Below are 115,343 nucleotides of genomic sequence, written 5' to 3'. Positions count from 1 at the left end.
ATGCCTCGTTCAAACCATTTGTAGGGAAACCCTATAATGGCATGATGAACACATCCACGATCCGCACAAAAAAGGGCAAGACGATTATGTTGCAGTTTGACGTTTCTTCGCCACGCCCTTATTCCCGCATTCAGCTCGTAAGTGGTACCAAAGGAGCAGCATTGAAATACCCGGAACCAGCGCGTTATTCACAGGGACACGAGTGGCTTTCTCCGGAAGAGTACAAGGCCATTGAGGCAAAATATACGCCACCAATCGTCAAAAAAATAGGTGAAATGGCCAAGCAGGTAGGCGGCCATGGCGGGATGGATTTCCTGATGGACTGGCGCACGATCGATTGCCTTCGTAACGGCCTGCCGCTGGATCAGGATGTGTATGATGCTGCAACATGGAGTTCAGTGGGACCGCTGAGCGAATGGTCCGTAGCGCATCGCTCCAATTCAGTAGACGTTCCCGATTTTACACGAGGAGCGTGGAAAACGAATGTTCCAATTGATATTTCAATGGAAAAAGGAGGCAATACCGGCGTGAAATTGTAACTACTGAGCCTGCTTTTCCAACTCAATAAAATCCTGCCGGGCTGGGGTAAAACAATCGATCACCTTACATTGCGTATGTGCTACCGCGGAATGTGGCGCATTGGAAGGAATGTAGGCCGTCATCCCGGGTGTGAGGAGCATTTTTTCGCCGTCAATATCAAATTCCAATTCACCTTCCAGTACGTGTGACCATTGCTCGTGCGGGTGGCTGTGTACGGGCAAGACAGTGTTGGCATCAATGGTAAAATGCCCAAAAGTCTGTTTTTCAGAATGTGCTAGTGTCCCATAAATTCCATCCCAGATTTTGACAACTTTCTTCGTATTGAAATTGATGAATGGCATGAGGTGAATGATTATGATAAGGAATTGAGTTCTTCAAAAGAATGAAAAAATGAGGAAGAGAGTTCACGGTGGGTTCGTGCATTTTGTTTGACGGGGGTATATGTACAAAGAAGCCACCAAAATGGCAGCCTCTTTATTACGAATGCTTCTTTCTTATTTTATAATTATGGTTTTCTTATTTTCAATACCCTCTCCTTTATTTAAACTGACTATGAAAGTACCTGAAAGGTTGACAGGTAGGACGACCTTTTCACTATGTTTGCCGTTGCCCATAATCGTGTGCTCATAAACGGACTTACCTTGTATATCAAAAGCTGAAAGGGTGGCCTTTTTGCCTTTTCCCAAATAGAAGGAAACGTCAAATTCACCTGAGTTTGGATTGGGGGATACGGTAAGCGTCATATCCTCAGACTCATTTATGCTGGCCATGTCTTCATAGCCAATGCGGCCACCAGGAGTTGTAATACAAACTTTTTTTGTTTTAAAATAACCCTCTGGGCCACCATAAATCTTGAAAGTATTGTTTCCTTGAACGAGAGAAGCTGTAAAACTTACATCCTGGTAGTTCTCCGACCCACCGGTATATGCAAATCCGAGTGATTGGTCGCTTCCTCCATTGACTTTGATACTGCCATTGACTGTAGAAGCCGCTTCCCACCGGGCATAATTTATTTTGACGGTGTAGGTGCCTGCTGGGTTTGCATTGACTGTATAAGTATAGTTTTCGGAAGAATTACCATAACCAGCGATATTCTCTGAACTACACGCACCGGAGACAGGACCATTAACATTAACCGTTACACTGGCGCTGTTACTTGTACAGCCATTGGCTGTACAAGTTGCTGTGTAAGTAGTGGGTGTTGTAGGGGATACGGTTTTCGCGCCGCCGGTCCCCAAGCCGTGAGACCAGGTTACCGTTCCTCCACAGTTGGAAGCCGTAAGCGTGCTGCTTCCTCCTGAATTAATGGTAGACGGATTGGCGCTAAGCGTTGGGGCTGGAGTGGGGCAACTTACGGTACCTTCTATGCAAACCTTTTTTGTCTTAAAATAACCTTCTGCTCCACCATAAATCTTGAAAGTATTGTTCCCTGCTAACAGTGAAGCACTAAAACTTGCATCCTGATAATTCTCCGAACCACCTGTATAAGCAAATCCGAGCGATTGGTTACTTCCTCCGTTGACTTTGACACTACCATTGACTGTAGAAGCTGCTTCCCACCGCGCGTAATTTATTTTGACGGTGTAGGTACCGGCTGAGCCTACATAGACCGTATAAGTATTGTTCTCGGAAGCGTTACCATAGCCAACAACGTTCTCCGGGCTGCATGAGCCGGAGAGAGGGTTGCATTGTGTAGTAGTAACTGTTACAGGTTGGACGTTTAAAAAGCAACCTAGTTTCGTAGTGCTTACATTGTAAGTATACGAACCTGGTGTAGTTGGAGAATTGATTGAAATGGTTTTGCCATTCTGGCCCACATTTGTCCCTGTCCATTGAAAGGTATTGATGTGATTACATCCTGATCCGACGCAGTTGGCGGTTAACGTAACCGGGGCACCACACGAGGTATTAGAAGGAGTTGCTACTGGTGCAATGGTAAAATTACAGTCGGGGCAGGAAGTAGTACTTTGAATAATACCTCCTCCAACCAAAGTCCATGCGTATGAAACTTGCCTGGCAACATCTGAGCAACTTCCATAAATATCTATTGCCGCCTGTTTAGTTGCCTCTACTGCGTCGCCGTAACCCGAATTAGGTTGTAAATAATACTGTTGGGCCCTTTGTACAATTCTTGCAGGTTTATTATAATCCAAAGGTGTTCCTGTAGGCCCACCGGTACGCATATACCAATACCATTTGTTCATGACGCCGCTGTTCGTGTGAACACCTCCAAAATCATTATTGAGATCATTGGTGGGCATCCATCCAGGCCCAAGATAGCTATCCGGCTGTGGCTGGGAAGTGAAAAAGGGAGTATCCCAGTTATGAAATGCCTGAAAAGGGTTCGACATGCTCCTTAATTGGTCCGCATCTTCGGCAATTTCATAATTGGCGTTTGGCCCCAGCAAGTAGAATTCCAGGGTAGTTCCCATAATATCCGCAATGGATTCATCCAAGGCTCCGGATTCTCGCTCATATGTTAAGTTAGCAGTATAATCATTCACTGCGTGTGTATATTCGTGACCCACAACATCGACTGTTACGAGGCTGTTGTTATTTGGCGCTCTTCCAAATCTGATCATATCAACCCCGGTCCACACGGCGTTAACTTGGGCCCATTGTACCAATACCCGTGGATAGGCCCCGTTTCCATTATATCCATTTCTTAAAAACAGCGTCTGGTACATTTCATGGGTCTTCTGAGTAAGCCAATGAGCCGTGGTGGCATTCCGGTTAGCATTACTCCAATTGTTGGTCAGGTTAAAAACATCCGGGTTATTGCTCCACTGTCCGGTATTATTGACATCAATACGGGTATTCAGCTGGTTGTTGTAAGCGCTGAGCCTGAATTGTGCGCCTACCTGCTCCGTTTCAAAGGTCAGGTTGCCTTGTCCGTTCAGGTACCGGGTATAATTGGGGATCAGGTTGGAAGCCACCAGGGGGGAGCTTATGCCAGGTTTAGGTAATTTATATGATGTACCTGAACCCAATTTTACAGGCTCGCCTTGGACGGCCGAAGATCCAAAACAATTCTTAAACAGCGGGATTTTTTTTAAGACTTTACCCGTTTGCGCATGCACAAATACCTTATATGGCTCAGCTATTTTTTCACCTTTGAGCTCAAAGGAATAGGCCAGCACATAACTTTCCTTAAGGAAATTTTCATCGGTCCGTGTAAGGACCAGTTCCCCTTCCGGTGCTTCTTTTTTATCAAAATCATCGCTTGTTAGTTTTTGCTCCGACATGGCCGTTTCCAGGGCAGTTTTGACATCTATGGGCTTTGAAACATCCACTTCCAACCCCGCAACAATGCGTCCATGGGCCACTTTCAAAACGTCGTGCACCGAGTGAAGACTAAATTCACCTCCTTCCACGGCTACATTTTTATAATAAAGCCGAAAGAGCTGGTGCTTTGTTTTGATTTTGATGTCCTCTTGCGTATCTGTGTCTTCCTTAACGGCTTTGAGATGGTAGCCGTCTGAAAGGCCAAGATTTTTGGCGTACTGCCTTATAAAAGCATCCGGGGACATATGAGCAGGTTGGTCATCTTTGAAGAAAAGCCAGCCATTATCTGTCATTTCCCTGAACAGGGCGTTGAAGGAGTCGTCTCTCTGGAGTTTATATGGGGCGTTATACTTGGATTGGGCTAAAATAATTCCACTATTCCAAAATAATATATAGAACAAATAGATTATTAAATTTCTTTTCATATGTTTCGGAAGATTTATTATTTTATTTTTTCAATTTTGTCTATACTTATCGAAAGCAATGGAGTGGCCACTAGCCTGGGATTTTTGACATCAGAAAGTACTTTACCTGAAACCCGATAGCGATATATTACACCTTGGGCAGTATCAATTTCGGGAACAAAGCCTTGTATTTTATCCAAAGAGCTTTCACAAATATCCAAAAGATTTGATTTTGCATTATTACTGCCGGTTGGATATCCGGTAGTGACCCTTATGGCCCAATTAGAGAATTGTGGAGGCCCCATCAATAATGCGGGCTCATCCATAATATATTCCACATACTCATTATATTCTGGGTGACAGCAGGATGCATCCTTGCATTCAGGATCCGGCTTGTTCTTGTCACAGCTAAAAGCGGCAAGAAAGAAAAGGGCGATAACCCAGGGTATTGTTCGTCGTTTCATGGTTTGTTGATTTTTTATAATTAATTATCCGAAACATACAAAACCGTTTAGTCAAATAAACTATTTGTAATAGGTGACTTATTTAAAGGTAGTGGTTGGAAGCGATCAAACGTATTACGTTATACGCGATTGGATGTAACCAGGTTGCGATGAGATCTTAATGAAGATTTCATATGTTTCGGAAGGTCTATTATTTTATTGTTTCAATTTTGTCAATGTATAGTGTAAGTACTGGCAGGTGTACAATCTTTTCACCTGCCCAGTCCAATAACTTACCCGAAACCCGATATGGAAACGAATCAGGATCGTTTTGATCACCATAGGTTAGTGGGAGTCCTTCAATTCTGTAAATTGAGTTTTCGCATATTGCCGAGCGATTGGCTAAATATCTTCCGTCAGAATTACTTGGGAAATCTCTGGAAAAGCGGAGTGCGTATTTGGAGAAATATGGAGGGCCGGATAGTGCCACAGGCTCGTCAACTAGATATTCTACATATTCATTCAAATCAGGACTGCAACAGGATGCATCCTTGCATTCCGGATCAGGTTTGTTCTTCTCACAGCTAAAAGCGGCAAGAAAAAAAAAGGGCAATAGCCCATGGGATTATTCGTCGTTTCATAGTTTGTTGATTTTTTATAATTAATTATCGGAAACATACAAAACCGTTTAATCAAATAAAACTATTTGTAGTATGAGACTTATTAAACGGTAATGGTTTGAAGTGATGAAACGTATGCAGTTATACGCAGTTAGATGTGACTGGGTCATGAATGAGGTATTAAGCCTAACACTGAAATATTTAAACCACAATTCCCCATATTTATACAGCTTTTTATACATTTGCATAATTCAGGCTAAAATTTCAATATTTTCACATTGCGCAGGATTTTATCCATATTGCTTCTTGGGCTGCTGCTTTACAACATGGTGGGCTACTCCGTAGTTTATCTGTCGGAAGAGAAGCAGACGGTGAGTGCTGTGGGTAAGGATTTCATTCAGCAATCGAGCGGAACGGAAGATATTGTGATTAAAGTGCCTGTGGCTGTTCCTTATCAGAATAACTGGGAAGCACCGCAGCCCGCGCAAGGCTTGATCGAGCACGAAGGCCGCTTCTACCAAATGAAAAGTCAGCAACTCGTGAATGACACGCTGATCGTCCGTTGTGAATACGACCAGAGTGCGCGCGAAAGGTTCAGTGACCTGGCTTCTAAAATCAATGATCAGGTGACCGGAAATAATAACGCACCTGAAAAAGACACGCATTCTCTGATTTTGAAGAACTTTCTTAAAGAATACATGGCGCAGGACCGTAAGCATGTTTTTTACGTGCTGGAATGGACCGCCGCAAATGACATTCATTTTCCTTCCGTTAATTCAGTTTTGCCCGAAACGCATACTGCTATTCCATCTCCGCCGCCCAATTTGGCTTAGTCAATTCTCTTTTCTTTTCTCGTGACCATCATCATGTGTTTGCACATGAGGCTATTTGTGCTTCATTTTTATAACGTATGTATTGGGTCGGGAAAGAATCAAAAAAATTACTAACAGATATTCTTTCCAAAAAATGGCGCATATAGCATTACCCGATGAGTCACTTCCGGGAATTGTAGGATTGTTCAACTTCCGGCCTGAGACTGCGGCACCTTTACAATTGCTGGCAGAAACCTTGCTGAGAGGCGAATCTCCATTGACCAGCGGTGAACGCGAACTGATCGCAGCTTACGTTTCGCATTTAAACGATTGCCATTTCTGTCACACTTCCCACGCGTCTGCCGCGATGGCGCACCTCGAATGCGACCTTGCCCTGATCGATGACATCAAGAAGGGCTTTCGGGAAATAGCCGTTACTCCCAAACTGCGGGCCTTGCTTAACATCGCTGCCAAAGTGCAGAAAAGTGGCAAACAGGTAACAGACGAGGACGTGGCAGCTGCACGCGCAGAAGGTGCAGACGATCAGGAAATTCATGATACCGTGCTGATTGCAGCCGCTTTCTGTATGTTCGACCGCTATGTGGACGGACTCGGAACCTGGGCTCCGCAAGACCATGAGGCATATCGTGAAATGGGTCAGCGTATGGCATTTACCGGTTATGTGAGATATCCCGTGGAGACGACAGTTTAACAGGTGACTTTTTAAAAACGAACAATCAAATGCCACATATACCATTGCCTGGGCACTTGCCGGGCATTACCGGTTTGCTGGAATATAGCAAGCATACTGCGCAGCCCATCCGTGTGCTGACCCAGTTTTTGCTAAGGGGCGAATCGACGCTGACGCCTGGTGAGCGCGAGCTGATCGCTACCATCGTGTCGCATAATAATGAATGCCGGTTTTGTACGGCGGCGCATACCGCGACTGCGGATTTGCTGCTTGGAAATACCGAAACCTGCGAAATCATGAAGCAGGACATTGACGCTGCACCCGTGAGTGACAAAATGAAAGCGCTGCTCAAAATCGCTAAACAAGTTCAGGTTAGCGGCAGGGCGGTGACGCCCGAAGCCATTGCGGAAGCAAAAGTCAATGGCGCTACTGACCTGGAAATTCATGATACTGTACTTATTGCTGCCCTGTTTTGCTTATACAACCGCTATGTAGACGGTATGGCGACCGTTGCGCCTGCCAATCCTGAATTTTATCAAGGCCTTGGTCAGAGGTTAGTCGATAACGGCTACAACCGTCTGGCCAATGGTTACGATCATTTGAAACAAAATCAACCTTCCTAAGTATTTGAACTCGTTATATGAAAAAATATCTACCCTGTCTCTATTTAATGCTTTGTATGTGCTTCACGCAGATAGCTGTAGCGCAGACGACTAAAATTTCCGGCCATATCTATGACCAGGATTCACAAAAACCGGTTTCAGGGGTTTCCATTTCGGTAAAAGGAAAAAATACCGGTACGATCACGAATTCCGAAGGCTTTTTTGAATTAAAATCATCACTACCCGCAACATTGGTTATTTCGCTGATCGGTTACGCCCGTCAGGAAACAGAAGTGGCTTCTGCGGAAAACCTTCGTATTAATCTGGTACCCGCTATTGAGGAACTAAACCAGGTGGTAATATCGGCTTCGCGGGTGGAAGAAAATATTTTGCGCTCGCCGGTTAGCATTGAAAAAATGGACTCCCGTGCTGTTCAGCAGACTCCTTCCGCGAACTACTACGACGGATTGGTGAATATGAAGTCGCTGGATATGGTGACTAGCAGCCTTACTTATAAACAAATCAACACGAGAGGATTTAACACGACCGGTAACAGCCGCTTTTTGCAACTGGTAGACGGTGTGGATAACCAGCCGTCGGGTTTGGGTTTTGCGATGGGCAATCTTTTCGGTCCTCATGATATTGATGTGGAAAGTGCCGAGCTGATCCCGGGAGCTGCCTCAGCATTGTACGGCCCGATCGCTTTTAACGGAATGCTTAATACACGCACTAAAAATCCATTTGAATACCAGGGCCTGAGCGCTCAGACTAAATTTGGGATCAACCATATTGGTGACGGTACCGACCTTGGTGCGAAACCATTGTACGATGTTGCCGTTCGGTATGCCAAAGCATTCAATAATAGGCTGGCTTTCAAAGTGAATGCGTCGTATTTGAAAGGTACTGACTGGTATGCCAATGATTACACCGACATTGACCCTAATACTCCTGCTGGCAATCGCGGACCTAACAACCCCGGCAAAAATCAGCTGAACATTTACGGTGACGAAGTGGCTCAAACACTTCCTAACATTGGCCGCGTGTCACGCACAGGATATGAAGAAAAGGACCTTGCGACTTACGGTGTGTATAGCCTGAAACTAAGTGGCGCGCTGCATTATCGCATTACTGACAAACTGGAAGCGATTTATCAGGGAAATTATAATCAGGGAACGGCGCAGTACACAGGTAGCAATCGTTTTGTGATCAATGATTTCAAATTTGTACAGCATAAACTGGAATTGAAAGGCAGCAATTTTTACGTGCGTGCCTATACCAATCATGAGTATTCCACCAATTCTTACAATACCCGAGCTTTGGGCCAGCAGATTAACCGTACCTGGGTTCAGGATCTGACCGGTAAGACAGTAACACCGGACAAGGCGGATGCGACCTGGTTTGAAAGATATGCAGCCGCTTACAATGGCATAGTGGCTGGTGTGACGCAACAGGATCACACGGTAGCACGGTCATTTGCCGACGCGGGTAGGATTTTGCCGGGATCTGATGCTTACAATACTGCCAAAGACCGGTTGATACAAACCCGCGGCCTGGCAGGAGCGGGGATATTGAGCCAATGCAGCCTGCGCCACATTGAAGGTATGTACGATTTCAGCCCAATTTTGAAGGTGGTCAACTTTCAGGTGGGTGGCAATTATCGGAAATACTATCTCAATACCGGAGGGACGCTTTTTGACGATAAAGACAAAAACCTGACTAACGGAGAATACGGATTTTTTGCACAAGCTTCCAAATCATTGTGGAAAGATCACCTGAAACTGACCGTCTCTGGCAGGTACGATAAGAACGAAAACTTTGACGGGCGATTCACGCCGCGTGCTTCCGCTGTATTTTCTCCGACAGAAAATCATCATTTCCGCGCTTCCTACCAGACAGGATTTCGTAACCCTACTATTGGTGACCAATACATTAAGCTGAACGTGGGGCCGATCATCATTCTGGGAGGAGCTCCGGTGAATTCACAAGGCCTGAATGCTTATGAAAACTCAGTTACGATCGCGTCGTTCTCACAATTTGCCAGCGCATTCGGTGCTGACATGCAGAGGGGCACACCATTTCCACAGGCGGTTGCGAACAACAAAGACAAACTCGTAAAGTCGAATGTGCCCTATATCAAATCAGAAAAAGTTAAGAGTTATGAAATTGGTTACAAAGGCTTGATCAGCAAGAAGGTATTGGTGGACGTAAATTACTATTTCAGCCAGTACACCGATTTTATGATCAATACCGTAGTGGCCCGTGCGAAATCAAACATTCTATTAGCAGATGGATCGGTCAACCCTGCCGCTGCCGCCGAGCTTTTGGGAGCTGACAGACAGTTATTCCAGTTATATACGAATGCTGCCGACAAAGTTTCCATTCAAGGTGTCAGCGCAGGCGTTACCTACTCCCTGCCTAAAAATTACAAGCTGAATGTCAATACGACCTTCATTGATTTCAATATCAAAAACGCAGATCCTAACAACATTCCGGCTTTTAACACGCCGAAATGGAAAACGAATGTCATGTTCGGCAATGCAAAACTGACTGACAAGCTTGGCTTTAATGTAGCATGGCACTGGCAGAGCTCTTTCGACTGGTACGGAACATTTACGGAAATGCGCCCTGGAAAAGTACAGGCTTACAACCTGGTGGATGCGCAGGTTAGCTACCGCATACCAAGCCTGAAAACGATTGTCAAAATAGGCGGTTCGAACATTACCAATAAATACATTGTGCAGGCATACGGCTCCCCGGCAGTTGGAGGGCTGTATTATGTGAGTCTCAATTTTGATCAATTATTCAGATAATCAGCTTCGAAACCATGGAGACTTTGGAATTAACCAATGTAGAAGCAAAAAGCGTGAGCGGAAAATGGCTCGCGTTTGCACTGTGCGTGGTAAGCTATACGCTGAGCGGGACCGTATCGACACTGATGTCGGTGTACCTGCCTGTCGCGATTCCCGAGCTGAAAGGTGGGGCATTGTCCCAGGCACAGCTAGGCGACATAGGTGCTTACGTGAGCGCAGTTTACCTGTACGGCTGGATGTGCGGCGGATTGCTTTTCGGAGTGATCAGTGATCGCATTGGCCGGGTGAGATCACTGGCATTGGTGACTGCATTGTATGGTATTGGTACTTGCCTGGTCACCATCGTGCCGGATTGGTACACATTACTGGCCTTTCGTTTCATAACCGGAATGGGTGTTGGCGGCGTGCTCCTGATCGCAACGGTTTACATTTCCGAAATTTGGGAGGAGCGTAGCAGGGCCGTCATACTCGGTATCCTGGCCGTATGCTTTCCCGTGGGAATAGTGACAACAGGAAGCCTCAACCTGATCTTTTCAAACTGGCGCACAGCTTTCGGTATCGGCGTCATTCCGGTAATTGCGGCATTGCTTATTTTTCTGCTCGCACCGGAATCGGACAAATGGAAGCATACCAAAACCATGAAAGACAATGGCGAAGGGATTTTTTATAAAACAAACAGAGTAAACCTGATCACAGGATCTATCATTTTCGGATCGGTACTGATTGGACTTTGGGGAATATTCTCCTGGCTGCCCACGTGGGTGCAAACATTGCTCGCCACCGGACAGGACGGACAAAAAGAGCGCGGGCTGATCATGATCCTGTTGGGTGTGGGCGGTATTACCGGCGGCGTATTCTCGGGAATGCTGATCAACAAGTTTGGCAAGAAAACAACATTGATGGCCACATTTGCCACTTGCCTCATCATGTGTTGTGTGCTGTTTATTACCAACAGTAGTTTTTCCAATATTATTTACATCGAAACCGCAATGTTGTCTTTCTGTTTCGGGATCAGCCAGGGAGCATTGTCAAGCTATATCCCTGAATTGTTTCCGGTGAATATCAGAGGTACTGCCACTGGTTTTTGTTTCAATGTCGGCCGGTTTTTTACGGCGACGGCGGTCTTTTTTATTGGTTCCATGGTGAGTGTGTTGGGAGGGTTCGGTAATGCCTTGCTGGTATTTACAGTCCCGTTTTTGGTGGCATTCATTGTAACATCAGGGAGCAAATGATTTTTTGAAGTGCATTATCATAGGTTAATATATTAGGCAAACGGATTTGCCACATGGCGAATCCGTTTCTTTTTTATTGACTATAAAAACGTGATCTGTTTATGAGAAAAATATTCTACTTCGGTATCATTGGTATCATCCTGTATGAAATCGCGAAAGTGTATTTCATTATGCCTATGCCGGGCAGCCAGCAGATGAACAGCATTGACATTGCTCATTTTTTGCATACCTGGCGCTGGGCCTTCCGGATCGTCTTTTGGGCAATGATCCTGATCGGTACGGTATCGGTATTGAAAGGAAAAATGAAATGGATTCCTGCATTGCTTTTTTTACTCGCGGCGGGCATTACCTACGCCACCAACTACGAAATGGCGGCCGATACCATGTTTTATCAACCCAATGAAGTAATTACCAACGGCGCGCCCGCTAACAAGGTGAAAACCGACCGCCTCATTATCGGAGTGGAATCCAATGGAGAGGCCAAAGCATATCCGATCCAGTTTATCGGCTACCATCATCAGGTGCGCGACGTGCTCGGTGGTACGCCTATCATGGTAACATACTGCACCGTTTGTCGCACAGGTCGTGTTTTTGAACCCGCGGTGAGTGGTAAGCCTGAAACTTTCAGGCTGGTAGGTATGGATCATTTCAATGCCATGTTTGAAGACGAAACAACGGGCAGCTGGTGGAGACAAGCCAATGGTGAAGCCATCGCAGGCCCATTGAAAGGACAAATGCTGCCGGAAATGGCCAGTACGCAAACGTCCCTGTCGCAATGGCTGAAACTACATCCCGACAGCAAGATCATGCAGCCAGATCCGATTTATCAAGCCAAATATGATTCCATGAGCCGCTACGAAAGCGGGAAGGGGAAATCCACATTGACCAAGACAGACACTGTTTCCTGGAAAGATAAATCGTGGGTAGTAGGCATCCAGGCTGGCAAAGCAAGCAAAGCATTTGACTGGAACCGCTTGAAAAAGGACCGGGTCATTAATGATAAAGTCGGCAATTTGCCTGTCGTGCTGGTTATTTCCTCTGATAATCAAAGCTTTTTTGCCTTTGATAAATCAGCCAATATGCATGATGTGTCAGTAAGAAACGACACACTTTTCGCGGATGGTTCCTCATTCAACCTGCTCGGAAGGCGAATATCGGGTACCGGGGCCGACCTCAAAAGGATCAATGCTTACCAGGAGTTCTGGCATAGCTGGCGTACTTTTCACCCCGATACACAGATGTAAGGAAATCTACTAATAAACATATATAAATGAAAACCACCTTTACATTTCCACTCCTCGTTATTTTATTGTCAGTCACCTTTTTACCCAATGCGTTTGCCCAAACTGAAAAGAAGGAAAAGCAGAGTGACGAAAAAATCCTTGATCTGGACGAAGTAACGATTGAGGAACGCAAGAATGTCATCAGGACGGAGCGCCTGCCGGACGTTCACAATACCTACATTTTGGCAGGTAAAAAAAGTGAAACCATACAAATGGCCGGTGTAAACGGCAATATCACCGAGAAAACCGGCAGGCAGATCTTTGCAAAAATACCAGGCGTGTTCGTCTATGACATGGACGGCAGCGGCAACCAGGTCAATATTTCTACACGTGGCTTAGACCCGCACAGATCCTGGGAGTACAACATTCGCCAGAATGGTGTGATCACGAATTCCGATATGTACGGCTATCCGGCCAGTCATTACAGCCCGGCCATGGAATCCATCGAAAGGATCGAGCTGGTACGAGGCACTTCGTCTTTACAATATGGTGCGCAGTTTGGCGGAATGATCAACTATGTGACCAAAGGCCCGGACACAACCAGCGCATTCAGTTTTGAGAGCATCAATTCCGGCGGCTCATTCGGTTTGTTCAGTTCTTACAATGCAATAGGCGGCAAGGTAGGAAAGCTGACCTACTCGGCCTATTATCAGAAAAGACATTCAAACGGATATCGTAAAAATGCCAAATCTGACGCGGAATCGCAGTTTGTGAGCCTGACCTATGAGTTTAATCAATCACTAAAAATCAAAGCTGAACTAGGTAGGTCATCGTACGTGTACCAAATCCCAGGCCCGCTGACTGATGCAATGTTCGCGGCCGACCCACGGCAGTCGACGCGGTCACGTAATTATTTCAATCCTGATATTTATGTTCCATCCATTGTTCTGGACTGGAAGATCAGCCCGGCGACACATTTAAAATTTACGAATTCGGGTGTTTACGGGGCAAGAAATAGCGTGATGTTCGACGCATTCGCGAATGTTGCGGACACCATTAATCCGGCAACAAACTCGTACAAAGCACGGCAGGTGGACATTGATAATTTCAAAAGCTTCACGTCCGAGCTACGGGTAATGCATGAGTATCAGGTGGCTGGCGTGCGGAACATTGTGGCGGGAGGAGTACAGTATATGCACAACAAATTGCGCCGCAGGCAACTGGGCAAAGGCACCACTGGCAGCGATTTTGATCTGACGCTCACCGATCCGGCATTTGGCAGGGATATGTACCTGAAAACAGGGAATGTGGCCCTGTTTCTCGAAAATATGATTTTCATTACGCCAAAGCTGACCGTATCACCTGGAATACGCATTGAAAGTGGCTCGACGGATATGACGGGTACCATCAGTTACTACGACCCGAAGAACCTTCCTAACCGGATCAAGCATAAATTTCCTTTACTGGGAATCAGCAGCCAATACCACATTAATGAGAACAGTCGCGCCTACGCAGGGTTTTCGCAGGCCTACCGACCGGTGGTGTTCAAGGATATCATTCCGGGATCGGTGCTGGAAAGAGTGGATAAAAATCTCAAAGATGCATACGGTTATAACCTGGAAGCGGGCGTAAACGGAAGTATCGGGGACGCCCTCAGATACGATATCGGCGTGTTCCAGGTGATGATCAATCACCGGATGGGGACGGTATCGATGCGCGACGAAAACAATACCGCATATCTTTTAAGAACCGTAACCGGCGACAGCAGGACGCGGGGCGTGGAGGCATACCTGGAATACACAGCTTTCAAAGCTTACAATAACACCACACCTACCGAGCTGTCCTTTTTTACGTCCACCTCGTACTTTGATGCCGAGTATGTCAAAGGCAATGCAGTGGTGAACAATGAAAACAAAAGCGTAGCCGGAAACAAAGTGGAAGGCGTACCGACCTGGATCTCGCGGAACGGTGCCCAGTTTCTGTACAAAAAGCTGTTTGTAACGTGCCAGTACAGCTACGTCAGTTCCAATTTTGCGAATCCGCTCAATACCGTCGAACCTTCGGCGAATGGTACCATTGGCAAAGTACCGGGCTACGGCCTGCTGGACCTGAATGCTACGCTGCACATTTCCAAAAGCTACACATTGCGGGTGGGCGTCAACAACATTACCGACAAACAATACTTCACCAAACGCCCGACCATGTACCCCGGCGCAGGTGTATGGAGCTCGGACGGGCGCAGTTTTAATGTGTCATTTGGTATAAAAATATAATCCGGGCTTTGTGAAATAGCGGAACGAGGTATTGAAATACACCGTCCGTCCGGCAAACATTGTCGGACGGCACATAAAGGATAGTTTGATATAAACGGTTGTTTTGTAACCATAATTTATATCAGATTATCCTTTAATTATTTTGTAATCAGAAGATTACGTATAACAAAAAAATATTTTAAATTCGAAGTGACATTTCCCTCGTCTTAGCGACCTACCTATGATAACTGAGATCGGTTCTCCGGATTTTCCATTGATTCAGGCCATCAAAAATGGTAATGAAAAAGCCCTCGGACTTTTTTACAAGGAGAACTTTGGAAAGATCCTGCATCTGGTGCTCAAAAACAGTGGTAGTAATGACGACGCCCAGGATGTGTACCAGGAATCGATGATGGAAGTGGTGTTGCAGATCAGAAAAGACAAGCTGGACCAACTGACCAGCAAGCTTTCGACTTACCTCTATTCCATTTGCTATTACAAATGGATCGACCGTTTGCGGCAAAGGGGGAAGATGGTCGCGTCGGGGTTTGATGAGGAACTGGAAGCGGCTGTACTGGAAGATGACGACACTTCGCCTTATATGCCAGCATTGGAAAAAGTGTTGGGGCAGATCGGTGAAAAATGTATGATGCTTTTACAGGCTTTTTACTACGATAAACTGTCGATGTCGCAGATCGCGGCAAAGCTTGGGTTTGCGGACGACAATTCTGCCAAAAGCCAGAAAAACAAATGCATGGACAAAGCCCGCTTTTTGGGCAAAAATGTTTTGAAACAACTTTACAGTTGACCTGATCATGGAAAATGAAAGTAAGACCGAACTCATAGACCGCTACCTGGACCAGGAATTAAGCGACGGTGAAAAGCATTCATTTGAAAAAGACATGTCAGAAGACTCCGGACTGAGACTGGAAGTACAGGCACAGGAAGCAGTCCGTAACCTGATCAGAAGCAAGGCGGAGAAAGACTCTTTGAAAAAACTCTTCAATACTTTTCATGCTGAATGGAACGACGATGACTCAGAAGAGGAAAATGTCAGGGAATTGGTTGGGGGAGATCAGGAGAAAAAGAATGTAAAAAAAGTCAGCTGGGGAAACTGGTCTTATTTGGCCGTAGCGGCCTCGGTAGCCATTATGATCATTGGTACCTGGTCAGTCTTGAAAGAAAAAGACAGCATTGGCGACCGGGTGGAAGTACGGGTAAAAGGCGGCTCAGAGACATTCAGGATACCAATGCTGACTTGGAAAGTGGTGGATTTTAAACCGGTTTTGCAGAGCAACCAACCGATGGATGTTACCATTATCCGAAGCAAGCAGTACGACTTTCATTACCGGTTCACGAATGTTTTGGAATTATACTCCGGCACGCTCACCGAAAAAACGCAGAAGATCAGCATTGAATACGATCTCGACAAGCAATCCTATTTGCTGAGGATAGGCAGCAAAAGCTACCCGATACGGAAAACAGACGAGATCACGCCATTGATTCAGCCCTGATCAATTTTTACCTCCTTTTATCATGAAACCGCAAAAATTACGCATTGGCCGAAAGCCGGATAATGACATTGTGGTGGACGATCCCAGCGTCAGCGGCTATCACGCCCTGGCGACATTGGGAGACGGTAATTCGGCGATACTGGAAGACAACGACTCGTCGAATGGTACTTACGTCGACGGCGTGCGCATCAGAAAGACGCAGTTTACGACCGGAAGCAAGATTATTTTAGGTAAAATCCCTTTTGATCCCGGCAAAATCTTCCGGTTTGATAAGAAGCCCGACGACTTTATTCATGAGTTTTCAGAGCTGCATCCGGTGTGGCTGGTGCTTGAAAAAGAGCGCGTAGACCTCATTGAAATACAGAAAAAAATGGACGTGCTACTGGCCATTCCATACATTGGCAGGCTGATCATTTTGCTGATGAACAGGCACTATGATCTGGAAAACAGGCGCGTGAAATGGAAGGAGAACATGAGACGGCAGTGGAATTGTCCGGGATGCCAGCAGCCGCTGCGCGATTATGATTGGCTGACCTGGAATGATTGCGAACACCTTAAAAAGTGCCCCAAATGCAAGGTGAAATGGTTTTGAAATTTTTTTAGAAAAAAAAAGTGACCTTTTACACCCCTTCACGATAAAGTTTCAGAACGGTCAGGAAGACTGGTTCTTTCACAAACTTTAAAAATTCGAAATCATGTCAGAGCAAACAGAAATGATCGAAGAAGGCAGCGAGTTGGTACCCGTGCCTGCCGCCGCCAAAAAAGCAAAAAGCAAAGTGGGTACAGCCGTAGCAGCCGGATTGGCAGTGGGAGCAGGGGCGATAGCTTACGACTCTTATGCGGAGGAAATGCCCAAAAGAGACGATTCAAACACGCCCGGTCTGGTAGACACAGAAAAAGCAGACAGCACAGCCAGCAATGTTCCTGCTGACTCTGCACAGAATCATCCGGTACAGGATACAGCGGCAACTACGCAACCGGTGGTAGCGCTGATACCGGATCATATCAATGTGGTGAATGCACCGGACGAAATGAGTTTTGGAGAGGCCTTTGCATGGTCCCGCGAGAAAGCTGGTCCGGGTCAGCTTTTTGAATGGCACGGGGAATTGTACCATACCTGCCATGCCAATGAGTACGCGACGCTTCCCAATGAAGTGAAGGACTTGTTCGGGGATATTTGGGTTTTCAATGAAATGGGTGGTCTTGATGTGCCGCAGGAAGGTGCCATGACGGTTGTGGACATTATCGACGAAACCAGCTCGGAAGAGCAGCATGCTACGAACGAAACCGTGACTGATACCACGGAACATGTGGCGACAGATGAAACGGTTACACAACCCGACAGCGTGAGCATGGACACGGATAGCTATGACATTGTGTACACGGCGGAGGACTTCGATAACGACTTCGAGGGGACGGACGAGTGGGTGAACCCTGAGGATATCGCATAAGCCTTCACTTTTTAAATCCGGTAGCAGTATGATTGTCGTTTGTCCATCGTGCCAGGCACGCCTCAGGGTCAATGAAAAGGCATTATCTCCTCAGAACCCATTGATTTCCTGCGTCCGATGCCACGCCCCGATCAAAATAGACCTGCCTGTTGCAGCGCGCACAGCCTCGGAGGAGTCCACATTCGTTTTCGAACCGGCCGAGGTGGGCTGGATCGTAGTGCATGACGAATTCACAGAATCCCAGACATTACCGCTTAAACCAGGTGTCCAGGTGATCGGCAGGTTTTCGGTCAGCAAGCCCTGCGAGGTCATGATCCGCTCGGAAGACCGTTTCATGAGCCGCCATCACCTGGTGGTAGAGGCGGTCAAAAGCAAGGAAGGGAGTTACAAGTACTGGGTCTCGGATCACCCTGATTGTACCAACCCAACATTCATCGATACCTACCCGCTCAAACGCGGGACTACATTGGAGCTCGTGGATGGGGTAGTAATGCAATTGGGAAAAACAAAAGTGACCCTGAAAACAGCAGCCGCTGCGGGAACAGCCCGAAAGGCAACTGAAACGGTACTGAACACGGATTTTGCCAAAACCGTACTTTTCTGATGATCTTATGAAAATTCAAACAGGACCTCCGCTGGCCATTCACGGGCTGGGGAAACGGGCCAATAATGAAGATAACCTCTACCCGGCCCTGGGAAGCGCGACTTCCAAAGACACGCTTTTTATGGTATGCGACGGGGTAGGAGGCAGTGAAAAAGGCGAGATAGCCAGCGACATTGCGTGCAAAGCCATTGCTGATTATTACCAGAAAAACAGGATTGCAGTCAGCGATACATTAACCGTGGAAAATGCTGTGGCTTTTGCCAGGGCTGAAATGGAACGGTACTGTACCGATAATCCCGATTCGCGGGGAATGGCTACTACGCTCACTTTTTTGCACCTGCACGAGCATGGCGCGACCATCGCACACGTGGGCGACAGCCGTGTATATCATGTACGCGACGGCCAGATTGTGTGGTGTACCAAAGACCACAGTTACGTCAATGACCTCGTGAAGGCGGGGGTGATCACGGAGGCGGAAGCACGCACGCACCCGCGTCGTAATGTGATCATGCGGGCGTTGCAGGCGGAGGATAAGGATGTGAAGGCCGATGTGCACCACATTAAGGAACCGGAATCAGGGGACTATTTTTTCCTGTGTTCGGACGGGGTGCTGGAAAGTCTCGATGATGATGAGCTCGCGTCCATGTTCAGCGCGAACATTTCGGATGAGGCGAGGATGGAGCATATCCGAAAGCGTTGCGAGACATTCAGTCAGGATAATTTTACGGCGTACCTGGTACCGATCAGGACTGTGGAAATGCTGACGGTAGAGCTTCTTCCGGCAGAGGAAATTGCTGCGAATGTTAAAACAGTAAAAGCGGATCCCGCGGCGAAGGAAAAGACATCCAACATTAATCTGTGGCTGCTGGTAGCATTAATTATCATATCAACCGGCGTGTTTTTGCTTCGAAAAAGGACACCGGAATTAAAACCCGCAAAACCTACAACGGAACAAGTTAAGGCACAAAAGGACACGCTTATACCATTGCACGCAGCTGTTCCGACGAAGCAACGTTTGAAAGCGAAAAAAAATAAAAAAGCACAGTGACCTTTCTGCGCCCTCTTCGATAAAGGTTCAAAAGAACTATAAAATTCAAGATCATGACTTACGAGGAATTTTTAAAACGATATGAGTTTGATACTCAGGACCAGAAAGCGCTGCTGGGTGCAGGAGGTTTTGGCTCGGTTTATAAAGCTTTCGATACAGTTCAGAAGCGTTTTGTGGCGATCAAAGTAGCTGAGGTAAAGCATGAAAAATTTAACCTGCTTTACGAAAAACAGATCGTCGACGAGCTGGATTCGCATGAAAATGTAGCCAGGTACGGTAACTGTTACCGGTTTCAGTTTATGCCTGTACGTTATGACTTTGCTGTTCTTAATTTCTTTCAGGAGGGCAATCTGGCCGATGTTTTGAAAAAATACGCCCTAACTATTGCACAAAAACAGCAGATCCTGGAAGGTATCCTCAAAGGCGTGGGACATCTGCACAAGCACCACATCATTCACCGTGATATGAAGCCGCAAAATGTGCTGATGGACAAACAGGGCGACAATTGGATTCCCAAAGTGACCGATTTCGGGCTGAGTAAACTGGCGGATACCAACACCCGGTCGGTAGAAAATTCGTCCATTGGCCTGTCCATTGCCTATGCCGCACCGGAGCAGATCCAGAACCGGGAGATCCGGCATAATGTGGATCTGTGGGCGGTGGGGATCATTGCTTACCAAATGTTCGTCGGTGACCTGCCTTTTGACGCAGCCAGGTCGATGAGCCAGGAGAGCTGGAACCTGGAAGTGAGCAAGCTCATCGTAAAAGGCAAAGTTTCGGACAAAATCAGCCAGATCCCTGAACCTTTCAGAACGATTATTAAAAAATGCCTGCTGCCCGACAATACCAAACGCGTTCAGAAAGCGGAAGAGTTGCTGGCGATACTGGGCCCGTCAGTATCTCAAAATACTCAGAAAAGACCTGCCGATGAGGAAAATACAATCCGCATGGACGAACCTTTTTCCAATTTAAAAGAACTGACCGGGAGAGCTGACGGGTACTATAAATTGGCCGAAAGCAAGTCAGGGTTTGAAAAGGAACAAGCGCTCAGGGACGCTGTAAAAGTGTACCAGGAGATTCTACGGGTTGATCCTTCTAACAGACATGCAAATGAGAGGATTGAAAGCTGCAAGCAATTGTTAAGTCAAAAAGCGGCTATTCAGCTTCCGTCTAAAAAAATGGTACTACTCGCTGCTTCGGCCATTTTTGGAATTGGTCTTCTTTATTTTTTCTATTGGAAATACAATGCAAAAAAGGAATTGACCTGGGCAAAATCGGCCTTTTTCTCCAAAATCCTGCCAGCAGATTCTTTACAGACTTACCAGCAGATCTATCAGGTTTTAGACAAATACGCGGGTACATTGGCGATGGACGATACCACTAATAACCTGCTCGGAACATTTTATCAATGGGGCCGGGGTGGAGCGATTGGCTCGTATGAAAAAGCAATGGACTACTATGAAAGGGCTGATGACTATGAATGGGCCAAGTACAATATTGCCTGCCTGCATTTCAATGGTAAAGGAACGCGCAAGAATTTTGAGACGGCACTGGAATATTTTGAAGATGCCTATGACCAGAAACAGCTTGTCGGCGCCGCAGAATGCCTGGGATATATTTACGAGGAGGGCGGCTACGGCGTAACCCGTGACTATGCCCTTGCCAAAAACTGGTATGAAAAAGCAGTCGCCGCCAATTCCAGCTACGCACAGTTTGAACTAGGCAGAATGTACCAAATGGGCCTGGGTATGCCGGTAAATGAAAGCCGTGCGAAATACTATTATGGCCAGGCTGCAGCACAGGGAAACTGGAATGCGCAACAGTCGCTGAATAGTATGAACAGCCGGAGAAACAGTGCCTACACCGCTTCCGTAAGCCCTTTTCAATCTACTGCGAAACCCAAATCGACCAGACCAAAGAGCAATGCAGGAGCATTCTGGGAAAAAGTCGGCAGCGAGCTGTTCAAGCAGGCTGCACGCAAATAATTCTCTTCATAACGATCCAATTTCACCTTTTTGAAAAAACATTACAATGAAAAATATAGCTAATGTTCTGATTTTCCTGGTAGTAGCCGGCGGGATATATTTCGGGTACAAATGGATGAAAGGGTTTAAATCATCCGGAACCAAGGGCGAAACCTACGCCGTGGTAGTAGGTATTTCCGATTATCTCAATGGTGTCGATGCCCAGTCCGCAACGCAGGGCCAGCTGAACGACCTCCGGTTTTGTGACGACGACGCACACATTTTTTATGATTTTCTAAAAAGCCCCGCCGGGGGTTCGGTACCGGAAGAAAACATTGCCCTGCTGATCGATAATCAGGCTGGCAAGGCTGAAATTCTGAGACAGCTCGACGCAGTTTTTGCCAAGTCGGGACCAGATGACCGGGTGATATTTTACTTCGCGGGTCACGGCGCCAATGGGTTTTTTGCTACTTATGACATTGATCTCAATAACCTGAATACCAGCCTGCAACACAGGGAAGTCAAAGAAGCATTCAAAAAATGCAGGGCAAAAACCCGCCTTTGCTTCGCCGACGCCTGTATGTCCGGAAGTATGAAAAACCGGCAAAGAGAGGTTACCAGGCAAGACGAACGAATGCTTTCAGTGCGTTCATTTGAAGATCCTGAGTCAGGGCTGGTGGTTTTAATGGCGGCACGCTCGTACCAGTCGGCCGGTGAAAATCCGAAAATTTTACACGGATATTTTACCAAATTCCTCGTCGACGGCTTGCAGGGACAGGCTGACAAAAACAAAGACGAGCTGGTGACGATCAAGGAAGCCTACGATTATCTGTATCTCAATCTAGCCTCTTTACCCAAATATGGCCCGGAAGACAAAGGCCAAATTCCGGTTATTTTCGGAAAGTATGATGAAAATATGCCGGTGTCGTGGTTGAAATCGGCCTGAAATCACCGAACCATAATCCTTAAATAAACCTGCCCATTCAATGCTCGTACTGGATTTTCAGCGGAGCGTGAGATATTTGAAATAGGCAAAGTCACATTAAACCCAGCCTGAATGCGTCCCTGCCAAACAGCCGGACGAACAGCCAGCCCCGCTTTCAACGCAAAGAAACCGGGGTTGAGGTATGACCGCAAGTCACCGGATTTTTTGACGGTTTCCAATGGTCCCTGCAAAATGTTACCAAACCTGTTTTCAGTTTCTTTTCGGATCAAGGCACTGGAAAAAGTGCTGTACGAAAGTCCCGCATTCAACAAAAGTGGACCGATGACCTGGTACTGATACTGCAATGTGAAGTTCATACCACTGGCCTTGATCAGATTGGTATTCTTGTAAATTTTGGCCGAGTCATTGCCCGCGATAGTGTCCGAAAGCTGTTGAACCCTTTTGTTATTACCGAAATAAGGCTGGTATGGTGAAAAGATGAATGACAATGTATGGTTTGTCCACTTTTTGGAGATAACGATACCCGGAATAAGCAGGCGGGCTGGTCGACTAACGCTATCGATGCCGGTAAAAAGATAAGCGGTCCGCTGTAATGGTGAGTTCAGGTTCCATTCCAATCCGAAATGAACGGGTAAGTTCCTGGTCTTTTTATTTTCAGCAGCTCGTGCCGGGGCGGAAGTTTTGGGAGCGTTTATTTTTTTACTCAAATCTGCATTGAATGCTTTGTATTGAAATGGGAGGGATTGTAGGCTGTGAGTCAGATTTTTACGTACTGGTTGAATGTTGACAGGTGCATTCGGTGAGCCAGGTACATTGTATTCCTTGGCCAGACCGGAAGCGACATCATTATTGCCAGTACTGCCGCTACCGCGACCAGCATTGCTTTCAGCACCACCATTACCAATTCCGCTACTTGTAGCACCGCTTGCCTTACCCGATCTGAACGAATTTAACGCTCTATTTTGACCATTGTCACTTGAATGAATGACCGCCGCATTACCGGATTGCGGTTTTAAGTCTGGCTTCTTATTTACATTTGAAATCCTTTTTTCATGGCTAGGAGATGCATTGACGTGCTTATTGTTGATTGTAACAGCTTCTTCATTTGCTAGGTTAGTGCGATCATTTGTTGGAACCGCCTGGCTTTCTTCTGAGACCAAATGATCATTGTCGTCAGCTTTATTTGCTATCTCGTATTTTTCTTCTCCTTGGCTTGGCTGGGCATTACCTTTTTTTGATTCTGGTATGCGGTATTCGTCGATTGCATTCTCTGGTTTTACCTCACTGAATTTTAGAGTATCATTTGATCGGTTTTCTTTTTTCGCCCGGCTCGCAATGGTTTTCAAATCCGGGCTGAAAATAACAAGTAGCGATATCGAAATGCCTCCCAGTGCGGTCAAAAGCGGCCATTTGAACTGCGAGACGTATTTCGCGAGCTTGCCTGCCACACTTTGAGGAGTACCCACGGAATTCGGAAACAGCATACCATTCATTTGCGCCCATGCGTCATCCGCCGGGATTTCCGGTTCCGGCAGCGCATCACGGAGATACTTGTTGATATGGTTGTCTTTCCTTTTCACGATTTCCTCAGAGGGATTTTTCAAAAATGATTTTAAGTTTGGCCCGGCTTTCACTCAGATGCCACTTTACAGTGCCTTCACTGATTCCCAATGCCCCTACAATTTCCTTGATCGAGAACCCGTCCAGGTAATATAGCCCGCATATTCTGCGCGTCGCGACGGGTAATTTCAAAAGGTATAGATGGATATCTCCACCTGAAAGTTGTTCAAAAGGGTTTTCTGCGGACTCAAAACCCATGTAATCCTGTATTTCAACGTAATCAAAATGTTGTGTTTTGCGGTCTCTGAGTAATGTCAGCGCAGCATTTCTGACGGTTGTGTACATCCAGTTAAAAAATTCACCTCTGGCCGGATCGTATTGATCGATATTTTGAAAAACGCGGAGCATACCGTTGTTGATCGCGGTGAGGATATCGTGTTTTTCTTCAAAAAAGTTTTTACATAAAGCAAACAGTACCGGGTAAAATTGGCGGTACAATTTTTCCTGACTCTGGCGTTCTTTGCGCCGGCAACCCGCTAATATCTGGTCTAAATTATCCAAGCTTTTACTTTAACGTAGTTAGCCGCTCAGAACGGCTAACTACGAGGGCTTTATGGAAGAGGCAAACTATAACGATTTGGTTGTAAAGACAATCCCGCTGTCATAAGGCCAGATGAATTCAAATTTTATCCCTGTCTTTTTTATGGTGCCTTTATAGGTTTTGCCATTGAATATAATTTCAAGCTGGTTGGTCACATTTTCGGGAACATCATGGTCTATCCAGGTAGTGGCTTTCGATGTTGCTGTTCCCGTTTGACAATACGTTCCTACGCTTACGCCTTTGAAATCAAGCTGATAGGTATCTCCGGTTTTGTTCCTGCTAGCAATCAGCTGGTTGTTCAGGCAATTGTAATTTCCTTTGGTAACTGTTTTGAATGCGAGGAAATTGGCAGAATCAGGTGAGCTGAAAGGTGTAATGTAAAGCTGCTCGTTTTCCTGGAAGCTTTGCTCGTAATTAGGCGCAACATACACCTCTCCAGTCACTTCCACATCGATAAAAGTGGTGTCAAGAGATATGCTGTCTATCGCAAACACCCTGTACTTTCCTGGGTTTTGAAAATAGATCATTGCGTATGTTCCCGCGTTGATAACGGTTTCTGTGGGCTGAACCCTCCATTTTACAAACTGACTGACCGGGTTGATTACCGTAAACTTCGTGGGTTCCTTTTGCTTGATACCTATGGTTTTTTCAGTGATTATCCGGGTGATGCTGGAACTGCTGTCTTCGCCGGAACGCAGGGAGGAAGGGGTGGGCAATTCATTGTCCATTTTGCTCCGCTCGCAGGCTACAAGCTGGACCAGCATCATTACAATGCTTAGCAGGACTAATTTTTCTCTTTTCATGACCATTTGATAATTAAGTTATTGAACAATACGCCAGGTGATTTCCTGTCAATAAAATAAACTACACGAGTTGGTCACAAGGTTGGGTAGGAGATAAGTTAAATTTGAAATAGTCAGTAAATAATTGAGAGACCGTGGTTTATCTGGTAACATTTTCGGATAAATCACCGCTTTTATGCTCAGGTTTCTACTTACAGGCATTGTCCTGATTTCCTTTCTTTCAGCAGGGCATTCACAGAACTACGACGAGTCGAAAGTACCGGCTTATACATTGCCGGACGTACTGAAAACGATCGATAACAAACCGGTATGTGCCAGGGGAGCCTGGGAAAAAGAGCGTAGACCGGAAATAGTGAGGCTTTTTGAGGACAACATTTATGGACAAATGCCAACGACATTCGACGGCATCAACTTTTCGAAAACAGCGGATGATCAGCCCACGATGAATGGTAAGGCCACATTGAAACAAGTATTGATTGAAGTTTTCAAAGACGGCAAAACCGTTCAGATCAACGTGACTTTGTTTGTCCCAACGCATGCTACAAAACCCGCACCCGTTTTTTTATTGATCAATAACCGTGGAAAGGACAATACAGATCCTACGCGTGAGAAGAAAAGTGAGTTCTGGCCAGCCGAAATGGTGATCGACAGCGGCTATGCCATTGCTGCATTTCATGTGAGTGACCTCGCGCCGGATGATAAGGAAGCTTATGTCAAAGGCGTGCTGCAACTGTATCCCGAGCAATTGAAAGCGGACAATGGTATGAAAGCGATTGGCGCTTGGGCTTGGGGAGCAAGCCGTGTACTGGATTATTTCGAGAAGGACCCTGACATTGATTCCAAAAAGGTGATTGTAGTGGGACATTCCCGTGGTGGAAAGGCTTCTCTATGGGCGGCCGCCGAGGATCGCAGGTTTGCCGCCTGTGTGACGAATTGCTCGGGAAACTCGGGTGCAGCGCTGGCCAGAAGGCAGTTTGGTGAAAGGATCAGTCGCATTAATGCCACATTCCCGCATTGGTTTAATACCAATTATAAAAAATTCAATGATAACGAAGCCGCACTGCCGGTCGATCAGCACATGCTGATCGCATTGGTTGCGCCGCGGCCAATATATGCTACCAATGCGTCGAAAGACCTTTGGGCGGATCCGAAAGGCACATTTCTTGCATTAAAAAATGCAGAGAAAGTATACGCTCTGTACGATGTGAAGTCGCGGTTGCCGAAAACCCCTCCGGGCATTAATGAGCCTGTTTACAAATCCAAAATGGCGTATCACAACCGGGAGGGCGAGCATAATATGACGTCCTACGACTGGGGCAACTTTATCAATTTTGCTAATTATAATTTTGGAGGAAGAAAGTAATAATGAATGCACCACAAGGTGAAAATACTCCTTACCAATTTTCTGGATATGTTCTTAGTAAACAAGTTGGAACGAAAATTGAAAGGAAATCGGGAAGGGCAGACGTTTTTGGTAATATAACTGCCGGTTAACCTTTATAATGATTACAAAAAAAGAATGTCATGAAACATAGCAAGCTACCGAATGATCAGGCACTGGTACTTTTTACTGATATGAACGGTGTTCCGAGGGAAGGTATTTACAAGAAAGGATCAAAAGCATTTGTCGAGGCGATCGGGGATGAGGGACCGGAGGATACCGGTAACATTTATCCGGAAGAGGATATTGTCTCGTGGGAATATCTCGAACAACGCGACAAGCCGAATTCAGATATTATGGTAATTCTGTAAAAGCTGTTTCGAGCTGTTGATGCAAGTCTGCGTAGTATCTTCTCTCATTGGCAGGCTCGTTGTTATTCAGCAGTACGGATTTGGAATTATGCGGGTTAACGTCAATCGTTACAATCCTGCCGGTGTGCAATTTTCGCCATTCCGGATAGGTCGCCTCATATTTGAACCGGATAACAGTCGGTTTTTCACCCATTCGCCTTATTTCTGCTGTAATTTTCACATTGGCCATATTGAATACAGTCGGCCTGATTGAAGTCACATTCAGAATGGTCGCTTCGCATTCCTGACCGTCACGGAGCACCCTGGTAAGCTTGCGGTGCTCCGCGTTAGTCATCCATTCAAAGGCTAACGTCAGGAATATTCCTCCAAAAAGTATAGTGGTGAGTGTGTGTATAATGAATGTTTCCATAAGGCATCTGAATTAAAGACCGGAACCGAAATAACTTTCAATCCGGGATAAAATCAAACGCAATTATCATACGGCAGGTACCAAGTATTTAGAGGAGAATTACCTTTAATTTAATTCCAAATACTCCTGACATAAGGCTGTCACACGGGCATTTTATTTTTGTAGCGCACTCTGTATTAAATCAAAAAAACAACAAACGAAATGGCTAACGGACAAACATTAAGAGGCATGGCTATGGTTAATTTCTGGGGCGCGGACATGAAAGCTGCAAGGGCTTGGTATTCGGAATTGTTTGGTATCGATCCTTATTTTCAACGTCCCGACGACGAAAACCCGGCATACATTGAATTCCGTCTGGGCGATTACCAGCATGAGTTTGGTATTATCGATAGTAATGTGTTAGGAATTATGTACAACCAGCACTATCTGGACATTTTGGAAGGAAAGAATGCCTGAGCAGGGAGGTGCACTATGATCAAAACTAAAAGCTAGCTGAATACTATGGAAACGAAAAACGATATTCCGGCGCTCCATGCCGAAACCCGTGCAGAATGGCGTGACTGGCTCGAAAGAAATGGTCAGAAGGAAAAAGCGGTGTGGCTGATCATTCATCACAAAAAAAGCAGTAAAACCAGTGTCTATTATCCCGAATCCATTGAAGAAGCGCTTTGTTTTGGATGGATCGACTCTAAATCACTAAAACGTGACGAGGAGAGCAGTTACCTGATGTTTACACCGAGAAAAGCAAAAGGCAAATGGAGCAGCACCAACAAGGAGCGGGTCGAGCGGATGACCGCAGAGGGACTGATGACCCCGGCTGGCCAGGCAACCATTGATCTAGCCAAAAAGACCGGTACCTGGGATGCTTTGGTTGACGCGGAGAATGGAGTGGTTCCTGAGGACCTGCAAGAGCTGCTTGCCAAAAATGACGCGGCTGAAAAGCATTTTCAGGCTTTTCCAAAATCTGCAAAACGTCAGATCCTGGACTGGATTTCGAGCGCAAAACGACCTGAAACCCGCCAGCAACGGATCATTCAAACCGTTGAAATGGCTGCTCATAACCAGCGCGCGAAGGTGTAATCACCTCCGCGCGTGATTTTTTCAACACTGATAGGTAATAATAATTTTCCGCCTGGTCCGCAGCCATAACCTTATTTGGCTTTAACAATTTTCTCTGTGACCATTTTGCCATCATTCATTTCAATGCGCACCGTATAAATTCCGGCTTGCAGGCCAGTCAACACAAGGCCTTCGGCAGACACATTGGTGAAGTTCCGGGTAGACTGCCCTAGCGAATTCAGTATGCTCACGGATTTTACATCAGGTAGTTTGGAAACTGGTATATACAACTTTTCTGACACCGGATTCGGAAAGATCGAGATCAGTTTTTCGCTCGGGAACGATACATTTTCAATTTTGGAATAAGAGAATGTTCCATCTGTGTCGATCATTTTTAAGCGATAAAGATTTGGTCCCGGTACTGGTGACCGGTGTGTAAACTCATACGAATGGCTGCCGGGTTTGCTTCCGCTGGTCATAACGGAGCCTATCTTGTCCCATTTTTTGCCGGTGCTGCTATGTTCGATCTCAAACCGGTCACTGTTGACTTCTTGCGACGTCGACCAGGTCAGCCACGATTGCGTTTCCTGTTTTTGTGCGTTGAAAATTTCCAGCGTTACAGGCAATGAAGACTCTGAACGCAATTTGAGCAACGGGTCTCCCAGGATAAGCTCGGCTTCCTGGTATGAATGCGCGTACCGGTATGCATTGCTGATGTTAAACCCCTGGGACAAATATTGATAGGGGCCGCCGTCGTTGTACAATTGCTTCAAGCCGCTCTTCCCACTTTCTGTAAATACGCCTATGTTTTCACTAAATGCATGCACATTCAGCACATTACCCTTGCCGAGGTAGCGTCCCGCCAGATAATCGGGGCCGTTAAAAGCTCCGACACTGCACGAATACAGATCGATAAGTCTGGTATTGAGTTGCGGCAGGTTGGCAATATCCTGATTGTAAATCCCGAACGAATGGTAATTCCAGGTTCCGTGTAATGTCAGAGAAAAAATCTCATAGGATTTGGTTCCCAGCTTGTTGATAAAGTCACTCTTCCAGACCGGGTCATCTCCTGAGTAATCCGGATCTTTCGTCCTGCCGTACTGCAATACTTCTGCGGAGGTCCAGGCACCATTGATCTCCGCGAGGTCGACCACCTCTTGCTCACTCACGAAACCATCGGTAATGAGCACTTTTTTCTCAAACGAAATATTTCCGCTACGGAATGAATGTACTTTGTTGAAATAATTAACGAGGTAGTCAATCTTTTGCTCCGTATTAAAATTAACATCGGGCAATATCATACCCATGGATACCATCGCATTTTGTTGCTGAAAAACTTCCGGCCTTACTTCGGTGGGAGGGGTAGCACAGAGATCCTGACGGTCAAAAAATTTGAACCTGTCGTCCGACGCGTCATATTCGAACGTTGTGTATAAGGGGTGTGCATAGTATGAGAAAGTAAATTGAACGAATGCGTTTACCGGTGCGCCGTTATTGTCCAGCATGATCCTGTAACCGGTCAATGCGGCATTACTCCCCAGAAAAAACAGATAGGTCAGATTTTCATCTTTGAATCTCCTCCGAATATCCTGGTATAGCGCACCTTTTTGAAGGTTGTTGTCTTCAATGTAGTATTTAACAATGGTTAGCATTGGGTTGCTGGCTGCAATGTCGTCCTCGTAGGTGTCCAGAGCTGCGTTCAGGCGCGCATTGCCTTCGAATTCCTTATTGATTATGAGCAGCATTTTCTCAGGCTTGGGCGCAGGTGTTGGCGCGGTTTTGAATGGTATCCACGCCAAATCTGAACCTGAACACCGGTCACCGTCCAAACCAAATACCGCGCCCCAAAAAAGGTATTCTTTAAAAGGTAAGAGGCCACCGATCGTAAAATCGACAGTACGGGCCGTTTTATTAATAATTTTTGAAGATAGATAACTGGAAGTAATGGAGGGGTCGTTACAATTAACCACCGTACATGCCGGTTTCGCAGTTAAAACCATATGCCCAACGGATTCGATATTAACGGAGGGCGCAAAATATATGTGTACATCAATCGCACTTTCAGGCCTTGCGGCATTGGGTGTGATGTTAACCGTGATGTCGTGAGCTGCGGTTCGTAGTGTTGAAGCTGTGAAGTGGTCTTCAATGACCTTAATGCCCTTGCCTTCTTGTACAAGCCTGTATTTTTTACCCTGAGCAAACAGGTTTCCCGTGCAGATAATAGCGGTAAATAAGGCGAGTAGAAAATAATGTCTCATGACTGGTCCGGTTTAGGAATGGCTGTAAACGATTCATTGCGTATAGTTTAGAATTAAAGAAACCGCCAAATCATGGATTCTCAACTCCAAACTCATAGACAAGAAATGCACCGCCCGCCGTTGCAGACACCCCGTAAATTCTTGAAATCGTTGCGCTGAATGTTCAGGTGATAGAAAAAACAATTTGTATTTTTGGATATGCAGCAATCAAAAATTCCCCGCCTTGAGATAGAAGTATTTGAGCAGACCAACTTTCAGATGCCGCTACTGAAAGTGGAGCCCTACCTGCCTGAGGAAACGTATTTTAGCATTAAAAACCGAAAGGATTATCCTGCGAACGCTTACATATCGCCGAACCGGAGGAATTTTTACAAAGTCATGCATGTGACAGAGGGTACGGGTGTACTGACCATTGGTTTATATCAATACTTGTTAGGCCCCGGCATGATCGCTTTCATCCATCCCGACGAAATCATTTCCTGGCATTCTGCGGGCCCGAATGCCGAGGGGCACTTCTGTCTGATCCATCCCAATTTCTTTGATAATACGGCACATATGCTTAATCTTTTCAGGACGTACACTTATTTCCAGCCGGAAAAGGCCGTAATACAGCTGAATGATGATCAGTCTGAGCAAATCAATCAATATTTTGAACTCATATTCAGGGAAGACCGGGGGACAAACGAAGACAAGAAGCAAGCGATCTTTCTGCATCTGCAATTGATTCTTTTGGAGGCGCAACGGGCTGGTAAAAATCTGCCGGATGTAGGTGTTTCAGAAAGTTACAGCTATGTACACGGATTTCTGTCATTACTGGAATCTGCATTTCAGATACAGAATCCTTCTGATCTGGTGAAGACGAAGACGGCTGCTGAATTTGCGGATCAGCTGAATGTACATCCCAATTATTTGAATGCGCTGGTGAAAAACCAGACCGGCAAAACGCTCCGGGAGCATATCCAGGAGCGAATGTTGTACGAAGCAAAAGTTTTACTGAAACATACCGACTGGGATATTCAGTCGATCAGCGGAGCGCTGGGATTTGCAGAACAGGCCAGTTTTACGACATTCTTTCACCGAAAGGAGAAAATTTCACCTTCTATATTCAGGAATTCATTTGGTTCGGCCATCCATATTTGAAAATCACAAATATGCCTGTTATTTGAATAAAGAGCTGTTTTGGCAATCCTGTTTCCTTTGTTCCATAAAATTAATCAATATGGAAACGCAAAGAAAAACATGGTTTGTGACTGGAACCTCCCAAGGTTTAGGTCTGGTATTAGTCCAAAAACTCCTATCCCAAGGCTACAATGTGGTAGCAACCGCCCGCAACCTCGACGGACTTAAAGCTGCGGTGAATGTAACGTCCGATCAATTTCTGCCACTTCAAATGGATCTGATCAATGAAGAAAGCATTGCAAAAGCAGTAAGTCAGGCCATCGAGAAATTCAAAACCATTGATGTACTGGTAAATAATGCGGGTTACGGATTAATCGGCGGGATTGAAGAATCATCCAGTCAGGAAGTACAGGCGAATTTTGATGTGAACGTATTTGGATTGCTGAATGTGACGAGAGCGGTTTTGCCGCATATGCGTGAGGCAAAATCGGGTCATATCCTCAACATTTCATCTGTCTTCGGGCTGATCGCCGGAGCTGGCTGGGGCGTTTATTGTGGTACCAAGTTCGCAGTAGAGGGCTTGTCCGAAGCGTTGGCGCAGGAAGTAAAACCATTTGGTATCAATGTTACGATCATCGAACCGGGTTACTTTCGTACTAATTTCCTGAATGGCGGATCGATTGTGACAGCGGCAAACCCGATCGCCGATTACAGCGACATTGCCGAAACCAAACGTATGCATGCGCAGGATATTCCAGGCACCCAGCCCGGCGATCCTCAAAAAGCTGCTGAGGTAATGATCAGCACTGCTCAATTGCCGGAACCGCCATTGCGCCTGTTGCTCGGTTCGGATGCTTATCAGTATGCAAATTACAAGATCAAAATGCTGACAGATGGCATTGAGGCGAATAAGGATATTACATTTTCAACGGATTTCTAGCCCCGGGAGATGGGCTAATCCAACAGGAGGTTTGGCCTCCTGTTGGATTAAAAAAACTACTCGTACTTCATCTGAATTGCTTTGACCTCGCTTTTGCCGGATCCGTTTCCGGAGACGTTAATCCCAATTCTCGGCGCCCTGTCCCAACGTGGCAGCCAGGGCTTTTCTATCTGGACAGAACTGGTCAGCGAGTCAATTTTTTGGCCTTTCACATCCCAGCTGAACTCGTAAAAACGGCCATAGCGACTTTGCAGCCTGAGTTTGATGTCTTTATATTTTTCCGGAATTTCCTGCGTTTTGATCACTTCGTGCACACCGTCTTTCACCTGCCATAATTCAATGCGGTTGCTGTGTACGCCATAACCGAGTGCATTGTTCGCGTCACCGTAAACAATGATACTCTGGATCAGATCATTTTTGGCAACCACATCCGCTGTGAAGGTATAGTTGCCTTTTTTAATGGTTAGTCCCAGAAAGTTTCCGGTGCTGATCTTGTTATTATTTTCAATTTGAAGCGATTCGTTTTGTACTGCGAACTTCGGTTTTGGAAAACTGACATCATAAACCCAAGGTGCTTTCAATGTGTCTCTTTCATAATTGATCAGCAGGTCGAAATTAGCGATCGCACTGGCACCCATCGGGGCTTCGGCCTGCGCCGGGGGAGTCCTGCCGTACCTGAAGGCCGGCCATTTAGAAGTTTCATCCCATACCAGCTCGCTAAGCATGCCTTGGCGCCCGCCGAACGTGAAATCGATACCATTGTAAGCATGGTGCAAATAGAAATAGCGGTTGTCAGGCGTCACCACAACCGTTCCGTGGCCAGGGCATTTCCAGGTGTCGTCGCCAAAAAGGACAGGATTTCCTGCATATTTTGTCCAGGGCCCTTGCAGCTTTTCGGCTCTCGCGAACCCTACCTGATAATCGCATTTGTCGCCGCAGCATGCATTTCCCGAGTAAAGCATGTACCAGTAATTGCCTCTTTTAAAAATGGCCTGCCCTTCCGCGCCACCGGATTCCCAGCCAGCAGGATCAGCTTTGAGCAGACTGAATTCCTTGCCAGTTACCTTCAAGCCGTCGGGTGCAAGTTCAGCGCCAAGGATTTCGATGCCCCGATCTTTGTCCAGCCCATATGCTTTCCAGGTGATGAATAATTTCCCTTTATCCTCTACGATGAATGCATCAATTGCCTCTTTGGTCCATTCAATGATCACTCCGTGGTCTTTAAAACCCTTTTTCAGATCCTTTGTGCTGGCTACACCAATAAAAGACTGCTTGTCGGATTTCCGCCGGGCGGTATAGTAAACGTAAAAAGTACCATTGCGAAAGAACAGCTCCGGCGCCCAGTAGCTGCCCATTGTCCATGCAGGCAGGTCAGCAAATACCGGCCCTACATATTCCCAGTCAACCAGGTTTTTGGAACTATAAATAGGATAGGCTGGCCCCCATTCCGACGAAGTTCCGGCAGCATAGTAAGTGTCACCAACGCGAATAACCGAAGGGTCAGCAAAATCGCCGGCAATGACGGGGTTTCTGTAAGTAACAACCGGGCCTGGATGCAGCTTCTGGGCAAAAGCATTGCCAGCACAAAAAAGTATCAGTGAAAAAAGAGCAGCTAAAAATTTCATTCTCTTATGAGTTGTTTCGTCCGGCTAAAGAAAGGATTTATTTGGAAATAAGGCATCAGCTGACACCATTTTCAATGATAGTCAAAGAAAAAAGCATGAATACTTGGACTATTACGAAATGTTCGTAGATTTACGAAAAGATCGTAGATTTATGGAAAAGTTAACACAACAGGAAGAACAGGCCATGCAGGCCGTTTGGAAAATAGGGGAGGGTAATGTCAAATCTTTCATGCAGGCACTGGAAGAACCGTTTCCGCCCTACACGACATTGGCCTCCACAATTAAAAACCTTGAAAAGAAAGGATATCTGCAAAGCCGATTGATCGGGAACTCCTATTTGTATGCTCCGGCTATAACGGAAGAGGCTTATAAGCAGAAGTTTATGGGGAATGTGGTGAAAGATTATTTTGAGAATTCTTACAAGGAACTGGTCAGTTTTTTTGTGGAAAAAAATAAGATTTCCGCGGATGAACTGAAAGAAATAATAGGATTGATTGAAAAAAAGGATCAGTAGGCTCAAACCGGCAAAACTATGTCCCCATTCACCGAGTATGTCGTCAAATTATCGCTGGGACTGACGGTTACCAGCCTCTTTTACCAATTTGTTTTGGCCCGTTATACTTTTTACAACTGGAACCGCTGGTACTTGCTTGGTTATAGCGCACTTTCTTTTATCATTCCTTTCATTGATGTTGACCAGGTGCTTGAACGAACGGAAATCGCGAACAGCACTATGGTACAGGCGGTTCCGTCGATAACTGCGATTGGTTATCCGGCTGCTACCGATGTCGTCGCTGTCATACCACAGTCGGATTTCAACTTGCTGGAATTGTTACCGTTTGTACTTCTGGCCGGGTCACTGGTGCTGTTGGCGAGATTGGGGATACACTTTGCTTCTTACCTTCAAATGCTGAGGAGCTCAGAGCTTGTATCTGATGAGGACATCAGGATATATCATAGTAAGAAAGATATTGTACCATTTTCTTTCGGCAGCGCCATTTTTATAAATCCGGCATTGCATAGTGAGGAGGATTTGAAGGAAATCGTGCTGCACGAATTTATCCATGTGAAGCAAAAACACACTTTTGATATTTTGTATAGTGAGCTTTTGTGCATTCTCAATTGGTACAATCCATTTGCCTGGCTGATCCGCTACGCCATCCGCCAAAACCTTGAATACATTGCCGATAGGGCTGTATTAGAAAATGGTATGGACATCAAGCAGTATCAGTATTTGCTCCTCAAAGTGGTTGGTGTACCCGAGTTTCGCATCGCCAACCAGTTTAATTTTTCATCACTTAAACAACGGATTATTATGATGAATAAAATGAAGACTGCCAGGATACATCTGATCCGGTTCCTGTTTGTGCTGCCATTAATGTGTGTTTTAATACTGGCTTGCAGAAATAATATCGAAGCGTTGGTTGATGGAAAACAGGTAGAAAATGAAAATGTCTTTTACGTCGCTGGGATATTAATGGATGGTGAAACGGGAGAGCCCGCGAAAAATATGCCATTGAAGTTGGACATAGGTGAGAAGTTCAAAGCAACAATTTACAGTGATGCTGACGGGTTTTATCATTATGAGATTGACCTGAGTAACTACAAAGATTCAGTGCTGTATTATGGCATTAATGGATCGGGGGAATATAATCGGTTCGGCGGGGGCGCAAGTTTTGAAGGGCATATGGTTAATAGAAGCCGTTTTTATATCTATTTTCTTACTCCAAAAGGTCGAAATGAAAATAATCAGTTTCCATATTTCGCTGACGGGGACAATTTCTTCGCGAATGGTAAGGAAACTGACATAGAGAGCATTAAAGCTTATCTGATACAGAAAGCCGCGGAATTTAAAGTTGAGAATGATCTAATACTTGCGTTTAAACGGGCATATCCAAAACCTAGTGAGGTTATTGTCAAGTTTGGGAACGGATATTTTAACCAGGAAAGAAAATTGGTTGGCTACGAATCGCAAACCGAGCTTTTCCTGGATGGTAAGAAGGTCTCACACGATGAGATTAATAAAGCCTTTGAGGAGCAGCCAGTCGCGGAATTATTTCCAATTAGAATTGATAGCGACCAGTATAATTCCAAGAACAGTAGAATGTACTACTATACTTTTCCAACTCACAAAGATGCTCCTCCGGCTTACTTGTCTAAAAATAATTTTGAAGTAGTGGATGCAAATCAATTTGATACAACAGCTTTCGAAAAGGACGCCTATTTTCTTGATGGCTTTCGGCAGACGTATGGGATAGGGAGTAATCTCAAACCATTGAAATCAGAAATAAAACGGGTGTTTCTCTTTAAAGGAAAGCTTGCGAGATACTACGACCAGAAACTGGACAAGATTTGGTGGATTGAAACCAGGCCGGAACCTGAAATTTATCAGCGACCAGCCCTGGCATCACATTGACCTGCGTCGCCGGCCGGGAAGGTTTTATAGTTATCTTAAACAGAAAGGACTTGGCCGCAATGTCAAGTCCTTTCTGTTTAAAGCTACGCTTTTGTTTGAACATAGAATTAATTTGCTATTTGGAGTAGCGATATTAACTTGCTAAATTCTTATTTATTGTTAAAATTGGAACATTTATAAGCCGAAGACTAGTCTTGTACAGGTTGCTTTTTAGACGCCCGGGAAAATTGTTCATAGAACTAGTTGCTTTTTCATTAAATTTTTTAAATCAGTAAGCAACGATTTTTAGCTCACATTTCAATTTTTTATTGTGCCCGATCACGGCCTTGAAAATACATTTGTACCAGACTTTGATCTTTACAATCTGATATCGTAAACTAGCAGATTTCTATTTGAACTTATCATTTGAAATTAAAATAACCCACTAATGAATATTGCGCTCATAGACAATCACCCTGTTTTTCGTACGGGCATCCGGATTATTCTAAAAAGCCAGTTTGAAGATGTAAAAACGCTCGAAACCGGGAGCATTCAGTCCCTGGGAAGAGATATACAGCAGGACGCCCTTGACATTATCATCATCGGACTTTCAGAAGAGCAGCCCGAAATTGACCGCAGCGCATTGAGAAAGGCGATGAAAAATAACCCAATGGCTTCTTTCATTTTGTATTATGCACATAATCCAGGGTTTAAGTTTGCCAGTTCGCTGATGCGTAGCGGTGTCAAAGGGCTCCTTATCAAAGGTGGTGGTCCCGACGATCTGACAGTATGTGTCAGTTCGGTTCTTTCGGGTCAGTCCTACGTCAGCCAACATGTTCGGGCGCTAGCCTAAGCAGGCATGCCCTCCGAGTGATTTGTTTTTGGTTGTAACGTTTTGGCTTTGTGGTCGTCTATGGTTTCAAACGGATCATATTCATCACCTGGCCATGAAATTAATTGTCATTATTTTTCTATTATTTGCTCCGTTTGTAACGGCTACTGCGCAGCAATTTAAAGTCACATACACCTCCTCAGCATTTAAAGGGCCTTTTTCGGGTAATGTCATTCTGTATTTGTCCCCAAAAAATGAGCAACCGAAGAACCACTCGGGCTGGCCGGTTTACCGTATGCCGGTGGATCACATTGAGCCAAATGAGCCGATCATATTTTCTGATTCTTCGCTCTCCTACCCAACCCTGCTATCCAGGCTGCAACGCGGGGAATATTATATGCAGGTAGTTTGGGACCTCAATCGCGACGGACGGGTAATTGGAAGAAGCACGGGGAATGTATTCAGCGCAGTACAAAAAATCCGGCTGAATGATCCCGACGAAATTTTTACAGTGGTATGCGACCAGCTGGTCCCCGAGCCCGTTTTCACTGAAAGCAAATTTGTGAAGCATCTCAATGCGCCGTCAGCGCTGCTCAGCAAGTTTCATAAAAAGCCAGTTGCACTGAAGGGAGCAGTCATACTTCCCAGTCAGTATTATGAGGAACCGGACAGGCGATTTCCGGTTTATTTCATGGTAGGGGGATTTGGAGGCGATCATTATCATTATTCAAGCACGGTCAGCAGCGATACAATGCCGTCTGTCCCGTTGGACACGATGGCTGTTATCAAGGTCTTTCTGGATGGCGATTGTTCATTGGGGCATAGCACTTATGCGAACAGCGACAACAACGGGCCGGTTGGCGACGCCTTCGCTACCGAAATGATCCCCTGGTTAGACCAGAAATTCCGGACCAATGGCGGCCGGGTTATCCGCGGTCATAGCAGCGGCGGATGGACTGTGGTTTATCTGCTGACACATTATCCCCAGCTGTTTGCAGGAGGTAACGCAAGTGCGCCCGATGCCGTGGATTTTCATCGTTTTACGAAAACAAACCTTTACACGGACACCAGCCGGATAGAATTTGTAGACGCATTAACGATAGGTAAGAAACCCGACATTGAAGTTATTTACGACCGCCCGAATATCGCCCACAGCATAGAGGATATTATTTATCGTGGCGAGCAAAATGTGTCTTTCGATGCCGTGTTTGGCCCAAAAGGAAAAAATGGCTTGCCCAGACCACTTTATAATTCCGCAACAGGTAAGCTCGACAAGGAGGTGTTCGAACACTGGAAGCGGTATGACCTGACGCAATATGTTATCAGGAACTGGCCCAGGCTCGAAAAAGATCTGGCCGGTAAACTGCGCGTTTCTGTTGGAAATGAAGACAATGCGTTTTTGAATATTTCGGCAATGCTGATGGAAGCCGAAATGAAAAAAATCGGCGCGGATATCCGGTTTGATTATTACCCTGGCAATCATTTCACGGTCGTTACGCGCGAATACCGCAAAGACGAGGATATGTGGCTCAAAAAATGCTATCTTGAATGGCTTGCCCGGAGGAAATAGATCACGTAACCAGTTCATGCGATTCTTCATTGTGCATTCGCATCAGCTCCCTGTTTGATATATAATTAGCCGAATCGCGGCCTGTATGAAAGTTTTGAATAATGGTTTTACTCGGCAGACTGATCATTGGCAAATTGTGCAATCCGATCTCTACAAACCTGCTCCGTCAAATCTTTCAGCAATGTAACCCGACTGCCAAGGTATTCCAATTCCCCTTTTTCAATCATGTAGTTCCTGTTGTAACGCGCATCGATGTACGCTTTTTTGAGAAGGATAAATAGTCGCTCTTCTTCGGCTGTTTTTCTTGGAAAAACGGTTGCAAAGTTGGTATTCAGTTTCTCGACCTGAGTTCCCAATATCTCAATGTCGTGAATTCTTGGCTTGTAATCAGTGAAAACTAGCAAGATGCCAGCATAAAATCTTTCAGTCGCTTGGTGAAGTTGAAAGGCAGCAATTTTATGATAGTCAAGATCAGTTTCGCCTTTCGAAAGGAAAATCTCAAAGGCTTCTAAAAAGTGCTTTGCAGATTTGAACCAATGTTCAAATTCCTCCGTCGATTTTTCCACCCGTTGCGCCGCATTGAGATTTTTAGGTTCGGACAAAGTGAATTTCCCGGAATCGAAAAGCAAAACTCCTTCTTTCAAAATATCCACAAAGAAGTAATAATTCCGCTCGATCTTGTCATTTACAAAACCAATGCTGTGATAGATGATGCTCGTCCTCGTGATTTCCTCATTGGCCATCAGTTCCTCCTCCAGTTCACGTGATTTCTTGACTTGCTTTGCCGAATTTTTGTCTTTGGTGACGATCAAAATATCAAAATCACTTACATACTCATACTTCTCCTGGTAATCCTCAACCCAGTCACCCCGCGCATAGCTGCCAAAGAGAATGATCATTTCGGCCGTGACTTTGTCGAGAACAATTTGGGTAAGCGCTTTTAATTGGTCTTGCTTGTTTTGTGGGAGATGAGATAAGGAGGTTTTCATTCGTGTGTGGTGATTTTTGAAATTTCGGTAAGATACAAAATTTCAAAACTCAATGTCATTTCCATTGACTTGTACCCTAATGCTCAATCGCCATCGTCCGCACTTTTCCATTCTCAAAAGTATAGACGTGAAATAACAACCTATCACTCAAAATTTCATCTCTCAGATTCTTAATAATCTGACGGACTACAACCAACTTGTTCTTTGTCGCCTACCGCTTCCCTGTTCGGGTGGTTAATAGTCAGGTGTTACCCCAGCAAGGATCTCATTTTCCGCTGAATCAGATCGGCGGCGTATTTGGGATTGAGGCGGGAAAGCTTATCCATCATCCAGGCGTCCTGTCCTACCACCACACGAAATTTGTTTTTTTCGATGCCGGAAAGGATCTGCCCGGCGGCAAGCCGGGCAGGGATTGGTTTGAACTTCGCTTCTCCGCCTGCCTCAGCCTTGGGCATTGCCAGACCGGAGTTTTGCATGATGTTTGTCGCAATAGCACCCGGAAAAATGACCGTTACCCTGACGTTGGTATCCTTCAATTCCGCATACAGGCCTTCCGTGAGTAGTTTTACCGCCGCTTTCGCCGCGCCATAGATCGTCTGTCCGGGAACCGGCAAAAAGCCGCCCATACTCGACACGTTGGCAATGTGCGCCTCCGGGCGTTGCAGGAGAATGGGCAAAAAGGCTTTGGTAAGGTATAATGTGCCATAAAAATTGACCGCCATAACCCGGTTAATATCTTCCATCGTCAATTCAAGAACGGGCCGGAAAGGCTGAATAATGCCGGCATTGTTGATGATCCCGTCGACATTGCCAAAGTGAGTGAGTACCTCTGCCGGAAATGCATTTACCTTTTCCTGATTGGTAATGTCCAGCTGGAAGCCTTTGAATTGCCCGTGCCCCGTGCCGATAATCCGGCCCGTTTCACCGAGGGTTTCGGGGTTAATATCCACCCCGGCGACATTTGCCCCGCGTTGTGCCAATTGGATGCTCAGTTCCCGGCCGATACCTCCGCCTGCTCCGGTCACGACGATGGTTTTGTTTGCTAATTGCATGGTTATGTTTTTAATGGGTCAATGAAAACGCGTCAGGATCTACCTGACTTACCGAAGCTCATTCGGTACACCTGTCGGAAGACCTTTTGTGAGATCTACTTCAATTTTCCGGTTTCCGAGTTGTGCCTTAATGGTGCCTGAGCCGCGTTTATTGACATAAAACTTAACATCATCGACTTTAAGATATCCTTTTTGTTTGCCCGTCACCTGAATGTCGGCGTTCCAGATTGCGTCATAAAACGAGGCCGGAACAATCGTTTCCGATCCATTCAATACATAAGCGCCGTCATCGGAAAAATCAACATACTCGATTTTGAAAGTTGAAGGTCCAGCCGATGCCGCACCCTCTGATGCAGGTTTTTGATTGGTAATGTTGGCATAACCAGAAACCAGTCCGACCAACTTTCCTTCTGTGCGCTTTGAGTTATCCAATGGCTTAATGTCGGCCAGATTGGTTGCCCAGTCCATGGTTGGGGTTACAATTTTGAGCGGGGTAGTCGGCTTTCTCGATGTAAATGTGATCATTCGCAGGCGGCCCATTTGTTCCCCTGTTTTGACCTTTTTGGGATCTTTTTGCTCCCAGAAAATGCCCCGGGTACTGCTGGGGTGCCAGGTCAGGTTGCCAAAGTGGTTGTATTCGGTGAGGTTATCCGATGCTGTTGTCAGATTTTGTCCGGTATATCCTTCTTCCGGTAGGCGGGCACGGTCGCCATACTGGTCGGTCATGGTAAGGCCATAATACCGCCTCGCATCCCGGAACCCACTGATCTCTTCGTTTCTCCATTCCGCAATCCCGGGCGCCAAAGCATTGTTTACGATCAATGGGCGGGGGATAAGGCTGAATGCATCCATCCGCGTCGTATGCCGGTGCGACTGAAAGATTACCCATTTGCCATCGGGCGAAGGATACACGCCCTCATCATAGCTGAAATGCCTTGTGAACCTGCTTACGTCTCCATTGGTCAGGTCGATTTTGGCGATATCGAAATTGCCTGCTTCGAATGCACTGATCGTGGTCAGATACTGTCCCATTCCGGCAAAGCTCTTCACCTCGCCGCCTCCAAAAAAGAATGGTCTGAAATCCGCCGCGCCTTCCAGGGTCACCTTATCGCCTGAAATCACTTTTGTTTTCGCCAGTTCATAGTGGTCGCCTTTGGCGTCCGAGACGCGCGTCAACTCGCTCACCAGCACCAGTGCACTTGGCATAGGCCTGGCCACCAGCAGCGTGTAAGCTACGTGGAGCCCATCCTGAGACATGTTGCTGGCGATCCGGGCCAACGTTTTTCCTCCCGGGACGGTCGGATATACCAGGGGCAGAATTTTGGCCTGTTTGCAGTCCAGCACCGACGGGCTGCATTCCAGAATGCCCGTTGGCGTGTAAATGCGCTTTCCGTCCGGAAGCGGCACCGGCATTTCGCCGCCAATATTCTCCGGCAAATCGCAGGTAAGGCACTTGAAACCGGTGCCATCGTCTTTCATAATGGCCAGATTGGATTTCTTTGCACCTGCCATTGTGACTTCCATCACCAGGTGTTTGGCATCGGGCAGATAGTTCACCAAAACCGCGTCTATGACACTTTCGGGCAGCGGAATAGTCGATACTTTGAACGGTTCCGGCTTCGGAGGTGGCGGAAGCTTTGGTACCAATGCATAATTCTTGTCCTGATTGGGCACTTTTTGCCCTTCGCTGACCGTGGGTAAATGCAGCGCACAGGCCACAACGCATACCCACGTCAAGTAAGTTGATTTTTTCATTGAGAAACAATTGGTTTAATGAATAATACTGAGCCGTTTATACGCTGGCACCGGCGTTCAGAACGTGTAAGTGGCTGTCAGAAAATAAGAGCGGGGAGGTAAGCTGAGTGTAAAAAATACAGCGTTGGGATTGCCTTCCAGCTGGGCCTTTGTAAAGCCCTGGGTGTTCAGCGAAGCAGGGAAACCGCCCGGCGCAGACCATCCCATAATGCCGTTTTGATTGAATACATTATTGATATTAGCCTGAATCTGCAATTTGCGGGAAACGTTGTAGCCCAGGTTCAAGTTGGTCTGGTCGAAGCCCGGCAGGTAAAACACATTCGCTACGTTACCGGCGCGCTTGCCCAGGTACGACCAGTCGATCGAGCCGTACAACTTATCCGAGGTGTAGGTGGGCGAAATGCGCAAAATCGTGCGGGGTGCGAAATCGGTTTCATTGCCCGAGTAACTTTTGATCTGATCATCAGCCTTTCCGTTCCCGTTGAGCACCCAGGTATTGAAGTCCACAGCGGTCGATTTCTGGAACGTTGCGACAGCACGTACGCTCAATTCTTTCGTCAGGCCATAAGTCCCCTCGATCTCAATTCCCTTGGTTTCAAACTTGTTGTAAAGAACGGCCGTAGCATACACAGAGGTTACGTCCGCCGATTCCTGGCCGAGCGCCTGCTGAGGTACATTGCCGAGGACACTGTAAAACGGCGTTACGAAAAGTGAAAACCGGTCTTTTTTAGCTTTAAAACCCGCTTCATATTGCTGCGTTCCCTGTGCAATTGGGTTGAGGTAATCAGCATTGTTGGAAGCATTCACATTGAGGTAGATACCCAGATCGGGCGCTTTGCGGCCCCGCGAGTACCGGGCATAAACGGCCAGGTGATCACTGAGCTTGTAGTTCAACCCCGCCGAATAAGATATCGTTTTGACCGTTTTGTCATAGGGTAAAGTCGCATTGACGGCCCCGCCCATATTGTCATACAAGGTCAGAGGATTTTTATCCGTCCCTCCGTCTGTCGAAGTCGTCGCCCCTGCGATCTGATTGCTACCGCTTACGTTTATACGTTCGAAGCGGATTCCCCAGTCTAAGTTCAGCTGAGGGGTGATCTCCCAGTTGTGCCCGAAGAAGCCTGCGAACTGATTCTGCTTCAGGTCGAAGATATTGGTTGCCACGCTCCTGCCTGAACCGCCCGTAATGCCGTCCGGATTGGTGACCTGGTACGTTTTCCCCTGCATATCGGTGTAGACAATCGCCGTCGGCTGCGGGCGCGGGCTCAGCATTAACCCATACATACTTCCGATCCCGCTCGGATTGAGCCTTTTGACCGTCGCGTGCGCAAAATACAGGCCTCCGGTGAAGCTCATGTGGCTAAGCCGTTTCGTCAGCGTCAACTGATCGATGGTTTCCTTTACCCGGTTATCAAAAACAATTAATGGATTGAATAACAGGGAGTTCTTCTGGACCTCGCCACCGGGCAGGCTGCTGTTGTTCACCGTAAATTTAAGACCTGCTGGTGCCCCGTTCACGAAATTGATGCCCTGGGTAACGTTGGCCAGCTCAGTACCCGTTGCCAGGTCACGAAACGAATAGGTGCCTAATTTGCCCGCCAGGTTGTTCACGCCGTAAAAGGTTACATTATCGATCGCAAACGGATAAGGGATCGAAGTAGTGTTCCAAAAGGAAGTTTTGTAGGAATAGCGGATCTTGTTGTCTACCGTCCAGCCTTTTCCGAAGCTATGGTCGATATTGAAGCCGACCGACAGGTCTTTCGAATGAATTTTATCGCGGGAATCATAGCTACCCTTTTCACCGGTTTGGTTAATGGTATAATCTGCCGAAACGGGCGGGATCAATACCGAATTGGTTTGTTTGATCCCCGGCGCCAGGTGCGGATTGTTAAAATCGACCGTCGGCAGTTGTTCAAACCAGGCATTGTGATCATTCAAATACTTAGCATACAATTTCAGGGAGCCGGTTTTGAGATGTTTCACCACATTCGCTTTGATCTGCCCTCCATTGTTCATCGGATAGCCCGGATAGCGGGCACCATTGTTTTGCCGCCAGAAACCTCCCGCATTGTAAGTGAGCGTTTTATCCCTGCTCAGCGGGCCGCCAATGTTGACATCCGCCCGGTAATAAGGGTTACGCCCATTGCCTTCCAGCCCAAACTTCGCCCGGGCCTGCGCCTCGAATGACGGGCCGCCTGTTTTGGAAACGTAATTGAAAATCCCTCCCGGCGCATTGTTGCCCAGGATCGATGCAGTTCCACCGCGAACGGCTTCCAGTTTACCCAATGTGAGATCGGGACGCAGAAAATAATCCGGACCATAATTCCCATAGGTTGCATTGGTGACGGGCAGCCCGTCTTCCTGCATCGAAACATAGTAATATCCGTTTGACACATCGTTCCCACCGACATTTACGCCCCTGGAACTCACAGTATTACGAATTTCACCTGTCGAGGAGTTGACATACACACCCGGCACATTCCTCAGCAAATCGGCCGCACTCAAGGGGGCCTGCATCTGAATAAGTTTGGACGAAAGGACGGATATGGCCACAGAAGACTCCATCCGGCTTCGCTTGTCGAAAACCCCGGTAACAATTACTTCGTCGAGGTTCGACGCACTTTCTGTAAGCGTCACATCAATAACCGTCTGAGAACCAACCGATACCTCTTTACCTACAAACCCGATAAAACTGAACACCAGTGCCGTAGCCGGGGTAAGTCCCGACAGTTCGTAGCTTCCGGATCCATCGGTAACGGTTCCCTGGGCGGAACCCTTCACTTTCACACTGACACCCAGCAGCGCTTCACCTTTCCCATCCACCACTTTTCCACGAACCGCGGATTGCGCCGACGCCGCATGGTAACTGATAATGGACAGGAAAACAAATCCAACAATTGGCCTCAAAACCCTTTTGAGCCAGGAAAAGTAGAGATGCTTATTCATCTATAAAATGGTTATGGTGTACAAAGCAGGTCACTGGTTATCGGGAGAATAACCGGCAGTATAAGTGTGTTTGGAATAGCGAAAATGCAAAACGGTATCAGCAACCTTCCGCATGAAGGCTGGCAAAAAGGCAATTACATTTACTTATTACAAAAGCTTGATTAAAAGTGGTTTACAGTCGGATACAAATAATAAATCATACTTGACTCCACAAATGTAAAAGAAAAATATTATCATTATCTACATAGGGAGATAATATTTTTTTCAAAAGCTTCATATTCTCTATCAATGTAGATATTAAGCATTATTTCTATATATTTGAGACCTCCCCGACGTCGGAAATTCACGCGGGGCAGGCTTATATGCAGGGGAAAACAACCAGTATGGAATCAGTAAGTGATAAGAATTACATCGAACAGGTGTCCGTTGAATGTGTCATCCTGGGTTACCAGAACCGGCAGCTCAAAGTGTTGGTGCCCAAACTCTCTTTCAAAGGAGATTTCTGGGGGCTGCCCGGCGGGTTCGTTTATCAGGAAGAAGACACCGACGACGCGGCCAGGCGCATACTCTATGCCCGCACGGGAATCAGGGACGTGTACTTGGAACAATTTCAAGTGATGGGAAAGGCTGATCGGAACAGTCGCGCTTTTTTGGACCGGATGATCGAACTGAATGCAGACATATTTAATAATCCATTAGCCGAGGGAGAATCGAGCCGCCGCGACTATGACTGGTTTACGCGTCGCTTCATATCCATTGGTTATTACGCCCTGGTTGACATGAATCAGGTAGTTTCGCAAAAAACGGATCTTGATGCTTCCATCGAATGGTACCCGATCCAGGAGCTGCCACAGATGATCATGGACCACAACCAGATCGTGAAAAATGCATTAAAAACACTCCGCCTCACGCTCGACCAAAAACTGACTGCATTCAACCTGCTTCCTGAAACATTCACCATGCAGGAAATTCAGGACCTGTATGAGGCCATTTTTGACAAGCGTTTCGCCCAAAACAACTTCCCCAAACGGATTCTGCGCCTCAACGCCCTCGAACGCCTGGAAAAGAAATACACCGGCGCCGCCAACAAAGCACCGTATTTGTACCGGTTGGACAGAGAGCGGTGTAACCAATTATTGGATGAGGACCTGTTTCTCGAATAATAGAGGAAGTCCGGACCATTTTTTTCACACATCCCATCTGGAACATGAGTAAGTACCAGTCCTGGCCCACACCTGCGTATAGCTATAATCGGTAGGGATACTGGGGCATTTTAGTTCAAAATTCTCTGCCCAAGGCCTTTTTTGAGTCTCAAATTAGGACATAACTTCTTTATTTTTTTGTTATTTTTGTTTCTTTACCTCGAAACACCTGGCATGCATACCCACGAGAACGCGACGGACGATGAGCTGGCAACCATGCTAACGGATGGCTCGGAGGCGGCATTTGACCTGATTTATGAGCGCTACTGGAAAAAACTCTACAATGAAGCCTATAAAAGGATCAATGACTCGTCGGATAGTGAGGAAATTGTGCAGGATGTATTTGTCGATCTCTGGAACAAAAGGGAAAGCAGGCATATCGAAAACCTGCGTGGGTACCTGCTCGGCGCGGTGAGATACCAGGTTTTTGCGATCTACCACAAGCGGAAAAATTTGCCGGCTTTCGAGGAGCCGCTTGACTATATGGCCCTTTCCAGCGACGATGCGGATTCCAATTTTCTAAGGGACGAATTACTTTCGAGCATTCATGACTGGCTGGAAACACAGCCCGAAAAACGGCGCGAGATTTTCAGGTTACGCTTCCTGGAAGGGCTCTCCACACTGGAAATTGCCGACCAGCTGGGCATTTCCCGGAAAACGGTGCAAAACCAGCTTAATACCTCCCAGCAAAACCTTCGGGAGAGCATCGGAAAGCTTCTTACTCTTCTCATTTTACTGCTTCGGCCATAGCTCTGCGCGCGCCAGCGGCCTTGCCACAAAAAAAAATTTAAAAAAATCACAAGTTTGCTTGGGACTTTTTGGTGAATTCCTGCACTGGTAAATAAACAGCGTTTTATAAACATGTCAAGCAGAAATAGGAATAAGTTCAGGTCGATAGTCGGGAGGTATCTCAGAGGGGGTGCCGATGAGGAAGAAGTCGACATGATCGAAAAATACTATAAGCTTTTTTCGGGTAAACCGGATCAGCTTTCCAAGCTTTCGGAAGAAGAGCTGGCGGATGTACGCGGAAGAATGAAGGACAATATTGCAAAGCGCATTGCTGTCCAGCCAGCGCGGTCGCGACCATTGTGGAGTGGCGCTTTCTGGCGCGTGGCTGCGGCGATCCTTATCCTGATCGGCGCGGGCTGGGTCTTCTTTGTTGTAAAGCAACAGCGGGAACCGCAAGTCAGCGTTTTGGTCTCGAAAACCATCATCCAACAGTCTGTAAAAGGGCAGACGAAGTTTGTAATGCTGCCGGATGGGAGCCGGGTGGTGCTGCACGGCGATACGCGGATCGAATATGATCGCGATTTTAACAGCAAAACCCGGGAAGTGTCACTCACCGGCGAAGCTTATTTTGATGTGGTGCATATAAATACGAATGGTCAGAAACCACGTCCGTTTGTGATCAGGACGGGGAAAATCAGGACGACGGTGCTCGGTACTGCATTCAGCATTAAATCACTGCCTACTGGAAGTGAAGTGGTGGTGACGGTTACACGGGGTAAGGTGCGGGTGGATGACGGAGAGAAACACACGAGCTTACTGACGGCGAACCAGCAGATGACCTACAATACCCATACGACCGTCGCGGATGAAAAGGCTGTAAAATCGCAAGAGCTCACCGCCTGGGTACAGGCAGATATGGTGTTCGAGGAGACACCTTTCGGAGAGTTGGCGGAGATGCTGGCCAAACGCTATGACGTAAAGATCGCCTTTCAAAATCCGCAGTTGCAAAAATGCCTGATTACAGGCCGGTTTTCAGGGACGGAAACCCTGGAAGAAGTCTTTAAAGTACTGACCCTAACCAGCAATACAAAATATGCCCTGGACGGTGGTGAACTGGTGTTAAGTGGCGAAGGCTGCCGTTAAATTGACTGATAACTAAATTCTTATGAAACAGAAATCCATCCATCCCGGCCGTGCCCCGTAGCTGCACGGCAATCAAGTAAAAAGCTCCCCGGCCTTGGACAGCGATAGGGAGCTTTTGAATAGAAAATTCGCAGTACAAATTTCTAGACAATACAAATATATGAAAAAACCTATATCCGTAGGCAGAAGAACCATGCCTGACCGGCAGCGAATTTTGTGCCTATATCTTTTCAATTTAATGAAGATCAGCGTTTATGGAATCGGCGTACTAATCATGGCAACCCAGCTGCTTCTGGCGGGGACGAGCGGTGCGCAAGACATAAGGGAAGCTAATGTAACCATGGGTTTGGAGAAGTCCTCCCTGCGGGACGCGCTTCAAAAACTTCAACAGGAATCGGGATATAATATCTTTTATTTATCGAAGGCTGTGTCGCCTTTTGATAATATTACGCTTCATAGGGAATCGCGGACGGTCCAGAAGACGCTGGAACTGATCCTGGACCGGACTAACCTACTGTTCAGGCAGGAAGGCAAGAACATTATCCTAACAGAACGGGAAGTACAAGTCCCCGAACTCAAAACAAGGGCCCCGATCCGGGGTAAGGTAACGGACAAGGACGGACAGGGGCTGCCGGGGGTGAGTGTGATCATCAGAGGGACCAGTCAGGGGACCATTACGGACCAGAATGGCAGCTATAACCTGGAAATTGAGCAGGATAATGCGGTGCTGATATTCAGTTTCGTGGGCTATGTGGCCCAGGAGCTGGAAGTGGGCAAGCGCGAAGTGCTCGACGTTGTGCTGGCGACGGACGAAAAGGCATTGGAAGAAGTGGTAGTCGTCGGCTATGGCACCCAGAAAAAGGTAAACCTGACCGGCGCGGTCAGCAATGTGACCGGCTCCGAACTGACTACCCGGCAAGCTCCCAACACCACTTCGCTGTTGCAGGGAAGAATGCCAGGCGTGCAGGTGACACAAAACTCCGGACAACCGGGAGCGGAAAACGCCAGCATTCAAATCCGCGGACAGGGTACCTTCAGTGGTGCTGGAAACGATCCGCTGATATTGATCGATGGGGTGGAGGGTAACCTCAACAACGTCAATCCTAACCAGATCGAAAGCATTTCCGTATTGAAAGATGCTGCGTCGGCTGCTATTTACGGCTCGCGGGCGGCAAACGGGGTTGTTCTCGTGACTACCAAAACCGGTACGGCTGGAAGATTGAATGTCGATTACAGCTATAATTTCGGTAGCCAAAAAGCCACTTCCGTCTACGACCGGATCACGAATTCGGTGCAGTTTATGGAGCTGCTCAATAAGGCCATTGCACACACAGGAACGAGTACCAACCAGCTTTACACGCCGGCGCAAATTGAAGAATACCGTCAGGGAAGCGTTACAAATCCTGCCCAGTACCCGAGCTTCGACTGGATGGACGCCATTTTTCGCACATCCCCGGTGCAGCAGCATTACCTGAGCGTGAATGGTGGCAAGGAAAATACGACCTATAATTTCGGAGCGGGCTTTCTTGATCAGGACGGGATTCTGATCGCGACGGGCTACAAGCGGTACGATGCCCAGTTCAATTTCAAGACAACCCTTAATAAAAAATTGGCCTTTGGTACCAACCTGGCTTTCTCAAAAGGGGACCGAAGGGAAACTGCATTGAATACCCAGTTTGACGGCAATTCCACGGAAGACCAGATTCTGAGCGCATTGGCAGCGCACCCCACATTTACCCCGAAACTGCCTGATGGCAGTGGCCGGTATGCGGCCAAAGCTTACATTCAAGAAGGTGGTAACAAAAATCCAGTCGCATTGGCTGAAAATGGCGGCAGGTATGTCAGGAATTACTACGCGCTGGCATCGGCGTTCCTTGATCTCGATATTTTGCCGGGTTTGAAAGCGCAGATTAAAGGTGCGGTCAAGTTTAATAACAGGCAAACGAAAGTGCATGTAGTGGGTATACCGGCTTACATGTTCCTGCCCGACGCTAGTGGCCAGTATTTGTACAACACGCAATGGAATGGGACAGTAGGTGAAAACAACCTGACGGTCCGCAACGAAAATGACGTCCAGTACACGGTTTTTGGTACATTAAATTACACGAAAAAAATCGGTGAAAATCACAACCTGAATGCATTGCTTGGGGTAAGCCAGGAAACTTTCCGGTATGACCGCTTGCAGGCTTTCAAACGGAATGCACCTTCGAACGACTTGCTGGAACTGGGGGCCTATTCGCCCGGTGGGCAGCTGGCTGACGGACTGGCGTACGAATGGGCGCTCCGATCGGTATTCGGCCGGGCTACTTACAATTTCAAAGAAAAATACCTGCTGGAAGGAAATTTCCGGTACGACGGCTCGTCGCGCTTCCCGGATGGCAATAAATGGGGCTTTTTTCCGTCGGCGTCGGCTGGGTGGAGAATTTCGGAAGAGGAGTTTTTGAAACCGGTCCACTGGCTGGAAAGCCTCAAAGCGCGCGCCTCGTGGGGGCAGGTGGGTAACCAGAACGTGAACCGGTCGCTGGGCGGCGAATCGATGCCTTATCCGTATCAGCAGGTACTCAATCCGGTTGTGTACAATATTGGCGGCTCATTGCAGCAGGGTGTGACGCAAACCGACCTCATCAACCGCAACATTACCTGGGAAACTACAACCGTAACCGACGTCGGCATTGATTTCGGGTTGTTCCGGGCCTCGGTGTTCGGTAGTATCGATTGGTATTCCAAAAAGACGACCAATATCCTGAGACCTTTGCAGGTGCCCGACTTTATCGGAGTTGCCGGTCCGACGGTCAATCTGGGGGAAATGAGTAATACAGGTGTTGAACTTTCGCTGGGTTATCAAAGCAGGGTCAAGGACTTCCGTTACAAGATTCAGGGGAATTTTGAAACCTATAAAAACAAGGTTGTGAAGTTCGGAGCCCGCGAAGTGAATAACGGCAACGGCACGGTAACCCAGGAAGGGCTGCCCTATAACTCCTACTTTATGTACGTTTTTGATGGCATTTACCAAAACCAGGGAGAAATCGACAATGGCCCGACTCCATTAGTGAAACCAAAGCCGGGCGACATGAAGTACCGCGACATCAGCGGCCCCAACGGCGTGCCGGATGGGAAGATCACCACCGATGACCGCATGGTTGTGAGCGGCGCTTTCCCCAAGTTCAACTACGGACTGACCTTCCATGCAGATTATAAAAACTTTGACCTTGGAATCTTCCTGCAAGGTGTACAAGGGCGTAAGATTTACATTAAAGAGTGGGGGATTGCTCCATTCCGGCAGGCTGGCCCGCCGCCTACATTCTGGGAAAAAGCCTGGGATGGTGAAGGGACCTCTAACACGATCCCGCATATTTTTAACGAAAACTACGCGCCTAATACCCAGGTTTCCGACTGGTGGCTGCAAGATGCTTCCTATCTGAGGTTGAAGAACGTCCAGCTGGGTTACACTTTCCCGGCAAAACTGGTCAACCGCTTGAAAATACAGACGCTGAGATTGTACGTGTCGGGGGATAACCTGCTCACATTCACGAAGTTTTTCGAGGGGATAGATCCCGAACGGGCGGCGGCAAGCGGTAGGGCGGCTATTTATCCGCAAGCCAAAATTCATTCATTTGGTGTTAAAGTCACGTTTTAATTCAGTAATGCTATGACAACCAGATATTTAAAAAATATATTTCTGCTAATATTGATCACGGCGGTATTCGCCTGCAAGGATACATTAGATAAAAATCCGCTCGGCAGCCCCAACTCCGAAAACTTCTGGAAAACGGAAACGGAAGCCAACAAAGCATTGATCGCCTGCTATGCCAAGCTCAAAGAGCCCATCATTTCCAACGGCCCGGCCCAGAGCGGCAACTTCCTTTTTTGGGAATCGTTGTCAGACAATGCTTCCAATACTTCCGGTTATGAGTCGTTCGACGTCGTGATGAGAGGGGAGCACAATTCGGCTACGACCGGGATCGTCAGTAAGTCGTTCACCATCGGGTTTCAGGGAATCGCCGCGTGCAATTATTTCCTGGCCAATATCGACCGGGTAACTGCCACAACTGACGCCGTTCGCAACCGGATGAAAGGGGAAGCATTGTTTTTAAGGGCCTTTTATTACAATGACCTTGCCCAGCTTTATGGTGACCTGCCACTGATTCTCGAACCGGCTAGCCTGGACGATAACATCCGTGCAACGCCAAGAGCGCCGAAGACGGACGTGGTAGCACAGATACTGAAAGACCTGGATCTTGCCATTTCCTATCTGCCCGCCACCGCGTATACGGACGGGCGTGCAGTGAAAGGTTCGGCGATTGCATTAAAAACAAGGGTATTGCTCAACAACGAACGGTTCAGCGAGGCAGCCGATGCGGCATGGAGCCTGATTGGCGATCCTGCCAACCCATTCAAACTGGCCGATAACTACGCCGGGATATTCTTTGGAAACCAGCTCAATAACCGGGAAATCATGTTTTCTGTCCAGTTTAAAGCGCCGGACGACTACCATTCGCTCGACCAGGTGATCGGGGCGCGGATGTCGGTGTTTCCCACGCCCGAACTTCGGGATGCTTATGAGCCTAATGATCCCCGCAGAAAGATGACCATTTTTGAAGCGGGCGACCCCTGGGCGTATAATCCGGCTGGTTTTAAGCAAACCGGAAGTCTTGCGGAAGGGCAAATTCCTTATACCGGTATGGCCTTCAAAAAATGGGTGAACCCGGCGATCAACAATGGCTCCGGCTCAACGCTTAGCGAGCAGCATATGGTAAAAATCCGCTATGCCGACTTGCTCCTGATGTATGCCGAAGCAATGTTCGAAAGTGGAAAGGGAAGCGACGCCAATGCATTGAAAGCATTAAACGATGTAAGGGCAAGGCCGGGCGTAGGAATGCCGCCCAAAACAGTCCTCACGCGGGATGTGATCCGGAACGAGCGGAGGGTTGAACTTGCTTTCGAAGGATTGCGCTACAATGATCTGGTACGCTGGAAGATAGCCGACAAAGTTATTCCACAAGTGGCTTATGATGCCAAGGGAACCAAACGGAAATTCAAATCCAGCCTGTTGCCCATCCCCCTGGGCCAAATGGACATTATGAAGGGGGTATGGACACAAAATGCAAATTATTAAGGACTGAAAAATATGTTGTGTATAAAAAGAATAATGGTGCTGGTGCTGCTGGCATCCGGGAGAGTATTTGCCGCAGATCAGGTGTCTGTCAAGAGTCCTGATAATAAGATTTCGTTCCATATTTTTACAAAGAGCGATTCGCTGTATTACCGCATTTCCTATGATAACAAGGATGTTATCGAAGCTTCGCCGATCAGAATGTCGCTGGATGCGGAGGCCATTACCGGCAAGGTGAAATTGGGCAAAGCCGATAATTATAAAGTGAACGACGAATATCCCTGGAACGGCGTTCACTCGGTAGCGAAAAGCCATTGCAACGGCTCGAAAATCGATATTAGCAGCGGCGCAATGCATTATACGCTCGATGTGCGGGTGTTTAACGACGGCGCCGCATTCCGGCTCATCGTTCCGGGCAAGCCGGAAGCAAAACGCATTGCCGACGAGTCCAGCGTTTTCAAATTACCTTCCGGCACCACTGCCTGGTATCATGACCTCTATATGCATTATGAAGGAGAATATGCCCGGAAAGGCATGGACACCGTCAAAGCAGGGCAATGGGCGGCCCCTTCGGTTACGTTCCGGTTGCCCGAGAGTCAGGTTTATCTTTCGGTTACCGAAGCAGATCTCAAAAACTACGGCGGAATGGCCTTGCAAACCGACGGCAACCGGGGAATGGTGCTGCGGTTACCTCAAAGCCAGCCCACTTCTTATCCATACAAGTTGCGGTACAGTGCCGAAGACGTACTCCGGCTTTCCCAGCCAGCTGCCATTAGCGGCACTGTCACCACACCCTGGCGGGTAGTGATGATCGCCAACGGGTTGAATGCATTGGTAAACAACGATTTGTTGCATAACCTCTGCCCGCCGCCGGACCAGAAACTCTTTCCGAAAGGCATCAAAACCGAGTGGATCCAGCCAGGGCCGGCGGTGTGGAAGTATCTTGATGGAGGCGGCGAGGGTACGTTGGAAACCATGAAGGAATATTCCCGGCAGGCAGCGGAACTTGGTTTTAAACACAATATCCTCGAAGGTTTTTGGAAAAAATGGCCCGAGGCCGACCTTCGGTCCCTGGTGGATTATTCACGTGAAAAAGGCGTTCACATTTGGCTTTGGGAGCATTCCAAGGAGCTTAGGGATGCGAAAGTCCGCCAGGCGTTTTTCAAGCGTTGCGATGAGCTGGGCATCAGCGGCTTGAAAATTGACTTTTTTGATCACGAGGCAAAGGAGGAAATTGACCTCTATGAATCGATCCTCAGGGAAACGGCGGAACAGAAAATCATGGTGGATTTTCATGGAGCCAACAAGCCAACCGGCAGGGAACGCACGTGGCCCCACGAGCTGACCCGCGAAGCTGTGAAGGGAATGGAGGCCAGTAAGCTGAAAGACCGAGCCGGGCACAATGTAACCTTGCCATTTACCCGCTTCGTGACCGGGCATGCGGAATACACGCCCGTGCATTTTGGCGAGCGGAGGAAAAACACCACCTGGGCGCACCAGATCGCCAGCGCTGCCATTTTTTCGGCACCTTTGCTGACTTATTCGGCTAGTCCGGAGCATTTGCTGGCCAATCCGGCTGTGGAAATGATCAAAAGCATTCCGAGTGTGTGGGACGAGACGATCGTGCTGCCGGGCTCTGCTATCGGGGAGGCGGCGGTGTATGCTCGCAGGAGCGGGAGGAGCTGGTTTTTGGCTGTGATGAATGGCGCTGTGGCAAAAAGTTTGGACATTTCGCTGTCCTTTCTGGGCGACGGCACATTCAATGCTTCGGAAGTAAGGGATACTGATGGAAATCCGGCGAGCGTCACGCTTGGAAAAGGAAGCTACAACAAGAACAGTACTATACGGCTGAACCTCGCCGAAGGCGGTGGCTTCATCGCGAAATTCGATCACCCATGAACCACATTTTTCGGACCACAACGATGCAACGGATTTGCCTTTTGACGATTATCCTGCTCTGTTTTTTGCGAGAGGGAAATGCCCAAGACGGGAATGCCCGGCAAATATATGCCGGGCGCTATAAGGCGATCTTCACAAGTCCGCCTGCGAAAGTACCTACATCCAAAACACCGGACGGGCCGTTGGCGGGAAATGGCGACATTGGTTTGACGCTCGGCGGCAAACCGGACAAACTGGTTTTTTACCTCGGGAAAAACGATTTCTGGCGGGCATACCCCGTTTATCCGGGCGGCGGCATTGCCCTGCCCGGCTGGTTGGAAATGAATATTCCGGCGCTTTCCGGTGCTGATTATTATGCCGAGCAAATACAGGACAAAGCGGAAATAGTTGCAAAGTTTGCCAAAAATGATCTCTCGGTACGGGTTAATACCTGGGTCTCCGCGACAGCCAATACCGTTGTCGTAGAACTCGAATCGGACAAGGCCTCCTCCATGAACTTCGCGCTCAAAGCGGCGGAGGGAAACACCTCTGTAAATGCTAGTGGCGTTGAGGGGAATGCTTATTGGGTTACCCGTTCATTTGAAAATACGCCGATGCTGGCATGGCCGTCGCATGTGGCGATGGCTGTAAAAGTGCTGGGAGCAAAGCCGGATAAGACCGGAAATGTTGATTTGAAACCCAATACCAAAGTCACCTTGGTCGTCGCGATGTATACCAATTTCGACGCAAAAGATTGGAAACAAAAGGCGATTAAAGTTGCGAATACAGCAACGGAGACCACCATAAATCAATTAAGAAAAGACCATTATGCCTGGTGGGAGCGGTTTTGGGAGGAGTCGGAGGTACAAATAGGGGACCCGTTTCTTGAAAAGTACTACTATGCGTCGCAATACCTTTTCGGGGCGACTTCGCGGGGCAACAAATTTGCCCCGGGGATTTGGGGGCCGTTTATTACCAAGGATTCCGCTGCATGGGGCGGGGACTATCATTTGAATTACAACTACCAGGCACCTTACTGGGCTTCCTATTCCTCTAACCACATCGACGAAACCGACAATTTCGATAAGCCCCTGCTCGATTATATGGAACATGGGAAGGAACATGCCAAAGCGCTTCTGGGCATTCGCGGGATCTATTACCCGGTCGGGATCGGCCCGCTGGGGCTCGTCACCACGCGCTGGCCGCTGACGCCCGATGAGATGGAGAAACGGTATGCGTCGAGGGAAAATACGATCGACGGAGGATACAAGTTTCTGGGGCAGAAGGTCAATGCGGTGTTCAGCGTCGGGAATATGCTGATGCGTTTTTACAGTACATACGACGCTGCCTACGCCCGTAAAGTGTACCCGTACATGCTCGAATGCGCGAATTTTTGGGAGGATTATCTCAAATTCGAAAACGGGCGCTACGTCATTCAAATGGACCACTATAACGAGGTGATGCCGAACCTTAAAAACAAGGGACAATGGCGTCAGCTTTTGGGCGATTTCAATTCCACATTATCCGTCGGATTGGTCAAAATGCTTTTCAAAGGCATGATCGACGTAAGCACTTTTCTGAAAGTAGATACGGCAAGGGTTCAGAAGTGGCAGCACATTGTGGATCATATGAGCAAGTTCACGATTGGCGAGGTCGATGGCCAGCCGAGCCTTAAAAATGTGGAAACCAGCCCTTCCCCGACGCACAGCCGCGTTGAAGGCCTGGCCAGGGTTTCCATCCACGGATTAATCTTACCCTCAGGCATATGCGGACCTAAAACCGATTCGGCGTTCAACCGCATCCTGCTGGGTGACATTGGCCGCTGGAAAGACAAAATGAAAGGCCCGGGAGAGTGGGCAAACACGCTCGGTAACGGAATCGAAACTTGTTTTCCCGCGGCGGTGCGGGTAGGGTATGACGCCGATGAAATCATGCGCCAGCTCACCGACCGGATCAAACGTCAGTCGCTGCCAAACCTCTGGATTACTGCGGAAGGCGGCGGGATCGAGACGCTATCGGCCGTTCCGTTGACGATCAACGAAATGATGATGCAAAGTTATGAGGGGATATTAAGAGTGTTTCCAAACTGGAACAAAGCCAAAAACGCCAGTTTTAATCAGTTGCGGGCGTATGGCGCATTCCTGGTGAGCAGTCAATTGGAACAAGGGGAAATTAAATTCGTGAAACTTTTGAGTGAAGCCGGACGGCCATGCATCGTCGAAAATCCGTGGCCTGGACATTCGGTGCAATTGCTGCGAAACGGACAGAAGGCGGAACGGCTTAGCGGCAGCCAGTTTTCTTTTCCAACGAAGCGCGGGGAACGTTTGGAGATGGTTAAGATCCAGGCACAGCATAAGTCTCGTTTACTCATCATTACCGGAGGCCACGGATTCAAAAAGGTGCAGTTCTACAATATGCTGGATTCGTTGGGTGATTTCAGCTATGACAAAATAGAGCAGCCGAAAGCCAACGAACTCATCGCTTCCCCGGAGGTGGACAAATACGACGCCCTGGTGTTTTATGACCTGGCCGACTCGATTACCGCGCCTCAGAAACGGGCCTATTTACAGCTCTTGAAAAAAGGTAAGGCAATGATTTTCCTGCATCATGCCATGGTTTCTTATCAAAAATGGGATAAGTTTCAGGAAATCCTTGGAGGGAGGTATTATGCCGACCCTGTGGTCGTGAATGGTGATACACTGAGATCCACTTACCAACACGGCGTGGTCATTCCGGTAAAAATCGAGGACCGGAACCATCCTATTACCAGAGGGCTCAGCGATTTCGAAATATATGACGAAGTGTACGGAAATTTCGGCACTCAACCCACAATCCGGCCTCTGCTCAGCACTACACATCCGCAAAGTTCAAAATACATTGCCTGGACCAACCCATTCGGCGGAAGTGAAGTACTTTTCATACAACTCGGCCACGGACCGGAGACATTTGCAAATCCTAATTACAGAAAATTATTACGGCAAGGGATCGAATGGTCGATACGAAAACATGCGCGGTGATGGCGTATGGAAATCAACCCACCATTATTAGCGCTACATAGTTCCTTTATAATTACAGGGAACATCTTGCGGATACTTTGGCGATGTGGGACTTACGTTGAGCGACTTTTACCTTTCATAATGCACCAAGATTGTCAATACAGTATCAGTATATGATAATACGGGATAAGTAAATGTATTTATAACTGGTTTTATTTGTACAATTCTCTGTTTGTTTTTTGGTTTGGGGCGGACAGTCACGGGCGAGTGGGTACTTTTGGTGCAGATTTTAAGCGAAATTCTCTTTTTTAATAATGGGTTCTTGCCGTCAGTATAGTGATTTAGAGCTGGCTAGGATGATTGCAACGGATGATACCCAGGCATTCTCCGAAATTTATAGCCGTTATAAAGGCGTGCTCTATTTGCATGCTTTCAGAATGCTGGGTAACGAAGAGGAGGCCAAGGATGTCTTGCAGGACCTGTTTACTACGATCTGGACTAAAAGACATGACATTAATCACATTGCATCGTTTTCGTCTTACCTGTACAAGGCACTTCGCAACCGAATATTTGATGTGATGGCACACAAAAAAGTTGAACAAAAATACATCGACTCGCTAGCCAGGTTTATGGAGGAGGGAGAATGCATTACCGACCAGCAAATACTGGAAAAAGAACTTACGCAGGTCATTGAAAGTGAAATTTCCCTGCTGCCACCGAGAATGCGGGAAGTGTTCGAGTTGAGCAGAAATGCGGATCTCTCGTACAAGCAGATTGCAGAGGAACTGCACATATCCGACAAAACGGTAAAAAAACAAGTCAGTTCCGCCCTGCACATTTTGAGACATAAGATCGACGTAGCTTTCATTTTTGCCCTCATTTTGTTGAGAAATTGAAAAAACTGATAATTTTTTCCAAATAGTCTACTACTTCAACCTGACCTCGCCGTCTTACATACACTAAGCAGAAAACTAGTGTAATGGACGAATCTTTCGCAAGGGACTTATTACAGAAATACAGGGACGGAACCCTGACCGACCAGGAAATGGCCATGCTGGAAAGCTGGTATCTACACAGGGCAAAGTCCGCAAGCATTAATGTGGATGCCGAACAGCTGGAAAAACAGCTCGATACGGTATGGGAGTCGCTGCCCGTGAATCAGGAGAAGGTTCTGCGCAAAAGGGCGCGTGTCATTTCGTTGTTAAAATGGACGGCAGCCGCAGCGTCCGTGGTGATTATCGGCACAATTGGGCTGAATTTCTTACGTGACGCAACCACTCAACCGCCAGTCAACAATCCTGTACTTGCAACGGACGCGGTGCCAGGCGACAATAGGGCAAAACTGACATTGGCTAACGGACAAAGCATCATGCTTCATGAAGCCGACAATGGGAAGCTGGCCCAGCAGGGGCAAAGTGCCGTCATCAAAACCAGGCAGGGAGAAATCGTTTACAAATTTGAAAAGCAGGATACGAATGCCAATTCCAGCGATCTGGCGTTCAATACGATCAGCACGCCCAGGGCCGGGCAGTACCATGTCAAACTTCCTGACGGAACAGGGGTTTGGCTTAATGCCGCGTCGTCCATTCGTTTTCCCACCGTTTTTTCAGCGGAGGAAAGGGTAGTGGAAATCATGGGTGAAGCCTATTTCGAAGTAGCGAAGGTTTCAAAGAATTCGAAACGGCTGCCTTTCAAAGTGAAGTCTGGTACTCAGGTGATTGAAGTGCTCGGCACGCGTTTCAATGTGAATAGCTATGCCGATGAAGGGGCGATTAAAACAACGCTGCTGGAAGGGAGTATCAAATTGAATGCGGGCAGTGGAGACGATAAGGGCGTGCTGCTCAAACCAGGTGACCAGGCCCGGCTCCTTATAAGTTCCAGGAAAAATGAAGGCCAGGCAATCCGCCCATTCGTAGTAAATCAAATAAATACCAGGAATGTAATTGCGTGGAAGGAAGGCTATTTCAGGTTTGACAATGTAGGATTGCCGGAATTAATGAGGCAATTGTCGCGGTGGTATGACGTGGACGTGGTCTACGAAGGCAACGTGAAAGAATATGAATTTGTAGGCCAGATCGAACGGAATACCAACCTTTCAAAGGTACTCCGGATACTGGAATTGGGAGACGTGCATTTCAGAATTGACAATAAAAAGATAATAGTGACTAACTAAACCTGATTCTGTTACTTAACCCCTTTGCTATGGTAAAATAAAAAACTGGTGATCAATGAGACACCAGGCCAAGAAAAAGCCGCTTCAGTTCGGACCTGAAACGGCTGGTGGCCTGGAACTGCCCCAACCCGCAAAGCGGGCCGTGGGGAAAACTGCGCTTTTAGGAAAACAACAATTTTTGCAATTCAAACCCAAACAAAAATATGCAAAATATTTTACACAGGAAAGTAACGTATGTAACCAACCGTTATTTCTTAAAATTGATTTTGATAATGAAACTGATAGTGCTCTTCATGGCGATCGCTTGTGTTCATGTATCAGCTGACGGCATATCGCAGAAAATTACCCTTTCTGTGAAGGACGCCACGCTTTCCACTGTATTTAACAGGATTGAACAACAAAGCGGTTACAAATTTTTTTATGATAATAAAATTGTAAAAAAAGCCAGGAAAGTCACCGCATCGCTCCAAAGCGGTTCGGTGAAGGAGATTATGGATGAGGTATTGAAAGATCAGTCGCTTACTTACAACATCATAGATAAAACCATTGTGGTGAAGAGGAAAGAGAATACACTGCCCGCTCCGCAATCGCTGTTGCTACAGGACATTTCGTCGCCCATGGAAAACACCTACGCCGGCTCGCAGGAAGGGGCTGAAAAAAGAATGAAAGGGATGCTTGTCGACAAGCTTAACCGGACAGAACAAAAGGACATTTCGGTGCGGGGGACAATTACGAACGAGCTTGGTGAAGGTCTTCCTGGCGTAAGCATTCTGTTGAAGGGTGCTCAGCTTGGGACGACATCCGACGAGACTGGCAAATTCCAGCTGAATGTGCCGGATCAGAATGCGAGACTGGTTTTTAGCTATGTTGGATACGTATCCCAGGAAATTCCTGTTGGTGCTAAAACAGTTTTTGAGATTAAACTGGCGGAGGATGATAAGATTTTGGAAGAAATAGTAGTGGTGGGTTATGGCACGCAGAAGAAAACTTCCGTTACCGGGGCCATTGCCACAATGAAATCGGATGATGTTAAAAACAACCCTGTACCTAACCTGTCGAGTTCGCTTGCGGGTAGGCTCAGCGGTGTATATGTAAGCCAGGCATCGGGTGCGCCTGGTTACGCCCCGGCGATAAGGATCCGGTCGGTTAACACCTGGAAAACGACAGGAAACGACCCGCTATATGTTATCGATGGGGTGATCACCGACAAGAGAATGTTTGATGCCCTGGACTATTCGGAGGTCGACAATGTAACTGTTCTCAAAGATGCCGCTTCGGGTGCGGTGTATGGTGCGCGTGCAGCCAATGGGGTGGTGCTTGTAACCACGAAAAGAGGTGCATCTGGTAAATTTCAGCTGAATTACAACTATTCGTACAGCTTTGATAACCCATCAAAGATACCCGACTACATGGATGCCCGCGACATGGTGAGGCTCAACAACTATGCGCGTACAAGCAGAGGTATAGCACCCTCGTATGACGCGGAGGAAGTTGCTTTCTTTGAAAAAAATGATCCGGCAAGGGGCTGGTACACCCAGGCTTACATTGATCCGGTGTTACAAAGACATTCCATTTCCGCGAGCGGAGGGTCTGACAAAGTGAAGTATTTTGTTGCCGGATCCTATTTCGATCAGTCGGCTTTCATTAAGAATGCGGATTTCAAAAAGTACAACTTTCGCTCTAATATCGACGTAAACCTGACGAAGAACCTGACAGGGGTCTTCAATGTAGCCTATAACCAGGGCAAAAAAACGAGGTTTGCCATGCAGGAAGATCTTGTAGGCTTCGACACAAACCCAACTTTTGGAGGTTTATGGGGCAGGTTGCTCTATTATTTACCCAACACCGGGCCTAAAACGAAGGATGGGAAATTTATCAATCCGGGCTGGATCGGTAATCCCCTCGCATTTGTGGAGGAAGGCGGGTCTGTCACGCGCATGGAACGTAACATTGCAATGCTGGTTGGGCTGACCTACAATGTACCGTTTGTCAAAGGATTATCTGTATCCGGAAAATATAGCCCAAATTATGAAGCTACCACTTCTAAGCTTCATGAGCTGAAGGCCACTTTATATGACGTAGTAAGAAAGGGGACTAATGGCGCTATCTATACCGATGAAATTATAGGTAGTATTAAATCGTCCTATCCGAACAAGGAAAGGCTTGTGAAAAGTCAGGAAGCCACCAACAGTTATCAGTTGAACTTCAGTGCGAACTTCACTAAGCAGTTCGGCAAACACAATGTAGACGCCATGGCGGTTTACGAGCAGAGCGAGGGCAAATACGACTATTTCTATGGTGTAAGAGAAGGTTTTCCGCTGGTTCAAAATGACCAGTTTTGGGCAACCTCTTCGGCCAGGGCCGACTCTTATGTGGACGGCTCAGAAGCTGAGACAGGCCGGGCTTCTTATATTGGCCGCGTGCTGTATAGCTATGATGACAAATACTTCCTCAATGTAACCGCCCGCCGTGACGGATCTATGTTGTTTGCGCCGGATTATCGCTGGGGAGTCTTCCCTTCGGTTTCTGCCGGCTGGGTGTTGTCAAAAGAGAATTTTTTCAAGGTAAGACAAATCGATTTTCTGAAACTGCGGGGCTCGTGGGGCTTAGCGGGCAATGATGCGGTCGGTGGTTGGAAATGGAGCGAATCTTATGGCGTAAGTGGCGACTATGTGTTCGGAACTGTGCCTCAGCCACGTGTACGCTATAATGGTATTGTAAACGAAAAACTCACCTGGGAGAAGACGAGCGAGCTTAATGTAGGTTTTGATGCACAGGTGTTCGATCGTTTTTCCCTTTCTGGGGAGTATTTCAAAAGACATAATTATGATATACTAGACACCCGGATTGCATCACTGCCCGCATCCTTTGGGGGAAGCATGCCACCAGAGAATTACGGAGTTGTAGATGGCCATGGTTACGAACTTGAACTGGGTTACAATGGCAACGCCGGTGATGTAACTTATGGTGTTAAAGGCAGTTTCTCGTATTCCAACAATAAGGTGAAAGTGAGAGATGTGGCGCAGAATGCGCAGGCCGTTGATAACCCGAACGGACGCCCGACCGATTATGTCAGAATGCTTGTTTCCACAGGGATCATCCGCACAACTGAACAACTGGATGCATTGCCTTCCGGCTACACTATTTATGGCAAACCGGCGGTTTTAGGCGTTATCAATTTCGAGGATGTAAATGGAGCGCAGGGTGTTCCGGATGGAAAGATCGATGATTATGACAGACAGGTTTTAAAAGGCAAACATTCTCTTAACCCTTATACATTCGGGTTAAACCTGAGAGCTAGCTGGAAAGGCATTGGAATAGATGTATTCGTTCAAGGCGTTACAGGTGGCTCGAAACTATACGATGACGGATACAGCCGACGGTTTTTCGACGGTGCAAGACCGCCATCGTTCTGGCTCGATTCGTGGAGCCCCGAAAATGTGAATGCAGCCTATCCGCAGCCAGTTACCTGGGACGCGACTAACGATCATTTGCCATCGACTTTCTGGTTAAAGAACGGCAGTTTTTTACGCTTCCAGAACATCAATCTGAATTATTCTCTGCCCAAGATTTTGTGTAAAAAAATAGGAATGTCCGCAGTTGGCGTCTATTTGTCCGGAGCGAACCTGCTTACGCTGTCAAAATATGATTTTCATGACCCAAGTGTCGCCAATATGAATGCATATCCGACCATGAAGACCTACACAATGGGTGTGAACCTCTCGTTTTAATCAATTTGTCATTTTCCTAAGGAATAGAGATATGAAAAAAACATATATATTTTTGTCAAGCCTATTATGCTTAATGATGTTGGCCGGGTGCGATCCGCTCGACAAAACGAACCTCGCAGCACTCGCAAGCGAGGACCTTCTCACAAACCCCAAAGTAGCTGAGGCTTATGTGAACGACATGTACACAAACTTTATGCCGTCCAGTTTTGCGGTGGGACGTCGTACGGACGAAACCATGGTAATCAACAGTGAGTACGCGGCGGGGCTGAGCGATTATCTGAAGGGTACACTTACTGCCGACACGTACAATGATTTTCCATATGATAACATCAGGAAGATCAACATTTTCCTGGCCCAGGTTGATAATGCGACATTTGATGAAGCCATCAAAAAATCATTAAAAGGTCAGGCGCTGTTCTGGCGTGCATTTGCCTATTTCAGGATGGTCAAAGCATATGGAGGAGTTGAGTTGATCCTAAAACCGGAAGCACCGGCAAACAAGGACGCTATTTTTGTTCCCAGGAGCAAAACGTCCGAGTGTATCACGCAGATCGTCAAAGATCTGGATGAAGCGATTGCTTTGGTAGATCCATTAAGCACGGTAGGCAGGATCGACAAATGTGCGGCAATGTCTTTCAAAGGCAGGGTTCTTTTATACTGGGCTAGCCCGCAATTTAACCGTACCAATGATGTGGCACGCTGGACAGCAGCCTATAATGCAAACAAAGAAGCACTGACATTCCTGGATGCGCAGGGAAAAGGGCTCTATGCAAACTATAAAGAGCTGTGGACCGACGAGATGAACAAGGAAGTGATCATGGTCAAGAGGTTCCAGTATCCGGGTTTTGCCAACGGTTATTCACAGGCCGGAATGCGCCCATTGCTCTACGCACGCGGCGCGGTAGGTGATAACATTCCCTCTCTGGAACTCGTCAATGCCTATCCGATGAAAGACGGCTCGAAATACAACCCGGCTACGATGGACTACAGAACCTTGCATAAAGACAGGGACAAGCGCTTTTATGCCTCCATTGCCTACAATGGCGCCGATCCGTACCTGGCAGAAATGTTTGGAAAAGAAAATATGTGGACTTACTATTATGATTCGGATGGAAATCCGGCTACCGGCATCAATGGTAAGGAAGCAAGGGCCGACAACAGTGAAAACCTGTTTTCACATTCAAGTTTTTATCCTGCCAAAATGCTGGACAGGAATATCACAAGGACCACCGTCGAAGACGGGCAGGTAGACTGGATCGAGATCCGGTATGCAGAAGTGCTCATGAACATGGCGGAAGCCGCAAACGAGGTTGGTAAAGGAGAGGAAGCATTGGCTGCCATGTATAAGATCCGCAACCGCGCCGGTATAGAAGCTGGTGCAAAAGCAAACTATGGCGTAGCTGCCGTAACAGTTCCGGAGATCAGAAAGGCAATCATGGACGAGCGTTTCGTTGAATTCGCGTTCGAGGGACAGCGTTTCTGGGACCTGCGCAGATGGCGGGTGTTCACCTCCACATTTAACAGCTTCAAGGATAAATATTTCCATGGTTTAAGAGTAGAGTGGAATGGTACAGCAGCCGACCGGCCAAAAGGTATTGTCGATATTAATACCATAGCGAATAAATTCACTGTTACCGAGGTGCGTGATTATCAGCCTGTTGTGATGCTGGATGAGGAAAAGTATTCCTTCTTCGGCATTCCCAAAACGATCCTCGACCGTAGCAGCAAAATCGAGCAAAATAAGAGCTGGGGAGGTACATTCGACCCATTGCAATAAAACGTTGTAATCATTAAAAGCGATGGTAGTACATTCACGGGAATTATTATCATCGCTTTTTTATGAAGTTAACGGCTGGCAGTCTTTAAAAAAGTGCGAATAAACCCATTTTCAAATGCAGTTCCGATTTTTCAAGATCCTTGTTTTAAGTATTGTAACCCTTCAGGTGACCCCGTTTTGCTACGCGCAACATGATTTCAGCACCGACTATTTCAAAATCCATATCAATAAGAATGGGTGGATCACCAGCATGAAGAATGTCAGTAGACCGACTCGTCAGCGTGAATTCAGTCCGGCTGACAAGCCTTCTCCGCTATTATCCCTTTATGACAGCAAAACCGGGAAATACTACCACCCTGCCAAGGCGGTTTTTGACGCGAAGAAACTCACGTATCGGCTGCAATATGCCAACGGCTCCATCGCGACAGTTTCGCTGATCGTCAATAAAAAGTATTTTAAACTGGCCCTGCAGTCGCTTAATCCGCGCAATGGTATTGATCAGGTACAATGGGGTGCTTATCATACCAATATCAATAATCTTTTTGGCGAGATCATCGGTGTAGCCAGAGATACAAGCGATGCCGTCAATTATGCGATCGGTATGCTCGCGTTGAACGATAATACACTCGGCGGAACATCCGAAACCGTTGCTGACGCTGCCCCTTTTCAATACATCATTCATAGCCCCGATCCAAAGCGATTTCCCCTGCCGTCGCATCTGCACGAGGGTCAGGTATTCCCGATAGGAGGGGATGGTATTAACGACGTTGCTTTTTATGCGCATAAGGAACCTTATTACAGGATTTTGTATGGTAATGCGGCCCAAATCGATGAGAAAGGCAGGATTTCCATCGTCTATAATTCCAGGGACAGGGCGCCGAAACGGGAGGTGTACTTTTCACTGATACCGAACATGCCTGTTAACAAACCCAATCATCTTGACGTACAACCTTTGCCGGGAGTAAATTTTATCGGTTCATCGGTCGCGCTTTGGGGAAGTCCCGACAGTACTGCGCTGCTCGATGTTGTGCAAAATATTGTGCTGGCCGAAGGTTTGCCATACCCGACGATCAATGGAAAATGGGTAAAAGATCCGGCTGCATTTGTCCCGGATGCGATAACAGTCGGGCAGGCTTATGATAGTATTGTGCCCTATACCCGGCATTTGGGTTTCAAAGCCATTAGTTTATACGATCAGGGTTTTATCCGGCCCGACCGTGCCAATGGTGGGTATCTGGACGGAAAGAATTTTGAACGAAAACCGCTGAAAATGGCGGCGGGAAATAAATCGCATAAGGAGTTCTCTGATTTGGCATTGCAATCCGGAATCATCATCGGCCGTACCCCGATCACCACTGCACTGGCGCCAGGCACGAAAGATGCCAGCCCTGTGCCGAGCGATAGTTTGTGCTACCAGCAGAAGCGCCTGTTAACCAAAAGTATCGCGCCCGGTGACACGATCATCCTCGTCGATGACCCCAAATATCTGGACGAGATTGCGAGCTGGGAAGGGCATGCCAAAAATCTTAATATGATAAAGATCGGGAAAGAACTCATTTATTATTTGGGCGTATCCGAGAAGGCGCCATACCGGCTCCTCAATGTAAAACGAGGCTATTGGAAAAGCACCGAGGCGAGCCACTCCGCCGGTGATACCATTTATAAGCTTCAAGTCACGATCAATTACGGCTACGACGGGCTGATCCCCAACATTCAATTGCAGGATAAAATAGCTCAGTACTATGCCGAAGTGTGTAAGATCAACGGACTGGCCTATTACGATTTCGATGGGCAGGAGTTTCTGTTCAACAATGGGCATGGCTACTATTCCGTTAAGCGCTTCTTTCACAAAATGTTCGACCGTGCCAAAGAGCTTGGCGTTCCTTATATCCGGTTCACAGGTTCTACGCTTTCAGAGGGCTCCTGGCATTATCAAAGCGTTTGGAATGTGGGTGGCGGGAAAAACTTGTACGATGTCGAAACCCGGGAGTGGGGAAGCGCCACCAGCCAGGGAAAAGACCTCAGAGATGTAACTTATGCCAACTTTTTTCCATCGGGTATGGGCGGGAATTTTCCGATCAAAGCACAATCGACAGTGGCGCATTACGAGCACATTGAGGCAATTGCGGTGGGATTAGGCTCTACTTACAGCCTTCAACTCAACCAGAAAGACGTTGAAAGCTGCCCGCAAAAAGTAGCTATTTTCAAAGCGATCAAAACGTGGGAAAATGCCCGGGCGGCAAATGCATTCCCGCGTTGGCTCAAAAAAGAACTTGCCAATCCCGCCAACCAATTTCATCTGGAAGAAACGACCGACGACAGCTGGAAGCTTTACAAAACAGACCTGGATGGCAAAAACCCTAAGCCATTGTGCACGCTCAAAAGAGATGTCAATTATCCCAAGGCGGGTTAGGCGAATTGTATTATTAAAATAGCATACCAAAATGAAATACATTCTTCTGAGCATGTTGCTTGGCATTGCGCTGTGCGCAAGCGGGCAACAATATATCCCGGCTGAAACCGCCAAAAAAAATTACGGTAGTTCAATAACACAACCCTATCATATTTTCGCCGAGACCAGGGAGAGCCCGATCCATTGGAACGACTCGCTGAAAGTATCTTGGCTAACGACCGATTTTAGCAAAAGCAGCTTTGAAATCAAGGCGCGGCCGGACGAATTTTTTGTATACCAGATCGGCGTCTGGGCTGTTAGTGGCGACATTAAGAACTTGCGAGCCTTGTTCTCAGACCTCAAAAGTAAGGACGGGAAAACGATCTCATCAAAGCAGATTACCTGTTTCAATGCCGGCGGACTTGATTACCTGGGAAAGCCGTTTTCGAAACAGATCAACATCGGTGCAGGAAAAGTACAGGCGCTGTGGATTGGGGTTGACCTCTCCGGCGTGTCACAAGGTACTTACGATGGAACTGCCACAGTATCGGTTAACAACAAAAAGAAGAGTATCCGGATACAGCTATCGGTGTCAGGTGACGCAGTAGATGATCACGGTTATAACGTGGGAAAAGGATTGTCGCGAATGAACTGGTTGAACAGTACTGTCGGAATCGATGGTGAAATAACCAAAGGATTTAAGCCCGTAAGCCGGAATGGAAGAACCTTGCAGATCCTCGGAAGATCCTTCGTGGTAGGTAATAATGGACTACCCACGGAAATAGCCAGCTTTTTTACCGGCTCTAATCAGCGCATCTCGGAAAACGGCGAGCCGATCGTTGGCGACGCATTTCGGTTTGTAATAGAAAAAGACAATGGCGAAGTGATATCGCTCGTGCCGGGTAAATTACAATTCACAAAAGAGCTGGCCGGTAATGTCGCCTGGTCGGTACAAAGCAGCTCGCCGGAATGTGAGCTGCTTTGCACAGGCAGCCTTGCCTACGATGGGTTTGTGGATTACAAGCTGACGTTGAAAGCATTAAAGCCGTTAAAAGTCAGGGATATCCGTCTGGAAGTACCTGTGACAAAGGAAAAAGCCACCTACATGATGGGCCTTAACCGCGAAGGCGGGCTGCGTCCGGACTCGTGGCGCTGGCAGTGGGACACGACCAAAAATCAGGATGCCTTATGGTTGGGATCAGTAAATGGTGGGTTACGGCTTAAATTGAAAGCGGAGAATTACAGACTGCCGCTCGTGAATATTTACTACAAGTTTGAACCCCTGCGCCTTCCTCCATCCTGGGGAAATGAAAACAAAGGCGGCGTAAACGTGGATCAGAAAGGCAATGAAGTAGTAGTGAGCGCCTATTCCGGCAGCCGGAGCCTGAGTGTGGGCGCTGTTTTAAACTATGATTTTGAATTGCTGATCACGCCTTTCAGGACTATTGACAATGAAAAGAAATATGGCGACCGCTATTATCACGGCGGAGGTGTAAATGCCATGAGCAAAGTGGATAAAGCCGAAAAAGCCGGTGCCAATATCATTAACATCCATCATGCGGAAGATATTTATCCTTTCATAAACTACCCTTATCTCGACGAAAATACCGGTGAACTGAAAGCGCTGGTGGACAAGGCCCACGAGCAGAAAAAACGGTTGAAATTATATTACACGACCCGCGAGCTAACCAAGAACATTCCTGAATTCCAGCCTTTTTATAGTTTGGATGGAGAAGTACTTTTCCCCGGACCAGGTAATGCAAGCCGAACAGAAGCACTACACCCGAAAGGTCCCAATGAATGGCTGGTCAAAAATTTGAGAGAAAAGTATGTCCCGGCCTGGTACAACCCTGTTAGTGAGGGCAAGTTTAAAGGGTCGTTTGATTTATCGGTGATCACCACGCCGAACAGCAGGCTTAATAATTTTTACATTGCCGGTCTGGACTGGATGGTACGGAATTTAAAAATCGATGGCATTTACATCGACGACGCAGCCTTGGACCGCTTTACTTTGCAGCGGGCGAGGAAAGTCATTGACCAGCACCGTCCCGAAGGCAGAATAGACCTGCATAGCTGGAACCATTTCAATAACTGGGCAGGCTATGCCAGTTGCCTTAATCTTTACATGGACCTGCTTCCCTTCCTGGATCTCGTATGGATCGGAGAGGCAAGGGATTATAACCGCGCGCCGGACCACTGGCTCGTGGAAGTGTCGGGTCTGCCGTTCGGTTTGCCGGGACAAATGCTGGAAGGCGGAGGTAACCCCTGGCGAGGGATGGTTTACGGCATAACGAACAGGTCGGGCTGGACCGGCAACACACCGGATGAACTATGGAAGTTTTGGGACGAATACCATTTCAAGGAAAAAGAATTAATTGGCTATTGGGATAAAAAATGCCCTGTCGGCACTAATAACGACCATGTCGTGGCCTCTGTTTTTAAGGGGAAGAATGAAAGCGTCATCGCTATTGCTAACTGGCACAAGGAAGCACAAAGCACTTCGGTTTTAATAGATTGGGATGCGCTGGGTTATGACTCCGCCAAATGCACGATCTCAATGCCATTTGTCAAAAATTTCCAGGACGAGCAGCCGCTGCAATCATTGAGTTCGGTCAATGTTCCGGGCGGTAAAGGTTTTATGATTGTGGTGAAAGAAAATAAATAACAGACTTATCAAGAACCCGTAAAATGAAAAGAAGTATCCGTGCTATCATAACAGTTTTGGTTGCCATGTGTCCATTCGCAGGCAGCCAGGCGCAAAGAATCAATATGGATAACCTGCCCGTTTATAACCAGCAGGCGTTGCGAAGTAAAACCGACTGGCTCATCACCGGCAATGCTCAGAAATCGGCCATCTATAAAACGCCGGAAGGGCATATGGTGCTAAGTAATGGACTGGTATCCAGGACTTTTACTATCAATCCAAATGGCGCCACCATTGGGTTGGACAACCTGATTACTAATGAGGCACTGGTGAGGGCAGTCTCCCCGGAGGCCGTGATCTGGGTGAATGGGCAGGAGATCAATGTGGGCGGGCTTACCGGCCAGCCGATCGGGAATTATCTTTTGCCGGAATGGATATCTGGCATGAAGGCCGACCCGTACAGCCTTAAATTAAAATCTTACACTTCTTCGCCGATCAAAGAACGTTTTGAATGGAACCGCAGGACTGAATGGTCATCACAGCAACTGGCCTGGCCGCCGAAAGGAATAGAAGTGGCATTCACTTACCGGGCCGATGAGGCAATGGTCAACAATTTTAAAAACCTGAGAGCACAGGACTCGCAACGGGAAGTTTTATTGAAAGACGACTTTATCAAATTATCGCCGGAATGGAATATTGTTTCTTCACATACTCTGTCCAATGCATTTAATAACGAAGGTAAAGCAGGCGAAATACTGGCGCCTTCCAATGCAGTTGTTTTTGGAGAACGTGCATTGCCTGAGCAGACAAGGGTGATCATCTGCAAACTTAATTCTGGGACGGATGTAAGCAGTGGGTACGGTCCAGGTGTTGCATTGCAGTTTGCAGGCGACAAATCTTTCAAATTTCATCTGTCGCCGGCGAACAAGCGTTTCCGGATATTTCATGATGGTAAAAGCGAGGATTTTGAGGGTTTTGACAATGGGAAATCTTATTTTCTGAAAATACTGCTGGCCGGTACGATGGGTGGTGGTAAAATGATCTGTAGTGTTTCGGAAGACGGTCATAACTATAAAGTCCTCTCTGAAATGGCGGCCACGGGCTTTCCAACGCATATCCGGGTCGGAAAAACAGATCCGCGTGGCGCGAAAACGAAAAGTAATGGTGCAGACGGCGCAGTAGGAAGAGGCAAGATAGAGCAGCTACTTTTATTAGGCGAACATAAAGGGGCGGACACAAATTTCGATTTTCTTGCCAATCTGAAAGTCAAAGTGCACTATGAACTCTATGACGGCCTGCCATTGATAAGTAAATGGGTGAGCGTGGAAAACGAGGGCAAAGTGGAGTTTGTCGTCAATAATATCAAAAGTGAGCATCTGGCAGTAACAGAAGCAGAGAGTGCCGTTGAGCATAAGCAACGCTGGGAACTGCCTCCGATATTTGCGGAAAGCGATTTTGCATTTGGCTCTATGTCCCCCAATGCTGCACAAAACGCCTGTGTGGAATGGAAGGTAGATTCGTCCTACACAACCCAGGTGAATTATGCTTTGCAAACGCCCTCGTTGCTGGTTTGTATGCCGAAAACGGGCATGGGGCAGGAATTGGGTGCGGGGGCTTCTTTTGAAAGTATGCGGCTGTGGGAGCTGATTTATGATAGTTATGACAGGGAAAGAAGAGGCCTCAGTGAAAGAAAAATGTACCGCACGATTGCACCCTGGGTGACCGAAAATCCGGTGATCATGCACGTCAGTAGCGCAAAAGATCAGCCGGTGAAAGCAGCGATCGACCAATGTGCAGAAGTGGGTTTTGAAATGGTGATCATGACATTCGGAAGCGGCTTTAATCTGGAAAATACATCTCCGGAAAACTTGCAGCGCATGAAGGAATTGAAGGATTATGCCAAATCGAAAGGAATCGCGATCGGTGGTTATTCCTTGTTGGCCAGCCGCGCCATTAGCAAGGAAAATGATGTGGTAATGCCCGCCGGAAAGAAGCCTGCTTTTGGAAATTCGCCATGCCTCGAAAGTGAATGGGGCAAGGATTATTTCAAAAAACTATACAATTTTTACGAAACGACCGGGCACGATTTACTGGAACATGATGGGTCTTACCCAGGGGATGTCTGCGCCTCCACAACACATCCCGGTCACCGTGGATTGGAAGATTCGCGGTGGAAGCAGTTCGGGGAAATACAGAAGTTTTACCAATGGTGCCGGGGGAAGGGCATTTACCTAAACATACCCGACTGGTATTTTTTAAACGGCGGCACAAAAATCGCCATGGGCTACCGGGAAACCAACTGGTCGCTGCCCCGCGAGCAGCAGGAAATAATTGAGCGGCAGAATATTTACGACGGTACCTGGGAGAAAGCGCCTTCGATGGGATGGATGTTTGTTCCGCTGGTTGAGTACCATGGCGGTGGAGCGGCAGCAACGATTGAGCCGCTCAAAGAACACCTGCCGCATTATGAGCAACGACTGGCCAATTTGTTTGGGGCGGGCGTCCAGGCATGCTACCGTGGCCCGCAACTGTATGATGCACCTGAAACCAAAGCAGTGGTAAAAAAATGGGTTGATTTTTACAAAAAGCACCGAAGGGTATTGGACTCCGACATTATCCATATTCGCAGGCCCGATGGCAGGGACTATGACGCCATCATGCACGTCGATCCTCAGGGTAAGGAAAAAGGTTTGTTGATGATCTATAACCCACTCAATGAGCCTATTACCCGTGAAATTGACCTGGATCTGTATTATACCGGATTGCAAAAAGAAGTTAGTATTTTGGAAAATGACGGAAAGGCGAAGAAAGTGACGCTGAATGGCTCAAAAATGACATTAAAAACGACCATACCTGCCAAAAGCCAAAAATGGTTTGTGTTTGCACAGTGATTTGGGCTGGCGAAACGTGACATATTACCGTTCGATATCATAAAAGGCACTTACAATTTTTTGCTGTAAGTGCCCTTTTTATGATATTGGTGTATCACAACGAGTTATACACACGTCTAAACGGGCGGTTCAGGTATTTCCAGCTTATACCCCTTCCCATGAACATTGGTTATTCTCAGCTCCGGATCATAGCGTAATTTCTTTCGAAGTTTCGACACGAACATGTCCAGGCTGCGACCGGTGATGACCCCTTCGTTGATCCAGACTTCTTGCATCAGCGTTTCGCGGGGGATCAGTTCGCCGAAATTTTTGTGGAGCAATTTCAGAACCTTGCATTCTTTGTCTGTGAGACTAACCACCTCGCTTTCCAAAAGCAGCCGCTGATCCTTCACATTAAATAAAAATTTTCCAAGCGCAGCTAATTCCGGAACTGACTCTTTTATAATAGCATGGTTTTGATTCTGCTCAGGTAGCGGTTTGAAAAATTTCCAAAAACGCCAAATCAATAAGGTAGCACCCAGCAACACCAGAATGCCGGTATAAACCACGTTTGTTAATGGATAATCAAAGGTCGACGTTTTGGATTTTTTGAGTGTTGGATTAACTTCCTGAGGATCCTCTTTACCTGACTTAAGCCTTTCTGTCTGCCGGTCAATGCCATAGCCCAAGGTTGACGTTTTTGATTCTTCGAGTTTTGGATTGACTTCGCGAGTATCCACTTTAACTGTTTCAGCCAGTTGATCCCTGTCAGCTTCCTTTTGTTTTACGGCCTCATAGAAATCCGGAAAGGCAAATTGGATTGTGTAACAACCTGCGGGCTCACTTCTGCCCGTGCAAGCCAGGATGTCTGGCGAGGTATTATTTATCTGGAAACCATAAACAATGTTGCCTTTCATGCAATCATGTACTGTAACGGTGTAACCGGAAGGGAACTGTGTTTTGGCAAGTGAGCTCTGTGACAGCACCATGAGCGAGTCATGGTTAAAAACGAATTCATTTTCGAACCTGAGCAGAAACGTGCCTTCCTTAATCTCGGTAACGGGTAATACGCGCGAGGTTGAGTCACCTGCCTGCAGGAGCATCCGATGACCAATTTGACGGATAATGAGGTTCGCTTGCTTCGCCCGTAGGTCGCGGCCGGAATTTTCCGCGAACGACGAGGTGATAAAGAAAATAACAAGCATCACCGTGATAATGCCGCGTGCCACCACCAACCGGTTAGTGAAAAAGCCAGTAATAGCAGAATTTACAAGCATTTACATTTCTTTTTACAATTGATTTACAAGGAGCAGCAACGGGGCGCCTACATTTGGATATGTGAAGTTAAAAACAATTTTACTCTATTATTTCACCAAAACAATTTTAGTCATGAAAATCCATCACCTCGCTTTTTTGGTCCTTTTTCAATTCCCATTTCCCTTTGATCAGGAATTAGAGTTTCCGCAGTCAACGTCGCTCCTGAATAGTGAGCAAAAACAAAAAAGCGACAAAACAGGAGCTGCAAACATCATTTTTAAGTCTGCAGATGGAGGACAGACATGGCAGGACATTAGCGAAGGGTTGTCTGAGGATTTGCAGGAAGATGGTATTCCCAGAGATGGTTTCCTCGCAAATGATGATGGAATCTATCTTCGTGCTGGAAGTGGGATATATAAAAGTCAACTAAACTCTACGGCTCCTTTTTGGAAAAAGGAGAGTTTCCCTGACGAGCATAGCAGCGTTGTCGCTGGTAAGACCGGAATGCTGGCATTCACTTATGGAGGCAAATTTTTACATAAAGTAAATGCAACGGACTTATGGCTGCCGATATATCAGGATTTTAAAGGGAAAAGCGTTCGCACCGTTTTTGAAACCGGAGATACTGCCTTTATCGGTTGCGATTGGGGTCTTTATAAATCTGATGACAAAGGAAAAAACTGGGAGCGGGTTTATGACGGGGGCTGGGTAATGAAAGTGGTGGAGTCAGATGGAGTGCTGCTAGCGACCAGCCAGAGCGGTATTATCCGGTCGACAGATAATGGTGAAAATTGGGTCAATGTAATCAGTGAGGGTGGAGTGGGCATCGCAATTGAACGCATCAAAGGTGGATTTGCCGCTATCACTTGCAATACAGAGACGGAGACGAGAAGAGTACGGACATCATACGACGGCGGCAAAACCTGGCAGCCTATCGATGCTGGCCTTCCGGCAAGTCTCTATACCGCGTCAATTACGGAGGTTGGGGAATACATGTTCTGCGGTCACCCGGCAGGTATTTACAGATCTTCCGACAAGGGAAAAACATGGCAACTGTTACTTCCTGCTATTCAGGATAAAGTCTTCAATCTATCCGTTTCTGGCAATGTGATTTATGCCATACCAAGAGGTGGAGGATGTTGAAAGTTCGGCTTACTAGAAACCGCAAAATGGTCAGTAGAGCATCCCAGACAATTGGCCTTGTTTAAATCCATGAACTCCTAAGGGCAAATGACAAAATTCGTAACCATTAGTGCCTTAATAATGTTGGCTTTTTCCAGTTTGTGTGAAGGACAACAAGATGAACGAAGGATTGTCAGGTATCGACCCTTACGATAATGCTGTTAACTCTATTGTTCAAGACAAAACAGGAAAATTCTGGTTTGGCACAAGGGGCAATACATTCACTTTTGATGGGAAAAAGTCTACCGCAGTAACCTATAAAGGCGAACCTTTTTTAAATGTTCGCAAGATTATTGCGGATACGAAAGGCAATATCTGGCTGGCAAGTGCAGAGGACGGCCTTTGGAGATATGACGGCAATACATTTACCAATATTTCACAGCAACCTACCGGATATGTTTACGAAGACAAAAAGGGCAACATCTGGACCAGTTCACAACCTCCTTATAACGGAAGCGAAAAATGGGCACTTTCCCGTTTTGACGGACAGACATTATCTCACGAAAAGCCCACTGTAACGGACGTAATGTCGGACTACGAAGATTGTAAAAATTTGATTTTTGGCATCTCAGAAGCGAATGATGGAAGCATCTGGTTTGGTACTCTAAGCGGAGTGTATCGTTATGATGGAAACGCCATTAGTGCCTTAAATTCGGAGGATCGGTAAGGGATATCGTTTTATTGCACAATGAAAGAGCGGTGGATCCGCATGAACTTGCCGGAAGGAAGTAGCTTTTCGGCGAGGCTTATCTTTTGTTTTGAAACGAAAAATTCCCCGGCAGTCACAACCTTAAGGTAATCCTTCACACTCTCAATCCATTGAACGTCATTGGTATTAACCTTCACGTAACGACGGTCTACACGCAGATACAGAGAATGTTCCCTTGGCACTTCCAGGTCCGGCTTGGATGGAAGGACTGGTCGGCAACCTTTCAATTTGGTGTTGCTGTTGCTGGAATGATATTTTGGCAACGTGGGCTTTCAATTCTTTTTTCCAAACTTATTGTTATGAAAAATATATTAATGATCCTTACCTCCCACGAGGATATGGAAAATACGGACAGCAAAACGGGAGTCTGGCTGGGAGAATTTACAGACCCTTACTACGAGTTTATCGATCAGGGTTACAGTGTGGTCTTGGCTAGTGTAGCAGGTGGAAAACCGCCGGTAGACCCGCTGAGTACACTTACCGAGAACATTACAGCATCCAATCGCAGGTTTTTGAATGATAAAATTGCCGAAATGGCTTTCGAAGATACGCGTGTGCTGGAAGACTTGAACTTGGCAACTTTCGATGCCGTTTTTTACCCCGGCGGCCACGGCCCGATCTGGGATCTGGCCGTTAACACGACCAGTGGAAATATCATTTTACAGTTTCTGGATTCCGGAAGGCCGGTAGCTGCGGTATGCCACGGACCGGCTGCCCTTATCGCCGCTGCGACGATCAGGCCGGGGTTGCTCGCGGGCCGGAAAGTCGTTAGTTTCACGAATGCGGAAGAGGTGCTGACGTTCCGCGCGGACAATGTTCCCTACAAGCTGGAAACACGGCTCAAAGAACTGGGCGCTGATTTTCATTCGGCGCTGGTACCATTCATCCCGCATGTGGAAGTAGACGGGTTACTGATCACAGGACAAAATCCCGCTTCTGCCGGGCCGACTGCGAAAGCATTAATCGAAAAACTGGAAGCACAAACCGTTTCCTTACATTGATTTTCATTTTGAACCACCGCCCCGCCAGCGCACATTTGCACGCTGGCGGGGCGGTTTGATGTTACTACGTTTCCTTCCGACTCCCGCATTTTACTCTTCACTGCAATACTACGTGCCTTAGCAGTCTATCATTCAAATTCTTTCATCGGGATATTGGAATATCGGGAAAAGCCGATATATTTGCATGATGGATCAGGTAGAAGTATTTAAAGCATTATCTAACAAGACGCGGTTGCAGATCTTGAACTGGCTGAAAACGCCTGCTGAGCATTTTCCCGGCCAGCCCAACCCGGATTTTGAAAATCTGGGTGTTTGTGTGGGGCAAATTCAGGTCAAGAGCGGCCTCACGCAAAGTACGATTTCTGAATATCTTTCTATTCTGCAAAGAACCAATCTGGTGACCGCCAAGCGGGTTGGGCAGTGGACCTACTACAAACGCAACGAGGAAGCTTTTGAAAAGCTGAGCCAAATCATTCACTCCGAAATTTAATTTTTAGTATAATTATGAATACCGATAGCTTGTTCAGGCCATTCAGCCTGAAAACATTGAACATAAAGAACCGCATTGTTATGGCGCCGATGACCCGCTCATTTTCGCCTGGTGGCATTCCTACCGATGACGTAGCTACTTATTATAGCAAAAGAGCGCTGGGAGGCGTAGGTCTGATCCTGTCAGAAGGTACCGTAATCGACAGGCCTTCCTCCTCGGCAGATCCGAATATTCCGCATTTTTACGGCGATGCTGCATTGGCAGGCTGGAAGAAAGTAATCGACGGCGTACACGAGTCGGGCTCACAAATGGGACCGCAGATCTGGCACCAGGGAATTATGGAAAATCATCATTCCGGTTGGACTCCTCCAGTACCTTTCGAGGGACCATCCAGTTTGAACAGACCTGGTCTTGAAAACGGAGTTGCGATGACAGATGCCGCCATAGCCGATACTATTGCTGCGTTTGCGCGTGCCGCTTCTCATGCGAAAGCGCTTGGCTTCGATACCGCTGAAATCCACGGTGCGCATCAATATCTGATTGATCAGTTTTTTTGGGAAGCAACTAATAACCGTACTGATATATATGGAGGCAAAACCATCGGAGAGCGCACGCGATTTGCGGTGGAAGTGATTAAAGAAGTGAGGAAAAGTGTAGGTGACGATTTCGCGCTGATTATGCGTCTGTCGCAGTTCAAACCGGCGGCTTACGACTATAAACATGCCAAAACTGAGCAGGAACTGGAACAATGGCTTACACCACTGGCCGATGCCGGTATTGATATTTTCCACTGTTCACAGCGTCGTTTCTGGGAGCCTGAGTTTGAAGGTTCTGATCTGAACTTTGCAGGATGGGCCAAAAAAATCACCGGCAAAGCTACCATAACGGTGGGTTCGGTAGGATTGACGGGTGACTTTTTCGGTGCATTTGCAGGACAGAGTTCCGAGCCAAGCTCACTCGACGAACTGGTAAGAAGGATGGACAGAGGAGATTTTGATCTGGTCGCTGTGGGAAGACCGCTGCTGGCCGACCCGCATTGGGTTGAAAAAATCAAGGATGATCGCACAGATGAACTGAAAGGATTCAGCAAAGAAGCGTTAATGCAGCTAGTTTAAATCAACGGAAACATAGCAATGCCCCGGACGGTCAGCCACGATCCGGGGCATTTTCTTTTGAATTGGGTAATACTATCAGTTTTTAATAACAAGGATTGCCCAGAACAAGCTGGCCTGGATGACACTGTTTGTGAAGTCGGGATTAGTATTGCTTCCGGTAAAGTCACCAACTTTGCTCATAGCGTTAAATCTGTCAAAGCTCTATTTCCCTCGCGCCTTTCTGCCATTTATCGTTTATTAGTGTTCGCAGAACCGGTGGTTTTTCCGTACACTCGCCACCTTTCTCTGGGCGATCACACCTATTAAGATTTAGCCTAATAGTAGTTCATTTTAGTGTTACATGAAATCAAATTACAGCACATTACTTTCATCGGGGGTTGAACTGTACTATTTAGAATGTTGATTAGGTATGTGCTGGTCTCGAAAAAAAGATACCTGGCATACTGGCTATTTATGTACATGGGAAACGGAATGAACCCAACCGATATAATCTACCTTAACACATCCGGTACGCCGGTAGGCAACCCTTTTGCCAGATCGACTTCAATATTGCGCTTATCCAGCTGAGCTTGAATAATACCCGATGACATGCTCGTAATCCTGAATTTTACATTTTTTGCCAGTAAAAAACCTGTGTGTTTACCGCTTACTTTGATATCAGCGTCCCATGATACAGGTTTATCGTAGCCTCCTGCTCTAAGTGTCGAAGACTCGGTGCCATTCAAAATATATTCACCGTCATCGGTAAAGTCTACGTATTTAATAACCCTGCGGGGCTCTTCCGAAGATCCTTCGGCGGGTTTCAGCGTGCTTATCTCGGCATAGCCCGAAACTTTCCCTTTGAGAGTTCCCTGTTCAGGGTAGGTTGCGGTTGTCCATTTAAAATCTTTCAGGTCCGTGGCCCATTTCATATCAGGAAATACCTTTTGAAGTGGTTTGGTTGGTTTTCTAGAAGTGAATTCTATGAATCTCAGCCTTCCCGTGAGTTCTCCTTCCTTAACCGTTTCGGGGTCTTTTTGCTCCCAGAAAAAACCCCGTGTACTGGACGGATGCCATGCAAAATTTCCCAGATGGTTGTACAGCTTGGCGTCTTCTTTATCGGTCATGATATTAATTCCCGTGTAACCCTCTTCTGGCAAGCGCGCCCGGTCTCCGTAGTTATCAGCCATGGTCAGGCCATAAAAACGTGTTGCTTTATAGTTGTCTTCAAACTCTGCATTGCGTTGGTAAGACACCCCCGCAGCTTGTGGCAAGCCTGCGATAAGTGGGCGGGGAATTAGCCCGAACACATCCATACGGGGCGTATGTCGGTGTGTTTGAAATATAAGCCATTTTCCATCCGGTGAAGGATAGGTGCCTTCATCATAACTAAAATGCTTCGTTACCCGACTAATGTTACCGGTACTTAGGTCAATCTTTGCCAAATCGTAGTTACTACTTTCAAACAGCGCAAGGTTGATAAGAGATTTGCCACCATCCGCAAAACTTTTCACTTCGCCAGCACCGTCGATTTTAGGTCTGAATGCTGCAAAATCTGCCTCATTGGGACTGCTTGCAACCACTTTTGCATTCCGTAATTCGTAGCGATCGCCTTTTTCATCAGACACCCTGGTCAATTCGCTTACCAATACAAGATATCCTCTCGTAGTGACCAATCCTGTCGCAACGTGCTTTCCGTTCGGCGACATATTTGTAGCTATTCGCCTTACAATTTTGGCTCCCGGAATCTCTGGATACTCCAATGGAAGTATTCGGGATTCTTTGCAATTCGCGATCGACGGGCTGCATTCCAGAATACCACGGGGCGAGTAAACAGTTTTGCCATCTGGCAGAGGCACGGGCATTTCATCGCCAATTTCTTCCTTTAAATCGCAGGTAAGGCATTTGAAACCACTGCCATCATCTTTCATCACAGCCAGGTCGCTCTTTTTCTTACCCACAAAATGAGCTTCCAAAATGATATGCTTGCCATCAGGCAGGTAATTCACCAGGTCTGTCTCAAAAACATTTTTTGGTGTAGGGATCGTTTTGACAATAAAAGGTTCTGGTTTTGGAGCCGGGGGGAGCTTTTCAATGATAGAAAAGTTCTGGTTGTTTTGGGAAAAACCAAACACGGGCACCAATAATACCATCGTGATGGTTAACAATTTGGTTAAAATATGATGTTTCATTTTTTCGAAAGAACATTTATTAAAAAGAAAAATCTGAGATTCACTTGATGTAAGATCATTTTGTTATTTCACAACCACCCGCACCCGGTCGAGGTTTTGGATTCGTGTATAAGGGGTTTTCGCATCACCGGTTCGTTGAGAAGCTACGCGTAACGTTGGAAAATAAGTACCTGGCTTGGTGAAAGTATAGATAGTCTTGATTGTTACCCGGGAGCCAGTTTTGTCCAGCGACGTAATCTTGGCGGCAACCGGGAAAATATCTGAACCTGCAAAATCCCGCCGCCAATACTTTTCCAGGCAGCATCGGCAGTACCCCTGTCCTGAGGTGACATTGGTACCATCAATTTCATGCTGACCGCCTGATCGGCGGATACACCTGCCTTTATTTTACTCACTTTTTGGATCCTGGCTTTGAGCAGCGAAGCAGGGGGATTTGCCCCCAGGTAAAAATCCACTCTACCTCCACCATTCGTTTCAATAAAATAGGCCCCACTGCTGATGGCAAAGCCAATTTTATCGGCCTCTCCTTTTGCTCCCTGCAAGAGGGTTTCATTATCAGGAAAAGGTGTTATGTATTGAAAAGACCTTCCCAGATACTGTTCCTTTGGCGGAAAGTAAAAAGAAAACCGGGTGTTTGTGTTTTTAAACCCTCCATGTATGTACCGATGCCGAACGGGGGCATCGCGCCACTCGTCCACATCAACATAGGGCTCTTTAAACAAGGTATCTTTCGTCGTAAACTTTTTAGCAAGTTCACTGCTTAACTGGGGCAAATTGGTTTGAGCCTGAAGTGCGGTGGCAAAAACGACTGGCAGACAAAGCAATATGGAACGAAGCCTGGTAAATCGCATAAGATTATTGTTTAAGTCCGACTGACAACTCAATAGCCAGTATTTTGGATGATTTTATTATTTGATAAATCAATTTCTGTCTGCGGGATCGGCAAGACGTCGAATTTGCTGTCGGACACGGCGATGTTTTTGGCGGCCGCCATTCGCCGTCCCAGCCTACCTGTGCGCACGAGGTATTCCCTGCGGTGCCCTTCAAGGGCCAATTCCACCCGTTGCTCGTGCCAGATCGCTGCCCGCAGGCCCGCCTGGTCGGTGATTGTGACGTCCGGTAGCAGGGTACCCGTATACGTCAGGTCATAGGTAGTCGAGATGCGTTGCGGATCCTTGGCGGGTGTGTTACGGGCACGCTGGCGTACCAGATTTACCCATTTTAGGGCTTCCGTAGCTTTCCCGTTTTCATTTAAAGCTTCTGCATACAAAAGCAATACTTCTGCATACCGGATCAGGTGATTACTTTTTGCTTCGTCAAAGAGCAAAGGCGATGTCCGTTCTGCTGGTACCACAAAATATTTCCGATTGGACCTTCCGCTTACAGATGCCGTATTGTTTTGAATATAAGTAGCGGCGCCACTGGGGTAAACATCGCCTCTGAACGAGATCGAATAAATTGCCCTCGGATCGCCTTTCTCAAACTCTTTCACCAGGTCATCCGTGGCTTCGTTATAGCCCGTGCCCCCGATGGCAACATCAGCCGGCATTAGGAAGTAAAAAATGAAGGACCCTTCTCCGGGAAAATTGCCGGTATTGGTTTTGTGTTTAATATCAAAAACAGATTCCGGACTGTTGTTGTCCCCGGATCCTTTACGGAAAATCTCGCCATAGTCGGCCACCAGGGAATACGAACCGTCATCCATTACTTTGTTAAATGTGGTTTCGGCCTGCGTATATTTTTTCTGGAACATGTAAGCCTTCCCTAATAGCGCCAGGGCTGCGCCCGATGCGGCGCGGCCCTCGTTCGCCGCTCCCCATTGACTTTTCGTGGGCAGGGCGGATGCATCCGTTAAATCCTTCTCGATCTGCGCCCATATGTCTGCTTTCGATGACTTCGATAAGGTCACTTTTGCCGGATCAAGGTAAGTCAGTGGCATAGGCACATCGCCAAAGTTGGTTACCAGCCCATAGTAACCGTAAGCCCGAAGGAATTTAGCCTGGTCGGCGATTTTTTTAATGGCATTGGCATCTCCCGTTACAATGGATTGTTTGTCGAGCACCAGGTTGCAGGCCGCAATCATAGCGTAAAGATTCGACCAATACAAGGCGATGATGTTGTTGGTAGATTTCTGCTGACCGAGCGACAGGTCGTAAATACCATTTTGATTCGTTGAAGCCCCTCCACCTTTGTTGGCATCGTCGGAACCAACGTCGCCGATCGCCCACAATGCTGCTTCGGCAGGCGGAAAACCGGAAGTGTTCAGATAACTGTAGGCCGCTGTTAAGGTCTTATTTAAATCGTCGGCTGTTTTGAAAAAACTATCATCAGTCTGCACGCCGTAGGGCGCTTTGTCCAGCAAATCTTTTTTGCAGGAAGTGGCGGTAAGCAGCGCAAGGGCCACGACCATTGTGCTTAAAGTATTTTTATTCATATTAAAAGATGTTATCGGTTAGTAAATGGGGCTTAAAACGTGACGTTAACTCCCAGACTGTATCGTTTCATTTTTGGATAGGGCGAAAATTCCCAACCTCCTTGCAATGGAGTGGCTGACAGCCCTGCTTCCGGATCATTGCCGCTGTACTTTGTGAAAGTCAATAGGTCTGTTCCCCCAATCCAGGCCCGGGCGCTGCTGATACCCACTTTTTTCACCCCATTCCCTGCCAGCCTGTACCCGATCTGAAGATTTTTGAGTCGCAGGTACGAACCGTCTTCTACGTACCAGTCAGATACCCTGAAATTGTCGTTACGATCTACGGTAGCTATAATGGGCTGGGTATCGGATGTGCCCTCGCCCCGCCACGCAGCTTCGTATGCTTTTAAACTGGCGGCAGTAACTCCGGTTAATGTATTGAAGTACTTTTTATTGACATTAAAGAGCTTGTTTCCGTAAGCACCTTGGAAGAGCAAGGCGAGATCGAAATTCTGATAGGCCAGGTTCATGTTAAAGCCATAGGTAAGTTTCGGGAGCGGATTACCGATAAAGGTCCGGTCACTGGCATTAATGACACCATCACTATTAAGGTCTTTAAACCTGAAATCGCCAGGCTGCGCGTTGGGCTGGATCAGCTTGCCTTCTTTGGAATAGGCATTAACTTCACCTGCATTCTGAAAAATGCCGTCGGTCACCCAGCCATAAAATTCACCCACCGACCGGCCGACTTCTGTCCGGTTTACGCTGAGACTGGTATAAATATCGGTCATAGTAATCGGCGCATTGCCTGTCCCCAGTCTTATCACGCTATTAACGAACCGGGATGCGTTGGCCGACAGGCTGTAATTCAGTTTCCCGACGTTTCCTGAGTAACCGATCACGATCTCAACGCCTTTGTTCTCAATGTTACCCGCATTGGTATAGGGTATGCCCGGGAATCCGGCATAGGTCGGTAGCCCTACCTGAAGCAGCATATTCTTTGTATTTTTCACGAAATAGTCGGCTGAAACTTTCAGCCTGTTACTGAAAAGGCCGAGGTCCAATCCGATGTTAGTTTGTTCGGAGGTTTCCCAGGTGATCGAGGGCGTTCCCAGGGACGTCAGGTAGTTGCCATTGGCCACCGCATCGCCTAAAATGTAGCGGTAGTTATTGACACCCTCCACCAGCGACAGGTAGGGGTTGTTGTTTCCACCAGGTAAACTTTGATTACCAATTCGGCCCCAACCGGCCCTTATTTTAAGATCAGTTATAAAATCAGCATTTAGCTTCTGAAAGAATTTTTCGTTACTGATATGCCATCCAGTCGAAAGCGATGGAAATGTTCCCCACTGATTGGCTGAAGAGAACTTCGAGGAACCATCCCGCCGTACTGTTGCAGTAAGCAAGTATTTATCGGCAAACACATAATTGATCCGGCCAAAATACGACTGGTTGGCATAATGGGTTTTGTTGCCGGTCAGTGAAATTGCGCCGGTTGCTGCATTGAGTACTTGTAACGACGGGTCATTGTCAGCCGTACCTTGGCGGATGGCGTTCGTAAACTTACCCTGGTAAAGCTCTTCGGTATAGCCTGCAAGCGCCGTGATGGAATGGTTCGCAATTTTTGTGTTGTACGTCAGTGTATTTTCCCAAAGCTGGCCAAAAAACGAGCTCGTGTTCTGGGTTACAGCGCTGGTCGGGTTTTGTTCTTGCGTAGAGATAAAAAACCGGGGATTGTAGGATGGATTATCAATGCTATTATAATCGTAACCTAAACTGGTGCGTAATTTCAGGCCACTTAATATATCCAGTTCGGCATACACATTGCCAACTATTTTTAGCTGATTGTTCAGGTCGTTGATGCGGGCTATCGAGGCTGCCGGATTGGGCGAGCCGGTTGCCGAGGAGGCATACTTATTGTACTGGTAGTCAGGATCGTTGGGATTTGCATTGGGATTAAGAATGGGTGAAAGCGGATCGGCCCCCAATATCTGAACTATTGGACCATTGGACCGCCCCTCGGCAAATCCACCGCTGCCCAACGTAGATGAATATGTGACGTTTAAATTTTCACCCACGACCAGCCGCTTACCGAGCGTATAATCAGTGTTGAGCCGGAAGTTATACCGCCTGTAACCGCTGTTCTGCAGAATTCCTTTCTGATCAAAATAACCTGCGCTTGCCGCATACCGCGCCGTTTCGGTACCACCACGGATGCCAAGGTCGTAGCTTTGAATGACTGCCGTTTTCAACAACGCGTCGGCCCAGTTCGTTGAGGTACCTTTGTCATACTGGGCCTTCACTATTTTGAGCTGGTTGAAAAAGGGATTGCTGGTTGTGAATGGATCAATGGAAGGTTCAGCATTCGGCGTCGAACGTAGATAACCGTTCAGGTAGGCTGTTTTCTGATAATCAAGAAACTGGTCCCTATTCAACGTTTGCGTCAGATTGCTCACTTTGCTAAAAGAAGTGGTCGCATTGAACGAAACAACAGGTTTGCCGCCAGCGCCCCTTTGGGTCGTGATCAGCACCACACCGTTGGCTCCCCTCGACCCGTAAATGGCTGTGGCCGATGCATCCTTTAAAATTTCCAGCCGGGCAATGTCGGATGGACTTAAAAAGTTGATGCTACTGACGAACATGCCATCCACGATATACAAAGGGTCATTGTTATTGACCGTCCCTATGCCCCTGATACGGATGGTACCTTCACTACCGGGTGAACCGGAATTCGTGGAAACCATCACCCCCGCAGCTCTGCCCTGCAAGGCCTCGGTGGTGTTGATCGGCGTCGCTTTGGCCAGATCTTTGACGTTTACCGAAGAAATAGCCCCGGTGAGGTCAGACTTGCGTTGTGTGCCATAGCCCACCACAACCACCTCATCGAGCGATTTCAATTCAGGTTGCATCTGAACTGCGAGGCTGGAACGACCATTAACCGGCAATTCCAACTTTGTGTAACCAATAAACGAAAAAACAAGAACGGCCCCGTCTTCAACGTCCAGGCTGAATTTGCCATGTTCGTCTGTAACGGTCCCTTCCAGAGTTCGCTTCACCTGAATGGTCACTCCCGGCAACGGTTTGTCGGCCTCATCGGTCACTAATCCCGCTACTGCGCTCTTCGTATGTTGAAAAACGGGGATTTGGGGATCCGCGAATACAGAATTTGCGAACATCATAGTCGCAGTGAGCAATCCCAGCGCCAGCCGTGAGATCAGCCTGATTTCATTAGTAAAGCTGCACTTCATAAGACATATAGTTAAGTAGACTAGTAGCTTTCCCGTTGAGAAAAGCATGGGTGAAAGTTGAAAAACGCGAGCAAAGTGAAGTATAATTTATTATTATCTAAAAAAATAGATAATAAATTTTGTTCAAAATAATACCCTTCCAATGCAATGGTTTAGCAAAGGAAAATGAAAAATTTATTATTATCTAAAAAAAAAGATAATAATTTTTTTGATCCTGTACCTTTGGGATGTGGATGCCTTTTTAAGGCTGTGAGATGCATCTCTGCGAACCTGCCCGACAGAAAATCTGGTTGTCCCAATTGCTTCTATGGATTTCAAACTTTTAGGTTTGCAGTTGCTTTGGTTTTTTTCATTGCAAAACGTTGCGGCAACGGTTCCCTTTGTTTACTTTTTACCAATATTTTTTATACGTATGCATATCATAAGTCAGCAAGGCTATATTCAGCAAGTCTCCATTCATTGCGTCATTTTTGGTTACCAGGACAAACAGCTCAAAGTACTTGTGCCCAAGCTCCACTTCCAAGGAGATTTCTGGGCATTACCCAGCGGATTTGTTTACCAGGATGAGGACACAGACGAAGCGGCCAAGCGAATATTAGAGGATCGAACTGGTATTAAAGACGTCTACCTGGAGTCGTTTAAGACGATGGGGAAAGCGAGTCGGAACAGCCGCAATTTTCTGGATCGGCTCATAGAGCTTAACCCAAATACATTAGACGATGAAACTAAACGCAGAGAGTACGAATGGTTTACCCGCCGATTTATAGGAATTGGCTATTATGCGCTGGTTGATTTAAACAATGTCGTCGCTCAAAAAAATGAAATCGATGAGTCAATTGAGTGGTACCCTGTCAACGCCATTCCCCAAATGATTATGGACCATAATCAACTTGTTGACGAGGCAATTGAGTCCCTTCGCGCCGATCTGGACCGGAAACGGGTGGCCTTTCATTTATTGCCCGAAACATTTACGATGAAAGAGGTCCAGGAGCTTTATGAAACGATTCTTGAGAAATCCTTTGCGGCCAATAACTTTCCAAAACGTGTTCTGGAGCTCAACGTGCTGGAACGTCTGAAAAAGAAATTTACAGGTGCCGCCAACAAAGCGCCTTATCTCTACCGTTTTCCCAAACAGAATGAGTCAAGTGTGAAGAATTGATCGTCATATGCCACAGCGGAACCAGGCTGGCGATGGTGCAGCAGTTTCGAAAGCTGCCAGAATATATGCCCAACCTTGCAGAAGAAAGATTTCGGCCCGCAACTTACTCCCAGCAGCCCCCGGACGACAAAATAATTAATGACTTGCTCCGACCTGTCCAGCAATATGACCAACAGATTACAAATCCATCAAAAAAGAAGAAACGTAAAAAATACTTAGGACAATTTTCCCAGGTTCAGCAATCATTTGCAAGCGTACCCAAGGCATCGGAAGTCAGGCACCACCATCATTTCGACCTTCGCTCGAAAGGCTTCATGATTTCGGCAGCAGTCCTGCTGCTTTCAACGGCTATAAGCATTGCAGTGGCCATTAGCAATTACAAGGAAAGCAACCGACTGCAAGAAAGCGATATTAAATTCCGGGTTACCAGGCAGCTTAGCCCAGTACTTACAGCAAGAGTTGATAGCATTTACTATGAAGATCCTGAGCGCGCGGAACTTGAAACACAGAAGCGGGAGGCACATGAGCTAACCGTAAAGGAAGCAGAAGCACAGTTAATGGATCGGCGCATCGAAGTTAAAGCGGCGGAAAATATTCTGAAACAACTTAAAACCGAATGAATGTTAATGCATCACTTAAATTTGACGTATTGCCAGAGGCTGCACCAATCTCCCGATTAGATTTTTCGAAGGTCATAATTCTTTTGAAAAGATTCGAGTCGCCTTAGTCAGAAACGAAAAACTCTAGTTCTGCAATTGCGGCCGAGCCGCTTTGCCCAGCGATAATCCCGGATTCGATCCGAACGAATCTTGCGGCTGAGGGTTTTTCAAAACGGAAAACGCGTCGGGTAGGATCGTTGATCAGATTGCCGAATTGGAAGCTCCCAGCTTGCTGCCATCGCTTGCCATCATGACTGACCTTGATCACGCCGCTCTCAATCATACCGCTCGCATCTTTGGACGGCGGTGTGTAAGCAAAACCTGCAAGATCCTGTTGTTTGCCCAGGTCAATTTCGATAAAATGTGCTGCGCCGGTGTTATCGCTTAACCAATATGTGGACGGGTCGGCATCAAATGCCAGAGATGCCTTATGTTTGCCCTTTTCACTGTCCTGACCGACAACCTTCCAATTGTTTCCCAAAATTCCGAACGCTCTTTCAGCAATGCTTCCCTGGCGGCTTTTGCTGATTGCTATCGCACGGACTGTCTGTGATTCGGTCGGGAATGGCGCTTGATATCGCGGTGCATTTGGCCCTGGATTGCTTCCATCCATAGTATAATAGATTTCCAGATCTTGATTGATGTTTTTTGTCGCATTATGACCATGAGGTTTCCATCCGAAATCATTTTGCTGCGGCGTAATGTGCACTAATCCCTCTCGGTCACGTAAAATGGCAAGCTGCGGCGGGCTTGACTGGTAGTAATGTGCCGTCACATTGGAGAGCGCAGGCGTATTTCTTGACTCAATAATCCTGACCCTGAACTTAGCGGAGGTTACCTCCGGGAAGCGCAAAATTCGTTTGTAACCAACATTGGTGGCAGTAATAATTTCAGTCCACTGATTGTTAATCCAGGCGTCCAAGGCGTGTTTCTCAATTCTTTCTCCATGAGTGCCGATCGCCTCCTGCAAAACAATACGGTTAATGGTTTGTGGCTTAGGAAGTGTAATTGTGAGCGCTTCGGAAGCTTTATCCAATAATGTAAAGGTTGCAGCATTGCCATCCAGTAGCGGTCTGGGCCCGGAAGCATTGGCAAAAAGATTCTTTTCGTAAGTTGCAGCGATACGTTTGCCCACTTCACTAAGTACGGCTACATCCTGGTCTGGAAATCGACCTTCGCGGTTTGGGGGAATGTTGAGCAGGAAAGTAGAATTTCCTCCTGCCGAGCGCTCATAAATATCGAACACATCATCGGCACTGCGGACCTTTTGATAAATATCATCTCGGTAAAACCAGCCCTCGCGAATGGACGTGTTGGTTTCTGCCTGCTGATAATGTAAGAACTTGCCCTTAAAAATATCTTCCCGGCTACCGAGCGACTCCGCTGTAAGATCTCCAAAACGCGTCATGAGTTTGGGATTATCCTGATACGGGATCACGTTCCATTCTGTGGAACGCGTTTGGCCTGCCTCATTGCCGCACCACCGGATATCCTCACGACCGAAAATCACCGCCTTCGGTGCCAATGTCCTGATCAGTTTACGCCAGGCGAGATAATCGTATTGCTGGTTTCCTTTCGTTTTCGGATGAGCGCCGTCGAACCAAACCTCATGAACCGGGCCATATTCAGTCAGTAGTTCGAAGAGTTGATTGAGGAAATACTCATTATAATCATCCACTACAAAATCAAACTTCACCTTGCTTGTAAAAGGTCTGTTTGTAATTGGTCGGGGAATCGTGCGTCGGGAAGGCTTGCTCAGGTTACCGTACAAGCCTTTCGGATTTTCAATCTGAAACAGATCTGCCGGAGACAGATAAATGCCCAGTTTCAGGCCTGCTTTCTTGCACGACGCAGACAGATTCCTTAAAATATCCCCTTTGCCATTTTGAAAAGGGGAGGACATGATTCCGTGATCAGTGTACCGGCTTTGCCAAAGCACAAAACCATCGTGATGCTTGACGGTCAATATGACCATTTTCATCCCGGCAGCTTTCATAGCCGTGCACCATTGATCTGTATCCAGTTCTTTCAGGTTGAAAATGCTTGGATTTTCCATGCCGTTGCCCCATTCCATTTTAGTAAATGTATTTGGCCCGAAATGAACAAAGGCAATGAACTCATTTTGCAGTGCCGCATATTGGTTGGCTGTTGGAACCACGTATGCCGCTTTGTCAATGATGTCATTTTTTGAATCACTTGACAGAATTGGGATTGTATTTTGAGGTCTTAAACTTTTTTTGCTCTGTTGTTGTGCAAGGCAAAATGGCGTGCTGCCAACAAGTAAGCACACCATAAAATACATTTTAAGTCTAGTCATTATACTCTTGTTTTTTCTAAATCTTGTCTGAATCACTTTCCTGGCGACGAATAGTGACGATCCGAAACCACCGACACAACGGGATAAATACTCTCTACTTCCGTTATGCCCGCCTGATCGGGCGAGCGGTCCAAAAATTTTGAAGTTGTTCCGCTAATGTCAATGCGGCCGTCGGAAAAAATGGTTACCAGCGCCCAGAGCGGGTCTTTATACCGGAGCATGGAAGACAGGTAAGGATACTTTTTCGTCAGCGCTTCATCGTAGGTTGTTGTATTCTTTTTCTCCCCCGCCCAGTAATACGACATGCTGTTGATCTGTACGTATGGAATGCCGTTTATCTCATTCTGATAATCCTGATGATGATGTCCGCTGAAAACCATCCGCACTTTCGAGTCACCGGAGGCATTGGTTGCTTTTTCAAAAATCCGCCTGATGGCGACGGCTTGTTCAATGCCAGCCACGTCATTATCGAGTCCCTGGTGACAAAAAACGATAGCGGGAAGTTTGGTATCCTTTAAATCCCGGGTTAACCATTCCCTTTGTTCCGCACCAATATACCGCGGGTAACCTTTGTAGCCGGCCGGATTTTTTTCATTTCCATTCAACACCACAAAATGGTAATTATTGGCGTCGAAAGAGTAATATGCACCTTTGGCTTTCCAGAAATCGACAACCTGCGCGTGCATAAACCCGCCATCGGTTTCATGGTTGCCGATTACATGGTATTTCGATTTTTCGAAACGATTCCACACTTCCAGAATAGGTCTGTTAATCTCCTTTGGCGTGCAAAAATCACCCATCTGAATGATAAAATCGGCTTTTTGCTCATTCATAGCTGTTACAAACGCACCGAGTCGCTCCGTTGCATCAGGGATCAGATCGTAATGCAGATCCGCACAAATTCCGAAGCGAAGAACTTCTTTTGGTTTGACCAAAGAATTGATTCCCGCCAGGGATACGGGAGCAAGCGAAGCAGCTTGCAGAAATGACCGACGTTTCATTTTTCTATTGAATTAAAACTTGTGTTCGTGATAATGATTTTCGACTGTGCCGTCTTCATACAATTTTAAAATCGCATAACCGGGAGCCGTTTCCTGGTAATAATAGGGGCCAGCTGACTGCTCGTCACCCTTTTCCCACCAATACCCGCTCATCGCGCCATTGCAGAAGTAATGCACATCATTGAAAACATTGCTGTCGAGCAGGTGATTATGACCCGAAAGGCAGACTTTTACTTTGTCTTTATGTTTGTAAAACAGCTTCCTGAGCGCCACATGATCTTTATGCTGCCCTCCCGCCCAGGCGGCGGTAACTGTCAAAATAGGGTAGTGCCCCATCAGCAGCACATAATGGTCGGCTGGTACGTTTTCAAGCTCTTTTTCCAGCCAGGTCATTTGTTCAGGATCAAGACTCACGCCGGGGTTATTTCCGTCCAGAATGATGAAATGCCAGTTCTTTTTTGTGAAACTATAGTACCGGTGCGGCATTCCTGCACGTTTGGCTGCATACGCTACGCCATACATTTCGTCGTCCTTGGAAGGCGCCTGCCACCAGGGGTCATGGTTGCCAATACAGCTGTAAACTTCGAAGCCGGACAGCGATTTGATGCAATCATCCCAGGTAGCCCATTGCGCCAGCATCGATTCACGGGTTACGTCTTTGTAATCGGCTGCGAAAATGGAATCGCCTCCGTTGAGTACAAAATCCATTTTATACGTTTTCAAATGTTCCAGGCTCTTTTTGAAACGTGCAGGAATAAAATCTTTGGGCCTGATGTGGACGTCGGTAATGTGGGCGACGGTTAATGCAGGTTTATTTTTGCGTGCGGCTTCCGCATTTGCAGCAGACCCTGGCGCGCCGGTTGCCGCGGCGGCCAGGGATGCCTGAATAAAGTGTCTTCTTTTCATCAATGTCAATATTGTTATTACCAGCCCGGATTTTGTTTGATATCCGGATTCAAAACAAGTTGATCCTGCGGCAGTGGCGCAAGATAGTCCCGACCGACATTAAATTTATATCCGCTGCTCATGCCGGAAATGTTTTTGTAAAACTCAACATATCCCTTTTCGTCCACCGGGTAGGTCGCCAGCTGAGCCGCAGGAACAAGATCTTTCCATTGTGCAAGAACGGCACCTTTGGGTTTCCAACCCACGATTTTCTCGTCGGCGGCAGCCCAGCGGAAAAGATCGTCATGGCGGTAACCTTCGCAGGCTAGTTCCACGCGCCTTTCGCGACGTACTTCGTTAACTAACGGGCTAAGGGCCGGAAATTCAGGCTTTGGATCATTAGAAATCGCTTCAACTTTCAGCGCTGGCATGCCTACACGTGCTCGTAATAAGTTAATGCTAAGATCAGCGTCCGTTTGACTGAATGCACCCAGTTCCGCCTTTGCTTCGGCAAAAATCAGCAGCGCTTCGGCGTAACGGAACAGGATAAAACCTGTAGTGCCGCGATCGAGCTGCTGGTTGTAATCCGGGTTGTGGCCTTTATAGACCTGGTATCCTGTCGCAGGCTTGTTTTCATTTGCAGCCGAGAACGATGGGATTTCGAAAAGGGCAGGGGCCGCTCCGCCTGGGCGGTTGTTGGTAACAATGTGTTTGCCGTCGGCCACATACATGGTCTGCGCCAGGCGGGGGTCACGGCCAGCGACTACAGTTTGCAATGTTGCATCGCCTTTGTAAAGAGTGCTGATTTCAATCGGTTTTCCATCTGTGCACAAATAGCTGTCTACCAGATCCTTCGTCATGCCGCGGCCTGCGCCGGTGTTGGTATAGCGGTGCCAGTAATGACCTCCGTTTAGGTTGATATCAAATTTGCGCCAGAGCATTACCTCAGTGTTGGAAGAATAGTCAATCTGATTAAATAGCCGCCAGTATCCGTCTTCGCCCGGTGTTGGCTGCAACTGGTAACCGGAGTTGCCCTTGATCAATGTTTCACTTACCTGCGCAGCTTTTTGTAAAAACTTTTCTCCATCCGAACCAGTCACACCGAATGCAGTACCCGCGTGATATTTTTCCCAAGTCCCTTCATATAATGCAATGCGCGCCTGAAAAAGCTGAGCAATTTCCTTGTTAATGCGCATCGAAGACGCTTTTGATTTAGTTGGCAGATAATCGATCGCTTTATTGAGATCATTCATCAGAGAATCCACGATTACGGCGCGTGATAACCGGGCGTTTTTCAGCTCCGCGGATGTGGGGTCAAGTGGTTGGTTCACCCAGGGCAGGTCGCCGAAGGTTTTGAGTTTGGAAAAATAGAAATAGGTGCGGAAAAACAGCGCCTCACCTACAAAGCGTTTTTTAGTTTCCCAGCTTTCTTCTGCTTTGTCATAATTAGCCAGGAAATAGTTGATACTGCGTAATGCAGACCAATCTCCATAAGCCCAGCCGCCGCCCGATGAAGGAATCACGCGTTCGCCATTCAATGCCGCATTATAACCTGTGTAAATCATATTGTCACTGCCCTCGTCTGCATCGGAGCCCCACACACCTGGGCTATAAATGCCAATCGGATTAGGAAATGCGGTGTAAAAATTATTCACATACAGCTGCAAATCGTTGGCGGTCTTCCAGTATTCCGCGTCGCTGATATTTGTTTCAGGTGCCCTGTCTAGGAAATCTTCCTGGCAGCCGGCCAGCAGTCCCGCGCAGGCGAGCATGAGCATGAGATATTTTTTCATTTTGTTAGAATTTAGAAGTCTTAAAATGTCACATTAAGCCCCGCTGAGAATGTTCTCTGCAACGGATATATTTTCCCCGACCCGATCGAAAGCTCCGGATCAAGCGTTTTGGCAAGCTTGGTGAAAGTCGCCAGGTTCTCGGCGCTTACATACAGGCGGATGCGCTGGAGTTTGATCGCCTTCATCACCGATGCCGGTAGCGAATAACCCAGTTGCAGGTTTTTGATCCGCAGGTAAGCAGCATTTTGCAGATATCTTGTCTGGGTCTGTGTATTTTTCGAGTTCTGGTCGCTCATGTAGTATTTCGGGAAAAAACCGTCGGGCGTTTCCGGCGTCCACCGATCCTGATTAATCGTGAAGGGTGAGCTTTGCCACTCGTTCCCAACGATACCGAAGAAGTAATTGGAGCTGATAAAAACATCGCGTTTCGCAATTCCCTGCAAGAAAATCTGTAAGTCAAAACCTTTCCAAGCGAGATCGCCCGTAAAGCTGTATGAATAGCGCGGCGTACTGTTGCCGATTACTGTCCGGTCGCCAGGGTTCGCAAGTGTACTTGCACCCGCGTCGATTTTACCGTCACCATTGAGATCTGCGTAGCGCACGTCACCGGGTGTCCAGGCTGCGGCGGAGAGGAATGTTTGGGCAGGCGCCTCTGCCACTTCCTGCTCTGTCTGGAACAAGCCCACGGTTTTATAACCCCAGATCTCGCCCATTTTCTGTCCTTCATGATAGCTTGAAAGTGCCCCGTTCGGGTTAGGATATTTGATCACTTTTCCTGAATAGTTACTTAAAACGGCCCGAATTCCATATCGTACCTCACCGATGTGGTCGTTCCAGCCGACTGACAATTCAAAACCGCGTGTTTCAATGGCCGCATTGTTGGCAGTTGGCGGAGAAGCCCCCAGGATCGCCGGTAATGCTTCGGAAGGACCCGCAAAATCATCTGCTTTGCGCACATACCAGTCGAATGAAGTGGTCAGGCGGTTGTTCAAAAGCGCAATGTCAGTTCCGATGTTCGTGGAAGTGGTTGTTACCCAGGTCAGCATTGGATTTACCAGCGTGGGGTAGTTAACAGCCGCCTCTTGTCCCGAGCCGAATAGCCAGGATGTGGACGTGGGCTTCGTAATGCTCAGACTTGGATAGAACGGATACCAGTTGGGCGCGTTTGCATCCAGAAAATATTGGTCGCCGAGCGAACCGTAAGATGCACGGATCTTGAATGCGTTGACCGTTTTGGCAAGTGGCTCGAAGAATGCTTCCCGGTCGATATTCCAGCCTGCCGATACGCCCGGATAGAATTTCCATCTTACGTCTTTCAAAAAGCGGGAAGAGCCGTCATAGCGACCATTGACTTCCAGCAGATATTTTTCTTTGAAATTATAATTAACCCTTCCAAAGAAGCCTTCCGAGGCCAGTTTGCGGATCGCGTCACCGATGGAAGGTGCAGTTCCGTACGAAGTATTCAATGAGGGAATATTATCCGAGTAAAGCAGGGAATTGGATGCCGAATAGCTTTGGAATGCAGTGTAATCACGCACATAGCCGCCAAGCAGCTTCACATAATGTCCGCCCAGCTGCTTTTCGTAGGTAGTAAACGCGTTGATAATGTGGTGGAAGTTGCGATCGTTGCTTCGGGAGAATGAGCTGGGCGATGTTCCTCCGATCACTGCCTTGCTGCCGTCGGGCAGGAACTCATATAATGTTTTCTGATGCGCCTGGGAATCGTAGAAGCTTCCGTCCAATGTGTAGTTGGCCGTGGCACTCCAGTCTTTTGTAAATTTCAGATTAAACTCCCCGGTCAACATCACCTGATCCGTTGTTGTTTTGTTTCGGCCGCCTTCCGTATGCAGGAGCACGTCGCTGGTGGATGAATAATTTCCGTCAGGATTGATCAAAGCCACACTTGGAAACTTTCTGGCGATCTGGTGCATGTAAGCTTCGTTTCCGCCACCCGTTTTGCTGCCGTAAAGATTTGGCGTGTCGTAAAGTTGTCGTGAGGCGCTACTTCGGAAACTGAACCCAAGCCATTTGTTGAGTTCGGACGTGATATTAGCCCTGATGTTGAAGCGTTTGTAGGTGTCGTGACCGAAATTGTACATCCCGCCGCGGTAATTATAGCCGCCACCCACGTAGTAAGTCGATTTGTCTGAACCGCCAGTCACACCAATATTATGCTGTTGACTGAATGCGAAATCTTTGAAATAAATTTTAAACCAATCGTTGTTTGCATTACTGGCTCCCCAGGTTTGCCACCCGTTGCTTCCAGCCGTTGGGTTGGGAATGGTTTCCGTAGTGATTTTGCCCGCCTGATAGTCTTTGATCCGCTGAATGGTCTCGTCGCTGAACATCGGCGCACGGCCCGCATTGGCAAATGCTTCATTATACAGGTTAGCAAAATCAAGCGAATTCAGCATTTTGGGTAGGTTGATCGGCTGCGCCAATGAAAGGTTATTATTGTAGGTAATGCTGGCGCCTTTGCCTTTTTTTCCTTGTTTGGTATTAACTAAAATGACCCCGTATGGAGCGCTCGATCCGTAAATCGCGGAAGAAGCAGCGTCTTTTAAAACCGTAATGGATTCAATATCAGACGGGTTGATCGAGTTGAGGTCGCCTCCCTGGATGCCGTCGATGACGATGAGCGGCGAGCCGGAAGTCCCCAGACCCGTGTAGCCACGAATGTTAATGCTCTGGGTCGCGTTAGGGGCGCCACCGCCAGTTCCGGTCGTAATGTTGAGGTTACCCACTGCGCCCTGCAATGCCTGACTAATGCGCGTAACAGGACGGTTTTCCAGGATTTCGCTGCCGATCTGCTCGGTAGCGCCTGTGAGGTTCACTTTTTTCTGCGTTCCATAGCCCACTACCACAGCTTCATTCAGTACAGCAGCCGACTCGATCATCTGGATTTCAAAATCTGACTTGCCATTGAGCTCAATCTCCTGTCGCTCATAGCCGATTGAAGAAAAAATCAATTTGCCGTTTAGGGAAGAAACTGATAACGTAAAGTTGCCATTGACATCGGTCGATGTACCATTGGTTGTTTCGGCAACCAGCACGTTCACCCCGGGAACCGGGTTTCGTTGCGCGTCCCGTACGACGCCGCTTACTTTCAGTTGCTGGGCGAAGAGACTGGTTGAGCAAATGCTGCCCAGACAACAGATTTGCACCATCATGAACAAGCGTAAAAAAAGCTTCATGAGATTGATAGGTTAAGTTTCAGGAAAGGAAATTTTAGTATTTGTAAACTTTTGTTCAATATTAGGTAATTAGTTTACAAATACAATGAAGAGTAATATTAAATATTTGTTAACTAATGCTAAACATTATTTACTAGTGACTAAAAACAACAATAGCGGCACCAGGCCGCTATTTCACTTACAATACAATGCGCATACGGTCGGTAAGGCTTTGAAGCTCATACCAATTTTGACTTTAGACAGTTTCCGCCTGATTTTCCTCTGCAACGATAGCTAAAAGCTCTATCAGATTATGAACAATATATTCTGGATTAGCTGCGGTCAGCTGACTGGCTGTATGCGCTCCGGTCGTGATGCCGATATTGATCAGGCAGCCCGCGTTTTTGCCCTCCATCACGTCCACTGTGGAGTCGCCCACCTTCATCACTTCGGCAGGATCCTCAAAACCAAAATGCTGCATTGCATTCAGGATCATGTCGGGTGACGGGCGGTTGTTGGCAACGTCAGAGGCTGTAACCAATAAATCATAATCTGATCCTTTTTTCCACCCGATCTTTTTGATAAGCGTCTCTGCCGTCGCACGATTATATCCCGTGTTCAAAACCACCAATACGTCGCGATCTTTTAATGCATGAAATAGCTTCGTAGCATTATCTTGTTCATATATTTCTTGAGTGCTGTAGGTTTCATCCAGCAGGACAAGAAATCGCCCAAAGATCTGGCTTGCCAGTTGCTCGTCTTCAATATTCCTTTTCATTAGAATACTACGGATCGCCTGCAGCTTTTCCTTCCCAGCGCCCGCTTCAAGCACTTCATCCAAAGAAAAATCGAAGTTCGCTTCATTGATGGCACTTCTAAGGGTTTTATAAACTGCATTATTTTCGTTGACTGTCGTGCCCGCCATGTCAAAAACTACCATTCTAATCATCGTCTTTATTAGTTTTATGTGAAAGGTTTAGGAATAGTGGTGCAAACTTAGAAAATAAAAGTTTACTTATATTAAACATATGTTTAAATGTTGTTTTTTTGTATTATTGGGATCATTCATTCTTACATCAATGTTTAAACTAAGCCAACAGCTCCGATTACCCTTAGTCATAATGATCATTTCGATGATCCACACTTTTACGCATGCTCAGAAAACGCAGTTGCCCAATATTATTTACATATACGCCGATGATATGGGTTATGGTGAGCTGGGCTGTTACGGTCAATTAAAGATCAAAACGCCTAATCTGGATAAAATGGCGCGCGAAGGCATACGGTTCACGCAGCATTATACGAGCATGCCCGTTTGTGCACCAGCACGTGCCATGCTATTGACCGGCAAACATGGCGGGCATTCAGCGATTCGCGGCAACTTGGAGCTTGGCGGGTTCAAAGATGAAGAAGAACGTGGTCAAAAGCCTCTTCCGGCAACGGAATTTACAATCGCCGAAATGTTGAAACAAAAGGGTTACTCGACGGCAGTAACCGGGAAATGGGGACTCGGGATGAATAATACGGAGGGATCGCCTCTCAAGCAAGGCTTCGATTATTATTACGGTTACCTTGATCAAAAGCAGGCCCATAACTTTTACCCGTCCCATTTATGGGAAAATGATAAGTGGGACACATTGCCGCAGCCCTGGCTAAATGTGCATAAGAAGCTGGACCCAGCGACGGCAACCGATGCGGATTTCGCATATTATATTGGAAAAGCCTATGCACCTGCCAAAATGACGGAGAAGGCGCTGGCCTTCATTGAAAAAAGTAAAGGCGGGCCGTTCTTTTTATACATGCCCTACACCATCCCGCACGTGTCGCTGCAAGCACCTGATGAATATGTGAAAAAGTATATCGATCTTTTTTATGAAAAGCCTTACTACGGTGAAAATGGATATGCCTCAACAAAATATCCGCTGTCAACTTATGCGGCAATGATCACCTATCTGGACGATCAGGTGGGCATTATCATGGAAAAGCTCAAAGCGCTTGGCTTGGATGAAAATACGATTGTCATGTTCAGCAGCGACAATGGTGCAACATTCAACGGCGGGGTCAATGCGAAATACTTTAATAGCGTTGGCGGGCTTCGCGGACTTAAAATGGATGTTTATGAAGGCGGCATCCGGGAGCCATTTATTGCGCGTTGGCCGGGCAGGATCAAGGCGAACAGCGTAAGCAATCACATTTCGGTTCAGTATGATTTAATGGCAACGCTGGCGGAACTAACCGGTCAGGCGCTGTCAAAAACGGACGGAATTTCATTTTTACCTGAATTATTAGGCAGGAAAAGCAAGCAGAAGAAACACGACTTCTTGTACTGGGAATATCCTGAAAAAGGTGGTCAACTGGCCATACGCATGAGTAATTTTAAAGGTGTAAAAACGGACTTAAAGCATAACCCAGGAAACGCCTGGCAGATATTCAATTTGAAGAACGACCGTAATGAAACCACTGACATTGCCGCCGAACATCCGGATCTAGCAAAAAGATTCGACGAAATTGTCAAAGAGCAGCACGTTGATTCCGTCGTTGAAGCCTGGCGTTTTTTGAAATAGGTTAATGTGGCCAGACAAGCTTATGACAAATTAAAACGAATGGACAGGTTACTGCGAATTGGAAGCTTAATGTAGATTTAACATAAGTTTAGTATAAATAAACTTTTTGATTGCATCTTTGCATTGAAATTATCTCACCAGTTATATAGATGCAATCAGCTAATGTTCTAATCTTTAATGGTGCCGGACGTCAAATGGAGCTTGTGGAGCGGGAGCTTCCAGCGATCGGCCCTGATGAAATTCTTGTCAAAAACCGCTACACCACCATATGCGGAAGTGATCTGCACACATTTTGCGGCCTGAGGCACGAAGAAACCCCTACCATTCTGGGCCACGAAATCGTTGGCGAAATCGTGGAAGTCGGCAAAAGGCACTCCGGCCACGACTACGACGGCAACACGCTGAGAGCCGGAGATCTGGTGACATGGAGCATTTTTTCTTCGGATCCGCAGTCCGTTGAGGCGCAGCGCGGAATGCCGCAAAAGGCACCTGACCTATTTAAGTACGGACATGCGCAGGTTACAAAACTGGACACATTTCATGGCGGGCTGGCAGAATACTGCGTTCTGAAAAAAAACACGACAATATTGAAAATTCCGGACGGCGTTCCCCTTGATGTTGCCGCTACGATCAATTGTGCAATGGCTACTGTTTCGGGAGCGTTAAGGCTGGCGGGAGAGCTCAAAGGTAAGCGGGTGATGATCACTGGATTGGGTTTACTGGGCGTGGTTTGTGCAGCAATGTGTAAGGACGCTGGTGCTTCTGAGGTTTTTACAGCGGATATCAATGGTGACAGACTGTTACAATCCCTGGATTTTGGCGCTGACGCTACTTTTCTGCTGAAACATCCTAATTTAACCGATAATGCTGAAATACAGCCCGGCAGACCTGTAAACATTGATATTGCCTTTGACATGAGCGGAGCACCGGAGGCTATGGAGACCGGGCTTGCTTCTCTTGCGGTCGGAGGCACGGCGGTTTGGATCGGAGCCGTTTTTCACGCACGCAATGTGATGATCGATGCCGAACAGGTGGTAAGGAAGCTGGTTACGATCAAAGGGTTGCATAACTATAATTATCAAGATTTCGCTTACGCAGTTGATTTTATAGGACGCAACCACAATCGGTTTCCGTTTGATACTATTGTGGGCAAAGAGTTTGGGCTTGCAGAAGCACAACAGGCCTTCGAATATGCGCTTGAATACAAGCCACTCAGGGTGGGCATTCGTTTTTAACCAACCAAAAAAATATGACCGACACGTTTCGCAAACAGCAATGGAAGATGTTACTGCTGACTATGTTCTGCTACTTGTTTTTTTATACAGGCAGACATAATTTCGGTTGGGCAGCGCAGGGAATGGTGACCGACTTTAATGTTCCTTTCGCAACCATAGGGTGGATCAGTTTTGCGATGTTGATGGGATATGCGATCGGGCAATTCGTGAACGGCAATCTGGCCGATCGTTTCAGTGCAAGGATCATGATGCCGCTAGGGGCCTATTTATCCATTGGTACCAATGTGGCCATCAGCTTTGCGCCGTCATTGAACTGGATCATGGTGCTCTGGGCAATGAACGGATTTTTCCAATCTATGGCATGGGCACCCGGAGGAAAAATCATTTCCAACTGGTGGGGAAAAGAAGAGAAGGGGAAAGCTTTTGGCTTTTACACCATGGCCGCAGGACTCTCATCTGTTGTGACATACCTGCTCTCGATTCTGATATTGAAACAAAATATGGAGTGGCGGATGCTTTTCAGGCTCCCGGTCCTGCTGTTGCTGATCACAGCAACATTGTTTTTGATTTTTGCAAAAGACAAACCGTCTGATCTTGGGTTTGAGAATCCGGACGAGAATTTGACGCTCAGGACTGGAATGAAGGAAGATAGCTGGCAGATGCGTTACAAGGACGTGTTGGGAAACATTAGTTTTTTAAGGGTAACGCTTGCTTTTGGTTTTGAAAGCATGGCACGATACGGCTTCATATTCTGGGTCCCTGTGCATTATCTTGGTGGCAACTGGAAAGACAATCCAAATAATTTGTGGGTGACCTTTTTGCTTCCTGTTGGCATGGCAGCAGGTGCCGTGTCATTTGGGAGTTTGTCAGATACGGTTTTTGGGAGGAACCGTGTTGCATCCATTCGTTTTGGAATGCTGTCGAGCGCGTTAATTGCCCTGATCATCTTTATTTCGCCCGCTGAAAACATGGCTTTACAAGCTTTCTTCATGTTGCTTGCCGGATTTTTCGTTTACGGTCCGCAAGCAAACTTCTGGACGTTGTGTCCTGAAATGCTTGGCAACGAACGCACAGGAACCGGCATTGGCCTAATGAATATGACCGGCTATCTCTTCGCAGCCCTGGGCGAGCCGCTGCTTGGCAAAGTAATCGACATTACCGGCAACACGTCCCATATCTTTCTCATCATTGCTTTTATTTGCCTGGTTTCCGCCGGCGCTATTTCCACGGTAAGCAAATCAACGTATATCGCAATGCGTACCTAGCTGTTTTGGTCAAAAAAGTAGAGGACAAGCAGCAGGCAACTTTCATCTGTCTTGTTTTTTGGTACATGAAGCAAACGACCATCGAAAAATAAGGAATCACCTTCCTCTAAAATCAATGTCTGCCCATTAACCCTATATTCAGTTTGTCCTTTGATTACATAAATGAATTCATAAGCATCCGTTGTTACCTCTTCACGGTGCGAGTCAGGAGTGAGCTCGAGGAGCGCAAAATCGATGGTGCTGGCAGGCAGATTACGCATCATCATCCGGCTGTACATAAAGCCCTTGGCGTCTTCTTTCTCAAATGGCGTATAATCTTTTCGCCTGTTTACGAGAATAGTGGGTTCCAATAGACTGAGTCCTTGAAAAAATTCACTAACCTCAATTTCGAGCGATTGTATGATCCCAAGCATTACAGGCAGTGACGGAATCGTTCTTCCATTCTCAATCTGTGAAACCAGCCCCTTGCTGACACCTGATTTGTCGGCCAGTTCCTGCAATGTCAACCGCTTGTCAAGCCGTTTTTGTTTAATACGGCGGCCTACTTCTAAAATAAAAAATCCTCCCATGACACAAGATTAATAAAAATCATCTGCAAGCGCTAACAGGCCCAAATAATACTGTGCCGGTGAAGCCTACACAGACAACATTAGATTGAGAGTTTTAACCTTTATTTACAATTGTTTAGCATTTGTAAATATCTTTTTTTATTTTGATAACATTAACTACCAATAGCATGAAGCACTTAGCTAGATTAATTTTTCTGATACCTTACCTTTTTTTGTCTGTCCTTCAAAATGCATTTGCCCAGGGAAAAGTCGAGCATGTAATCCTGATCGGCTCGGATGGTTTCGGTGCGTATGCATTTGAAAATGCCAAAGTCCCCAACCTGCGCAGGCTCATGCAGGAAGGGTCGTGGAGCTTACAGGCGCGGACTGTCTTACCGTCGTCCAGCGCACCCAACTGGGCTTCGATGGTGATGGGCGCTGGCCCCGAGCTGCATGGCTATACGAAATGGGGCAGCCAGTCGCCCGATCTGCCTGCACGCGTGCTTGACGAATATGGTATGTTCCCGACCATTTATGCTTTGTTAAGAAAGGGAAAACCCAAGAGTGAAATCGGTGTGATCTATGAATGGGACGGGATCGGTTATTTGTTTCCCAAAAAAGCAGTGAACAAAGATCAAAACTGCAATGGTGACAAGGCACTCACAGATGCCGCCACTTCTTATATCAAGGAGAAAAAGCCGAATTTCCTTTTCATCCATCTGCATGATGTGGATAGCGTAGGGCACAATGCCGGGCATGCCACGCCAGACTATTACGCTGCTATTGAACGGACAGATGCCTACATTGGTAACATTATCAAAAGCATTGAGGAAGCTGGTATCATGGAGAAAACAGTGATCATTTTTACAGCCGACCACGGTGGCATCAACAAGGGGCACGGCGCGATTACGATGCAGGAAATGCAGATTCCCTGGATTATTAAAGGCCCCGGCATTCGCAAAAACAACGAAGTAAAAGAAAGTATTATGACTTTTGATACAGCTTCCACCATCGCTGCGATCTTCAAATTGAAACAGCCGCAAGTCTGGATTGGAAGACCAGTGAATGCGGCCTTTAACGGCAAATCGGGACATTAATGAGTTTACGTGTTTTGGCCCTGGTATTAACTGCTGCGGTGCTTCACGCCTGCTGGAATCTGCTTTCAAAAAAAGCCCGGGGCAAAACTCCTTTCATTTGGTTGGTTTACACCGCGAGTAGCATTGTGTATTTGCCGGTTGTCTTGTATCAACTCAGTGAGAGTAACCAACTCATTTCACAAGCATTACTATGGTTTTCCCTAAGCAGTGCGATCTTGCATCTTGCCTATTACATTGTATTGCAGCGGGGTTACAGAAGCGCGGATCTTTCGGTCGTGTATCCGCTTGCGCGGGGAACGGGGCCATTGTTTTCGTCTGCTGCAGCCATTTTATTTATGAGTGAGCATCCGGATTTACGAACGATTTCAGGGTTATTTCTCATCATTGCCGGTGTGCTGGTGATTACCGGACTGAGCTTCGGGACAGGGCAAAACAGGAAAATGACAGCCGGCCTCACCTACGGCGTACTCACCGGATTGTTTATTGCACTTTACACGGTTAATGACGCGATTGCAGTAAAATCCTACACAATATCCCCCTTAGTGCTCACCTTTGGGACCAATCTGCTTGGTGCCGCCTTGCTATTTCCTTTCATTCGTGCTGAGAAAGATGAATTGAAAAGAGAGATCAAGTTGCATAAGTGGGTCATCGTCGCCATTGCGGTTATGAGTCCGGCCGCTTACATGCTGGTTTTGGAGGCGTTGAAATATGCACCATTAACAGTCGTAGCGCCAGCCAGGGAAACCAGTATTTTGCTCGGTGTATTTATGGGTTCACGAGTCTTCGACGAAAAAGATTTGAGAAGAAGGCTCGTAGCGAGTGTTTTGATTTTGGGTGGAATCGTAATGCTAAGCTTAGGCTAAGCATGTATAGACCTGTAATTAGTTGAGAAATAAACACGCGCTTGTGTTAACAATTGTATTTTATTACTTAACATTGACTGTTTCTGGAGCCCGCATTTTCTTTGTGAAAAGAAGATAAAAGTTTCTGCTTATAACACACTTTTTTGTTAACATTTGCTACCCGGTTCAGCTACCAAAAGAATAAGCTCGACGCCGAAGGGATGGAAAGAAAGTTTACCGAAGCACTGGGATATGAAACGCGCAAATTAAATTAATGTTTCCCGCACGGGCACTTACAGATCGGAAAGTCCCGCAAGTGCTTCATATCGGTTTGCCGCATTATTTGCTGTACAGTGGCGACCGTTTCAAAACATATTCCAGCGCATTTTGATAAGCATCTTGCGACTTGAAAAAGGATTTGCGCGACTGGCTGAACATGTTATTGCCTTTGTCGTTGTAGACGTCCAGATTGATCGTGGTTTCGTAATTATTGTAGTTTGTCGCCCTCGAAGAAGCGTAGCCGGTACTTTTTACCTCTTTGTCGTTGAATTTGGTCTTATCAGTGTTTGACGAAGATGCAATGCTCGATTCGGAAGCTTTGTTTAACAAAACAGTTCCGTCGACGATGAATTCGACGCCCAGAATGTTGCAGATATCGTCCATCGTGTAACCTTGGAGTGTTTCTCTGGTGACGCCCGCTTTGATCAGTCTCGCGTTCGTATTGCGTGTGTCAAGGACTTGAAGTACACCGGCGTGTTTACTCAGGAATGTGAAACATGCGCCTTGAACCACGTTGCTGAGTTCATCAGCCGCTTTTTGGCCGTCTTTAATGAATGCGAATGGGAGGATGGCGATTTTATTATGATGATCTGCTAGCCCCGACGCGCCTGCTGCGGAAGCGCTGGCTGGTGCGGATGCAGCCGCAGAACTTAAAGAGGGCTTGTTGAAAATTTCAATTCTGCCGCTGGCATAGGTTATTTTCAGAATATCTGATTTTTTGACCGGGTAAATGAGCGATTCACCGGCATAGGAGAATTTCACGGCATCATCTGTAATCTCGACCACTTTGCCAGCCAGTTCATCGCCGTTCAATTGAAGAATAACATCGTTTTTAGCCGTCTGTTGCGCGAACAATGGTGTGGATAGCAGCAAGAAGAAAATAAAATTGAAAAAGTGTTTCATAGTTAGTTGAGTTAAGAATGAGAGAATTTTCCTTGAATTGATTCGATGATGTGTTGCTGCTACAATTCTGCCAATTCGCGACGTGCTACATAATTTTCCATCAGATACATGTCGGGTATTACGATGCTGGATCCTTTTGTAACGCCGCAGCGGACGTAGTATTCTTTGCCTTTTTCAATATTGAATGTCACTGCATCCTGTTTTTTGGTTTTTCCAAAAAAGCGGTGTTTGCCAAATTCGGTTATTTTGTATTCGAACCGCGAGCCTGCTGAGGCTTTGCCAATTACACCTTTGTCGTCCATCTTGATCTGATAGGATATAATGGCACCTTCAAAGGCTTTGGGGCGATAGAAATGGACAATTGCATAGTCGGCATCCGAAGGAAGAGTCGATTTATTGACGGCTGTTTTATTAGATTCAATTGAAGCGATGGCCGCCGAATCCAGATTCTTGTACAATCTGGCAGTGATGTGATAGCAGCCGTTTCCCATCGCTGGTTTTTTAACCTGAGTCAGCTGAATCAAATTGGCACCCGATTGTCGGGATTGGAATGTGGCGTAGTCCATCAGGTTTTTGTAACCGCAGTTACTGGAAAGTAGCGAGGCGCCCATGACGACCTCCCGTAGAAACTCTGATTTTCCAGGAAGTATTTCATCCGGCTGCAGGATGAAAGTTTTGATGCTGTCTGGGAGCGGATTTGCTCTGAACACAGTGTTCGTTCCGGTAGTTTTGGGCGCGCAGGCCTTTAATGCGCAGCACGCTACAACTAAGAAGTGAGCTATTTTATTCATCCTTTTTAACGAATTTAAGTTGAATATGCCTTTGTCAAAAATTGAAAAAATACAACCTGATACTCTAAACTGGTCATTTCCAAATCTTGTAGAACTAATTTATAATGGCTAATTTTTTTGATCGAATTCCTGACTTGTTAAAATCGAAGCAGAATGGTTACAATTTATTGGCAAATGGTTGCAAAATCCTTTTGGGTTTAGGTTGCAACTGTTTTGTATTTTTCTAATATTTAATAATAGTGAAATTACTTGTTTGAGACGTTCGTGCCGATATATAGTAAGAGGTAAATGCTTGCTCTTGACTAATACGCGGGCTTGTGAATGCGTAGCACCCGGCGCTTTTTATTTCTTAAAATTGGAGTATTCCAAAATCGTTACAGTTGTCGCTTTCTGACCTAAGATCTTAATAACCATTGTAGTATTATCCTTTTTGGGCATATAGCGTTTATCCGCCTCGCTCCATGCAAGTTCAGAGTAAGTGTTTAGTGTAGGCACGTTGAAGGTTTTGATTTTGAACGGTTTTTCATTGACCGTCTCCACCTTGGTGATTTTTCCAATCAGTGTGTTCACCGTCAGATAAACCCGGAAATCCTTGATGAATGCATTGTCTTCGACCAATGAAGCTGGATCAAATTGGTAGCTGATTGTTAGGGCATTACCTTCTTCTTTCTCTATTTTGTAGGTGCTTTCATCGATTTTCATAGGTGGGACCGCAGCTTTGCCATGCTCTTTTCGGAAGCGTTTTATTTCGGTTGTGGACGGATCCTGATCGTCCGCGGAAATCACAGTCCAGCGCTCGGCTTCGGCTTTTGATGGATCGTAGCTTGCCAGGATTACTTTCTGCCTTCCTTCGGTTGTAACTGTTTCTTTCAGGTCGTAAGCATAGTCTTCCGGTTTGGCACGCAACTTTTCATCAAATATCAAGTTTTCCTGAACCTGGTATTTGGCCAATGCGGCCGAAACGGCGTCTTTTTGCGCAATCGCCCGCACACTGGCCAGGCCCAGGATTGTCATTACTAGCGCTTTCTTCATCGCGGATCGATTATTTAGGTTTGTGTTAATGAACTGTTACTTTTTTAGCCATGCCTCGTTCAAAGCACGTTTAGACTCGTCTTTGAACCTAAACCCGTCACCATCGGAATAGTTTTGCTTTACGATTCCTTTCAGTTCCATATCCTCGCCATTCCGGTTCACTTTTACCGTGATCGGGCTTCCTTCTTCGAGGTCATAGCCCATGTAAATGATCCCGTTCAGGTCTTTCGGATCCAGTTTCAACCCGTTTATCTCTACAAAACGGTCATTGTTTTTAATGCCCAGATTATTGTAAAAGTTGTTCGCCCCGTCAACCGAATCGGCCAGAATGTGTGTATTTGTCTTGTCGAGTTTAATGTAAGGCGTGCCTTCGATCATGAAAACAATTGGTTCAGGAAAGGAAACCACTTCTTTCGCAACACCCATTCTTTTTGTAAATGATTCATAATTAATGTGTTCACCTATAACTACATGGTTTTGGAGAAACTCACCAATCGTTGCGCTTGTCAGTTTCGTGATCTCTGGGATCAGCTCTGCATCCTCGAATGCCTTGGTAGGGCCGTAAGTTTTAGAAAGCTCGCTCATCAGCCACAGTAACCCGCGCTCGCCCTTACTTTCTTCCCTGATCAAAATATCCACACACATGGCGATCAGCGCACCTTTTTCGTAGACATTGGGATATTGTGCCTTCATTTTCCTATCTAAAACGTGGCTGCTCATCTCCGTAATAGACAGTTTGTCATCATATCTGCGTGCGTTTTCAACCTTTTTAGCCATCAAGTCATAGAATTGATTGTCATTGATCAAGCCTTGGTTCACCTGAAAAAGATTGGAGAAATATTCGGTCACGCCCTCATAAAACCAAAGGTGCTGGCTCATTTTCGGATCGTTGAAATCGAAATACTGGATTTCCTTTGAATGGACTTTCAGGGGCGTAATGGTGTGAAAAAACTCGTGACTGATGACGTGGATCAGGTCTTTGCTGCGCATCGGATCACGGAATACTGCCACAGTGGAGTTGTTATGTTCCAGCGCGCCCAGGCCCTTTGCGTCATTTTCAGCGCCGGATGAAACGTAGGTGAGCACTGCATATTTCTTCGTATCATTAATGGGCCCGAGAAATTTCTTCTGCGCTCTTACCATTCTTTCCAAGTCCGGACGCAGGTCACTGGCGCGTACGGTACCGCTTTTGGAATACACACCCAGCAGCACCTCCATGCCATTGACATTGAAATTGGAAGTATCAGGCGCCGCATACATAATCGGATTGTCGACCACATCCGGGTAACGGGAAATGTTGAAAACGTCTGATTGCGAGCTGTTATCCATGTCGATCAGCGCCGTTGATCCATATAATCCGGCAGGGTGGGATATGGAGATCTGGTAAGGTTTTTCGAGCTGGTTGGTGAAGTAGCCCACGAACCCGGCCATGTTCAGCATGAACTGCTTTCCGGCGTCAATGTTAGTGCCTGCGGGCGAGAAAATGGTTTTTCCCTCTTCCGTAAATGTGCCGTTATCAGCTTCATTGTCGAACGTATCATTGACGAGATAGGAGACCTTGGCCAACCGTTTTGCGTCTTCGATCATCACCGTATTTGAGTCCGTGCGGGAGGTTTTAAGTTCTTTCCCTTTTTTGTCAAATGCCTTAATGTCGGTTATATAGCGGCCGTAATCGGCAATTGCATATGTTCCGGGAATGATTTTTGGAAAATGGTAGGCAATGGTCGAAGCCGTTTGCTTGGGAGCATCGACGGTCACTTTCACCTGGTCGTATTTAACATCAACGAGGTCAATTGACACATGAACCGAATCGCTTTTCGAGATTTTTCCGCCCGCCTTTTTGCCGGGAGCGCATCCGCAAAACCAAATCAGGGCCAAAGAGAATATGGATATATGCAGCCTCATAATGTTTTTTAGTTGATAAAATGTCTGATCAGCCGGCAATGTACAAACCGCCTTCTGACAAACGTTCAAAGCAGTTCGTCAATGGCACGATCTATGATCTCGTCCCGTTTCAAATTGGTCCAGTCAAAAGAAGCCGGAATGTCGGCAGGGACACCATTTTCGAACGAATTGTTTTTATCAAGCGTCAATCCCTGGGAAATGGAGAACCGGTAAGTCCAGCCGTTTGGCAGCTGCCCGCCATTGGGTAGGCCCAGTCCACCGCCAGTTGTATCACCTACCAGGAAGACATTAGGAAGCGCTTTTGTCGCCAGCGAAGTAAATGAAGCTGCGCTGAATGTGCCTCTGTCAACCAAAACGGCTACTGGCTTCGTGTATCGAATGCCGTCATAAGGTTCAACATAGGCCTCCTGCGGTTCGGTAAAATCATTATGGCCTTTGCCATTTTTCAGTCTGACATAATAAAGCAGCGTTTTCGTCTCAACGAAGCGGCTGAGCAGTTCAAAGACATCCGTCACCGCGCCGCCGCCATTTTCCCGGAGATCGAGGATCAGGCCTTTTGTGTCTTTGTAGCGATCGAGCATGAAATCCATGTTTTTCTTGTCCACCGTACCGGAAAATTCCGGAAAACGAATGTAGCCGATTTGTCCGTTGGCAATAAAATCATGTGAGAAAGGGCCGGATTGGTAAAAGCGACGCGGCAGATAATTGTCCTCTACAATGCGCCAGTCGAAGTTATCCTTTCCTTCGCGCAGCACTCCATAACTTGACACATTGAAATTGGAAACCAGGTTGGTATGGTCGTCTTTCAGCTCATTCAGCATGGAGCCGAGGACTTTGAAAAGGGAGTCGTCCGACATTCCATCGTAAATTTTTGCTGAATAGCGAACCTTTACATCATCCCAGTTTATGCCTTTCAAATCGAAATAGGCATATTTTTCATCGCATTGTGTCCACAGGTAATCAAAGTTCTTCATCGGATCTTTTGACTCGTTTTCTGCGTCAAACAATGCTGATTCACAAGAAAAGAAAAGTAGTCCGACAACGATATATGATAAATGTATGATTCGCTTCATCTTGGTTAGTTGTTTTTAGTGTTGAAAAGTAGCGTTACGCGGAATGTATGACTTGCCATTTCAAAGTCTGCAAAATCCCTTGACGTTTTGTAAGCATCCCAGGCATAGGAAAACCGCCAGCCATTTTTGTTTTTGAGCCAAATGGTGTAATCCAATGTCGTCGCAAGTGAGCTTACCCCGAACGCTTTCACCTGATAGTCTCCCAATAAACCATCGAATCCTGATTTGTTGATAATCTGCCCAATGCCGAGATAGGAATAACCATTACGGACCGAGGCGCCTATCAGACTCGCATTGAGCTTGAAAGACAGGCTTTTCGTCTTCGGTTCTTTGCCGCGTCTGCTGCTTTGTCTTGTGATGTTGCGCGTTGCTTTCAATGTTCCGAACAGGATTGGGAAAGCTTCTATCCCAACCGCACTGTTCATTAATGAGCGGTTAACTCTCAGATTCGCCGTCCCGTTCAGTTCTCCCCCTGCCTTAAAATTCCAGCGCTCCGAACCGTTGCCAAATATCTGATAGAGCCGGGAATGATGAACGGATAAGGTTTTGAGCGCACTTTCCGCAGCGTGCTCATTGTAGTCATTTTCGAGATTACTGGTCAGAAATGCGAAACCCGTCGAAATGTCGCGTCGTTCGCTCATTCGGGATAATGAAACGGCGTACCGATGGGCGATACCTTCATAAAACAAAGGAGAAGTTGCGAAATCCCGGAGACGGGACAGGCCTACACCTGCGGAAAGATCAATGTACCTGGAATTTCCCAGGAAGGCTTGCTCGTCCTGAGCGTGAGCTTTCAGTGAGCCTGTTGTCGTGATCAGTGTTAAAATGATCAGAGTCCAGAAAAGTAGATGCTGTTTCATGCGCAGTTAGTTGGAGATGAGGTGAATGGATTATTAAATTTAAAAAGGTGTGACGTACTCAGTGCAGACCAATTGACAATAAAATTGTATTTTTCATAGTTTTAATTTTGGTAGGCTATGAAGCGGTTTTGACTACCTACGTATTTTCTGTGATTAATAAATATTAAACAATTGGTAAGCTTGGATAAACAAATAAATAGAAATAATTTGTAATCAAGAAATAGTTTATAACTTTTGTTACTACATTTTTGCCGTTATCGTGATTTGGGGACAGAGCAAAATTATTTAAATAGTGCAATTGTGCTATTAACCGATTTTCGTATTACTTTCAAGAAAAACCCTATCCCTGGTTTTCATTATGATCGCGATGAAAGAATCATTCATTTACCGAACCGATGCATTCATTTTGTGCTCGATTTTATTCTCGCTGATGCTGCTTTCCATTTTTCTCGGATTCAAATTTGGGAAAGTCAGGTACAGCCAGGATGAGGAAAGTGCAGGCAACAACACGATCGTCTCTGCATTGTTTGGGTTGCTGGCATTTTTGCTGGCCGTGACTTTCGGCATGAGCGGAAGCAGGTTTGACAGCAGAAGGGATGCCATAATCAATGAATCCAATGCAATAGGGACGGCTGTTTTGCGTGCCGACCTTTATCCGGACTCACTCAGGGCCACATTGCGAAAGAACTTCAAAAGTTATCTGAATGCGCGCATCGACTATTACGAAGCAGGAAGAGATCGCGGTAAAATGGATGAAGCTAACGCCAGGGCAGATGCACAAGAGAAAAATTTATGGCAAACTGCGATGGGCCATGCAAGGACTTCACCTGACTTTTTGAAAACCCAGCCAATGATCCCTGCATTAAACGATATGTTCGATAACGCAACGATCTGCAATACACGTGAAAAGGCCAGGGTGCCCGATCCTATGGTCATATTGTTAATGACGTTGTCCATTGCGAGCGCATTTTATGCAGGCTATATATCTGTGGGAAAAGGAAAGCTGGACTGGTTCATTATTGTAGGGTTTTGCTTGCTTACTTCATTGGTCATCTACATTACACTAGACCTGGACAGGCCAAGAAGAGGTTTGATCAATTTGGACGCAACGCACCAAACTATGCTGGATGTTTTAAAGCTATTATAGAGATTTCTATGGTGTCAGCAGAAAGGATATTTAAAATAATAATTGCTCTTATAGCCTTTTACTTATTCTTTTTTTCATTTGTTTACAAAATCAAATCATCCTTCCTGCCTTGGAATGAAAATGCTCTTCTTCTCTGCCAAGCCTTACGACAAGCAGTTTTTTGACCGGTATAATGCTGAATTTCATTTTGAAATAGAATATCTGGAAACCCATTTTTAAGTCCGCATATTGTCAATGCGGTGGATGAAGATGTCAGAGTGGTTTGTGTGTTTGTTAATGACAAGGTCAATGCGGAAGTAATCGCTGCGCTGGCGGCGAAAGGCGTTCGAATCATTGCGTTACGTCCCTACCAAAAAACTATTGCAACTTTTATTGCAACAAAACAAAAAAGGACTTAGATTTTTTATCTAAGTCCTTGATTTTCAATGTGGGCCCACCTGGAATCGAACCAGGCACCTACTGATTATGAGTCAGT

86 protein-coding genes and 1 tRNA gene (2 of these 87 only partly in view) are annotated in these 115,343 nt (G+C 46.8%); 54 read left to right on the top strand and 33 right to left on the bottom strand.

What is annotated here, in order from left to right; genetic code table 11:
• Positions 1–539, top strand: partial view of a Gfo/Idh/MocA family protein gene (locus ON006_RS20650; protein WP_244823754.1) — the 3' end only. Its footprint begins 862 nt before the window's first position; only the last 539 of its 1,401 coding nucleotides appear in the window; its start codon lies beyond the left edge, outside the window; it ends in the stop codon at positions 537–539.
• On the opposite strand, the gene ON006_RS20645 is transcribed toward ON006_RS20650, so the two are convergent.
• The 3 genes from ON006_RS20645 to ON006_RS20635 form a co-directional block, all read right to left on the bottom strand.
• Positions 540–881 carry a cupin domain-containing protein gene (locus tag ON006_RS20645; protein WP_244823753.1) on the bottom strand — a complete coding sequence of 114 codons (342 nt, stop codon included), beginning with the start codon at positions 879–881 and terminating at the stop codon, positions 540–542.
• Positions 882–1,034: 153 nt separating this feature from the next.
• The gene (locus tag ON006_RS20640; RefSeq protein ID WP_244823752.1) at positions 1,035–4,250 is read right to left on the bottom strand and encodes a M4 family metallopeptidase; all 3,216 of its coding nucleotides are present in this window, start codon (positions 4,248–4,250) and stop codon (positions 1,035–1,037) included.
• A gap of 17 nt (positions 4,251–4,267) precedes the next feature.
• Complete coding sequence (locus ON006_RS20635) at positions 4,268–4,693, bottom strand: hypothetical protein (protein WP_244823751.1); 426 nt, start codon at positions 4,691–4,693, stop codon at positions 4,268–4,270.
• A gap of 877 nt (positions 4,694–5,570) precedes the next feature.
• Here ON006_RS20635 and ON006_RS20630 point away from each other — a divergent pair.
• From ON006_RS20630 to ON006_RS20560, 15 genes are all read left to right on the top strand, one after another.
• Positions 5,571–6,125: a hypothetical protein gene (locus ON006_RS20630; protein WP_244823750.1), complete on the top strand. Its 555-nt coding sequence runs from the start codon at positions 5,571–5,573 to the stop codon at positions 6,123–6,125.
• 133 nt (positions 6,126–6,258) lie between these two features.
• Entirely contained in the window at positions 6,259–6,816 is a 558-nt protein-coding gene (locus ON006_RS20625) for a carboxymuconolactone decarboxylase family protein (protein ID WP_244823749.1), read from the top strand.
• Between the two features lie 29 nt (positions 6,817–6,845).
• The gene (locus ON006_RS20620) at positions 6,846–7,418 is read left to right on the top strand and encodes a carboxymuconolactone decarboxylase family protein (protein ID WP_244823748.1); all 573 of its coding nucleotides are present in this window, start codon (positions 6,846–6,848) and stop codon (positions 7,416–7,418) included.
• A 17-nt stretch (positions 7,419–7,435) separates the two neighbouring features.
• Entirely contained in the window at positions 7,436–10,207 is a 2,772-nt protein-coding gene (locus tag ON006_RS20615; RefSeq protein WP_244823747.1) for a TonB-dependent receptor, read from the top strand.
• Positions 10,208–10,221: 14 nt separating this feature from the next.
• The gene (locus tag ON006_RS20610) at positions 10,222–11,439 is read left to right on the top strand and encodes an MFS transporter (RefSeq protein WP_244823746.1); all 1,218 of its coding nucleotides are present in this window, start codon (positions 10,222–10,224) and stop codon (positions 11,437–11,439) included.
• A 101-nt stretch (positions 11,440–11,540) separates the two neighbouring features.
• The gene (locus tag ON006_RS20605) at positions 11,541–12,683 is read left to right on the top strand and encodes a DUF3179 domain-containing (seleno)protein (protein ID WP_244823745.1); all 1,143 of its coding nucleotides are present in this window, start codon (positions 11,541–11,543) and stop codon (positions 12,681–12,683) included.
• 26 nt (positions 12,684–12,709) lie between these two features.
• A complete protein-coding gene (locus ON006_RS20600; protein ID WP_244823744.1) occupies positions 12,710–14,935 on the top strand; it encodes a TonB-dependent receptor family protein in 2,226 nt (741 codons plus the stop codon).
• Positions 14,936–15,155: 220 nt separating this feature from the next.
• On the top strand, positions 15,156–15,722 hold the full coding sequence (locus ON006_RS20595) for an RNA polymerase sigma factor (RefSeq protein WP_244823743.1): 567 nt from the start codon (positions 15,156–15,158) through the stop codon (positions 15,720–15,722).
• A 7-nt stretch (positions 15,723–15,729) separates the two neighbouring features.
• Positions 15,730–16,428 carry an anti-sigma factor family protein gene (locus tag ON006_RS20590; RefSeq protein ID WP_244823742.1) on the top strand — a complete coding sequence of 233 codons (699 nt, stop codon included), beginning with the start codon at positions 15,730–15,732 and terminating at the stop codon, positions 16,426–16,428.
• 22 nt (positions 16,429–16,450) lie between these two features.
• On the top strand, positions 16,451–17,020 hold the full coding sequence (locus ON006_RS20585) for an FHA domain-containing protein (protein WP_244823741.1): 570 nt from the start codon (positions 16,451–16,453) through the stop codon (positions 17,018–17,020).
• A 103-nt stretch (positions 17,021–17,123) separates the two neighbouring features.
• The gene (locus tag ON006_RS20580) at positions 17,124–17,879 is read left to right on the top strand and encodes a hypothetical protein (protein ID WP_244823740.1); all 756 of its coding nucleotides are present in this window, start codon (positions 17,124–17,126) and stop codon (positions 17,877–17,879) included.
• Positions 17,880–17,907: 28 nt separating this feature from the next.
• Complete coding sequence (locus ON006_RS20575) at positions 17,908–18,483, top strand: FHA domain-containing protein (RefSeq protein WP_244823739.1); 576 nt, start codon at positions 17,908–17,910, stop codon at positions 18,481–18,483.
• 7 nt (positions 18,484–18,490) lie between these two features.
• Positions 18,491–19,531: a PP2C family protein-serine/threonine phosphatase gene (locus ON006_RS20570; protein WP_244823738.1), complete on the top strand. Its 1,041-nt coding sequence runs from the start codon at positions 18,491–18,493 to the stop codon at positions 19,529–19,531.
• A 53-nt stretch (positions 19,532–19,584) separates the two neighbouring features.
• A complete protein-coding gene (locus tag ON006_RS20565) occupies positions 19,585–21,516 on the top strand; it encodes a serine/threonine-protein kinase (protein ID WP_244823737.1) in 1,932 nt (643 codons plus the stop codon).
• A gap of 46 nt (positions 21,517–21,562) precedes the next feature.
• On the top strand, positions 21,563–22,441 hold the full coding sequence (locus tag ON006_RS20560; protein WP_244823736.1) for a caspase family protein: 879 nt from the start codon (positions 21,563–21,565) through the stop codon (positions 22,439–22,441).
• Between the two features lie 2 nt (positions 22,442–22,443).
• Here ON006_RS20560 and ON006_RS20555 read toward each other — a convergent pair whose 3' ends face one another.
• The 3 genes from ON006_RS20555 to ON006_RS20545 form a co-directional block, all read right to left on the bottom strand.
• On the bottom strand, positions 22,444–24,045 hold the full coding sequence (locus ON006_RS20555; RefSeq protein ID WP_244823735.1) for a hypothetical protein: 1,602 nt from the start codon (positions 24,043–24,045) through the stop codon (positions 22,444–22,446).
• Positions 24,029–24,562: an RNA polymerase sigma factor gene (locus tag ON006_RS20550; RefSeq protein ID WP_244823734.1), complete on the bottom strand. Its 534-nt coding sequence runs from the start codon at positions 24,560–24,562 to the stop codon at positions 24,029–24,031. The genes ON006_RS20555 and ON006_RS20550 overlap by 17 nt, the downstream gene beginning before the upstream one ends.
• Before the next feature lie 66 nt (positions 24,563–24,628).
• Positions 24,629–25,405 carry an AIM24 family protein gene (locus tag ON006_RS20545; protein ID WP_244823733.1) on the bottom strand — a complete coding sequence of 259 codons (777 nt, stop codon included), beginning with the start codon at positions 25,403–25,405 and terminating at the stop codon, positions 24,629–24,631.
• A 175-nt stretch (positions 25,406–25,580) separates the two neighbouring features.
• Between ON006_RS20545 and ON006_RS20540 the strand changes: the two genes are divergently transcribed.
• Together ON006_RS20540 and ON006_RS20535 are read left to right on the top strand one after the other, a co-directional pair.
• On the top strand, positions 25,581–26,768 hold the full coding sequence (locus tag ON006_RS20540) for a glucuronyl esterase domain-containing protein (protein WP_244823732.1): 1,188 nt from the start codon (positions 25,581–25,583) through the stop codon (positions 26,766–26,768).
• 161 nt (positions 26,769–26,929) lie between these two features.
• Entirely contained in the window at positions 26,930–27,157 is a 228-nt protein-coding gene (locus ON006_RS20535) for a hypothetical protein (protein WP_244823731.1), read from the top strand.
• Here ON006_RS20535 and ON006_RS20530 read toward each other — a convergent pair.
• On the bottom strand, positions 27,141–27,566 hold the full coding sequence (locus ON006_RS20530) for a hypothetical protein (protein WP_244823730.1): 426 nt from the start codon (positions 27,564–27,566) through the stop codon (positions 27,141–27,143). The genes ON006_RS20535 and ON006_RS20530 overlap by 17 nt on opposite strands.
• Positions 27,567–27,767: 201 nt before the next feature.
• Between ON006_RS20530 and ON006_RS20525 the strand changes: the two genes are divergently transcribed.
• Together ON006_RS20525 and ON006_RS20520 are read left to right on the top strand one after the other, a co-directional pair.
• On the top strand, positions 27,768–28,022 hold the full coding sequence (locus ON006_RS20525) for a VOC family protein (protein WP_244823729.1): 255 nt from the start codon (positions 27,768–27,770) through the stop codon (positions 28,020–28,022).
• A gap of 45 nt (positions 28,023–28,067) precedes the next feature.
• Positions 28,068–28,646 carry a YdeI/OmpD-associated family protein gene (locus ON006_RS20520; RefSeq protein ID WP_244823728.1) on the top strand — a complete coding sequence of 193 codons (579 nt, stop codon included), beginning with the start codon at positions 28,068–28,070 and terminating at the stop codon, positions 28,644–28,646.
• A gap of 71 nt (positions 28,647–28,717) precedes the next feature.
• Here ON006_RS20520 and ON006_RS20515 read toward each other — a convergent pair whose 3' ends face one another.
• On the bottom strand, positions 28,718–30,883 hold the full coding sequence (locus ON006_RS20515; RefSeq protein ID WP_244823727.1) for a T9SS type A sorting domain-containing protein: 2,166 nt from the start codon (positions 30,881–30,883) through the stop codon (positions 28,718–28,720).
• A 198-nt stretch (positions 30,884–31,081) separates the two neighbouring features.
• Here ON006_RS20515 and ON006_RS20510 point away from each other — a divergent pair, with 198 nt between their 5' ends.
• Together ON006_RS20510 and ON006_RS20505 are read left to right on the top strand one after the other, a co-directional pair.
• Positions 31,082–32,023 (top strand): helix-turn-helix domain-containing protein, encoded by a 942-nt coding sequence (locus tag ON006_RS20510; protein WP_244823726.1) that lies wholly within the window; start codon positions 31,082–31,084, stop codon positions 32,021–32,023.
• Between the two features lie 79 nt (positions 32,024–32,102).
• Positions 32,103–32,942: an oxidoreductase gene (locus ON006_RS20505; protein WP_244823725.1), complete on the top strand. Its 840-nt coding sequence runs from the start codon at positions 32,103–32,105 to the stop codon at positions 32,940–32,942.
• A gap of 56 nt (positions 32,943–32,998) precedes the next feature.
• On the opposite strand, the gene ON006_RS20500 is transcribed toward ON006_RS20505, so the two are convergent.
• Positions 32,999–34,567, bottom strand: coding sequence for a glycoside hydrolase family 43 protein (locus tag ON006_RS20500; RefSeq protein ID WP_244823724.1), 1,569 nt, complete (start codon positions 34,565–34,567; stop codon positions 32,999–33,001).
• 151 nt (positions 34,568–34,718) lie between these two features.
• On the opposite strand from ON006_RS20500, the gene ON006_RS20495 reads away from it, so the two are divergent.
• From ON006_RS20495 to ON006_RS20480, 4 genes are all read left to right on the top strand, one after another.
• Positions 34,719–35,081 (top strand): BlaI/MecI/CopY family transcriptional regulator, encoded by a 363-nt coding sequence (locus ON006_RS20495; protein WP_244823723.1) that lies wholly within the window; start codon positions 34,719–34,721, stop codon positions 35,079–35,081.
• A gap of 18 nt (positions 35,082–35,099) precedes the next feature.
• Positions 35,100–36,983 (top strand): M56 family metallopeptidase, encoded by a 1,884-nt coding sequence (locus ON006_RS20490; protein ID WP_244823722.1) that lies wholly within the window; start codon positions 35,100–35,102, stop codon positions 36,981–36,983.
• A 427-nt stretch (positions 36,984–37,410) separates the two neighbouring features.
• Positions 37,411–37,815 carry a response regulator transcription factor gene (locus ON006_RS20485; RefSeq protein WP_244823721.1) on the top strand — a complete coding sequence of 135 codons (405 nt, stop codon included), beginning with the start codon at positions 37,411–37,413 and terminating at the stop codon, positions 37,813–37,815.
• Positions 37,816–37,909: 94 nt separating this feature from the next.
• Complete coding sequence (locus tag ON006_RS20480) at positions 37,910–39,364, top strand: alpha/beta hydrolase-fold protein (protein WP_244823720.1); 1,455 nt, start codon at positions 37,910–37,912, stop codon at positions 39,362–39,364.
• 107 nt (positions 39,365–39,471) lie between these two features.
• Here the strand turns inward: ON006_RS20480 and ON006_RS20475 are convergent, their stop codons facing one another.
• The 4 genes from ON006_RS20475 to ON006_RS20460 form a co-directional block, all read right to left on the bottom strand.
• Positions 39,472–40,353, bottom strand: a complete 882-nt coding sequence (locus ON006_RS20475; protein WP_244823719.1) for a HEPN domain-containing protein — start codon at positions 40,351–40,353, stop codon at positions 39,472–39,474.
• A gap of 248 nt (positions 40,354–40,601) precedes the next feature.
• Positions 40,602–41,405, bottom strand: coding sequence for an SDR family NAD(P)-dependent oxidoreductase (locus tag ON006_RS20470; RefSeq protein ID WP_244823718.1), 804 nt, complete (start codon positions 41,403–41,405; stop codon positions 40,602–40,604).
• A 48-nt stretch (positions 41,406–41,453) separates the two neighbouring features.
• On the bottom strand, positions 41,454–43,160 hold the full coding sequence (locus tag ON006_RS20465) for a TolB family protein (protein ID WP_244823717.1): 1,707 nt from the start codon (positions 43,158–43,160) through the stop codon (positions 41,454–41,456).
• Between the two features lie 57 nt (positions 43,161–43,217).
• On the bottom strand, positions 43,218–46,106 hold the full coding sequence (locus ON006_RS20460; protein WP_244823716.1) for a TonB-dependent receptor: 2,889 nt from the start codon (positions 46,104–46,106) through the stop codon (positions 43,218–43,220).
• Positions 46,107–46,489: 383 nt separating this feature from the next.
• On the opposite strand from ON006_RS20460, the gene ON006_RS20455 reads away from it, so the two are divergent.
• The 14 genes from ON006_RS20455 to ON006_RS20390 all read left to right on the top strand — a co-directional run bounded on the left by ON006_RS20455 (position 46,490) and on the right by ON006_RS20390 (position 74,775).
• The gene (locus ON006_RS20455) at positions 46,490–47,269 is read left to right on the top strand and encodes an NUDIX hydrolase (protein ID WP_244823715.1); all 780 of its coding nucleotides are present in this window, start codon (positions 46,490–46,492) and stop codon (positions 47,267–47,269) included.
• Between the two features lie 213 nt (positions 47,270–47,482).
• Complete coding sequence (locus tag ON006_RS20450; protein ID WP_244823714.1) at positions 47,483–48,058, top strand: RNA polymerase sigma factor; 576 nt, start codon at positions 47,483–47,485, stop codon at positions 48,056–48,058.
• Between the two features lie 111 nt (positions 48,059–48,169).
• Positions 48,170–49,180: a FecR family protein gene (locus ON006_RS20445; protein WP_244823713.1), complete on the top strand. Its 1,011-nt coding sequence runs from the start codon at positions 48,170–48,172 to the stop codon at positions 49,178–49,180.
• Positions 49,181–49,340: 160 nt separating this feature from the next.
• Positions 49,341–52,817 (top strand): SusC/RagA family TonB-linked outer membrane protein, encoded by a 3,477-nt coding sequence (locus ON006_RS20440; protein WP_244823712.1) that lies wholly within the window; start codon positions 49,341–49,343, stop codon positions 52,815–52,817.
• A 12-nt stretch (positions 52,818–52,829) separates the two neighbouring features.
• On the top strand, positions 52,830–54,296 hold the full coding sequence (locus tag ON006_RS20435; protein ID WP_244823711.1) for a RagB/SusD family nutrient uptake outer membrane protein: 1,467 nt from the start codon (positions 52,830–52,832) through the stop codon (positions 54,294–54,296).
• Positions 54,297–54,308: 12 nt separating this feature from the next.
• Positions 54,309–56,192 carry a glycoside hydrolase family 97 protein gene (locus tag ON006_RS20430; protein ID WP_244823710.1) on the top strand — a complete coding sequence of 628 codons (1,884 nt, stop codon included), beginning with the start codon at positions 54,309–54,311 and terminating at the stop codon, positions 56,190–56,192.
• The gene (locus ON006_RS20425; RefSeq protein WP_244823709.1) at positions 56,189–59,188 is read left to right on the top strand and encodes a ThuA domain-containing protein; all 3,000 of its coding nucleotides are present in this window, start codon (positions 56,189–56,191) and stop codon (positions 59,186–59,188) included. Before ON006_RS20430 ends, ON006_RS20425 begins: the two co-directional genes overlap by 4 nt.
• Positions 59,189–59,523: 335 nt before the next feature.
• Complete coding sequence (locus tag ON006_RS20420; protein WP_244823708.1) at positions 59,524–60,063, top strand: RNA polymerase sigma-70 factor; 540 nt, start codon at positions 59,524–59,526, stop codon at positions 60,061–60,063.
• An 83-nt stretch (positions 60,064–60,146) separates the two neighbouring features.
• Positions 60,147–61,340 carry a FecR family protein gene (locus tag ON006_RS20415; protein WP_244823707.1) on the top strand — a complete coding sequence of 398 codons (1,194 nt, stop codon included), beginning with the start codon at positions 60,147–60,149 and terminating at the stop codon, positions 61,338–61,340.
• 272 nt (positions 61,341–61,612) lie between these two features.
• Entirely contained in the window at positions 61,613–65,071 is a 3,459-nt protein-coding gene (locus ON006_RS20410) for a TonB-dependent receptor (RefSeq protein WP_244823706.1), read from the top strand.
• Positions 65,072–65,144: 73 nt separating this feature from the next.
• Positions 65,145–66,848 (top strand): RagB/SusD family nutrient uptake outer membrane protein, encoded by a 1,704-nt coding sequence (locus ON006_RS20405; protein WP_244823705.1) that lies wholly within the window; start codon positions 65,145–65,147, stop codon positions 66,846–66,848.
• A gap of 115 nt (positions 66,849–66,963) precedes the next feature.
• Positions 66,964–69,261, top strand: a complete 2,298-nt coding sequence (locus ON006_RS20400; RefSeq protein WP_244823704.1) for a hypothetical protein — start codon at positions 66,964–66,966, stop codon at positions 69,259–69,261.
• 31 nt (positions 69,262–69,292) lie between these two features.
• Positions 69,293–71,905 (top strand): glycoside hydrolase domain-containing protein, encoded by a 2,613-nt coding sequence (locus ON006_RS20395; RefSeq protein WP_244823703.1) that lies wholly within the window; start codon positions 69,293–69,295, stop codon positions 71,903–71,905.
• A gap of 23 nt (positions 71,906–71,928) precedes the next feature.
• Positions 71,929–74,775, top strand: a complete 2,847-nt coding sequence (locus ON006_RS20390; RefSeq protein WP_244823702.1) for a hypothetical protein — start codon at positions 71,929–71,931, stop codon at positions 74,773–74,775.
• Positions 74,776–74,891: 116 nt separating this feature from the next.
• Here the strand turns inward: ON006_RS20390 and ON006_RS20385 are convergent, their stop codons facing one another.
• Positions 74,892–76,031 carry a winged helix-turn-helix domain-containing protein gene (locus ON006_RS20385; RefSeq protein WP_244823701.1) on the bottom strand — a complete coding sequence of 380 codons (1,140 nt, stop codon included), beginning with the start codon at positions 76,029–76,031 and terminating at the stop codon, positions 74,892–74,894.
• A 112-nt stretch (positions 76,032–76,143) separates the two neighbouring features.
• Between ON006_RS20385 and ON006_RS20380 the strand changes: the two genes are divergently transcribed.
• Complete coding sequence (locus tag ON006_RS20380; RefSeq protein ID WP_244823700.1) at positions 76,144–77,154, top strand: WD40/YVTN/BNR-like repeat-containing protein; 1,011 nt, start codon at positions 76,144–76,146, stop codon at positions 77,152–77,154.
• Between the two features lie 142 nt (positions 77,155–77,296).
• Positions 77,297–77,860, top strand: coding sequence for a two-component regulator propeller domain-containing protein (locus ON006_RS20375; RefSeq protein ID WP_244823699.1), 564 nt, complete (start codon positions 77,297–77,299; stop codon positions 77,858–77,860).
• Between the two features lie 11 nt (positions 77,861–77,871).
• Here the strand turns inward: ON006_RS20375 and ON006_RS20370 are convergent, their stop codons facing one another.
• Complete coding sequence (locus tag ON006_RS20370) at positions 77,872–78,165, bottom strand: LytR/AlgR family response regulator transcription factor (RefSeq protein WP_244823698.1); 294 nt, start codon at positions 78,163–78,165, stop codon at positions 77,872–77,874.
• A 36-nt stretch (positions 78,166–78,201) separates the two neighbouring features.
• Between ON006_RS20370 and ON006_RS20365 the strand changes: the two genes are divergently transcribed.
• The 4 genes from ON006_RS20365 to ON006_RS20350 all read left to right on the top strand — a co-directional run bounded on the left by ON006_RS20365 (position 78,202) and on the right by ON006_RS20350 (position 80,814).
• Positions 78,202–78,903, top strand: a complete 702-nt coding sequence (locus ON006_RS20365; RefSeq protein ID WP_244823697.1) for a type 1 glutamine amidotransferase domain-containing protein — start codon at positions 78,202–78,204, stop codon at positions 78,901–78,903.
• Positions 78,904–79,087: 184 nt separating this feature from the next.
• A complete protein-coding gene (locus tag ON006_RS20360) occupies positions 79,088–79,393 on the top strand; it encodes an ArsR/SmtB family transcription factor (RefSeq protein ID WP_244823696.1) in 306 nt (101 codons plus the stop codon).
• Between the two features lie 14 nt (positions 79,394–79,407).
• Complete coding sequence (locus tag ON006_RS20355) at positions 79,408–80,508, top strand: NADH:flavin oxidoreductase (RefSeq protein ID WP_244823695.1); 1,101 nt, start codon at positions 79,408–79,410, stop codon at positions 80,506–80,508.
• An 18-nt stretch (positions 80,509–80,526) separates the two neighbouring features.
• Complete coding sequence (locus ON006_RS20350) at positions 80,527–80,814, top strand: hypothetical protein (RefSeq protein WP_244823694.1); 288 nt, start codon at positions 80,527–80,529, stop codon at positions 80,812–80,814.
• Between the two features lie 185 nt (positions 80,815–80,999).
• Here ON006_RS20350 and ON006_RS20345 read toward each other — a convergent pair whose 3' ends face one another.
• The 4 genes from ON006_RS20345 to ON006_RS20330 all read right to left on the bottom strand — a co-directional run bounded on the left by ON006_RS20345 (position 81,000) and on the right by ON006_RS20330 (position 88,340).
• A complete protein-coding gene (locus ON006_RS20345) occupies positions 81,000–82,679 on the bottom strand; it encodes a TolB family protein (protein ID WP_244823693.1) in 1,680 nt (559 codons plus the stop codon).
• A 203-nt stretch (positions 82,680–82,882) separates the two neighbouring features.
• The gene (locus ON006_RS20340) at positions 82,883–83,530 is read right to left on the bottom strand and encodes a hypothetical protein (RefSeq protein ID WP_244823692.1); all 648 of its coding nucleotides are present in this window, start codon (positions 83,528–83,530) and stop codon (positions 82,883–82,885) included.
• 29 nt (positions 83,531–83,559) lie between these two features.
• Entirely contained in the window at positions 83,560–85,113 is a 1,554-nt protein-coding gene (locus tag ON006_RS20335) for a RagB/SusD family nutrient uptake outer membrane protein (protein WP_244823691.1), read from the bottom strand.
• 32 nt (positions 85,114–85,145) lie between these two features.
• A complete protein-coding gene (locus ON006_RS20330) occupies positions 85,146–88,340 on the bottom strand; it encodes a SusC/RagA family TonB-linked outer membrane protein (RefSeq protein ID WP_244823690.1) in 3,195 nt (1,064 codons plus the stop codon).
• Positions 88,341–88,647: 307 nt separating this feature from the next.
• On the opposite strand from ON006_RS20330, the gene ON006_RS20325 reads away from it, so the two are divergent.
• Positions 88,648–89,499 carry an NUDIX hydrolase gene (locus ON006_RS20325; protein WP_310590217.1) on the top strand — a complete coding sequence of 284 codons (852 nt, stop codon included), beginning with the start codon at positions 88,648–88,650 and terminating at the stop codon, positions 89,497–89,499.
• A complete protein-coding gene (locus ON006_RS20320; RefSeq protein WP_244823689.1) occupies positions 89,496–90,119 on the top strand; it encodes a hypothetical protein in 624 nt (207 codons plus the stop codon). Before ON006_RS20325 ends, ON006_RS20320 begins: the two co-directional genes overlap by 4 nt.
• A 103-nt stretch (positions 90,120–90,222) precedes the next feature.
• Here ON006_RS20320 and ON006_RS20315 read toward each other — a convergent pair whose 3' ends face one another.
• The 6 genes from ON006_RS20315 to ON006_RS20290 all read right to left on the bottom strand — a co-directional run bounded on the left by ON006_RS20315 (position 90,223) and on the right by ON006_RS20290 (position 100,267).
• Entirely contained in the window at positions 90,223–92,451 is a 2,229-nt protein-coding gene (locus tag ON006_RS20315; protein WP_244823688.1) for an alpha-L-fucosidase, read from the bottom strand.
• Positions 92,452–92,507: 56 nt separating this feature from the next.
• Positions 92,508–93,476: a metallophosphoesterase family protein gene (locus ON006_RS20310; protein WP_244823687.1), complete on the bottom strand. Its 969-nt coding sequence runs from the start codon at positions 93,474–93,476 to the stop codon at positions 92,508–92,510.
• 12 nt (positions 93,477–93,488) lie between these two features.
• Positions 93,489–94,382 carry a metallophosphoesterase family protein gene (locus ON006_RS20305; RefSeq protein ID WP_244823686.1) on the bottom strand — a complete coding sequence of 298 codons (894 nt, stop codon included), beginning with the start codon at positions 94,380–94,382 and terminating at the stop codon, positions 93,489–93,491.
• Positions 94,383–94,399: 17 nt separating this feature from the next.
• The gene (locus ON006_RS20300) at positions 94,400–96,154 is read right to left on the bottom strand and encodes a RagB/SusD family nutrient uptake outer membrane protein (protein ID WP_244823685.1); all 1,755 of its coding nucleotides are present in this window, start codon (positions 96,152–96,154) and stop codon (positions 94,400–94,402) included.
• Between the two features lie 20 nt (positions 96,155–96,174).
• Positions 96,175–99,348, bottom strand: a complete 3,174-nt coding sequence (locus tag ON006_RS20295) for a SusC/RagA family TonB-linked outer membrane protein (RefSeq protein WP_244823684.1) — start codon at positions 99,346–99,348, stop codon at positions 96,175–96,177.
• A gap of 235 nt (positions 99,349–99,583) precedes the next feature.
• Positions 99,584–100,267 carry an HAD-IA family hydrolase gene (locus ON006_RS20290; RefSeq protein ID WP_267609892.1) on the bottom strand — a complete coding sequence of 228 codons (684 nt, stop codon included), beginning with the start codon at positions 100,265–100,267 and terminating at the stop codon, positions 99,584–99,586.
• Between the two features lie 193 nt (positions 100,268–100,460).
• Between ON006_RS20290 and ON006_RS20285 the strand changes: the two genes are divergently transcribed.
• The 3 genes from ON006_RS20285 (at position 100,461) to ON006_RS20275 (ending at position 104,391) form a co-directional block, all read left to right on the top strand.
• A complete protein-coding gene (locus tag ON006_RS20285) occupies positions 100,461–101,891 on the top strand; it encodes an arylsulfatase (RefSeq protein ID WP_244823682.1) in 1,431 nt (476 codons plus the stop codon).
• Between the two features lie 149 nt (positions 101,892–102,040).
• Entirely contained in the window at positions 102,041–103,126 is a 1,086-nt protein-coding gene (locus tag ON006_RS20280; RefSeq protein WP_244823681.1) for an alcohol dehydrogenase catalytic domain-containing protein, read from the top strand.
• Positions 103,127–103,140: 14 nt separating this feature from the next.
• The gene (locus ON006_RS20275) at positions 103,141–104,391 is read left to right on the top strand and encodes an MFS transporter (RefSeq protein WP_244823680.1); all 1,251 of its coding nucleotides are present in this window, start codon (positions 103,141–103,143) and stop codon (positions 104,389–104,391) included.
• Here the strand turns inward: ON006_RS20275 and ON006_RS20270 are convergent.
• A complete protein-coding gene (locus tag ON006_RS20270) occupies positions 104,388–104,960 on the bottom strand; it encodes a helix-turn-helix domain-containing protein (protein ID WP_244823679.1) in 573 nt (190 codons plus the stop codon). The two genes, ON006_RS20275 and ON006_RS20270, sit on opposite strands and share 4 nt — an antisense overlap.
• 167 nt (positions 104,961–105,127) lie before the next feature.
• On the opposite strand from ON006_RS20270, the gene ON006_RS20265 reads away from it, so the two are divergent.
• Positions 105,128–106,036, top strand: coding sequence for an alkaline phosphatase family protein (locus ON006_RS20265; protein ID WP_244823678.1), 909 nt, complete (start codon positions 105,128–105,130; stop codon positions 106,034–106,036).
• Positions 106,036–106,899 (top strand): DMT family transporter, encoded by an 864-nt coding sequence (locus ON006_RS20260; protein ID WP_244823677.1) that lies wholly within the window; start codon positions 106,036–106,038, stop codon positions 106,897–106,899. The genes ON006_RS20265 and ON006_RS20260 overlap by 1 nt, the downstream gene beginning before the upstream one ends.
• A 318-nt stretch (positions 106,900–107,217) precedes the next feature.
• Here the strand turns inward: ON006_RS20260 and ON006_RS20255 are convergent, their stop codons facing one another.
• The 6 genes from ON006_RS20255 to ON006_RS20230 all read right to left on the bottom strand — a co-directional run bounded on the left by ON006_RS20255 (position 107,218) and on the right by ON006_RS20230 (position 113,721).
• Positions 107,218–108,060: a hypothetical protein gene (locus ON006_RS20255; RefSeq protein ID WP_244823676.1), complete on the bottom strand. Its 843-nt coding sequence runs from the start codon at positions 108,058–108,060 to the stop codon at positions 107,218–107,220.
• Between the two features lie 59 nt (positions 108,061–108,119).
• Positions 108,120–108,851 carry a hypothetical protein gene (locus ON006_RS20250; RefSeq protein ID WP_244823675.1) on the bottom strand — a complete coding sequence of 244 codons (732 nt, stop codon included), beginning with the start codon at positions 108,849–108,851 and terminating at the stop codon, positions 108,120–108,122.
• A gap of 342 nt (positions 108,852–109,193) precedes the next feature.
• Complete coding sequence (locus ON006_RS20245) at positions 109,194–109,883, bottom strand: M61 family metallopeptidase (protein WP_244823674.1); 690 nt, start codon at positions 109,881–109,883, stop codon at positions 109,194–109,196.
• Positions 109,884–109,919: 36 nt separating this feature from the next.
• Positions 109,920–111,788 carry a M61 family metallopeptidase gene (locus ON006_RS20240; protein ID WP_244823673.1) on the bottom strand — a complete coding sequence of 623 codons (1,869 nt, stop codon included), beginning with the start codon at positions 111,786–111,788 and terminating at the stop codon, positions 109,920–109,922.
• A 65-nt stretch (positions 111,789–111,853) separates the two neighbouring features.
• Complete coding sequence (locus ON006_RS20235) at positions 111,854–112,861, bottom strand: S41 family peptidase (RefSeq protein ID WP_244823672.1); 1,008 nt, start codon at positions 112,859–112,861, stop codon at positions 111,854–111,856.
• Positions 112,862–112,866: 5 nt separating this feature from the next.
• Complete coding sequence (locus tag ON006_RS20230; RefSeq protein ID WP_244823671.1) at positions 112,867–113,721, bottom strand: hypothetical protein; 855 nt, start codon at positions 113,719–113,721, stop codon at positions 112,867–112,869.
• A gap of 367 nt (positions 113,722–114,088) precedes the next feature.
• Between ON006_RS20230 and ON006_RS20225 the strand changes: the two genes are divergently transcribed.
• Complete coding sequence (locus tag ON006_RS20225) at positions 114,089–114,868, top strand: bestrophin-like domain (RefSeq protein WP_244823670.1); 780 nt, start codon at positions 114,089–114,091, stop codon at positions 114,866–114,868.
• Positions 114,869–115,296: 428 nt separating this feature from the next.
• Here ON006_RS20225 and ON006_RS20220 read toward each other — a convergent pair.
• Positions 115,297–115,343, bottom strand: a tRNA-Ile gene (locus ON006_RS20220) (it continues 27 nt past the right edge of the window).

The sequence above is a fragment of the Dyadobacter pollutisoli genome (genome assembly GCF_026625565.1).
GTDB lineage: Bacteria > Bacteroidota > Bacteroidia > Cytophagales > Spirosomataceae > Dyadobacter > Dyadobacter pollutisoli.
This window is presented reverse-complemented; position numbering and strand designations above follow the sequence as displayed.

Coding starts and splice junctions, on each gene's coding strand:
- ON006_RS20385 (WP_244823701.1), bottom strand. CDS start 76,031: ATGCTTGTAAATTCTGCTATTACTGGCTTTTTCACTAACCGGTTGGTG.
- ON006_RS20355 (WP_244823695.1), top strand. CDS start 79,408: ATGAATACCGATAGCTTGTTCAGGCCATTCAGCCTGAAAACATTGAAC.
- ON006_RS20340 (WP_244823692.1), bottom strand. CDS start 83,530: ATGCGATTTACCAGGCTTCGTTCCATATTGCTTTGTCTGCCAGTCGTT.
- ON006_RS20240 (WP_244823673.1), bottom strand. CDS start 111,788: ATGAGGCTGCATATATCCATATTCTCTTTGGCCCTGATTTGGTTTTGC.
- ON006_RS20645 (WP_244823753.1), bottom strand. CDS start 881: ATGCCATTCATCAATTTCAATACGAAGAAAGTTGTCAAAATCTGGGAT.
- ON006_RS20635 (WP_244823751.1), bottom strand. CDS start 4,693: ATGAAACGACGAACAATACCCTGGGTTATCGCCCTTTTCTTTCTTGCC.
- ON006_RS20400 (WP_244823704.1), top strand. CDS start 66,964: ATGCAGTTCCGATTTTTCAAGATCCTTGTTTTAAGTATTGTAACCCTT.
- ON006_RS20360 (WP_244823696.1), top strand. CDS start 79,088: ATGATGGATCAGGTAGAAGTATTTAAAGCATTATCTAACAAGACGCGG.
- ON006_RS20585 (WP_244823741.1), top strand. CDS start 16,451: ATGAAACCGCAAAAATTACGCATTGGCCGAAAGCCGGATAATGACATT.
- ON006_RS20545 (WP_244823733.1), bottom strand. CDS start 25,405: ATGAAAAGAGAAAAATTAGTCCTGCTAAGCATTGTAATGATGCTGGTC.
- ON006_RS20415 (WP_244823707.1), top strand. CDS start 60,147: ATGGACGAATCTTTCGCAAGGGACTTATTACAGAAATACAGGGACGGA.
- ON006_RS20485 (WP_244823721.1), top strand. CDS start 37,411: ATGAATATTGCGCTCATAGACAATCACCCTGTTTTTCGTACGGGCATC.
- ON006_RS20230 (WP_244823671.1), bottom strand. CDS start 113,721: ATGAAACAGCATCTACTTTTCTGGACTCTGATCATTTTAACACTGATC.
- ON006_RS20580 (WP_244823740.1), top strand. CDS start 17,124: ATGTCAGAGCAAACAGAAATGATCGAAGAAGGCAGCGAGTTGGTACCC.
- ON006_RS20325 (WP_310590217.1), top strand. CDS start 88,648: ATGGATTTCAAACTTTTAGGTTTGCAGTTGCTTTGGTTTTTTTCATTG.
- ON006_RS20420 (WP_244823708.1), top strand. CDS start 59,524: ATGATTGCAACGGATGATACCCAGGCATTCTCCGAAATTTATAGCCGT.
- ON006_RS20285 (WP_244823682.1), top strand. CDS start 100,461: ATGATCCACACTTTTACGCATGCTCAGAAAACGCAGTTGCCCAATATT.
- ON006_RS20610 (WP_244823746.1), top strand. CDS start 10,222: ATGGAGACTTTGGAATTAACCAATGTAGAAGCAAAAAGCGTGAGCGGA.
- ON006_RS20365 (WP_244823697.1), top strand. CDS start 78,202: ATGAAAAATATATTAATGATCCTTACCTCCCACGAGGATATGGAAAAT.
- ON006_RS20290 (WP_267609892.1), bottom strand. CDS start 100,267: ATGGTAGTTTTTGACATGGCGGGCACGACAGTCAACGAAAATAATGCA.
- ON006_RS20315 (WP_244823688.1), bottom strand. CDS start 92,451: ATGGTGTGCTTACTTGTTGGCAGCACGCCATTTTGCCTTGCACAACAA.
- ON006_RS20235 (WP_244823672.1), bottom strand. CDS start 112,861: ATGAAGCGAATCATACATTTATCATATATCGTTGTCGGACTACTTTTC.
- ON006_RS20560 (WP_244823736.1), top strand. CDS start 21,563: ATGAAAAATATAGCTAATGTTCTGATTTTCCTGGTAGTAGCCGGCGGG.
- ON006_RS20305 (WP_244823686.1), bottom strand. CDS start 94,382: ATGAAAAGAAGACACTTTATTCAGGCATCCCTGGCCGCCGCGGCAACC.
- ON006_RS20245 (WP_244823674.1), bottom strand. CDS start 109,883: ATGAAGAAAGCGCTAGTAATGACAATCCTGGGCCTGGCCAGTGTGCGG.
- ON006_RS20405 (WP_244823705.1), top strand. CDS start 65,145: ATGATGTTGGCCGGGTGCGATCCGCTCGACAAAACGAACCTCGCAGCA.
- ON006_RS20600 (WP_244823744.1), top strand. CDS start 12,710: ATGAAAACCACCTTTACATTTCCACTCCTCGTTATTTTATTGTCAGTC.
- ON006_RS20530 (WP_244823730.1), bottom strand. CDS start 27,566: ATGGAAACATTCATTATACACACACTCACCACTATACTTTTTGGAGGA.
- ON006_RS20510 (WP_244823726.1), top strand. CDS start 31,082: ATGCAGCAATCAAAAATTCCCCGCCTTGAGATAGAAGTATTTGAGCAG.
- ON006_RS20345 (WP_244823693.1), bottom strand. CDS start 82,679: ATGAAACATCATATTTTAACCAAATTGTTAACCATCACGATGGTATTA.
- ON006_RS20605 (WP_244823745.1), top strand. CDS start 11,541: ATGAGAAAAATATTCTACTTCGGTATCATTGGTATCATCCTGTATGAA.
- ON006_RS20280 (WP_244823681.1), top strand. CDS start 102,041: ATGCAATCAGCTAATGTTCTAATCTTTAATGGTGCCGGACGTCAAATG.
- ON006_RS20525 (WP_244823729.1), top strand. CDS start 27,768: ATGGCTAACGGACAAACATTAAGAGGCATGGCTATGGTTAATTTCTGG.
- ON006_RS20430 (WP_244823710.1), top strand. CDS start 54,309: ATGTTGTGTATAAAAAGAATAATGGTGCTGGTGCTGCTGGCATCCGGG.
- ON006_RS20425 (WP_244823709.1), top strand. CDS start 56,189: ATGAACCACATTTTTCGGACCACAACGATGCAACGGATTTGCCTTTTG.
- ON006_RS20410 (WP_244823706.1), top strand. CDS start 61,613: ATGAAACTGATAGTGCTCTTCATGGCGATCGCTTGTGTTCATGTATCA.
- ON006_RS20595 (WP_244823743.1), top strand. CDS start 15,156: ATGATAACTGAGATCGGTTCTCCGGATTTTCCATTGATTCAGGCCATC.
- ON006_RS20275 (WP_244823680.1), top strand. CDS start 103,141: ATGACCGACACGTTTCGCAAACAGCAATGGAAGATGTTACTGCTGACT.
- ON006_RS20390 (WP_244823702.1), top strand. CDS start 71,929: ATGAAAAGAAGTATCCGTGCTATCATAACAGTTTTGGTTGCCATGTGT.
- ON006_RS20295 (WP_244823684.1), bottom strand. CDS start 99,348: ATGAAGCTTTTTTTACGCTTGTTCATGATGGTGCAAATCTGTTGTCTG.
- ON006_RS20350 (WP_244823694.1), top strand. CDS start 80,527: ATGCCCCGGACGGTCAGCCACGATCCGGGGCATTTTCTTTTGAATTGG.
- ON006_RS20515 (WP_244823727.1), bottom strand. CDS start 30,883: ATGAGACATTATTTTCTACTCGCCTTATTTACCGCTATTATCTGCACG.
- ON006_RS20330 (WP_244823690.1), bottom strand. CDS start 88,340: ATGAAGTGCAGCTTTACTAATGAAATCAGGCTGATCTCACGGCTGGCG.
- ON006_RS20470 (WP_244823718.1), bottom strand. CDS start 41,405: ATGCAATTAGCAAACAAAACCATCGTCGTGACCGGAGCAGGCGGAGGT.
- ON006_RS20565 (WP_244823737.1), top strand. CDS start 19,585: ATGACTTACGAGGAATTTTTAAAACGATATGAGTTTGATACTCAGGAC.
- ON006_RS20475 (WP_244823719.1), bottom strand. CDS start 40,353: ATGAAAACCTCCTTATCTCATCTCCCACAAAACAAGCAAGACCAATTA.
- ON006_RS20640 (WP_244823752.1), bottom strand. CDS start 4,250: ATGAAAAGAAATTTAATAATCTATTTGTTCTATATATTATTTTGGAAT.
- ON006_RS20380 (WP_244823700.1), top strand. CDS start 76,144: ATGAAAATCCATCACCTCGCTTTTTTGGTCCTTTTTCAATTCCCATTT.
- ON006_RS20570 (WP_244823738.1), top strand. CDS start 18,491: ATGAAAATTCAAACAGGACCTCCGCTGGCCATTCACGGGCTGGGGAAA.
- ON006_RS20335 (WP_244823691.1), bottom strand. CDS start 85,113: ATGAATAAAAATACTTTAAGCACAATGGTCGTGGCCCTTGCGCTGCTT.
- ON006_RS20455 (WP_244823715.1), top strand. CDS start 46,490: ATGGAATCAGTAAGTGATAAGAATTACATCGAACAGGTGTCCGTTGAA.
- ON006_RS20255 (WP_244823676.1), bottom strand. CDS start 108,060: ATGAAACACTTTTTCAATTTTATTTTCTTCTTGCTGCTATCCACACCA.
- ON006_RS20615 (WP_244823747.1), top strand. CDS start 7,436: ATGAAAAAATATCTACCCTGTCTCTATTTAATGCTTTGTATGTGCTTC.
- ON006_RS20265 (WP_244823678.1), top strand. CDS start 105,128: ATGAAGCACTTAGCTAGATTAATTTTTCTGATACCTTACCTTTTTTTG.
- ON006_RS20500 (WP_244823724.1), bottom strand. CDS start 34,567: ATGAAATTTTTAGCTGCTCTTTTTTCACTGATACTTTTTTGTGCTGGC.
- ON006_RS20535 (WP_244823731.1), top strand. CDS start 26,930: ATGAAACATAGCAAGCTACCGAATGATCAGGCACTGGTACTTTTTACT.
- ON006_RS20575 (WP_244823739.1), top strand. CDS start 17,908: ATGATTGTCGTTTGTCCATCGTGCCAGGCACGCCTCAGGGTCAATGAA.
- ON006_RS20480 (WP_244823720.1), top strand. CDS start 37,910: ATGAAATTAATTGTCATTATTTTTCTATTATTTGCTCCGTTTGTAACG.
- ON006_RS20395 (WP_244823703.1), top strand. CDS start 69,293: ATGAAATACATTCTTCTGAGCATGTTGCTTGGCATTGCGCTGTGCGCA.
- ON006_RS20300 (WP_244823685.1), bottom strand. CDS start 96,154: ATGAAAAAATATCTCATGCTCATGCTCGCCTGCGCGGGACTGCTGGCC.
- ON006_RS20505 (WP_244823725.1), top strand. CDS start 32,103: ATGGAAACGCAAAGAAAAACATGGTTTGTGACTGGAACCTCCCAAGGT.
- ON006_RS20540 (WP_244823732.1), top strand. CDS start 25,581: ATGCTCAGGTTTCTACTTACAGGCATTGTCCTGATTTCCTTTCTTTCA.
- ON006_RS20450 (WP_244823714.1), top strand. CDS start 47,483: ATGCATACCCACGAGAACGCGACGGACGATGAGCTGGCAACCATGCTA.
- ON006_RS20590 (WP_244823742.1), top strand. CDS start 15,730: ATGGAAAATGAAAGTAAGACCGAACTCATAGACCGCTACCTGGACCAG.
- ON006_RS20620 (WP_244823748.1), top strand. CDS start 6,846: ATGCCACATATACCATTGCCTGGGCACTTGCCGGGCATTACCGGTTTG.
- ON006_RS20490 (WP_244823722.1), top strand. CDS start 35,100: ATGTCCCCATTCACCGAGTATGTCGTCAAATTATCGCTGGGACTGACG.
- ON006_RS20435 (WP_244823711.1), top strand. CDS start 52,830: ATGACAACCAGATATTTAAAAAATATATTTCTGCTAATATTGATCACG.
- ON006_RS20520 (WP_244823728.1), top strand. CDS start 28,068: ATGGAAACGAAAAACGATATTCCGGCGCTCCATGCCGAAACCCGTGCA.
- ON006_RS20260 (WP_244823677.1), top strand. CDS start 106,036: ATGAGTTTACGTGTTTTGGCCCTGGTATTAACTGCTGCGGTGCTTCAC.
- ON006_RS20460 (WP_244823716.1), bottom strand. CDS start 46,106: ATGAATAAGCATCTCTACTTTTCCTGGCTCAAAAGGGTTTTGAGGCCA.
- ON006_RS20465 (WP_244823717.1), bottom strand. CDS start 43,160: ATGAAAAAATCAACTTACTTGACGTGGGTATGCGTTGTGGCCTGTGCG.
- ON006_RS20625 (WP_244823749.1), top strand. CDS start 6,259: ATGGCGCATATAGCATTACCCGATGAGTCACTTCCGGGAATTGTAGGA.
- ON006_RS20225 (WP_244823670.1), top strand. CDS start 114,089: ATGAAAGAATCATTCATTTACCGAACCGATGCATTCATTTTGTGCTCG.
- ON006_RS20440 (WP_244823712.1), top strand. CDS start 49,341: ATGAAAAAACCTATATCCGTAGGCAGAAGAACCATGCCTGACCGGCAG.
- ON006_RS20250 (WP_244823675.1), bottom strand. CDS start 108,851: ATGAATAAAATAGCTCACTTCTTAGTTGTAGCGTGCTGCGCATTAAAG.
- ON006_RS20495 (WP_244823723.1), top strand. CDS start 34,719: ATGGAAAAGTTAACACAACAGGAAGAACAGGCCATGCAGGCCGTTTGG.
- ON006_RS20445 (WP_244823713.1), top strand. CDS start 48,170: ATGTCAAGCAGAAATAGGAATAAGTTCAGGTCGATAGTCGGGAGGTAT.
- ON006_RS20310 (WP_244823687.1), bottom strand. CDS start 93,476: ATGAAACGTCGGTCATTTCTGCAAGCTGCTTCGCTTGCTCCCGTATCC.
- ON006_RS20270 (WP_244823679.1), bottom strand. CDS start 104,960: ATGGGAGGATTTTTTATTTTAGAAGTAGGCCGCCGTATTAAACAAAAA.